101 protein-coding genes and 1 pseudogene (1 of these 102 cut by a window edge) are annotated in these 115,343 nt (G+C 38.3%); 42 read left to right on the forward strand and 60 right to left on the reverse strand.

From position 1 onward, the window contains the following. The first annotated feature begins 178 nt into the window (after nucleotides 1-178). From CNR22_22430 to CNR22_22460, 7 genes are all read left to right on the forward strand, one after another. Nucleotides 179-550: a 50S ribosomal protein L19 gene (locus CNR22_22430; GenBank protein PBQ34416.1), complete on the forward strand. Its 372-nt coding sequence runs from the start codon at nucleotides 179-181 to the stop codon at nucleotides 548-550. Nucleotides 551-636: 86 nt separating this feature from the next. After that, entirely contained in the window at nucleotides 637-993 is a 357-nt protein-coding gene (locus tag CNR22_22435) for a hypothetical protein (GenBank protein PBQ34417.1), read from the forward strand. Nucleotides 994-1,026: 33 nt separating this feature from the next. Further along, entirely contained in the window at nucleotides 1,027-2,322 is a 1,296-nt protein-coding gene (locus tag CNR22_22440; protein ID PBQ34418.1) for a hemolysin, read from the forward strand. Then, the gene (locus CNR22_22445) at nucleotides 2,306-3,088 is read left to right on the forward strand and encodes an SAM-dependent methyltransferase (GenBank protein PBQ34419.1); all 783 of its coding nucleotides are present in this window, start codon (nucleotides 2,306-2,308) and stop codon (nucleotides 3,086-3,088) included. Before CNR22_22440 ends, CNR22_22445 begins: the two co-directional genes overlap by 17 nt. 68 nt (nucleotides 3,089-3,156) lie before the next feature. Further along, on the forward strand, nucleotides 3,157-4,347 hold the full coding sequence (locus CNR22_22450; protein PBQ34420.1) for an aspartate aminotransferase family protein: 1,191 nt from the start codon (nucleotides 3,157-3,159) through the stop codon (nucleotides 4,345-4,347). An 85-nt stretch (nucleotides 4,348-4,432) separates the two neighbouring features. Next, nucleotides 4,433-5,092, forward strand: coding sequence for a hypothetical protein (locus CNR22_22455; GenBank protein PBQ34421.1), 660 nt, complete (start codon nucleotides 4,433-4,435; stop codon nucleotides 5,090-5,092). Nucleotides 5,093-5,286: 194 nt separating this feature from the next. After that, complete coding sequence (locus CNR22_22460; protein PBQ34422.1) at nucleotides 5,287-5,877, forward strand: hypothetical protein; 591 nt, start codon at nucleotides 5,287-5,289, stop codon at nucleotides 5,875-5,877. A 3-nt stretch (nucleotides 5,878-5,880) separates the two neighbouring features. On the opposite strand, the gene CNR22_22465 is transcribed toward CNR22_22460, so the two are convergent. Then, nucleotides 5,881-6,378 (reverse strand): hypothetical protein, encoded by a 498-nt coding sequence (locus CNR22_22465; GenBank protein PBQ34423.1) that lies wholly within the window; start codon nucleotides 6,376-6,378, stop codon nucleotides 5,881-5,883. Then, nucleotides 6,375-7,517, reverse strand: a complete 1,143-nt coding sequence (locus CNR22_22470; GenBank protein ID PBQ34424.1) for a hypothetical protein — start codon at nucleotides 7,515-7,517, stop codon at nucleotides 6,375-6,377. The genes CNR22_22465 and CNR22_22470 overlap by 4 nt, the downstream gene beginning before the upstream one ends. 80 nt (nucleotides 7,518-7,597) lie before the next feature. Between CNR22_22470 and CNR22_22475 the strand changes: the two genes are divergently transcribed. Continuing rightward, nucleotides 7,598-7,942 (forward strand): hypothetical protein, encoded by a 345-nt coding sequence (locus CNR22_22475; GenBank protein ID PBQ34425.1) that lies wholly within the window; start codon nucleotides 7,598-7,600, stop codon nucleotides 7,940-7,942. A 395-nt stretch (nucleotides 7,943-8,337) separates the two neighbouring features. Here the strand turns inward: CNR22_22475 and CNR22_22480 are convergent, their stop codons facing one another. The 5 genes from CNR22_22480 to ribD all read right to left on the reverse strand — a co-directional run bounded on the left by CNR22_22480 (nucleotide 8,338) and on the right by ribD (nucleotide 11,331). Continuing rightward, nucleotides 8,338-9,291: a signal recognition particle-docking protein FtsY gene (locus CNR22_22480; protein ID PBQ34426.1), complete on the reverse strand. Its 954-nt coding sequence runs from the start codon at nucleotides 9,289-9,291 to the stop codon at nucleotides 8,338-8,340. 113 nt (nucleotides 9,292-9,404) lie between these two features. Continuing rightward, complete coding sequence (locus CNR22_22485; GenBank protein PBQ34427.1) at nucleotides 9,405-9,560, reverse strand: DUF4295 domain-containing protein; 156 nt, start codon at nucleotides 9,558-9,560, stop codon at nucleotides 9,405-9,407. Between the two features lie 22 nt (nucleotides 9,561-9,582). After that, nucleotides 9,583-9,765 (reverse strand): 50S ribosomal protein L33, encoded by a 183-nt coding sequence (gene rpmG / locus CNR22_22490; protein ID PBQ34428.1) that lies wholly within the window; start codon nucleotides 9,763-9,765, stop codon nucleotides 9,583-9,585. Nucleotides 9,766-9,787: 22 nt separating this feature from the next. Then, nucleotides 9,788-10,024 (reverse strand): 50S ribosomal protein L28, encoded by a 237-nt coding sequence (locus CNR22_22495; protein ID PBQ34429.1) that lies wholly within the window; start codon nucleotides 10,022-10,024, stop codon nucleotides 9,788-9,790. Between the two features lie 227 nt (nucleotides 10,025-10,251). Then, nucleotides 10,252-11,331, reverse strand: a complete 1,080-nt coding sequence (gene ribD, locus CNR22_22500) for a riboflavin biosynthesis protein RibD (protein PBQ34430.1) — start codon at nucleotides 11,329-11,331, stop codon at nucleotides 10,252-10,254. Nucleotides 11,332-11,491: 160 nt separating this feature from the next. On the opposite strand from ribD, the gene CNR22_22505 reads away from it, so the two are divergent. The 6 genes from CNR22_22505 (at nucleotide 11,492) to CNR22_22530 (ending at nucleotide 16,613) form a co-directional block, all read left to right on the forward strand. Next, nucleotides 11,492-12,277, forward strand: a complete 786-nt coding sequence (locus CNR22_22505; GenBank protein ID PBQ34431.1) for a hypothetical protein — start codon at nucleotides 11,492-11,494, stop codon at nucleotides 12,275-12,277. Nucleotides 12,278-12,323: 46 nt separating this feature from the next. Then, complete coding sequence (locus tag CNR22_22510) at nucleotides 12,324-13,664, forward strand: signal recognition particle protein (GenBank protein ID PBQ34432.1); 1,341 nt, start codon at nucleotides 12,324-12,326, stop codon at nucleotides 13,662-13,664. Nucleotides 13,665-13,703: 39 nt separating this feature from the next. After that, nucleotides 13,704-14,585 carry a bifunctional 5,10-methylene-tetrahydrofolate dehydrogenase/5,10-methylene-tetrahydrofolate cyclohydrolase gene (locus CNR22_22515; GenBank protein ID PBQ34433.1) on the forward strand — a complete coding sequence of 294 codons (882 nt, stop codon included), beginning with the start codon at nucleotides 13,704-13,706 and terminating at the stop codon, nucleotides 14,583-14,585. Nucleotides 14,586-14,674: 89 nt separating this feature from the next. Then, nucleotides 14,675-15,853 carry a hypothetical protein gene (locus CNR22_22520; GenBank protein PBQ34434.1) on the forward strand — a complete coding sequence of 393 codons (1,179 nt, stop codon included), beginning with the start codon at nucleotides 14,675-14,677 and terminating at the stop codon, nucleotides 15,851-15,853. Between the two features lie 107 nt (nucleotides 15,854-15,960). Continuing rightward, entirely contained in the window at nucleotides 15,961-16,200 is a 240-nt protein-coding gene (locus CNR22_22525) for a hypothetical protein (GenBank protein PBQ34435.1), read from the forward strand. Beyond that, nucleotides 16,197-16,613 (forward strand): PIN domain nuclease, encoded by a 417-nt coding sequence (locus CNR22_22530; GenBank protein ID PBQ34436.1) that lies wholly within the window; start codon nucleotides 16,197-16,199, stop codon nucleotides 16,611-16,613. Before CNR22_22525 ends, CNR22_22530 begins: the two co-directional genes overlap by 4 nt. Nucleotides 16,614-16,659: 46 nt before the next feature. On the opposite strand, the gene CNR22_22535 is transcribed toward CNR22_22530, so the two are convergent. Next, entirely contained in the window at nucleotides 16,660-17,112 is a 453-nt protein-coding gene (locus CNR22_22535) for a hypothetical protein (GenBank protein ID PBQ34437.1), read from the reverse strand. A gap of 94 nt (nucleotides 17,113-17,206) precedes the next feature. Between CNR22_22535 and CNR22_22540 the strand changes: the two genes are divergently transcribed. Further along, nucleotides 17,207-17,533, forward strand: coding sequence for a hypothetical protein (locus CNR22_22540; protein PBQ34438.1), 327 nt, complete (start codon nucleotides 17,207-17,209; stop codon nucleotides 17,531-17,533). Between the two features lie 194 nt (nucleotides 17,534-17,727). Beyond that, the gene (locus CNR22_22545) at nucleotides 17,728-18,891 is read left to right on the forward strand and encodes an ABC transporter (protein PBQ34979.1); all 1,164 of its coding nucleotides are present in this window, start codon (nucleotides 17,728-17,730) and stop codon (nucleotides 18,889-18,891) included. A 77-nt stretch (nucleotides 18,892-18,968) separates the two neighbouring features. On the opposite strand, the gene CNR22_22550 is transcribed toward CNR22_22545, so the two are convergent. Next, complete coding sequence (locus CNR22_22550) at nucleotides 18,969-20,939, reverse strand: hypothetical protein (GenBank protein PBQ34439.1); 1,971 nt, start codon at nucleotides 20,937-20,939, stop codon at nucleotides 18,969-18,971. 1 nt (nucleotide 20,940) lies between these two features. After that, nucleotides 20,941-21,957 carry a hypothetical protein gene (locus CNR22_22555; protein ID PBQ34440.1) on the reverse strand — a complete coding sequence of 339 codons (1,017 nt, stop codon included), beginning with the start codon at nucleotides 21,955-21,957 and terminating at the stop codon, nucleotides 20,941-20,943. A gap of 121 nt (nucleotides 21,958-22,078) precedes the next feature. Between CNR22_22555 and CNR22_22560 the strand changes: the two genes are divergently transcribed. Continuing rightward, nucleotides 22,079-23,263 carry an acyl-CoA dehydrogenase gene (locus CNR22_22560; GenBank protein ID PBQ34441.1) on the forward strand — a complete coding sequence of 395 codons (1,185 nt, stop codon included), beginning with the start codon at nucleotides 22,079-22,081 and terminating at the stop codon, nucleotides 23,261-23,263. A gap of 647 nt (nucleotides 23,264-23,910) precedes the next feature. Here the strand turns inward: CNR22_22560 and CNR22_22565 are convergent. The 4 genes from CNR22_22565 to CNR22_22580 all read right to left on the reverse strand — a co-directional run bounded on the left by CNR22_22565 (nucleotide 23,911) and on the right by CNR22_22580 (nucleotide 27,849). Then, nucleotides 23,911-24,249, reverse strand: a complete 339-nt coding sequence (locus CNR22_22565) for a hypothetical protein (protein ID PBQ34442.1) — start codon at nucleotides 24,247-24,249, stop codon at nucleotides 23,911-23,913. Nucleotides 24,250-24,337: 88 nt separating this feature from the next. Continuing rightward, on the reverse strand, nucleotides 24,338-25,279 hold the full coding sequence (locus CNR22_22570) for a hypothetical protein (GenBank protein ID PBQ34443.1): 942 nt from the start codon (nucleotides 25,277-25,279) through the stop codon (nucleotides 24,338-24,340). 138 nt (nucleotides 25,280-25,417) lie between these two features. Continuing rightward, nucleotides 25,418-26,353 (reverse strand): hypothetical protein, encoded by a 936-nt coding sequence (locus tag CNR22_22575; protein PBQ34444.1) that lies wholly within the window; start codon nucleotides 26,351-26,353, stop codon nucleotides 25,418-25,420. A 113-nt stretch (nucleotides 26,354-26,466) separates the two neighbouring features. After that, nucleotides 26,467-27,849, reverse strand: a complete 1,383-nt coding sequence (locus CNR22_22580) for a hypothetical protein (GenBank protein ID PBQ34445.1) — start codon at nucleotides 27,847-27,849, stop codon at nucleotides 26,467-26,469. A gap of 136 nt (nucleotides 27,850-27,985) precedes the next feature. Here CNR22_22580 and CNR22_22585 point away from each other — a divergent pair, with 136 nt between their 5' ends. Together CNR22_22585 and CNR22_22590 are read left to right on the forward strand one after the other, a co-directional pair. Beyond that, nucleotides 27,986-28,381 (forward strand): hypothetical protein, encoded by a 396-nt coding sequence (locus CNR22_22585; protein ID PBQ34446.1) that lies wholly within the window; start codon nucleotides 27,986-27,988, stop codon nucleotides 28,379-28,381. 326 nt (nucleotides 28,382-28,707) lie between these two features. Then, nucleotides 28,708-30,720 carry a hypothetical protein gene (locus CNR22_22590; GenBank protein PBQ34447.1) on the forward strand — a complete coding sequence of 671 codons (2,013 nt, stop codon included), beginning with the start codon at nucleotides 28,708-28,710 and terminating at the stop codon, nucleotides 30,718-30,720. Between the two features lie 72 nt (nucleotides 30,721-30,792). On the opposite strand, the gene CNR22_22595 is transcribed toward CNR22_22590, so the two are convergent. From CNR22_22595 to CNR22_22605, 3 genes are read right to left on the reverse strand one after another with little or no spacing between them, the layout of a single operon-like run. Then, nucleotides 30,793-31,239, reverse strand: a complete 447-nt coding sequence (locus CNR22_22595) for a 50S ribosomal protein L9 (GenBank protein PBQ34448.1) — start codon at nucleotides 31,237-31,239, stop codon at nucleotides 30,793-30,795. A gap of 23 nt (nucleotides 31,240-31,262) precedes the next feature. Beyond that, entirely contained in the window at nucleotides 31,263-31,529 is a 267-nt protein-coding gene (rpsR, locus tag CNR22_22600; protein PBQ34449.1) for a 30S ribosomal protein S18, read from the reverse strand. A gap of 28 nt (nucleotides 31,530-31,557) precedes the next feature. Next, nucleotides 31,558-31,929 carry a 30S ribosomal protein S6 gene (locus CNR22_22605; GenBank protein ID PBQ34450.1) on the reverse strand — a complete coding sequence of 124 codons (372 nt, stop codon included), beginning with the start codon at nucleotides 31,927-31,929 and terminating at the stop codon, nucleotides 31,558-31,560. 231 nt (nucleotides 31,930-32,160) lie between these two features. Here CNR22_22605 and CNR22_22610 point away from each other — a divergent pair, with 231 nt between their 5' ends. Then, nucleotides 32,161-35,415, forward strand: a complete 3,255-nt coding sequence (locus CNR22_22610) for an aminopeptidase (GenBank protein ID PBQ34451.1) — start codon at nucleotides 32,161-32,163, stop codon at nucleotides 35,413-35,415. A 132-nt stretch (nucleotides 35,416-35,547) separates the two neighbouring features. Beyond that, nucleotides 35,548-36,405, forward strand: coding sequence for a hypothetical protein (locus CNR22_22615; GenBank protein ID PBQ34452.1), 858 nt, complete (start codon nucleotides 35,548-35,550; stop codon nucleotides 36,403-36,405). A gap of 83 nt (nucleotides 36,406-36,488) precedes the next feature. Here the strand turns inward: CNR22_22615 and CNR22_22620 are convergent, their stop codons facing one another. The 10 genes from CNR22_22620 to CNR22_22665 form a co-directional block, all read right to left on the reverse strand. Continuing rightward, nucleotides 36,489-37,538 (reverse strand): peptidylprolyl isomerase, encoded by a 1,050-nt coding sequence (locus tag CNR22_22620; protein ID PBQ34453.1) that lies wholly within the window; start codon nucleotides 37,536-37,538, stop codon nucleotides 36,489-36,491. A 109-nt stretch (nucleotides 37,539-37,647) separates the two neighbouring features. Further along, nucleotides 37,648-38,763, reverse strand: coding sequence for a peptidylprolyl isomerase (locus CNR22_22625; protein ID PBQ34980.1), 1,116 nt, complete (start codon nucleotides 38,761-38,763; stop codon nucleotides 37,648-37,650). A gap of 106 nt (nucleotides 38,764-38,869) precedes the next feature. Beyond that, nucleotides 38,870-39,838 (reverse strand): peptidylprolyl isomerase, encoded by a 969-nt coding sequence (locus tag CNR22_22630; protein PBQ34454.1) that lies wholly within the window; start codon nucleotides 39,836-39,838, stop codon nucleotides 38,870-38,872. Nucleotides 39,839-39,975: 137 nt separating this feature from the next. Beyond that, entirely contained in the window at nucleotides 39,976-40,941 is a 966-nt protein-coding gene (locus tag CNR22_22635) for a hypothetical protein (GenBank protein PBQ34455.1), read from the reverse strand. Next, nucleotides 40,942-41,886 carry a hypothetical protein gene (locus tag CNR22_22640; GenBank protein ID PBQ34456.1) on the reverse strand — a complete coding sequence of 315 codons (945 nt, stop codon included), beginning with the start codon at nucleotides 41,884-41,886 and terminating at the stop codon, nucleotides 40,942-40,944. A 182-nt stretch (nucleotides 41,887-42,068) separates the two neighbouring features. After that, entirely contained in the window at nucleotides 42,069-43,706 is a 1,638-nt protein-coding gene (gene groL / locus CNR22_22645) for a chaperonin GroEL (protein PBQ34457.1), read from the reverse strand. Between the two features lie 144 nt (nucleotides 43,707-43,850). Then, on the reverse strand, nucleotides 43,851-44,135 hold the full coding sequence (locus CNR22_22650) for a co-chaperone GroES (GenBank protein ID PBQ34458.1): 285 nt from the start codon (nucleotides 44,133-44,135) through the stop codon (nucleotides 43,851-43,853). A 196-nt stretch (nucleotides 44,136-44,331) separates the two neighbouring features. Continuing rightward, nucleotides 44,332-45,561 (reverse strand): hypothetical protein, encoded by a 1,230-nt coding sequence (locus CNR22_22655; protein ID PBQ34459.1) that lies wholly within the window; start codon nucleotides 45,559-45,561, stop codon nucleotides 44,332-44,334. A 149-nt stretch (nucleotides 45,562-45,710) separates the two neighbouring features. Beyond that, entirely contained in the window at nucleotides 45,711-46,841 is a 1,131-nt protein-coding gene (locus CNR22_22660; GenBank protein ID PBQ34460.1) for a hypothetical protein, read from the reverse strand. A gap of 56 nt (nucleotides 46,842-46,897) precedes the next feature. After that, nucleotides 46,898-47,893: a hypothetical protein gene (locus CNR22_22665; protein PBQ34461.1), complete on the reverse strand. Its 996-nt coding sequence runs from the start codon at nucleotides 47,891-47,893 to the stop codon at nucleotides 46,898-46,900. Nucleotides 47,894-48,020: 127 nt separating this feature from the next. Here CNR22_22665 and CNR22_22670 point away from each other — a divergent pair, with 127 nt between their 5' ends. The 3 genes from CNR22_22670 to lysA all read left to right on the forward strand — a co-directional run bounded on the left by CNR22_22670 (nucleotide 48,021) and on the right by lysA (nucleotide 51,505). Next, on the forward strand, nucleotides 48,021-48,851 hold the full coding sequence (locus CNR22_22670) for a 4-(cytidine 5'-diphospho)-2-C-methyl-D-erythritol kinase (GenBank protein PBQ34462.1): 831 nt from the start codon (nucleotides 48,021-48,023) through the stop codon (nucleotides 48,849-48,851). 166 nt (nucleotides 48,852-49,017) lie between these two features. Next, nucleotides 49,018-50,337 (forward strand): aspartate kinase, encoded by a 1,320-nt coding sequence (locus CNR22_22675; protein PBQ34463.1) that lies wholly within the window; start codon nucleotides 49,018-49,020, stop codon nucleotides 50,335-50,337. Nucleotides 50,338-50,347: 10 nt separating this feature from the next. After that, entirely contained in the window at nucleotides 50,348-51,505 is a 1,158-nt protein-coding gene (gene lysA, locus CNR22_22680; protein PBQ34464.1) for a diaminopimelate decarboxylase, read from the forward strand. Here the strand turns inward: lysA and CNR22_22685 are convergent. After that, nucleotides 51,498-52,442 carry a hypothetical protein gene (locus CNR22_22685; GenBank protein PBQ34465.1) on the reverse strand — a complete coding sequence of 315 codons (945 nt, stop codon included), beginning with the start codon at nucleotides 52,440-52,442 and terminating at the stop codon, nucleotides 51,498-51,500. The two genes, lysA and CNR22_22685, sit on opposite strands and share 8 nt — an antisense overlap. Nucleotides 52,443-52,562: 120 nt before the next feature. Between CNR22_22685 and CNR22_22690 the strand changes: the two genes are divergently transcribed. Beyond that, entirely contained in the window at nucleotides 52,563-53,024 is a 462-nt protein-coding gene (locus CNR22_22690) for a hypothetical protein (GenBank protein PBQ34466.1), read from the forward strand. A gap of 263 nt (nucleotides 53,025-53,287) precedes the next feature. Then, nucleotides 53,288-53,881 (forward strand): hypothetical protein, encoded by a 594-nt coding sequence (locus CNR22_22695; protein PBQ34467.1) that lies wholly within the window; start codon nucleotides 53,288-53,290, stop codon nucleotides 53,879-53,881. A gap of 246 nt (nucleotides 53,882-54,127) precedes the next feature. On the opposite strand, the gene CNR22_22700 is transcribed toward CNR22_22695, so the two are convergent. From CNR22_22700 to CNR22_22745, 10 genes are all read right to left on the reverse strand, one after another. Beyond that, nucleotides 54,128-55,267, reverse strand: coding sequence for a hypothetical protein (locus CNR22_22700; GenBank protein ID PBQ34468.1), 1,140 nt, complete (start codon nucleotides 55,265-55,267; stop codon nucleotides 54,128-54,130). A gap of 4 nt (nucleotides 55,268-55,271) precedes the next feature. Beyond that, nucleotides 55,272-56,816 (reverse strand): hypothetical protein, encoded by a 1,545-nt coding sequence (locus CNR22_22705; protein ID PBQ34469.1) that lies wholly within the window; start codon nucleotides 56,814-56,816, stop codon nucleotides 55,272-55,274. Nucleotides 56,817-56,821: 5 nt separating this feature from the next. Continuing rightward, nucleotides 56,822-57,373: an RNA polymerase subunit sigma-70 gene (locus CNR22_22710; protein PBQ34470.1), complete on the reverse strand. Its 552-nt coding sequence runs from the start codon at nucleotides 57,371-57,373 to the stop codon at nucleotides 56,822-56,824. 170 nt (nucleotides 57,374-57,543) lie between these two features. Then, complete coding sequence (locus tag CNR22_22715) at nucleotides 57,544-58,596, reverse strand: hypothetical protein (GenBank protein ID PBQ34471.1); 1,053 nt, start codon at nucleotides 58,594-58,596, stop codon at nucleotides 57,544-57,546. A 173-nt stretch (nucleotides 58,597-58,769) separates the two neighbouring features. Beyond that, complete coding sequence (locus CNR22_22720; GenBank protein PBQ34472.1) at nucleotides 58,770-59,615, reverse strand: acetyl-CoA carboxylase carboxyl transferase subunit beta; 846 nt, start codon at nucleotides 59,613-59,615, stop codon at nucleotides 58,770-58,772. Nucleotides 59,616-59,707: 92 nt separating this feature from the next. Further along, nucleotides 59,708-60,763 carry a fructose-bisphosphate aldolase gene (locus CNR22_22725; protein PBQ34473.1) on the reverse strand — a complete coding sequence of 352 codons (1,056 nt, stop codon included), beginning with the start codon at nucleotides 60,761-60,763 and terminating at the stop codon, nucleotides 59,708-59,710. An 89-nt stretch (nucleotides 60,764-60,852) separates the two neighbouring features. Then, nucleotides 60,853-61,233: a nuclear pore complex subunit gene (locus CNR22_22730; protein PBQ34474.1), complete on the reverse strand. Its 381-nt coding sequence runs from the start codon at nucleotides 61,231-61,233 to the stop codon at nucleotides 60,853-60,855. An 11-nt stretch (nucleotides 61,234-61,244) separates the two neighbouring features. Next, a complete protein-coding gene (locus CNR22_22735) occupies nucleotides 61,245-61,793 on the reverse strand; it encodes a hypothetical protein (GenBank protein PBQ34475.1) in 549 nt (182 codons plus the stop codon). A gap of 35 nt (nucleotides 61,794-61,828) precedes the next feature. After that, on the reverse strand, nucleotides 61,829-62,671 hold the full coding sequence (locus CNR22_22740) for a hypothetical protein (GenBank protein ID PBQ34476.1): 843 nt from the start codon (nucleotides 62,669-62,671) through the stop codon (nucleotides 61,829-61,831). Nucleotides 62,672-62,730: 59 nt separating this feature from the next. Next, complete coding sequence (locus CNR22_22745; protein ID PBQ34477.1) at nucleotides 62,731-65,940, reverse strand: hypothetical protein; 3,210 nt, start codon at nucleotides 65,938-65,940, stop codon at nucleotides 62,731-62,733. 157 nt (nucleotides 65,941-66,097) lie between these two features. Here CNR22_22745 and CNR22_22750 point away from each other — a divergent pair, with 157 nt between their 5' ends. Further along, nucleotides 66,098-67,276 (forward strand): hypothetical protein, encoded by a 1,179-nt coding sequence (locus tag CNR22_22750; GenBank protein PBQ34478.1) that lies wholly within the window; start codon nucleotides 66,098-66,100, stop codon nucleotides 67,274-67,276. Here the strand turns inward: CNR22_22750 and sppA are convergent. Further along, nucleotides 67,269-69,035, reverse strand: coding sequence for a signal peptide peptidase SppA (sppA, locus tag CNR22_22755; protein PBQ34479.1), 1,767 nt, complete (start codon nucleotides 69,033-69,035; stop codon nucleotides 67,269-67,271). The genes CNR22_22750 and sppA overlap by 8 nt on opposite strands. 166 nt (nucleotides 69,036-69,201) lie before the next feature. Here sppA and folK point away from each other — a divergent pair, with 166 nt between their 5' ends. From folK to gldC, 3 genes are all read left to right on the forward strand, one after another. After that, entirely contained in the window at nucleotides 69,202-69,693 is a 492-nt protein-coding gene (gene folK, locus CNR22_22760) for a 2-amino-4-hydroxy-6-hydroxymethyldihydropteridine diphosphokinase (protein PBQ34480.1), read from the forward strand. A 74-nt stretch (nucleotides 69,694-69,767) separates the two neighbouring features. Then, nucleotides 69,768-71,765 (forward strand): hypothetical protein, encoded by a 1,998-nt coding sequence (locus CNR22_22765; GenBank protein PBQ34481.1) that lies wholly within the window; start codon nucleotides 69,768-69,770, stop codon nucleotides 71,763-71,765. A gap of 1 nt (nucleotide 71,766) precedes the next feature. Further along, the gene (gldC, locus tag CNR22_22770) at nucleotides 71,767-72,090 is read left to right on the forward strand and encodes a gliding motility protein GldC (GenBank protein PBQ34482.1); all 324 of its coding nucleotides are present in this window, start codon (nucleotides 71,767-71,769) and stop codon (nucleotides 72,088-72,090) included. Nucleotides 72,091-72,103: 13 nt separating this feature from the next. Here the strand turns inward: gldC and CNR22_22775 are convergent, their stop codons facing one another. Together CNR22_22775 and CNR22_22780 are read right to left on the reverse strand one after the other, a co-directional pair. Next, complete coding sequence (locus tag CNR22_22775) at nucleotides 72,104-72,646, reverse strand: 16S rRNA (guanine(966)-N(2))-methyltransferase RsmD (GenBank protein PBQ34483.1); 543 nt, start codon at nucleotides 72,644-72,646, stop codon at nucleotides 72,104-72,106. Beyond that, the gene (locus CNR22_22780) at nucleotides 72,634-73,491 is read right to left on the reverse strand and encodes a hypothetical protein (protein ID PBQ34484.1); all 858 of its coding nucleotides are present in this window, start codon (nucleotides 73,489-73,491) and stop codon (nucleotides 72,634-72,636) included. Before CNR22_22780 ends, CNR22_22775 begins: the two co-directional genes overlap by 13 nt. 136 nt (nucleotides 73,492-73,627) lie before the next feature. On the opposite strand from CNR22_22780, the gene CNR22_22785 reads away from it, so the two are divergent. After that, nucleotides 73,628-75,052, forward strand: coding sequence for an ATP-dependent endonuclease (locus CNR22_22785; GenBank protein ID PBQ34485.1), 1,425 nt, complete (start codon nucleotides 73,628-73,630; stop codon nucleotides 75,050-75,052). Nucleotides 75,053-75,154: 102 nt separating this feature from the next. Next, nucleotides 75,155-76,120, forward strand: coding sequence for a hypothetical protein (locus tag CNR22_22790; protein PBQ34486.1), 966 nt, complete (start codon nucleotides 75,155-75,157; stop codon nucleotides 76,118-76,120). Nucleotides 76,121-76,383: 263 nt separating this feature from the next. Here CNR22_22790 and CNR22_22795 read toward each other — a convergent pair whose 3' ends face one another. Both CNR22_22795 and CNR22_22800 read right to left on the reverse strand, forming a co-directional pair. Further along, nucleotides 76,384-77,013, reverse strand: coding sequence for a 50S ribosomal protein L25 (locus tag CNR22_22795; protein PBQ34487.1), 630 nt, complete (start codon nucleotides 77,011-77,013; stop codon nucleotides 76,384-76,386). Nucleotides 77,014-77,089: 76 nt separating this feature from the next. Continuing rightward, the gene (locus CNR22_22800) at nucleotides 77,090-78,022 is read right to left on the reverse strand and encodes a ribose-phosphate pyrophosphokinase (protein ID PBQ34488.1); all 933 of its coding nucleotides are present in this window, start codon (nucleotides 78,020-78,022) and stop codon (nucleotides 77,090-77,092) included. 241 nt (nucleotides 78,023-78,263) lie between these two features. On the opposite strand from CNR22_22800, the gene CNR22_22805 reads away from it, so the two are divergent. Next, nucleotides 78,264-78,824: a fasciclin gene (locus CNR22_22805; protein PBQ34981.1), complete on the forward strand. Its 561-nt coding sequence runs from the start codon at nucleotides 78,264-78,266 to the stop codon at nucleotides 78,822-78,824. A 72-nt stretch (nucleotides 78,825-78,896) separates the two neighbouring features. On the opposite strand, the gene CNR22_22810 is transcribed toward CNR22_22805, so the two are convergent. Next, on the reverse strand, nucleotides 78,897-79,754 hold the full coding sequence (locus CNR22_22810) for a hypothetical protein (protein PBQ34489.1): 858 nt from the start codon (nucleotides 79,752-79,754) through the stop codon (nucleotides 78,897-78,899). Between the two features lie 360 nt (nucleotides 79,755-80,114). Between CNR22_22810 and CNR22_22815 the strand changes: the two are divergent. The 4 genes and pseudogenes from CNR22_22815 (at nucleotide 80,115) to CNR22_22830 (ending at nucleotide 86,300) form a co-directional block, all read left to right on the forward strand. Further along, nucleotides 80,115-80,792: pseudogene (locus tag CNR22_22815) on the forward strand (Error-prone repair protein ImuA). A 74-nt stretch (nucleotides 80,793-80,866) separates the two neighbouring features. Continuing rightward, complete coding sequence (locus tag CNR22_22820) at nucleotides 80,867-82,363, forward strand: nucleotidyltransferase (protein ID PBQ34490.1); 1,497 nt, start codon at nucleotides 80,867-80,869, stop codon at nucleotides 82,361-82,363. Next, nucleotides 82,363-82,743 carry a hypothetical protein gene (locus CNR22_22825; GenBank protein ID PBQ34491.1) on the forward strand — a complete coding sequence of 127 codons (381 nt, stop codon included), beginning with the start codon at nucleotides 82,363-82,365 and terminating at the stop codon, nucleotides 82,741-82,743. The genes CNR22_22820 and CNR22_22825 overlap by 1 nt, the downstream gene beginning before the upstream one ends. Before the next feature lie 287 nt (nucleotides 82,744-83,030). Beyond that, nucleotides 83,031-86,300, forward strand: a complete 3,270-nt coding sequence (locus CNR22_22830; protein PBQ34492.1) for an error-prone DNA polymerase — start codon at nucleotides 83,031-83,033, stop codon at nucleotides 86,298-86,300. A gap of 183 nt (nucleotides 86,301-86,483) precedes the next feature. Here CNR22_22830 and CNR22_22835 read toward each other — a convergent pair whose 3' ends face one another. Next, nucleotides 86,484-87,077: a hypothetical protein gene (locus CNR22_22835; GenBank protein PBQ34493.1), complete on the reverse strand. Its 594-nt coding sequence runs from the start codon at nucleotides 87,075-87,077 to the stop codon at nucleotides 86,484-86,486. Between the two features lie 286 nt (nucleotides 87,078-87,363). Between CNR22_22835 and CNR22_22840 the strand changes: the two genes are divergently transcribed. The 3 genes from CNR22_22840 to CNR22_22850 all read left to right on the forward strand — a co-directional run bounded on the left by CNR22_22840 (nucleotide 87,364) and on the right by CNR22_22850 (nucleotide 92,075). Next, nucleotides 87,364-89,184 (forward strand): hypothetical protein, encoded by a 1,821-nt coding sequence (locus tag CNR22_22840; GenBank protein PBQ34494.1) that lies wholly within the window; start codon nucleotides 87,364-87,366, stop codon nucleotides 89,182-89,184. Between the two features lie 58 nt (nucleotides 89,185-89,242). Then, a complete protein-coding gene (locus CNR22_22845) occupies nucleotides 89,243-90,025 on the forward strand; it encodes a hypothetical protein (GenBank protein ID PBQ34495.1) in 783 nt (260 codons plus the stop codon). 772 nt (nucleotides 90,026-90,797) lie between these two features. Next, entirely contained in the window at nucleotides 90,798-92,075 is a 1,278-nt protein-coding gene (locus tag CNR22_22850; GenBank protein ID PBQ34496.1) for a sodium:proton antiporter, read from the forward strand. A 138-nt stretch (nucleotides 92,076-92,213) separates the two neighbouring features. Here CNR22_22850 and CNR22_22855 read toward each other — a convergent pair whose 3' ends face one another. The 14 genes from CNR22_22855 to CNR22_22920 form a co-directional block, all read right to left on the reverse strand. Then, the gene (locus tag CNR22_22855; GenBank protein ID PBQ34497.1) at nucleotides 92,214-96,308 is read right to left on the reverse strand and encodes a hypothetical protein; all 4,095 of its coding nucleotides are present in this window, start codon (nucleotides 96,306-96,308) and stop codon (nucleotides 92,214-92,216) included. A 216-nt stretch (nucleotides 96,309-96,524) separates the two neighbouring features. Continuing rightward, the gene (locus CNR22_22860; protein ID PBQ34498.1) at nucleotides 96,525-97,628 is read right to left on the reverse strand and encodes a hypothetical protein; all 1,104 of its coding nucleotides are present in this window, start codon (nucleotides 97,626-97,628) and stop codon (nucleotides 96,525-96,527) included. Then, nucleotides 97,615-98,832, reverse strand: a complete 1,218-nt coding sequence (locus CNR22_22865) for a glycosyl transferase (protein PBQ34499.1) — start codon at nucleotides 98,830-98,832, stop codon at nucleotides 97,615-97,617. Before CNR22_22865 ends, CNR22_22860 begins: the two co-directional genes overlap by 14 nt. Before the next feature lie 90 nt (nucleotides 98,833-98,922). Beyond that, nucleotides 98,923-100,050 carry a group 1 glycosyl transferase gene (locus CNR22_22870; GenBank protein PBQ34500.1) on the reverse strand — a complete coding sequence of 376 codons (1,128 nt, stop codon included), beginning with the start codon at nucleotides 100,048-100,050 and terminating at the stop codon, nucleotides 98,923-98,925. Then, the gene (locus CNR22_22875) at nucleotides 100,047-101,282 is read right to left on the reverse strand and encodes a hypothetical protein (GenBank protein ID PBQ34501.1); all 1,236 of its coding nucleotides are present in this window, start codon (nucleotides 101,280-101,282) and stop codon (nucleotides 100,047-100,049) included. The genes CNR22_22870 and CNR22_22875 overlap by 4 nt, the downstream gene beginning before the upstream one ends. Nucleotide 101,283: 1 nt before the next feature. Continuing rightward, nucleotides 101,284-101,973, reverse strand: a complete 690-nt coding sequence (locus CNR22_22880) for an acetyltransferase (protein ID PBQ34502.1) — start codon at nucleotides 101,971-101,973, stop codon at nucleotides 101,284-101,286. 2 nt (nucleotides 101,974-101,975) lie between these two features. Then, a complete protein-coding gene (locus CNR22_22885) occupies nucleotides 101,976-104,393 on the reverse strand; it encodes a hypothetical protein (protein ID PBQ34503.1) in 2,418 nt (805 codons plus the stop codon). 139 nt (nucleotides 104,394-104,532) lie between these two features. Then, on the reverse strand, nucleotides 104,533-105,825 hold the full coding sequence (locus CNR22_22890; protein PBQ34504.1) for an exopolysaccharide transporter: 1,293 nt from the start codon (nucleotides 105,823-105,825) through the stop codon (nucleotides 104,533-104,535). 5 nt (nucleotides 105,826-105,830) lie between these two features. Continuing rightward, complete coding sequence (locus CNR22_22895; protein ID PBQ34505.1) at nucleotides 105,831-106,943, reverse strand: hypothetical protein; 1,113 nt, start codon at nucleotides 106,941-106,943, stop codon at nucleotides 105,831-105,833. Then, entirely contained in the window at nucleotides 106,934-108,169 is a 1,236-nt protein-coding gene (locus CNR22_22900) for a hypothetical protein (protein PBQ34506.1), read from the reverse strand. Before CNR22_22900 ends, CNR22_22895 begins: the two co-directional genes overlap by 10 nt. Continuing rightward, nucleotides 108,166-110,349, reverse strand: a complete 2,184-nt coding sequence (locus CNR22_22905) for a hypothetical protein (protein PBQ34507.1) — start codon at nucleotides 110,347-110,349, stop codon at nucleotides 108,166-108,168. The genes CNR22_22900 and CNR22_22905 overlap by 4 nt, the downstream gene beginning before the upstream one ends. 5 nt (nucleotides 110,350-110,354) lie before the next feature. Beyond that, entirely contained in the window at nucleotides 110,355-111,098 is a 744-nt protein-coding gene (locus tag CNR22_22910) for a hypothetical protein (protein ID PBQ34508.1), read from the reverse strand. 1 nt (nucleotide 111,099) lies between these two features. Further along, nucleotides 111,100-111,534, reverse strand: coding sequence for a response regulator (locus tag CNR22_22915; protein ID PBQ34509.1), 435 nt, complete (start codon nucleotides 111,532-111,534; stop codon nucleotides 111,100-111,102). Between the two features lie 603 nt (nucleotides 111,535-112,137). Next, a complete protein-coding gene (locus tag CNR22_22920; GenBank protein PBQ34510.1) occupies nucleotides 112,138-112,722 on the reverse strand; it encodes a hypothetical protein in 585 nt (194 codons plus the stop codon). A 63-nt stretch (nucleotides 112,723-112,785) separates the two neighbouring features. Between CNR22_22920 and CNR22_22925 the strand changes: the two genes are divergently transcribed. Next, nucleotides 112,786-113,220 (forward strand): hypothetical protein, encoded by a 435-nt coding sequence (locus tag CNR22_22925; protein ID PBQ34511.1) that lies wholly within the window; start codon nucleotides 112,786-112,788, stop codon nucleotides 113,218-113,220. An 84-nt stretch (nucleotides 113,221-113,304) separates the two neighbouring features. Then, entirely contained in the window at nucleotides 113,305-113,484 is a 180-nt protein-coding gene (locus CNR22_22930) for a hypothetical protein (protein PBQ34512.1), read from the forward strand. Here the strand turns inward: CNR22_22930 and CNR22_22935 are convergent. Next, a protein-coding gene (locus tag CNR22_22935; GenBank protein ID PBQ34513.1) for a hypothetical protein crosses the window boundary here: on the reverse strand, nucleotides 113,454-115,343 show its final stretch. 2,739 nt of this gene lie beyond the right edge of the window; 1,890 of the gene's 4,629 nt are visible here — the last part of the coding sequence; the start codon falls outside the window, past its right edge — the gene reads right to left on this strand; it ends in the stop codon at nucleotides 113,454-113,456. The genes CNR22_22930 and CNR22_22935 overlap by 31 nt on opposite strands.

The raw sequence follows: 115,343 nt of genomic DNA on the forward strand, positions 1-115,343 counted from the left end.
CACTCCCTAAATCAGCCATTTTCTCAAAATCCAAGCTTAAAACGAGACTAAAACTGGAAAATTCAGATTAAATTTGCTTCTTTTTACAAAATTAATTGTATATTTGCCTCCCTGTTTCAAGCCGCTGTTTACACAAGGTAAAGTATGCTGGAACAATTCATAAATAAAAAAAGATAAAATGAGCATTTTATTAGACTACGTAAAAACGCAGCTTACTGCAAATCACAAACATCCTTCTTTTAAAGCAGGAGACACAATCACTGTTTCATACAAAATTAAAGAGGGTGATAAAGAACGTGTCCAACAATTTACAGGTGTTGTTATTCAACGCAAAAACGAAAGAGCTACTGCATCTTTCACAGTTCGTAAGATGAGTAACAGTGTAGGCGTTGAGCGTATCTTCCCTATCGCATCTCCTTTTATTGATAAAATCGAAGTGAATAAAGTTGGTATCGTTCGTCGTGCTAAATTATTCTATCTTCGTGATCGTACTGGTAAAGCGGCACGTATCCGCGAAAAAATCCAAAACAATAAAGATAAAAAAGATTAGTCTTTTATATAGATACACTGAAAAGCCGGTTAATAACACCGGCTTTTTTTATTAGTGCAATCTCAGGATTATTATAATTTTGTAATATGGATATTAAATCTAAAGTCATTGAAATACTCTCGAAAGAGAATTACACCTTCACTCAGCTGGCTGAATACCTGCACATGACAGAGGATGGTCTTACAATGGAACTTACGAATAAAACCCTTGAATTACGAAACCTCGAAGCTATTTCAAAAGCATTGAGGGTGCCCTTATACAGTTTTTTTAGGACTGAAGGCTTTAAGTTTAACCCCTCCGAAAAACCCTTTTATATTAACAAGCTTTGGACCGGCGACGACGATACAAAAACCGCTAACGAACTCAATACAGAGATAAAACTTCTCAAACAAATTATCACATTAAAAGAAGAGCAATTGAAAAAACTGGATATAAAATCCTGATTTGTACAATTTCTTATCTTTACTACTTAATATATGACCGGCGATCTTTTTATTACCTTTTTACTGATTCTTACAAATGGCTTTTTTGTAGCAGCAGAGTTTGCTTTGGTAAAAGTACGCGCTTCACAATTGGATGTAAAAGTTCAAAGAGGCAGCAGCAGAGCTAAATTAGCTAAAAGCTTACTCGAAAAACTAGATGCTTATTTATCCGCTACTCAATTAGGAATTACGCTGGCATCTCTTGCTTTAGGTGCAATAGGAGAAGAAACTATTTCGCATTTGATACAAAATGTTTTTCCAAGTTTACAAAACGTAACCAACCACGGTATTTCTTTAACTATAGCCCTAACACTTCTTACCTTTTTTCATGTTACCATTGGTGAACAGATCCCAAAAATGATTGGAATAAAATATTGTACTGAAGCCATTCTTATTATAGCATGGCCTTTGAGGATCTTTTATTTCATATGTGCTCCTTTTATCTGGTTCCTCAACCAAACCTCTAATCTTGTGCTACGCATAATCGGTGTAAAAAAAGTAGGCGAAGAAGACTTTCACTCTGAGGAAGAATTACGCTTGATCTTAACTGAAAGTGAAGAAGGTGGCGCCATTAAACCGAGTGAGAATGAACTCATTCAAAACGTATTTGATTTTGATGATCGTATTGTAAAACAGGTGATGGTTCCCCAAAACCGTGTCGTAGCAATTGATGTAGAGTTAGGTAGACACGAAGTAACCAAACGTGTTATTGAAGAAGGATTTTCCAGGCTTCCGATTTACCTGGGTGATATTGACAATATTGTAGGCATCGTTCACAGTAAAGATTTATTAAAAGCATTAATAGATAACAAATTCAAAAGTTTAAAAGAGATTATGCGCCCGGTGCATTTTATTCCGGAAAGCATGAAGATCAATGAACTTTTACGCGATTTTCAAAAACACCATTACCAGATGGCCATTGTTACAAATGAATTCGGTTCTACAGCCGGACTTGTTACCATGGAAGACATTATTGAAGAACTTGTGGGCGAGATTCAGGATGAACATGATGAGGAAATGCCAAACGTAGAAAAGAAAAGTGATACTGAATTTATTGTGAATGCACAAGCTCCAATAACTGACGTAAATCAGGCCTTACCAATTGCACTTCCCGAAAACCCACAATACGAAACAGTTTCAGGCTACATTAACGTCATTTTCGGCAGAATTCCTGCCATCAACGAAAAGCGCCAGAAAGACGGGTACGACATTACTATTATAAAACGTAATCGTCAAAGTGTGGAATCTGTTCGCTTAAAAGTTTCCGAAAACAATGACTCAATTTCTTAGTCCTGAATATTGGAATGAGCGATATCTTACTAACGATTTCGCCTGGGATGCAGGAACAATAACGATACCACTTCAAACCTATTTCGACCAACTATTCAATAAAGAGGTAAAAATTCTTATTCCGGGTGCCGGTAACGCACACGAAGCTGAATACCTTGTAAAGAATGGTTTCACCAATGTGTATGTTTGTGACATAGCTTTAGAACCTCTAAAGAATTTGAAGAAAAGATGTCCCACGTTTAAATCAGAAAATTTATTACTAGTGGATTTCTTTCAGCTTAATAATATCAAGTCAAACATAGCAGATGTCAGCTCGAGCATAGGAGATGTCAAGTCAAGCATAGGAAATGTCAAGTCGAGCGTAGGAGATGTCAAGTCAAGCGTAGTCGATGTCAAGTCAAGCATAGGAGATGTCAAGTCAAGCATAGGAGATGTCAGGTCGAGCGTAGTCGATGTCAGGTCGAGCGTAGTCGAGACCTATGATCTGATAATCGAACAGACTTTTTTCTGCGCCCTTGATCCGAAACTGAGGAGTACTTATTTCAAAAAAATAGAACAACTTTTAAATCCCGGAGGTAAACTCGTGGGCGTTTTATTCGATGATAAATTAAATACAGACAAACCTCCTTTTGGTGGTAACAAAGAAGAATACCTTACTTACATCACCGGAACCTTAAAAGTAAAAACTTTCGAACGCTGCTACAATTCAATTAAACCAAGAAAAGACCGGGAGTTATTCATTAATTTAGTAAAACAAAATCAATAAGATTCGAAGAATTAAGTCGCTGAATAAACCCCGTGACCTCTGTTGCTCCGTGTCTCTGTGTTAAAAACATGAACCAACGCGAACTATTTTTAAGACATGTAGCCCAAACTTCCGACCTTCCTTTATCGGGAGTAGACGTTAACATTGTTTCCGCGAAAGGATCAATCCTCACCGATGCCGATGGGAAAGAATACATCGACTTGATTAGCGGAATTTCTGTCAGCAATATCGGACATTGTCATCCAAAAGTTATTTCGGCAATAAACGAACAGGCAAATAAATACATGCACCTCATGGTCTACGGTGAATTTAACCAGGGGCCGCAAGTGCTTTACGCAACTACTCTAAGTAAACTATTACCAGCACAACTCAATACTGTTTATTTTACAACCGGAGGAAGCGAGGCTGTGGAAGGTGCGCTAAAACTAGCCAAACGCGCTACCGGACGAACAGAATTAATTTCTTTCAAAAACGCTTACCATGGAAGTACGCATGGCGCCCTGAGTATGATGGGTGATGAATATTTCAAAAACAGTTTTCGTCCCCTCCTGCCCGACGTTAAGCATTTAGAATTTAATACCCTTTCAGAACTCGATCTTATATCAAATAGAACTGCCGCTGTTATTATAGAACCTATACAGGGCGAAGCAGGCATTCGAAAAGCAGATCCTGATTTTTTAAAAGCTCTAAGAAAAAAATGTTCTGAACTCAACGTACTTCTCATCTTTGATGAAATTCAAACTGGCTTTGGCCGAACGGGCACTTTATTTGCTTTTGAATACTACAACATTATTCCTGACATCTTATTGATTGCAAAAGGCATGGGCGGTGGACTCCCCATCGGAGCGTTTATTTCTTCACAGGAAATTATGTCCGGCCTTATATCTAATCCAGTTCTGGGTCACATAAATACTTTTGGTGGGAATGCAGTCTGCGTGGCTGCAGCGCAAGCAAGTTTAGAAGTTATCATTGAAGAAAAATTAGTTTCACGAGCCAACGAAATTGAAAAATTGATTCTCGGCAATTTAAAACATTCACTTATAAAAGAACTACGTGTTCACGGAGCTTTAGGTGCTATTGACTTTAAAGACGAAGCCATCAATATGAAAGTAATTAAATCCTGCATTGAAAGTGGACTGATTACCGATTGGTTTTTATTTTGTAATACCGCTATGCGCATAGCGCCACCATTGACTATTACGAATGCAGAGCTTTTGAAGAGCCTGACTGTTTTAAAACAAGTTCTGGATTCTATTTAGGTCTGACTAATTCTGATCGCTAATAATTTTAGGTGTGTTTAAGAATAGTTTCTTACATTGCGTCCCAAACTCAAAAAATATACCCATGAAAAAAATAATCAGTGCAGTAGTAGTAATCCTCTTTTTATCATTTATTAATGCTTGCTCACCTTCGGGCACCTGCTCTGATAACCAACAGAACCAGAGTGAAACGGGCGTAGATTGTGGTGGCCCGTGTACAAATTGTCCTACCTGTATCGATGGTATACAAAATCAAAATGAACCCGGTGTCGATTGTGGCGGTCCTTGTCCTGCTTGTGTTTCCTGTACTGATGGAATTCAAAATCAGGGAGAGACGGCAATAGATTGCGGTGGTCCTTGTGCAAATTGCGCTATAATTTATCCAATGAATGGACTTTATGGTCCTGATGTTTTCAGAAACGACACCATCACTTTAAAAGGTATGACTACTCCGGTTGCTCAACCTTCTTATAAATATAGTTTATGTGCAAATTTACCTGCCAATGGTTTGCTTAAGGTAAAAATCACTTCACTTTCTGGAGGTGTATGGAGCATTTATGGTGGCACTCAAACTGGCTGGGCTATTGGTAATTTCCAAAACAATGCACAAGAGTTTAACGCAAGTGGACAGGTAAATTGCGACGTACAAATATTTTTAAAAAACAGCGGTTCAGCACTCATCGAATTTTTCGAATACGGCGCAACTACGCCTACGAGAACTAAACAAATTAGCTGGAGTCTTTAGATTACCGCAGCTGTTTTTATATAAGCGGATTGGTAAAAAAGTAAATCGGTTTTTTTGAGATGGAGCGATTAATCGAAATGAAGTTTATATATTTATTGTGATCCCAAAATGCCAAACTATGAATGTTATTCTATTTAGCGGCTGTGTAATCTAAATGTGCGCTTAGTTACAATCCTAATTAAAACTTACATGATATGAAAATTAAAGCATTCCTACTTCTTAGCTACACATTATTTCTACTTGGCGCTTGTAAAAAGAATTCAAGTAACTCTGGAACTTGTTCAGATGGTATCCTCAATCAAAACGAAACTTCTGTAGACTGTGGTGGCAAATGTTCCAAATGTGCTACTTGTTCAGATGGAATTCAAAATCAGGGAGAATCCGCTGTGGATTGCGGTGGTCCTTGCGGAAATTGTCCTACCAGCTATCCTGCCTTTGGAAATTATGGCGGAAATATTTTGAGAAATGATACCATCACTATTAAACCGGATAGTCTGAAGGACATCCTTAGAAATGCTTATAGTATGTGCGCCATTATCGGTGATAAATCGAGTCTCAGGGTTGTAGTGCGAACACTCGACAATAACGGAAGTGTAACTGCCTTCTCAGGATCGCAAACAGGATGGTATATCACCAACCAAAGCCCTTCGCAAAAGGAATTTTATGTGAATTTTCCTGTTAAAAGTGACATACATACTGTTTTCATAGGGCACAGCACCGCAATCATTGACATGTACGAAAACGGAGCTATTACACCAACCCGAACGAAAACTATTTCCTGGTGAACCTTAGCGCGTCATTTCTTCTACGATGGTTTTGTGCTGAGGATATAGCGAAATTAATGAATGGCGTCCCGCCATCTCAAAATCTGCAAAATTAAATCCAGGGGCTACGGTGCAGCCGACTAGCGCACACTCACCACCTTGCTGAACGCGCGATCCAAACCAGGTATTGGCTTTAACGGTATATTGAAAAACCTGTCCCTCGTCCATTTTATTTCCTACTAGAGTTATTTTTAACTCTCCTTGCTCATTGATTTCAATAACTTCTAAAGCATCTCCCGAATAAAAATGCCAGGTCTCGTCGCTTTTAATTTTATGAAGCGCAGAAAAATTATTTTTCTCAATCAGGAAATAAATCGCTGTCGCAAAATTTCTATCACCACCAAATTCTTCGGGCAATGACTCTTTTGAGATTGTTCCTGCTGATCTGTAAGCTTCTTTGTAAAAGCCACCCTCAGGGTGTGGACTTAAATTCAAATAGTTAACGAGTTCTTCTACTTTCATTTTTGTAAATAATTAAAAAGTGCTAGAGCCAAAAAATCAAGGCTTCGGTTTGTATTGGAGAGTAGTACCACGGCACAGTTTTTTTCCGGAATAAATCCACTAAATGCTCCAAAGCCATATGTAACGCCGCTTTGTGAAATGAGAGTGGTTTTCTTTTTAGTTTGGCTTAAATACCAGGTAGTGGCCACTTTAGGTCTTCCATTAAATGTTGGTTGAATTACTATTCTGGCGGCTTTGTCTTTTTGGTGCAGAAGATAATCCAAATATAAAAGCAAATCTTCTGTATTCGACTTTAGAGACCCGGCAGCCTCGAATCCGCCAAGCTTCCAGGCGGGGGTAAAATTACCATCCTGATTGTATCCTGTGGATAATTTTCTAATCTGCTCGGCATCAATCACAGTGCTTGTGTTTTTTAATCCCAAGGGCAAACAAATTTTCTCTGCTACTAATTCATTAAATGACTTTTTATAAATCTCTTCAAGAATAATTCCTAAAACTGCCATTCCTACATTAGAGTAATTGCATTCGCTTCCAGGAACTGTTTTTGGTTTGGTATTTTTCAGATATGAGAGAATCATCTCCTTACTATAACTTGCGTATGGATTTAAGGAATCGTAAGAAACCATTGATTTTAAATCTTCTGGCGTAGTCGCAAGTCCACTTGTATGGTTTGCCAGGTGCTTTACAAGTATTGGTACCCTATTAACTTCTAAAGAAGAGTATTTTCCTGGCAAATAGTCTCTAATGTCTGCATTTGTATCTATAGTCTTTTCTAAGATTGCCTGAGTTAATAGAAGTCCGGTGAAGCTGGTAGTTAAGGCACCAATCTCGTAGATGGTAGTTTTGTCTGCTAAAATTTTCGAGCCTTTTTTTATTTCACCATAGTTGTAAAAATAACTTTCTCCTTTCTTTAAAATTCCAATGCTAATACCTGCAACTTCAGGATCCTGCATAAATCTCATGAGCAGAGAATCAATAAATCGGTCAAGACTATCGAGTTTTTTATTGTCAGTTAAATAATCTTCGCGAATAAAATAATTAGTGTTTGGATAAATTTTAATTTGAGCACTAATCGAAAAGGATGAAAGTAAAAAGATGTAGAACAGAATTTTAATAATTTTGGCTGGAATTTCCTTCACAAAATAAAAATAGCTATATTTCTACTCATAAACGCTTGCGTTTTTTTCTTTTTATTAATTAATAATTAAAAACTACGAGTATGGAGAACGACACAAAAAACGTATTGATGCAATACCTTTTCAGGTTTGCAGAGCATTACAACATTCCAAACACTGATCTTATCAGTTTTAAAAAACGTGCTGAGCTTTTAGAAAGGGTAAAAGGCAAAGATGAAAATGCAGCTACTGTTATTACAGCGCTCTTTGATTCGTTTATTAAAGCCGATCGCATTCAAAACGATAAAGAAAAATACGACAAAGCCCGTGTGCTTTGGGATGCAGAACATGCTGCCGCTGAAAAAGAAAAAGTAGATGCAGAAATGCTACTTATTAAATTTTGCAAAGCCAATGATATTGCCGTTGGTGGACTGGCTATAAAAGCGTAGGTAAAAAGCATAAAGAACACGCACAACATTTTTTAAAGGAGGTTATGCGTGTTTTTTTTATTTTTTATATCATAGTATGAAAAACATACAACAATAAATTTTTACACTCAAGATTTAGATTCAACACTAATTTACGATTCATTAAGTGTTCTCATATCAAGAAAACTTTACATCCATAGTCAAACCATCAATTTAGCAGGTAAAAGTTTTAACGCAGGTTTAACAATCCCAGAAAATCTACACGAGCTTCTAAAGTCTGAAGCAGTGTATTATAACAATGTAAATTAGTATTCTTACTCCAGAACTTATAACGAACAAAGATTTCCTATAAAAGAGATATGCCTCTATAACGGGCAAAATTTAACGACAACCTACTTCTCTTATTACTAAAAATACTATTTACTAAACAAGCTGTCTACGAACTCAGGAGCGCTGAATACTTGAAGATCAGTCATCTTTTCTCCTACGCCAATATACTTTACAGGAATTTTAAATTCATCTGAAATCCCAATAACCACACCACCCTTAGCCGTGCCATCTAATTTTGTTACAGCCAAAGCATTTACATCTGTAGCTGCCGTGAACTGTTTGCATTGTTCTATGGCGTTCTGACCAGTGCTTCCATCCAATACTAACAATATTTCGTGTGGCGCGTCAGGAACAACCTTTTTCATCACATTCTTAATCTTAGTCAACTCGTTCATTAAATTGACTTTATTATGCAGTCGTCCGGCTGTATCAATAATTACTACATCAGCATCTTTCGCTTTCGCACTACTCAAAGTATCAAAGGCCACACTTGCAGGATCAGCACCCATGCCCTGGTTAACCACCGGCACTCCTACCCTTTCGCCCCAAATAATTAACTGTTCTACCGCTGCAGCTCTAAAAGTGTCTGCAGCGCCCAAAATAACAGACTTGCCTGCCTGTTTGTAATGGTGTGCAATCTTTCCAATGCTGGTTGTCTTACCAACCCCATTTACTCCAACCACCATAATAACATGGGGTTTTTGTTTCAGTGGTTCGGAAAAGTGAGCGGGCGTTTTATTATTTTCAGAAAGGAGATTAACAATCTCTTCCTTTAAAATCGTATTAAGTTCGCTGGTACCAACATACTTATCACGTTTTACGCGTTCTTCGATGCGTTGAATAATTTTTATGGTAGTTCCTACACCCACGTCACCCATAATCAGAATTTCTTCCAGGTTATCCAGAACATCAGCATCTACAGTACTTTTTCCGGCAATGGCTTTGGTTATTTTTCCAAAAAAACTCTCTTTGCTCTTAGCCAGTCCCTGATCAAGGCTTTCTTTATTTTCTTTGGTAAATAGTTTTGAGAAAAAACTCATAGTGATAAGGATTAGATTTTAAATGTCTGCAAATCCTTTACGAACTTACACAAAACAAAAAATTCTTTCCCATTTAAAGGAAAGAATTCTTTTAAAAATTCATAAATTGATTCTTATTTTGATTTTAAGAAATCAGCAATGTGATCGTTATGAACGATCTCTTCTTTGAAATTGTAAGCACCAGTTTTTTCTGATCTTACCATTTTAATAACTTTAGTAAAGTCTTTTCCTTTACCACTTTTTAGCGTTGCAACTACCTTCTTTGCCATTGTATAAAAATTTTAAAAGGGATTATTTAATTTCTTTGTGAACTGTCATGCGTTTTAAAACTGAATTATATTTTTTCAATTCAATACGCTCAGTTGTATTTTTTTTGTTTTTAGTAGTGATATAGCGGGAAGTTCCCGGTTTACCGCTTTCTTTATGCTCGGTACACTCTAAAATTACTTGGATTCTATTGCCTTTTTTTGCCATGACTCTCTCTTATTGTTTTAAATTATGCAAGAAGGCCGTTAGCTTTGGCTTCTTTTAAACAGGCACTAATGCCTTTCTTGTTAATATTTTTGATCGCCGAAGTAGATACGCGTAATACGATCCACTCGTTAGTTTCCGGAATAAAGAAACGCTTGCGTTTTAAATTTACTTTAAACTGACGACGGGTTTTAGTGTTTGAAAACGATACTTTGTTTCCACCCATCGCTTTTTTTCCTGTTAACTGACAAATACGTGACATGATATAAATCTTTATCTTAAAATTAAATTCCTTTTAAAAGGGACGCAAATATACTATAAGAATCTTAATATACAAAATGTGAAACGTATATTATTGCAATTATTTAAATTTTTGTCCTTTTTACTCTTTTGGAGGCGCAAATATACGCTTTTTTCAGCTAAAATGCACTTAAAATTGTTAGAAAGCTCAAAGTTATGAGTAGTCAATTCTTGAAAAGTATGGGCACTTTAAAATATTTCTTTCTCAAACGCCCCATTTGCAGTTAAACTCTCGTGGCGAAAATGATGGTAAAGTTTATCACTGCCCACTAAGTCGAATGTGTTTTTTAATGCGAAAACAGGTGCTTTTAGGCCTTCGCGAAAATAGAGATCCGGGTTCTGAAAAACCAACACTTCGTCCCAAAGATCATTTTTCAGAAACTCGTTAATCAAAAATGCTCCTCCTTCCACAAGCACACTCTGTATTTGCTGCTCATACAGCTTAGCGTTAACTTGTGAAAGAATATCGTCTTCAAAATTCAGCTTGATAAACTGAATATTACTTTCAACAGCGTTTTTTTTAGCATTAAAAACGATAGTTTTCGCATCCTGATTATAAATATTAAAGTCCCTGGAAACCTCAAGATTTCTATCAATAAAAATTCTTACAGGATTTTCTCCTTTTACCAATCTTGTTGTTAAATGGGGATTATCATTCAAGACGGTGTGTTTTCCAACGAAAATACCCATCACCTCCGAACGCATCTCATGCACGTAAACCTGCGCATCGCGGTGGGTAATATAATTCTCTTCTCTTATTTTTGGAACGGGAAATTTGCTGATATAGCCGTCAGCCGTAATAGCCCACTTCATAATGTAGTAGGGACGCTTTTCTTCAAAAAAACGAATGAACCGTTTATTTTGAGCACGTACCTCCTTTTCTAAAACACCTGAAATTACCTTTATTCCTGCGCTCTCAAGTTTAAGAATCCCTCTTCCGGCCACCAAAGGATTAGGATCTTTACACCCCACAACCACGTTTTTAAATCCTTTTGCAATAATAAGATCTGCACAGGGCGGCGTTTTACCATAATGACTGCAAGGCTCCAAAGTCACATACAGCGTGCATTCAGCCGGTAAAACGGTAGACGGCAGGTTTGCTATAGCATTTACTTCTGCGTGAGCTTCACCGAATTTTTGATGGTAGCCACTCGAAATTATTTCGTTATTTTTTACAATAACCGAACCCACCATAGGATTTGGCGCCACCTTCGGCCAGCCTAATCTGGCCTGCTCAAGGGCTTGCTGCATATAGTATTCGTGGTTCATAGCAAGTAAAATTATAGCAAAAATTTGGTCTTACCATACATTTTATCACAAATTATATACCATTACTTTAGTCAGTGTTTGTTGAACAAACTTTTTTACACTTCCAAAAACCCAGACTAAAAAAACTTTTATATTTGGTCACTCAAAATAATTAGCCATTATGAAGCTTCTCTTTGCGTCACTCGTGTGGCTGCCATTATTTGCCTTATCACAATCAACCCTTCCAGCTAAAAAGTATCATTTTCTTAGCGTTAGTTTTGGCGGTGGTCCAGCCTACCCCACCGGAACCATTTCAAAGAAATCTGATAAGGAAAATCTATTGGGAAAGTATAAATCAGGCGGTAGTTTCCGATTTAACATAGAGGGTTATTTTAAAGAAAAATTAGGATTAGGCCTCGGCATGGATTACGGTTTTTATAAATTGAACAACCAATTGCTCGCCGACTCAATAATGGGCCATTTTGCTGGCAAAAGGGTATATAAAAATTACATACCTGAAGAAGTGTTGTTAGTTAGAGGAGCGGTTTATGGCTGCATTTCTGGATATTTTAAACTCGGCACAAGGTGTATTATTCAGCCCAAAATTAATTTTGGTGGTGGGTTCTTATCTTACAGCTATAGTCCAGTTATTAGCTATTCTGACAATAACGGAAGAGAACAAGACTCCTGGATGGATGGAAGTACTATAAGTTATGCCTCAATAGTTCCCGAATTAGCTATAAAATTTATACTTGTTAAAGGCAAATGGGCTGATCTGGCGCTAGACGGAAGCGTCAACTACTTTTATTACACCCCGGCATTTACCATCACCGAGTTCAAAGGCGATACATACTCGTCTTTTAGCACCTACCAAACAACTGATTTTATGAAACTAAAAGGGCCCTTAAGTTATATTGGCACTCACTTAGGTGTTACCTGGCTTTTTAAAGTGAAGCGTAAAAACTAATGCACTATTTTTTTTCTTACCTTTATGCCTCTAAAAATTAATTGCAATGTTTGATAATTTACAGGATAAGCTCGACCGCGCATTTAAAGTATTAAAAGGTCAGGGACAGATTACAGAAATAAACGTGGCAGAAACGTTGAAAGAAGTGCGCAAAGCCTTGCTGGATGCCGACGTTAACTACAAAGTTGCCAAAACATTTACCGACACAGTAAAAGAGAAAGCTCTTGGACAAAATGTGCTTACCTCCTTGTCGCCGGGTCAGCTCTTAATTAAAATTACACACGACGAGCTTGCCCTTTTAATGGGTGGTACAAAAGAAGATATATACCTGGGCGGAAATCCTACCGTTATTTTAATGAGTGGCTTGCAGGGTTCTGGTAAAACAACTTTTACCGGAAAACTTGCGCTTTATTTAAAATCAAAAAAAGGTAAAAAACCTTTAATGGTAGCTTGCGACGTTTACCGTCCTGCTGCAATTGACCAACTGCATGTGCTCGGAGAGCAAATTGAGGTTGAAGTATTCAGTAACAAGGAAGAAAAAAACCCCATTAAAATTGCTGAAGCTGCAATAAAACAAGCAAAGGAAAATGGCAATAGTGTTGTATTGATAGATACAGCCGGCCGTTTGGCGGTTGACGAACAAATGATGACCGAAATTGCCGAACTTAAAAAAGCGGTAAAACCAAATGAGATCCTGTTTGTTGTGGACAGTATGACCGGTCAGGATGCGGTAAATACTGCTAAAGCCTTCAACGAACGGTTGGATTTTGACGGTGTTATCTTAACCAAATTAGATGGTGATACCCGTGGTGGAGCTGCTCTTTCAATTAAGAGCATTGTAAATAAACCTATTAAATTTATTGGTACTGGCGAAAAAATGGATGCTTTGGATGTTTTTTATCCGGAGCGTATGGCTGACCGTATTTTGGGAATGGGTGACGTGGTAACCCTCGTTGAACGTGCCCAGGAACAATTCAGCGAAGAGGAAGCCCGCAAACTCAATAAAAAAATCGCTACCAATAAATTCGACTTTAACGACTTCCTGAATCAATTACACCAGATCAAAAAAATGGGGAACATTAAAGACCTCGTTGGGATGATCCCTGGTATGGGAAAGGCTGTTAAAGATATGGATATTGATGAAAATGCATTTAAAGGAATTGAAGCTATCATTTTTAGTATGACTCCCGAAGAACGCAGTAAACCTGAATTGATCAATGGGTCTCGCAGACAACGTGTGGCTAAAGGCAGCGGACAAGGTATACAGGAGGTAAACAAACTTTTAAAACAGTTTGAAGACACACGCAAAATGATGCGCATGATGAATGATAAGAATGCCATGGCAAAAATGATGCGTGCTATGCCAAAAGGTATGCCAAAGGGTTAATATTATAGATACTGATTTCACTTACTACACAAAAAACTAATGCAGTTAATCGACGGAAAAAAAATCTCTTTACAGATACAAGAAGAAATAGCTATTAAAGTAAAGAACATAATTTCTTCCGGAATGAAACAGCCTCACCTCGCCGCTGTGTTAGTGGGTAACGACGGGGGTAGCGAAACTTACGTTGCGAGCAAAATAAAAGCCTGCGAGAATGTAGGATTTAAATCTTCGCTTATTCGTTTAGAAGCTGGTGTTACTCAGGAAAAATTACTGGAGACCGTTCACGCTTTGAATAGTAATCCTGATGTAGATGGTTTTATAGTTCAATTACCTCTTCCTAAACATATTAGTGAACAAAAAATAATCGAAGCCATTGATCCAAAAAAAGATGTAGATGGTTTTCATCCTATAAATGTGGGAAGAATGGTTCTTAACCTGCCCTGCTACGTGAGCGCAACGCCTAACGGCATTTTAGATCTGCTCAATAGGTATAAGATTGAAACAAGCGGGAAAAATTGTGTGGTAATTGGCCGCAGTAATATAGTAGGTTCACCCATGAGTATATTGCTTGCTAAAAATACAAATTTGGGAAATTGCACTGTTACGCTTTGTCACAGCAAAACCAAAGATTTAAAATCTCATACCTTAAACGCCGACATCATTATTTGCGCACTTGGTCAGCCTGAATTTTTAAAAGCAGATATGGTTAAAGAGGGCGTAGTTGTTATAGATGTTGGCACAACACGCGTTCCTAGTACTGAAACAAAGAGTGGCTTTAAATTAAAAGGCGATGTTAAGTTTGATGAAGTCTCGCCAAAATGCAGTTATATTACTCCGGTGCCGGGTGGTGTTGGTCCTATGACCATTGCATCATTAATTAAAAATACCTTGTTAGCAGCGAAAAAAGAAATTTATTCTTAATTTATATCTGGCTCCCTTTTTATTAAAGTCAGGTAAGCAGTAAGAGACAAATTTTCATAACTTAGTTTAAACTTCTAAACCCAAGTACGATGAAAAAAACTCTACTCCTTATTTTCGTTTTTATCCTTTCTTCTTTCTTAGGTCTGGCACAAAACCCTTCCAATTCCCTTACATGCACAGCGGACAGTTCGCACCTTCAATATCACTGGACAAGTCCGACTGTATGGACGACCGCACAGAGAACTTTTAATTCGTTTAACGCCAACGGCTATTTGACAAGTGTTCTCAATTTGAAATTAAACACTTCAAACAATTGGGAAAACAATACCTTGAGTTCTTTCACGACTTCGGCTAATGGAAAGCTCCTGATCTCTGCAGAAAAATTCTGGCAGCTGCCTGGCAACAATTGGAGTAGCGGCGGAATTACAAATTATAGCTACACTACAACTGGCTTGCTTGCACAAAAGCTTGGCACTTATTTTGATTCAATGAGTAACTCCTGGCTCCCCTGGAACAGAACTACAAACACATACAGTAACGGCGATCTTATTAGTTCGCTAACAGAAACCTATGTTACTTCTAATTCCAGCTGGGCACCTTCTATACAAACACTAAACTCTTACGATCAAAATCACAACCAGATTCAAAGCCTGGAACAATCCTGGAAAAACTCCACAAATAGCTGGCAAAATTCATTACAACATAACAGAACCTTTTCCAGTAGCTTACTAATTACAACTCTTACTAAAAGTTGGTATAGTAACGCCTGGCATACGGCGCAAAAAGATTCGATCATTTATAATAACAATGGTAGTATAAATGCCAGCATAAACCAGGCTTTTTTAAACAATAACTGGACTAATCAGTTCCGCAGTTTATGCTCGTATGACCCAAATGGCAATAAAACAAATGAATTGGTTGAAACGTGGGGTAATAATGGTTGGGAAGAGAACTATACCTATGTGTACTTTCGTAATTGTGCAAAATTTGCTACTGTTGGTATTGAAGAATATGAAACGCCAAGGCTCTGCATCTTTCCAAATCCCAGTAATGGTAAATTGTTTATACGTTCTGAGTCTGCATTTAAAAAAGCGGTGTTAGAACTAAAAGACCTTACAGGAAAATGTATACAGTGCAACACACTGGATTCGGGGTCAACATTAAAAGAGATTGATCTCAGTACACATGAAAAAGGAATATATTTTTACACTGTCCTATCGCCCGACTTTGCGACTCCCTTGCAAGGAAAAATTATTATCTCAAAATAGACACTCAGAAGCATGCTAACTGCGATTAGCAGGCTTTATAAACGACTTCGGATACAGTATTTTGAAACCCGGCGATAAATACGTATATTTGTATAAAACATACGTATATGACAACTAAACTCACATTAACAGTCGAAAAAGACGTTATCGAAAGGGCCAAGGTGTACGCTAAAAATACTGGCCGCAGTCTCTCCGAACTGATCGAATCATATCTCGATACTTTAACGCTTGATACTGTAAACGAGCCTTCCCCAAAATTAAAAAAGATACTTGGCTCGGTTAAGCTTCCTAAGAACTTTGATGAAGAAAACGAACTTCGCGCTTATTTAGAAAAGAAACATTTATGAAAAAAATATTTGTCGATACAAATATTCTTGTCGACTTAATTGCTGATCGGCGACCATACAGCAAATTTGCACTGGAGATTTTTACAAAAGCAGAAGAGAAAAAAATCCGCTTATTCACGTCCTCACACTCGATTGCCACCACACATTACCTTTTAAAAGAATACAGAGAAGAGAAAGATCTTCGCGAAATACTTTCCGACCTCATGGAGTTTATCCAGGTTATTTCAGTTGACGCCGATGTGATAAAAAAAGGATTACGATCAAAACATAAGGACTTTGAAGATGCCCTGCAAATTTTCTGTGCTTCTTCAGTGGAAAAAATGGATTGTATTGTTACCCGCAATATTAAAGACTTCCGCGATTCAGAACTCCCGGTTTTTAGTCCCGACGAACTGGTGAAAAAACTTAAATAAAAAAGCCGCATCATTTTTAGGATGCGGCTTTTTTTAAACGTATAATCTAAAACATCATATGTGTGAGGATCATCGCTACCAAAATTAACGATAATAAATGATAGCTTGTATTTATAAAAAAGAACTTCCATGATTTTCCTTCCCAGGCAACCGTGTTTAAATCAACAGGTAAATAAAATCCAAGCCAGGTAAAACCAGACGCTGTTAACGCATATTGCCAGGCCAAGCCCCCATCAGCAGGTTGCGCCCAGGTAATAGGGTTCCATACTGCGATGTTATGATAAAACACAAAGGCAAGGAAAAAATTCCCTATTAAATTCATAATCATTCCCTTGATGAGAGGTCCTGCTGGTGGCTTTTGTCCAGGTTCTAAAGTTATGCCAAGTTCTTTTGCCCATGCTTTTCCAAATAAAGGTGTATACCAGATAAACCCAAAAACAAAATTTGCCACAACAGCGATAATAATCGCGAGAAAATTTACGTGAATGATTGGCTCCATGTATGTAAGATTAAATTGTTAGTAGGGAACTAAAGTAACAAGAAAAAGAAGAAAACAAAATTATAGATTTTCTAATTTTTTATATCTTAGATACATGAGAAGTTACAGGATCTTAATACCTCTTATCATACTTACTTTTTCTTTTTGTAAAAGAGCAAATGTTAACGGTACGGTTTATACCTCTCATCATATTCCAATCCCACATCAGGAAGTTTTAATCATACTTGGAGCAAGAGGACATGAAAATGATGCCACTGCTAGTGTGGTAACCGATGAAAATGGGAACTTTATCTATAATTCGAGAATTCTTCCAAGGCAATGGATCGGGACCATACAAGTTGATTCTGACAGCGGCTGGTATCTGGAAAAATTTAATGGAGCGAAAAAAACAATAACCAATCTTGAAATAATTGTGAAATGATCTTTTTAAGTGAGTCGTTTATGCGTGAAAAACCTAATTCAACTACCGTTCACACCTTTTAATTGCAGCTTGTAAAGTAATCTTCAGTGACGCCGCTATAATTCTTAATTTTGTTTTTCGTGAGCTTCGTCAAAGAAAATATTTCTATCGCTATTGATTCTATCAAAGCCAATCGGTTAAGAGCTGTCATTACCATGCTGATTATTAGCATTGGGATTATGGCTTTAGTAGGAATTCTTTCTGCCATCGACGCTATCAAGAATGGCATCAATGATAATTTCACCAGCATGGGGGCCAATACTTTTACAATTCGTAATGCCGACGTTAATATTCGTGTTGGAAAAAGAGGACGCAAAGCCAAGACTTACGAAGCCATTTCTTTTAAAGAAGCTGTACGTTTCAAAAATGAGTTTAACTACCCTGCACTCACTTCTGTCTCAACTTTAGCAAGCTTTTCGGCCCGTTTAAAATATGGGAGCGTAAAAACTAATCCCAACATACAGGTTTTTGGTGGCGATGAAAATTATCTTGCGACTGCGGGTTACGAACTGGAAAAAGGAAGGAATTTTACTGCTTCCGAAATTTCCGGTAGTACGCATATAACCCTCATAGGTAAAGATGTTGAACAGGCTTTATTCGGGGTAAAAGGAAACGCGCTTGATAAGTTTATTAAAATCGGTGCCAGCAAATACAAGGTTGTTGGTGTTTTGAAACCCAAAGGAAATAGTTCAGGATTTGGCGGAGATAAGATCACATTAATACCTCTCAGCACTGCGCGCCAGTATTTTGGAAGACCCGATATGAGCTTTACCATTAATGTTCTTACGAAAAACAGTGCGCTTGTAAACATTTTATTGCACGAGGCAGAAGGCTTGTTCAGAAAAATAAGAAAGATTCCGATCACTGGTAAATCTGATTTCGATATTATAAAATCGGATAACCTGGCAACTATGCTAATTGGCAATCTTCAAAAAGTCACCATGGGTGCAACCATAATTGGTTTAATAACATTACTGGGAGCGGCCATTGGCTTAATGAATATCATGCTGGTAAGTGTAACCGAACGCACCCGCGAAATTGGTATCCGTAAAGCGATGGGTGCTACACAAGCCATTATTAAAAATCAATTTCTCATCGAAAGTGTGGTGATATGCGTATTGGGCGGATTGATAGGAATTATATTCGGAATTATTATTGGAAACCTCATAAGCCTTGCTTTAGACACTGGCTTCTTTATTCCCTGGTTCTGGATTATTACTGGTGTTATTATTTGTGTGATTGTGGGTTTATTAAGTGGCTATCTTCCCGCTCAACGAGCTTCCCGCTTAGATCCTATTGATAGTTTGAGATTTGAGTAGAACAAAAATGCAGGCCGCAAAACTAACCTGAGATTATCCACACCCCCGTAGTCTCTTGTGTCCTCACACTGAAGCGCCTACTTTCCGTAACTCACAGCAATAATCTGAATCTTCCGCTCTGAAGCGGCATAAGGGCTATATACGGAATTTCGTTTATCTTTTAAATTATCACTGGCCTTACTCGCAGGTAACTCGCCTACTCCCACAAACTCAAATATAATTTTACCCTCGCCCTGGCTATGATTGTTAATATACCTATAGAAGACTCCGCCTTTATATTGCTTAAAAAACATAGTTAAACTGCTAATCCTGCGCTTCGCCAGGTTTATGTTGTATTGAGTTCCCGCAAGTGGACTGCAATAGCCTTTCAAAGTAATTTTAACAGTCTCTCCGCTGGCCAAAACCTTTTCCAGCATTCCCGAAAATCTTTTTAAATCATCAAGACCTGCATCAACGCTATCAGTGAAAAAATTTTCTATTTTATTTGTCGCCAGATTTTTTTCTGCACCTTTTAAATCTTTAGAATATTCAGCAATGTATTGTGGAGCTAACAACTTATAATCATTAAAAGTGGTTTCATAATTCTTTATGGTTGTTGTGTCTAAGCGTTTAGGATCAGGTTCGTCATTGTGAAAATAAAGCGTTAATGGAACTAATAATTTAAGCTGTTCTTTTACCAACATCATAGTATCAATTAATGGTGGCGGTACCAGAGAATCTTTCTGTATCGTCCACCTGTAAATATCATTGCAGCAATTTTGTTTGCTTTCAAAAAACGACCCTTTGCGGTTACTGGAAAGGTAAACGCGGTTTCCATCTTTACTCTCAGAATAATACACATCGTTATAACTACTGTTTAATGCAGAACCTACATTTTCAGGTTCAGTAAATTCGTTGTTTACAAATTTGCTCTTAAAAATATCGTAGCCTCCCAACCCTTTGTGCCAGGTGCTACTGAAATACAACGTGTTTTTATCACTCACATACCACGGAGTAATATCGTCATCAGGAGTGTTTATTGTTTTTCCAGCATTAACAGGTTCTTCATAACTACCATCAGCTTTGCGCACTGCGTACCAAATATCCAGCCCACCTTCGCCACCCGGACGATTACTAACAAAAAACAAAACGGTTTTTCCGTTAATTACTCCAAAGTTAGGTTGAGTAGTGCTTACCGAGGCCTGATTGATTGGTTCGTCCATACGCAATGACTGTCGCCATTTTTTGCCTGCAAGTTCGCTCGAATATAACTCACATTTGTAATCGCTGGCATTCAAAGCAACGCAACGCGAAACGATCATTTGGGTTTGATCTTCATTAAAAGCAGTATTAGCACTATGATAGACCTTCGAATTAATCAAAGTATCCATCGCTTTAATCTTTTTGAATTTTTGATTTTTAATATCTGATCTGTAGATTTTAGAATAAACCAATTCATTTGCCAGCGACCTCGCCTCTTCAGCATCTCTTGCTTTTGTTTCGGGCGAACGAATCGACGAAAAGTATAAGGAGCTATCTTTTTCAAATGCACCATACTCGCTTTGTTTGCTGTTAATAGTAACGTCGAGATGTTCAGGCGCCGGCATGTAAGGTCTATTTACCAGTATTTGAGCAATATCACAAGCTTCCACCTCAAGGCGCGATTTTGTTTTGTAATACTGATACTTATCTTTTTTTAAGTTAAGCTTATTAAATTTTGTAAACCACCTTTTAGCTTCTTTATACTGACCTTTATTTTTCAGAAGCTGACCGATCCAGAAAAAGGTCAGCGGATATTTTCTTCCATTATCTACTGTTGCCGTCTTATTATAAAGATAGAGCGCTAAGGGCAGATCATAACTGAGGCGACTTGCCTCAGCAAAAGCGTACTGGATTTTTAAATTCAAACTATCAATGGCGTACAAACGACTGTAATATTGCGTGGCGCCGTACCAGTCTTTATTTTTTTCTGATTCCAGTGCCTGAGACCGCAACATCGCGCTGTTCTGCGCATTGGAAGCAGAATATATGCTGACAAAAAATGCTATATAAAAAAGAAGGTTCTTCATATTACATAAACACCGGGCAGTAACGCTTTCTGGCAATAAATCCGGGTTTTATTCTAATGATATAATTTATAAAGAGTTCAATGCCACCCCTATAATTAGATGCGCGATTAAATTTACTGACGTTAATATCATAAGAAATACCACTTTGCATGGTTTTATTGGTATAGCCTAATCTAAAGATGACAGCGTCTCTGGCTCTTAAACAAAGTCCGCCAAGAATTGCTTTATTATCCTCTCTGTCGAAATAATATTTAAAAGAAGCATGTGGAATTAACTCATAATTGTTGCCCTGCTTGGTGAATAGCGCTTCTGCAATAATGTCTGTTTTATCAGCTATAGGTGCCGAATAACTTAAGCAGTTGGTAAACTTAAAATCAAGACGGCTTAAATTATTACTTTGGTAAGTGATTATAGGAGAGGTTAAATGCTGTAAGCCTAGCCCATAAGAAAAGCGGTGCCTGGCATGATGAATATACTGAACAACAGAACCAAGGCTCATGTCAACAAAATTCACATTCGTCCAGCTGAATTGTTCCCCGCTGCTAATAGATTTGTTGTAAGAAATTCCGTCGTATTGATTATCAAACGTCATTTTATCATAGTCAAATCCTACACGGCACCAACCTGCATTTGCTCCTAGTGTAATGATGAGCGAGCTATCTGGTTTTGCTAAAAAAATATATGAACCGCTGGCATAGATCTGTGTTGTACCATAACGCGCATCTCCAGCCCGGTCATTATTAAACATCAATCCTACGCCTATCATGTCTTTCTCAAACTGACGGGGTTTGATCCGTTTTTCTCCGCTGATTCCGAAAGTATTATACGATACAGGAACAGCACTCCACTGACTCCTGTACACAGCTCCAACGCGGTAGTCACCATTAAACATGCCCGTGTAACCCGGACTAAGATTTAAGAGAGAAGCGTTGAATTGTGAAAAGTGAATATCCTGACCATGGGCACTGCCAGCAAGAAGTACTAAAAAACCGAAAAATATATAGTGAACAAATCTCAATTAAGTGCTATAAACAAATATAACGAAATGTTCCGATTTAGAGCACTAACTGAAGAATACAAAATTTTAACCGCAATCGTTAGCATTAAAATCCTTAGATTTGTGCCTTATTTTAAAAGATATGGCAACTGACAATTTTCAAGCACACGACTACTATTTAATGGACGAGCTTTTAAGCGACGAACATAAATTAATTCGCGAAACAGCCCGTGCCTGGGTTAAAAAAGAAGTATCTCCAATTGTGGAAGGGGCTTGTCAAAAAGCTGAATTTCCAAAACAATGGATTAAGGGTTTGGCAGAAATCGGCGCCTTTGGCCCCTATATTCCAACAGAATATGGAGGAGCGGGTCTTGACCAGATTTCTTACGGTTTAATTATGCAGGAACTGGAACGTGGCGACAGTGGCCTACGCTCTACTGCTTCAGTACAAAGTTCGCTTGTAATGTTTCCGATTTTCACTTATGGCAGCGAAGAACAAAAAAGAAAATACTTGCCGAAATTAGCATCTGGCGATATGATGGGTTGTTTTGGTTTAACAGAACCAGATCATGGAAGTAACCCCAATGGTATGATTACTAATTTTAAAGATGCTGGAGATGGTAAACATGTAGTTCTTAACGGAGCGAAAATGTGGATCTCCAATTCGCCTTTTGCAGATATTGCAGTGGTTTGGGCTAAAGATGAAGCCGGCGATATTCGCGGAATAGTTGTTGAAAGAGGAATGAAAGGATTTACAACTCCCGAAACACATGGCAAATGGAGTCTTCGTGCCAGTGCAACAGGTGAATTGGTTTTTGATAATGTGATGGTTCCAAAGGAAAATATTTTTCCAAATATTAAAGGATTAAAAGGTCCTTTAGGATGCTTGAACAGTGCGCGTTATGGAATTTCATGGGGAGTTATTGGAGCCGCAATGGATTGTTATGACAGTGCTTTACGTTACAGTAAAGAACGTATCCAATTTGGAAAACCAATTGGTGCTTTTCAGTTGACTCAAAAAAAATTAGCTGAAATGATAACTGAAATTACCAAAGCGCAATTATTAACATGGAGATTAGGTGTTTTAAAAAATGAACACCGCGCTAGTCCTGCTCAAATAAGTATGGCTAAACGTAATAACGTGCACATGGCAATTACAATTGCACGTGAAGCACGTCAGATACATGGTGGCATGGGTATAACGGGTGAATATCCAATTATGCGTCACATGATGAATTTAGAAAGTGTTATTACTTATGAAGGAACTCACGACATCCATTTATTAATTACAGGAATGGACATTACTGGCTTTAATGCCTTCAGTTAAATCTATTTTATACAAATTAAAAAAATCCCGGATTGAATTTCAGTCCGGGATTTTTTTTAACCTGAAACTTCAAATAAGGACCTTAAAGCCTGCTAAGAATTACTGATCAAGGCTGCGATTGTAAAATTTGGCAGGATTGGCGCCCATCGGATGTAAAGGCCAGCAATAGCACAAGCAATGTCAGTTCGAGCGTAGTCGAGAACAGTTCGAGCAGGATTAACATCCAGTGGATGTTAAAGCCAGCCTGTGCTCAGCCAATGTCAGTTCGAGCGTAGTCGAGAACAGTTCGAGCAGGATTAACATCCAGTGGATGTTAAGGCCAGCCTGTGCACAGCCAATGTCAGTTCGAGCGTAGTCGAGAACAGTTCGAGCAGGATTAACATCCAGTGGATGTTAAAGCCAGCCTGTGCACAGCCAATGTCAGTTCGAGCGTAGTCGAGAACAGTTCGAGCAGGATTAACATCCAGTGGATGTTAAAGCCAGCCTGTGCGTAGTCGATGTCAGTTCGAGCTTAGCAGGATGTCAGTTCGAGCGTAGTCGAGAACAGTTCGAGCTTAGCAGGATGTCAGTTCGAGCAGGATTAACATCCAGTGGATGTTAAGGCCAGCCTGTGCACAGCCAATGTCAGTTCGAGCGTAGTCGAGAACCTACTCGTAGAACCCTTCACCTTTAGCTCTCTTAATGTCGCCTCTATTTACTTTGCATTTAATTCGTCTACCAGATTTACAGGTGCATTCTGTACACGAATCAGGGGTTCTATCTGTAATAATTTCAATTTCGTAAATCTTAACACCTTTACCATCCATGTAGGCGATAACATTGTCTTTCAATCTCTCGTTATTCATATTTTTCTCCCATCTGTCAGCACAATAGGTTTCATCATAGTTGACCCATTTAAACCTGTAAGATTTAGTGCATCCAAAAAACACGGTAGAAACTACCAAAAGAAAGAAAATAGAGCGAAGTGAAAGTAAACGTTGAGTCATAGATCTAAACATAAAACTAAATATAAAATTATAAAAAACCAAAATTCGAAAGGTCTTAATAATCTGTTATGCCTATTGCTATGGGAATTTAATAGGCGAATACGCGAGTATTGGTTTTCCTTCTATAAGTCCAGCTGGCTTTCCAACCGTATGAACACGTATTTTCATCTGATACAAGACTTCCAGATTCGTTTACAGCAAAAATGCATTTCATATCATATTCTTTGCCTTCCACTTGAAGTGTCTGCTCTCCTGCAGTGAGTGAGTTAATGCCACAATTACTTTTCCATACAAGTGCTGAATTAATCTCTGTTGTAAAATTATTACCGATACGATCCTGGCCCCAGTTGTCTAAATTGCTTTTGCCTTCCGACGATCCAAGTCCTTCTATTCTGCAGCTTGTTACCGATCCTGTATAGTTGTAGGTAAGACTGCGGTTCATATTAAATACAGCTGTATTATTGCCATCGTAAGTTACAACCAGGCCTTCAGTCATTTGTGTTTGAATCAAACTTGAAGCGGTTAACCCGTTCATCATTTCATACCAGGTATTACCGCTCAGATTCTTCATATATGCAGTGCCATCAAACTGAACAAGTTTACCATTAGATTGGATAACCTTATAAGACAGGAATTCTATTTTAAGCGAACACCCTTGATTTTTCCACTTAGTAGTTGGATAATCCGTAAGCGTTGCCACAATAGTCCCTGTTTTTTTTACGCCATTGCAGGTAGCTCCGAGGTAATGAAGTCTTATCACTCCATTGGCAACACTTAAAGTATCTATTTCCGCTCCGCAAATTTGCGTCCTTACTGCCTGGTTTGTTGGCACTCCTCCCCTAAGTAGAGGTTGTTCTTTAATCGCAGTATTGAGATCTCTCGCTACTTCATCACTTTGAGCCTGCACGCTTCTTACGTCTTCAGATCCTTGCCCGTTTTCATTTTTAAATGCCTTTTTCTTCTTACAGGAAACACTGCAAATAACCAGCGTAACAAGTACTACCCTAACAAAAACTCTTTCTAAATTCATTTATTGATTAAAACACTAATGTGATATAAAGATATGAAAAATATGCTTCCATTGCCGCTCTCATTGGTTTGCAAGGAGCTATTAATAAAAAACCCGCCTGCTTTTCTTCAGGCGGGTCTATATTAAAATTACTAAAGCTTAGTTGTAACCAAAAACCTTAGACTGTGTAGCGGCGTTAGCAGTCCACTCCAATTTCCAGCCGTAAGGACAAGAATTGGCGCCTACAGTCTGAATGTTACCATTAGCATCAACCCCATAAATAAATTTAAGGTTGTAGTTTTTTGTAACATCTGTTAAACTTACAGCACCTTGTAATACTGCTCCACCACAAGTTACATTCCAAACAATAGGGGTAGTTACCTGGCTGGTGAAAACATCTCCATTACGGGCTGTTCCATAATTTTCAAGATTAGTCAAAGATCCATTGCTACCAATTCCTTCCGCCTTAATTGTCAATATACCATTTGGAAAAGTTCCCGGATAGGTATAAGTTATTTTTCTATTGATGTTGTAAACAGCGGTTTTTCCATCTTCAAACTTTACGTTCAAATTAGTTCCGGTTATTGAATTTACAAGAGAATAGTTCGTAACTAAAACAAGGTTAAGCCAGGTTCCACCCGATACGTTGGTAAGATTTTGTGTACCATTAAACATGATGGAGCGCTGATCCGAAGCTCTTGTGATCTTGTAATTAACATAGTCAATTTTTATGATTGCTCCGGCCGTGCTCCATTTTGTGCCAGGTGCCCAGCTTAAAATAATCATACCAGTCCGGGTTCTATTATTACAGGTTATCCCATTGTATTTCAAAATGATAGTATCATGCTTAATTTTTACCGAGTCGATATCGTAACCGCAAATTCCAGTAATGCTTTGAGCTGACTGTCCCTTGCCCGCAATTCTTGGCGCACTGCTTAAGGCATCATTAGCTTCGCTCATCGACTGATCATTTTCACTTGTAACTTCGCGGTTATCTGTTCCACTCTGGCCATCTGGGGTTTCAACAGCGGGTTCTTCTTTATCGGTTTCTTTCTTTTTACAAGCTGTAAAGGTCAGCGCTGCTGAAAAACTCAACAAGGCAAAACCATATAGGATTTTTTTTGACTTCATTTTTTATTTTGTTTAGATAGTTGTTATACGGTACTTTCAAAATAAAGGTACAAAAAAGGACGAATTTTACAAGAACCTTACCCGTTTATTAATCCTTTATGTGGGTCTGGCTTCAAGTACACCCATTCTAAAAACTTTAATTTGTTGTGATCAATTCTTTCTAATCTTCCCGGCTTTCCTTCGAGTTTAACGCAATACAATCCTTCTACCGGGTATCTGAAGCCAATTTCTTTAATACCCCCCATTCTGGGCTTTAAAACATAAATAACACCTTCAGCACTCTGTAATTGCTCACCTTGTATGGTATAAACTATTACATCATCAAATAAGAGGTATTTATTTGAAATTAAAACACTTATAGTATCCTTGATAAAGCTGTTTTTCTCATTTACAGGGTGTAAATCCACTCGTCGGTTTAAATATTTCGTCAATAAATGCTCCTGAAAATTTTCGCCACGTATTTTTATTCTCAGGTTCAGTAAAGGAACTTTAAAATCTTCATCATTGTTTTTTGTAATGTAGAATGGCAGAACAGGCTTAACCTTGAAGTACTTCATCTTGAATATCTTAAAGCGGCTAACCCGAAGTATTACTATCCAGAAAAGTAATCCGTCAGAAAGTAAGCCTTCCGCTAAATTCAAAATGGAAAACTTAAATCCGGCAATTGTAAAGTTGTTGCAGAAAGCTATAATAAGGGTTAAGAGATACCAGTAAAAAAGGCGGTATACGAGTCGCGGAGTAAAGTTGATTTTATGGTAATCAAAAAAGCTGGAGAAATTATTCGCATTGTTCAACATCTGCACCCAAAAGTTTATTCCTATAAGGTAAATGAGCAAAGAAAGAAAGGGAGTAAGAATTCCAAAAAAAGTATCTGTGAGAAAAAAATCAAAAAGTCCGTGTGAAAGAACAGCCAGTACAAAACCTGTGATGGTATTTAAAATAGGATTTCCTTTATTAAACAAATTTGTGCGTAAAATACCGTAGATAATGATGGTGCTATTAATGATGTGCTCTAAGCCAGAATAAAAAGTTCGCGAGCTTATGATTCGCAAACCGTGATTATAAAAATAATTGAAGTTTTCAACCAGCGAAAAGCCCAATGCGGTGATGCCTGCATAAATTAAAAAGTCGATAGGTTCGTTAATCTGCTTTCGTAACAACCTGAATACAATTGTGATACCAGCCAACTTTGAAAGCTCTTCGTTAAGTCCAATTCCCAGAATTGAAAAAAAAGCATCGTTAACGAATAATCCCTTTTCTGTAAAATCAAGCTTATCAAGAATACTGTATACTTCAAGGCTCAGGTAAGGTGTGCAACCTCCTATAAATAAAGCTACAAGCATAGGAAAGATGCCTTCCTTCTCAAACACGTCAATCTGCCTGAAATAGTCGAGCCACATGGCTACGCTTACAAGGGCCGCAAAAGCAAGAAAAATAAGATATAGCGTACCAAATGGCATATAAATACAGAATCAAAAATACAAATATCATTCCGGTGACAGATGAAAAGAATGTTATAGACATACTTCTTTGAAAAAAAAATCACATGCTTTTAAACCGGGATGTGAATTAGCATTAAATTCGCAGTGAAACTTTATGAACGAACAAGAATATTTTATGGTCATTGATGACGATGAGCTGAACAGTCAGCTTTTCGAAATCATTATACGACACGTTTCACGAGAAGCCAAAGCTATTGGTTTTAATAGTGCAGAAGATGCGTTGGAATTTTTAGCGAAAGAATACAAAGAAGGATATAAATCTACCGTACTATTTGTGGATGTAAATATGCCATTTTGTTCAGGTTGGGAGTTTCTCGAGCTCTATGACAAGCTGGATGAACATATTAAAAAACAAGTCCGCGTTTACATGCTCTCCTCTTCCATCGATCAGAACGATCGTCGCAGAGCACTGGCAGATAAAAATGTAGCTGATTATCTTGAAAAACCTTTGACTACAGATTTGATTAATTCGATTCGTTTGACCAAATAAATTTACAAATAGAAACTTTGAATGTAAAATTTAGCGGCTGTCAGCAAACCAGTACAGTGATTTTATACCTTAACCTACGAATAGTGGCACATGTCCCGCAGGAGCACTATATACAATACTTGTAGATCCAGGTAGAAGCCGGACTATACACTAGTGCCGATATCCGCACTTCCTGAATACTAAACTATTAAATTTGATTGATTTGATTTGATATTTGGACCGAAAATCAAATTGAGATAGAGATTTGACTATATTAATTAAATCTCTATTTTTATTTAAAGTTGATTAGCTAACAAATTATATTTTAACACCGCTAATACTTTATCATGAAAGTAACGTTTAAAAGAGGAAACCATTTTTTAAGAATAAAGAACAGATGTTTCATAACACTTCTTCTTTTAATCTCTATTTCTAGTTTCGCCCAATTGGAAACCAGCCAATGGCATTTTTCAAATCTTACGGCTCTTAATTTCAATAACAATCCTCCGACACCTGCCACCAGTAGTATGAATCCTTCCCAACGCTGTGCCGCGTCGGTCGCAGATAGTGCGGGAAACTTGCTATTCTATACCAATGGAGTAAAGATCTGGAATAAAAATCATGTAACAATGACAAACGGCGCAACTGTCGGGCCGAGTTCCAACATCGCAGCTAGTCAGGCAGCACTGATTTTTCCAAAGTCAGGTAAAAAGTACTATGTCGTCATGTCTCAATACCCATTTTTAAACCAGCCCGGAGGACCAAAACCTGTCACCTATTGCATAGTAGACATGGCTGCTGCAAACGGTTTAGGATCTGTGATCCAGAGTTCAGATACAATTAGCCAACCAAACGTGCGCATGATTACAAAACTTGCTGGTACTAAGCATTGCAATGGAACGGATTATTGGCTATTGGCTCATGAAACGTCTACACTTTTAGGAAGTCAAAATTTTCATGCGTACCAGGTAACACCTGATTCGATATATAGCACACCTATTATTTCGGCTATTGGTTCGATGCAGGTAGATGAATATAATCATGTCAATCAAACCTATCCCGGACTTGGGATTCTGAAATTTTCCCCGAATGGAAAGAAAGTCTGCTCCACGTTTCCCAACCGAACGGTTGAACTTTTTGATTTTGACAATGCGACCGGGCAACTTTCAAATGTTCTCCAGTTAGAAAGTATAAATTCTCCTACTTTAATTAACAATTTTACTGGACCCAGCGCCTACGGAATTGAGTTTTCTCCCGATGGGAGCAAGCTTTATGTGAGTTACCTGAACGAACATCCTTCTATTTGTCAGTATGATCTGTCGGCAGGCTCAGCTACCGCGATCATTGCGTCCAAAACTATTATTGCGGCAGATACATTTTCTTATCAAAATAGCGCACAACCAAAAGTCAAAGCGCTTCAACTTGCCCTGGATGGTAAAATATATCTTGCAGAGCCAACGCTAAACTCAATAGGGCTTATTGCTAATCCAAACGCTCTGGGTACAGCCTGTAATTATTCTCCTCATGCTATAGCTTTAGGTACTCTTAACGCGTCAAGCAACCCACCTGGTTTATGCATTTCTGGCATGGGCCTTCCTTGTTTCATTAGTAGTTATTTTGAACAAAAACCTGCTTTTACCCAGGCAAGTAGTTCCGTGCAATGTGGTGTTGCTACTTTTTCAGCGCCTGTATTAAGCGCAATTGCAGGCTATTCTGTGTATTCTTACCACTGGAATTTTGGAGATCCTTCTTCAGGAGCTTCAAATACTTCCGGTCTTAGCAATCCGGCTCACCTGTTTTCGGCTAACGGCACTTTTACAGTCAAATTAGTTTTAAACTATAAGTGTGGCGCTGATACACTTAAACAAATGGTAACGGTTAGTGGCTTACCGAGTTTATCCCTCACTACAAAATCAAAAATATGTTTAGGAGAGAATGCGCTTTTAAATTTTTCGGGTGCTTCAAGTTATAGTTTAAATGGAAGCGTTACACAGGCAAGCATGAGTGTGCAACCAACCCTAACCACTACCTATACTTTGAGCGGAACTTCGGCCAGTAGCGGATGCCAGAGTTCAAAAGTGTTTACTTTAACGGTTTCGCCTTGCACTGGTCTCGAAAGGAATATGGTGGAAGAAATGGGAGTGATGGTTTATCCGAATCCCAGCGATGGGATCTATAAAATACAGGTAACGCAAAATACAACTATCAAAATTGTAGACCTCTCCGGAAGATTAGTTTATAACACACAACTATCTCCCGGTTCGTATACACTTGATTTATGCAAATCCTTAAATGGCTTGTATGTTTTAGAGGCACAAAATGAGTATGGCCTGCGAAAAATTAAGTTAGTAAAACAATAGACCGTTTTAAACTAATAAAAAAAGCCCTTCCCGATAAAATCAGGAAGGGCTTTTTTAAATGGGAATCTAAAATTATTCAGCTACAACTTCAAAACTTACAGTAGCCGCAACTTCTTTGTACAAACGTACTTTTGCAGAATAGGTACCTAATTGTTTGATTGTGTCTTCAGTAATCTCGATGTTTTTACGTTCAATGTTGTAACCAGCTTTTGTTAAAGCATCAGCTATCTGGATGGTGGTAACAGAACCGAAAATTTTACCATTTTCGCCTGCTTTTGCACCAACTTTAATGCTTACACCAGATAATTTCTCGGCGTTTGCACTTGCTTCTTTACGTAATTTATCTTCTTTAAACGCACGTTGTTTTAAGATTTCAGCGTGCATTTTTTTAGCGCTTTCGGTAGCTAATGTAGCCATACCTTTAGGTAATAAAAAGTTACGACCGTAACCGTTTGCAACGGTAACTTTATCGTCTTTGTAACCTAAACCTTTAATATCTTGTTTTAAAATAACTTCCATTGTGTTTTCCTCCTTACTGATTATTATTTCATTAAATCGGCCACGTATGGCATTAATGATAAGTGACGGGCACGTTTTACAGCTTGTGCCACTTTACGCTGAAATTTTAAAGAAGTTCCTGTTAAACGACGTGGTAACAATTTACCTTGTTCGTTTACAAATTTCAATAAAAAATCAGGGTCTTTGTAATCAATATATTTAATTCCGCTTTTTTTGAAGCGGCAATACTTTTTCTTTTTAGCCTCTGCTGTTGGAGGGTTCAGATATCTGATATCTTTTGGTGCTGCCATTTTTGTTTCTAATTAATTTATTAAACCATTAAGAAGTTGCGGTTTCTTTTTTCTTAACCTTACCATCAGCAACTAAACCTTTGCGTTTATCAGCATAAGCTACAGCGTGCTTGTCTAAAGCTACAGTTAAGAAACGAAGAATACGTTCATCACGTTTGAAACTTAATTCAAGTGCGTTGATGATGTCTTGTCCTTCTCCTGCATACTCCAGTAAGTGGTAGAAACCAGTTGTTTTCTTTTGAATAGGGTAAGCCAGTTTTTTCAGGCCCCAGTTCTCTTCATTCACGATCTTGCCTCCCAGATCAGTGATGGTTTTTTTAAATTTTTTTGCGGCCTCCTTTGCCTGATCATCAGACAAAACGGGAGTTAAAATGAAGACCGTCTCATAGCGTTTTTCCATTGTTTATTTTTAAATAGGGGTGCAAATATAGTCAATTTATTTAATTGCACCAAAAAGAGAGGGTTTTTCGAAGATATTTTATTGACAATCAGTAACATTATCCAAATTCCTCTTAAGAATTCAAGACGCAAGATACAAGAAACACTATTGGTAAACGATAAATGCTCGTAGTTCTTGGTTCTTGAATCTTCCCTCTTTGCTTCTCGGTTCCAATCAATAATATCTATATTTATGCAAAATTCAGTTTCCTGTATGACTACTTTTTCAATCCTTTTAACTATTAGAAAATCGTTCCTTTGCATTCTAAGTTTACTCAGCTTCTCAGTAATTGCGCAAACCGAATATCTAGATTACCGCTCTGCTACCAATCCCCTCTATTGGAAAAACCGTAAACCTTTTGAAGGCTACTGGCAACAGGATGTTCACTATAACATTAAAGCTGAGATCAACGATAGCACTGATATTCTTACAGGTACAGAAGAATTAATTTACTGGAACAACTCCCCCTACTCTATTTCTTACGTGTATTTTCATTTGTATAGTAATGCACAAACCAAAGATTCTTACGCTGCCGATCTTTACAAAAACAACAACTACAATTTAAAATTTGGGAAATACCGTTCACAAAATCTGGGTACTCAAGTAGAAAGCGTGCAGGGCGCGAATCGCCAGGAGCTAAAATACGAATTAGACAATACAATATTAAAGGTCTACCTGCCAAAGGTGGTCAATCCCGGAGAGTCTATCACACTCAATTTAAATTTTAAAACCTATTTCGACAAAGAAGCCATTCGTAATCGTATGAAGCTTTTTAATTCGTTTGGAAAAAAACACTACGATGTAGTGCACTGGTATCCGCGCGTTACAGTGATTGACCGAAAATTTGGGTGGACAACTGATCAACATATGGACCATGAGTTTTATGGCGATTTTGGTTCTTATCATGTAGAACTGACGATGCCGAACATCTACATTGGGGACGGCACAGGCACTATGATCAATGAAAAAGAAGTTTTACCCGATACACTTCGCAAAAAACTGGATATCTCTAATTTCCTGCAAAAACCTTTTAACTCTCCTCCCTCCACTATTATAAAACGAGACGGAACAAAAAAGACCTGGAAATTTTCCGCCATCAATGTCCACGATTTCGCATTCACTGCCGATCCCAATTACCGTATTGGAGAAGTAAACTGGGAAGGTGTAAGGTGTATAGCAATGGTACAGGAACCTCATGCCGCGGGTTGGCACAATGCAGCGCAGTATACCGCTAAAGTAATTGAAGTAAATTCTTATAACATCGGACCTTATCATCATCCGAAAATGATCATTGCTGATGCGCAGGACGGGATGGAATATCCCATGCTAACGCTCTGTGGAGGCTTTGATCCCGATTACAGAACTTTATTGATTCATGAGATGACGCATAACTGGTTTCAAGGTATGGTTGGAACAAACGAAACCTACCGTGCATATATGGATGAAGGGTTTACGCAATTTTACACCGCAGATACTTATCAATTTATAGATGGTCCTTTATCCATAGAACCAAAATCAAAAAGCGGTTATATAGAGCGTTTCACCGAGCCGGTGAGGATTGTGGATGATCAAATTTACACTCCTTATTTTAATGCGGTAGTTACAAAAAATGAAGAAGTTATTTTAAATACACACGGTGACGATTTTAATGGTGGCATTCGGCACGGCGGCGGATATAGTCAATCCTACACAAAAACTGCAGCCATGTTAAAAAATCTGGAGTACGTTTTAGGGCGCGCGCTATTCGATAAAGCCATGCAGGCCTATTTTAAACAATGGAAATTCGCCCATCCTTATCCGGAGGATTTTAGAAATTCAATTATTCAATATACAGGAGTGGATCTTAACTGGTTCTTTGACCAATGGCTTGAGACGAGCAAAACAATCGATTATAAAATTGGAAGAATTAAACATAAAAAAAATGATGTTTATGAAATCACCTTCAAACGTAAAGGCACAATGCAAATGCCCATTGATTTTGTAGTAATTGATATGAATGATTCGGCTCGTCATTATTACATTCCTAACACCTGGTTTCAAAAACCAACCGGCGCCACTACCCTGCCCCGCTGGATTGGCTGGGGACCAAAACTTAAACCAACCTACACAGCAACACTAAACATAGGTGCAAAAATTAAAAATGTAGTGATAGATCCTTCCTACCGTTTAGCAGACGTCGACATGACAAATAATTCGAAACATGGACGTGTGAGTTTAAGGTTCGATTCTAAAGTATACAATCCACCTAACTGGAAACGTTACGATATGCGTGTCAGGCCGGGGGTTTGGTACAATGGTTTTGACGGGGTAAAACTTGGTGCAGTGTTGAGTGGGGATTATTTAAACACAAGACACATTTTTGAATTCGGTTTATTTTTTAGCACAGGTCTTGGCCAGGCATACATTGATGAAACGGTGGTGGATGGAAAACCAGTTAAAAACAAATACAATACCATTTCGTTTTGGTTGGATTACAAAACATCGATAAACCGCTATATTAAAAAAACCAATTTTTATTTGCAGGCAAAATCACTGGATGGTCTAGACGGCGGAACCATTGGTTTTGAGCGAAAAAGCAACAATGAAAGAACACGCTTTTATACCCATTTGAAGGCCATGTGGCGTGACCAACCGCAGGACATGGTTTATCTGATTAATCGCAACGAATGGGGGTATCAAAAACTTAACAGTGCCATTCATTTAGGTATGGAACATGTTTACCGTTATAAAAAAGGTCTGGGAAATATTACATTAAATCTTCGTTCCTCTGCCTTTACAAACGATTACGATTTTTCGGCTGCAACACTTACCATGATTAATAAAACTGACCTGGGTCGTATTAATATAAATACACGCATTTTCGCTCAGGCTGGATTTGGGAGTAAGTTGCCTTCAGAATCTATGTTATTTGTAGCAGGTGCGAATAATGAAGATCTGATGAATAATAAATATACCCGTGCAATGGGAATCATTCCTCCAGACTGGGGTGGATATGGTGCCACAACAAATCACTTTAATGCAGGTGGTGGACTTAATTTAAGAGGCTACTCGGGCTATTTGCTGGCACAAAAAAATGCAGATGGTTCTTTAAGTTACAATTATAAGGGCACATCAGGTGTTTCAGCCAGTGCGGAGATAGAGTTTGGAGAGTTGTTTAAAGCTTTTAACCCAAGATTTCTTAAAAACACTCTTAAATTTCAACCTTATATTTTTGGCGACGCGGGTTCTATAAACACCAATGCACCCGGCACAGCAAACACCATGAGTACTATTATGGCCGATGCCGGTGTGGGTACAACGCTAAGCATTGTTCGTTGGGGTAATCTTTATGGCATTAAACCTTTAACTATCCGATTTGACGTTCCGTTTTTTGTAAGCCGTTTACCTTTTGCTGAAACAGATTACCTTCAGTTTAGGTGGATGCTTGGCATTAACAAAACGTTTTAAGATCCAGAATTAAAGCTGCAATTAAATTAAAAAAAAACAAATGGTAAAAAATGTTTAAACCACCTTTGTCAAGATAATTACTTCCATTAATTTTTAACTTTGGCCACTTTAAAAATCTAATTCAAAATTCATATGTTACAAAAATTAAAAAGCTTTTCGGCCGCAGTTGTTATTTCTGCAATTGCCAGTTCATCATTGAACGCACAACAGGTATTAAAGGTGCCTGCGCCAAGTCCTTTGCAAACAGTAAAACAAGCTTTTGCTCTATCTGATGTTTCGGTTGAGTATTCCCGTCCTGGTGCTAAAGGCCGTGTTATTTTCGGAGATGTGGTTCCATTCGGAAAAGTATGGCGTACCGGTGCTAACGGTTCTACAAAGATCACTTTCGGCGAAGACGTTAAAGTTCAAGGAAATGCAGTACCTGCAGGAACCTATGCGCTTTATACAGTTCCTAATAAAGACAGCTGGGAAATTATTATTTATAAAGATCTTACTTTAGGTGGTGATGTTTCTAATTATAAAAAAGAAAATGATCTGGTTCACTTTACTGTTCCAACAAAATCATTAAATGATAAAGTAGAAAATTTCACTATCAATTTTACGGATATTGCTTCTAGCACAATGAACATTGAATTAAGCTGGGAAAAAACCCGCGTAGTTGTGAGCGTTGTTGCCGACATTGATGCCAAAATTATGAAAACAATTGACGCTTCTGTTGTTAACGACGGACGTCCTTATTTCCAGGCTGCAAGTTACTACTATGATAACGATAAAGATCTTGTAAAAGCTTCTGAGTGGGTTGATAAAGCTATAGCAGCTAATCCAAAAGCTTTCTGGATTGTTCTTCTTAAAGCAAAAATTCAGGCTAAACAAAAAGATTCAAAGGGTGCAATTGCAAGCGCTGAAACGGTTATCACTTTAGCTACTGAAGCTAAAAATGACGACTATGTTACAATGGCAAAAAAAATAATTGCTGAGAACAAAAAATAATTTTTTACAAAAATTAAAAGTCCCGTCCCGATAGTTATCCGGACGGGACTTTTTAGTTTTAAGCAGTGTACAAGTAAAGTGACTTAATTAACCTTTAGTAATTCTATTTCAAAAATCATATCTGTTTTAGGAGGCATTCTCCCCCCACCATTTTCACCAAAACCAATAGTGTAAGGAACATATAAAAGCGCTTTTCCACCTGGTTTCATAAGCTGCAAGGCCTCTGTCCAGCCCGGAATAACACCATTAAGTCTGAAAGTTGCTGGTTCTTTGCCAATGTTTCCGTCAAACTCTTTGCCATCAGTAAATGTACCTCTGTAATAAACAGTCACTTCATCTGTTGCTTTAGGAGAAAGGCCCGAACCTTCCTTTTCCATAACGTATTTTAAACCAGATGCAGTTGTTTTGCCTGTTTCAAATCTTTTTAAGGCCGAAGCATTTGCAATAACCCTCGCCTCTTCATCTGCTTTTGCTCTGGCGGCGGCCTTTTGTGGCGCCTTTGCTTTTTCAGCTTCAAATACTTTTGCAGCGTCAAAAGATTCTGCATCGTTACCTTTTCTTAAGATAAGGACGCTTTTCATAACATCATTGGCCTCAATTTTATTAACTACATCCTGGCCCAAAATTACATGCCCAAAAACAGTGTGCTTGTTATTCAGATAATTTGTTTCTACATGTGTAATAAAAAACTGTGAGCCATTTGTATTTGCGCCATGATTAGCCATGCTTAAAACGCCCGGCCCTGTATGTTGCAAACTAGGATCAAATTCATCGGGGAATTCATAGCCGGGATCGCCTGAACCGTTACCGTTTGGACAACCACCCTGAATCATAAAATTAGGCATAACACGATGAAATAACATTCCATCGTAATATGGCTGACCTTCGGGTTTCACTTTATTTTTTATGCTGCCTTCTGCCAAACCAACAAAATTAGCTACGGTCATAGGCGTTTTTTTTGACTCGAGAAAAAGGTAGATATTTCCTTTATTCGTTTCAATCTTCGCGTAGATGCCATCTTCCTGTTTTGCCAGAAGTTCAAGATCTTCTTTCGTTGGCTTTCCTTTTTTTTGTGCCTCTACTCCGCAGCTGAAAAAGGATAAAACAGATATCCATAAAATTAGTTTCTTCATTTAATGATTTATTTTTTCTAAGATACTTACTTAAAAATTAGAACGAAAAAAGTTCATAAAAAAAGCCTTCCCAACTAAAGGGAAGGCTTAAATTTTATTACATATCAGTTTAGTTAACTTTTAAAACTTCAACATCAAATACTAACCAGGAGTTTCCCGGAATAACAGGAGGTTGTCCTCTCTCACCATAGCCAATATTTGGCGGAATAATGAGTTTGGCTTTACCACCTTGTTTCAACAACATAATGCCTTCTTCCATACCAGGAATCAATCTTGGTGAAACTCCCAACGACACTTCCAACGGTTTCCCTTCTCCGTCATACGATGACCAGAATTTAGTACCATCAATTAAAGTTCCGGTGCAATGAAGTACAACTTTATCCGCTTGTTTAATAGCTGCACCTTCTCCTGTTTTTTCAATCATTGTTCTTAGTCCTGAAGCAGTTACCTGAGCTGAAGAGTATTTTTCATTTAAAATCTTTGTTGCTTCTGCAGCAGCGCCGGCTTGTTTTGCTTTTGCAGCTTCTTCTTCAGCTTTTATTCTGGCAGCTGCCTTAGCAGGAGCCGCAGCTCTTTCTGTCTCAAACACTTTAGCGGCATCGAAAGCTTCTGCTTCTTTACCTTTACGTAAAATAGTTACGTGTTTAATAGTTTGATCAACATTTGGCATATCGCCTCCGTTTTTAGGGGCTGTTGCAATAGAATCTACAACTTCTATTCCCTTTACAATATGTCCGAAAATAGTATAACTGTATGGCAAGCCATAATCTGCATGCATTAAGAAAAACTGACTACCATTAGTATTAGGTCCACGGTTTGCCATTGCCATAACTCCACGTTTGTAACCATTTTTTGCAAGTTCAGAATTTGGTAAAAACTCGTCTTCAAACGAATATCCCGGATCTCCACCGCCAGTGCCCATTGGATCTCCACCCTGTATCATAAACCCTGGTATAACACGGTGAAATTTTATGCCATCATAATACGGAACACCTGCACCTTTTGCTGAATTTTTTATCGTTCCTTCTGAAAGACCTACAAAGTTTGCAACAGTCATAGGCACTTGCTTAAATTCCAGTTGTGTATAGATATCGCCTCTGGTCGTTTCAAGTTTTGCATAAATACCGTCAGCCTGTTTCGCTAAAAACTCCTTATCTGCTTTACTTAGTTTTGCTTTCTTCTGTGCTTCTGCACTGAAAGTCAGAACAGATAAGGCAGAGATCATTAAAAATAATTTTTTCATGTATGAGATTTTATGTTTTTTATATTCTAAGATACTTAAAATTATATTTTACTTTCTTCTTGCTCTAAAAAATTATAGTTTTTTAAGCTTAGCTTACTTTTAAAAGTTCTACTTCAAAAATTAAATCACTTTTTGGAGGAATAACTCCCGGATAACCATTGGCTCCGTAACCAAGTGCATAAGGAATATAAAAAACGGCTTTTCCTCCTGGCTTCATTAATTGCAGACCTTCTGTCCATCCTGGAATAACCTGGGTAAGTCCAAATGAAATGGGTTGACCTCCAATATTTCCATCAAACTCGATTCCATTTGTAAACATGCCTCTGTAAAAAACACTCACATTATTACTGGCTTTAGGAGAATCGCCCGTTCCTTCTTTTTCAATGATATATTTTAATCCAGAAGATGTTGTTTTAGCACTTTCAAAACGTTTTAAAGCTGCGGCATTTGCTTCTGCCATTTCAGCAGCTTCTTTTTTTGCTTTTGCTTCTGCCTTTGCGCCAACATTTCCCTTTTCAAATTCAAATACTTTTTCAGCGTCAAAAGCTTCCGCGTCTGCGCCTTTTCTAAGAATAACAATTTTATTCAAAGCGTCGTTGCCTGCTATTTTATTTACAATGTCTTGCCCCTCTACAACATGACCAAAAACTGTGTGTTTTCCATCTAACCAGGAAGTCTCAACGTGTGTAATAAAAAATTGTGAACCATTTGTACCGGGACCCGCATTAGCCATGCTTAAAATACCTGGGCCAGTATGTTTTAAAGTAGAATCAAACTCATCCGGAAAATTGTATCCTGGACCACCTGTACCGGTACCTGAAGGACACCCACCCTGGATCATAAAGTTAGGAATCACACGGTGAAATTTTAATCCATCGTAGTAAGGTTGCCCCTCTGCTTTTGATTTATTTTTAATTTTCCCCTCTGCTAAACCAACGAAGTTTGCTACAGTCATGGGAGTTTTTTTGTATTCTAATACAGTGTAGATATCGCCTTTGCTTGTTTCAAATTTGGCGTAAATTCCATCAGCTTGTTTATCTAAAAATTCTTTATCCATTATTTTATTTTTTAAATCATGAAGGCCCCGATAGGTATCGGGATGTTCTGCTTCATCATAGTTCGTTCTTATTTCTGAACCTGGTTATGCTCCAGAAGTTAAATTGTTTTGATCTGATTAACTGATACTCTTTGTTTCTAGTGTCCTGGTTCAGCCATTTGAGGCATTTGTTGTGGAGCAGGTGCTGGTTTAAAATCGAACAGTTCAATTTCAAACACTACCGCAGCATAAGGAGGAATACCTTGATTGCTACGAGGATCCCATTGACTTCCGCGAGCACCCCAAGCTATAGAAGAAGGAATGATCATAGTAGCCTTACCACCTTTTTTCATTAATTGCATACCTTCTGTCCAACCCGGAATAACTTCCGTCAAGTTAAGATCAACGGGAGTACCTCGTTGTACAGAACTATCAAAAATTTGCCCGTTAAGAAATTTACCGGTGTAGTGCACATTTACCATATCGGTAGCTTTAGGACTAGCTCCTGTACCTTTTTTTGTTTCAATATAAATTAAACCAGAAGGTAATGCTTTGGTTGTAACTTTATTGTCAGCAAGGTATTTATCCAGCATTGGTTTTTCGTTAGCTTCCATTTCCTTAAGCATGGTTTCTACTTCAGCTTGTTGTTTTTTAGCATTTTCTTCCACCTCTTTTGCTGAACGGATTTCTTTAATTTTAAAAGAACCTTTTAAGAAATCACCTTTATTAAATCCTTTTGGTAATTCATTTTGACCATTTGTTTTCAGGAAAAATGAATCTGCCGAAATAATAAAAGAAGCACTATCTCCTTTTGCCATCATCATCATACCATCTTCAAAACTTCCCACGAATGAAGATTTTTTCATTGTAAAATTAACCGTACCGGTACCATCCTGACTTACTGACTTAGACTCGACGATCACCGAGTCATTTTTTTCTTTTGCGATTACATAAGTAATAACAATACCATCACCCATTTCAACTTTTTTACCAGCTTCATCGTGGTTGTAAAATTTGTAGTGTAAACCATTTTCGGCTTTTGTATAGCCATCGAATTTTGAATCGGAACAAGCGCCAAAAACTAATGCGATGGCTGCAGTTGCAAGTAATGTAACTTTTTTCATTTATCTTTTTTTACGTTTTAATTTTTTTGTCCCGATAGCCATCGGGACCGGTTTTGTTTTGAGTGTAGATTCGCTTGTTTTTAAACTAATTAATTTAATTTCATACACTAATGGGGTAAACGGTGGCACAGTTGCATTACTACTTCCATCTACTCCAAAAGCAAGGCGTGAAGGTAAGATTATTTTTGCATTCTCACCCAATTTTAGCCTGCTGATAACATAATTTAAGCCAGGCAATAATTGGTCCGGCGTTCCGTAAATAAATTCAAAATCAGCACCCGATTTTTCAAGAAAACGCCCATTTAAAAATTCACCTTTATAGCTTATGGTAACTATATCTCCCTCTTTTGGAATAAGGTCTCCCGAACCCGGGCCATGTTCTATCCAATAAAAACCCAGTGGATCTTGTGCGGCCAGCTTCTCTTCTTCTGTGCCATAATAGCGTTTAATTTTCTCTTCTTCTTTCTTTAATAAATCGTACTGGATTTTAACAAATTCCGATTTTTCGTAAACACGTTTCACTTTAAAGTTCACGCAGACCACTGAATCCTTCTGGCAAAAATAAGGGATAGCCGAACTTTTAAACTGCTGTTGAAAAAAATCTTTTGTTTTTACAAGAACACATCCACTATCCAGGTCTGTACATTTGGACATATAATTTTTAAAGAAATTATTCTCGGCAGAATCATTCTTAATGTAGTATTTATCGTTAAGATTATTGTAACTATCCCAGAACACAGAATCTGCCTGATTTTTAAAGGTAGCGGCCACCCATGCAACTTTACCCGGCTTGTAAATAGAACTATCCAGGTCAAAGGCCAGCAATTTGTAATAATAGCCAGCGGGATGGTATGAAAATCCAGGGGAAGAGTGTTTCTTTTCATGACAAGCAAAACAAGTCACTATAAACACAAAAGAAAAAAAAAGAATAATGTTATTTTTCACTTACCTGGATAAAGCGCAAATATACTCATCAAAAAAAAAGCTCCTTCTTCATGAAGGAGCTTTTCTAATTTAATTTTCAAGAGTTATTAAGTTTAATGATATAATCCGATGATCATCGTCGCACTAATATCTGGCATCTCTAACCCTTTTTACGTCCCGATAGCTACCGGGAAAGAGCTTGATTACATCATTCCACCCATACCACCCATGTCTGGTGCACCACCACCCATAGCTGGTTTTTCTTCTTTTTTCTCAGCTAACACACAATCTGTTGTTAAAAGCATTGCTGCTACCGACGCTGCATTTTCTAAAGCCACACGTGCCACTTTAGTAGGATCGATAACACCTGCTTTTAATAAGTTTTCGTATACTTCCGTTCTGGCGTTGAATCCGAAATCATCTTTTCCTTCTTTTACACGTTGAACAACGATAGAACCTTCGATTCCACAGTTAGTGCAAATTTGACGTAAAGGCTCTTCTAAAGCACGTTTTACGATTGAAATACCCGTATTTTCATCTTCGTTAGATCCTTTTAATTTGCTGATAGCTTCGATCGCACGAATGTAAGCTGTTCCACCACCCGGTACAATTCCTTCTTCCACAGCTGCGCGTGTAGCGGCTAAAGCATCGTCAACACGGTCTTTTTTCTCTTTCATTTCAACTTCGCTCGCTGCACCAATGTATAACACTGCAACACCACCTGCTAATTTGGCAAGACGCTCTTGTAATTTTTCTTTATCGTAATCTGAAGTTGTAGATTCGATTTGTGCTTTAATTTGATTTACGCGTGAAGTAATTTCTGCTTTTTTACCAGAACCATTTACGATAGTTGTATTGTCTTTATCGATAGTGATTTTTTCAGCTTTACCTAAATCAGTTAACTGCATGTCTTCTAATTTACGTCCTTGTTCTTCGCTGATATAAGTTCCACCAGTTAAAATAGCGATGTCTTCTAACATTGCTTTACGACGATCGCCAAAACCTGGAGCTTTTACCGCGCAGATTTTTAAGTTCGCGCGTAAACGGTTAACCACTAATGTTTGCAATGCTTCGCCATCTAAGTCTTCTGCAATGATCAACAATGGTTTTCCTGTTTGAACTGCTTTTTCAAGAATTGGTAATAATTCTTTCATTGCAGAAATTTTCTTTTCATAGATTAAAACGTAAGGGCTTTCCATAACCACTTCCATTTTATCAACGTTAGTTACAAAATACGGAGAAATGTAACCACGGTCAAATTGCATACCTTCCACAACTTCAACAGTTGTATCTGTTCCTTTAGCTTCTTCAACAGTAATAACTCCTTCTTTTTTCACTTTGCCCATTGCTTCTGCAATAAGTTTTCCAATTGTGTTGTCGTTGTTAGCCGAAATCGTTGCAACTTGTTCAATTTTTTTATTTTCGTTACCAATGTTCTGAGATTGTTTTTTCAAATTCTCAACAACAGCAATAACAGCTTTGTCAATACCGCGTTTCAAATCCATTGGATTTGCACCTGCTGCAACGTTTTTTAATCCTGCTGTCACAATTGCCTGTCCTAGCACGGTAGCAGTAGTTGTACCGTCACCAGCTACATCAGCCGTTTTAGAAGCAACCTCTTTAAGTAATTGCGCTCCCATGTTTTCTACAGGATGGCTCAATTCGATTTCTTTAGCTACAGTTACACCATCTTTAGTAATTTGAGGTGAACCAAATTTTCTGTCAATAATTACATTGCGCCCCTTTGGACCCAAAGTTACTTTTACTGCATTTGCCAACGCATCTACACCACGTTTCAGAGCGTCACGAGCTTCAATATTAAAGGTTATATCTTTTGCCATATTTTTGTTTTTTAATTATGAAGTGCCCCGATAGCTATCGGGATATTCTGCTTCACTGTGTTTGTTTCTTGTTTTAAGTTTATTGTTTCTATTCAGTAATGATTACTGGTGTTACCCGGCAATCTGGAAGTAAAAACCAGGAATTTAAACGATCGCGTAAATGTCGCTTTCTTTCATGATAAGGTAATCTTTACCATCAACGCTTAATTCTGTTCCAGCATACTTTCCATAAAGCACTGTATCGCCAACCTTTACAGTCATTGGTTCCTCAGGTTTACCGTTACCTACAGCAATAACTTTGCCGCGCATTGGTTTTTCTTTTGCAGTGTCAGGAATAATAATTCCTCCTGATGTTTTTGTTTCAGCCGCCGCAGGTTCAACCAGAACTCTATCTGCCAAAGGCTTTACATTTACATTTGATTTTGCCATATTTTTTTGATTTAATAAATTGTGAATTTCCACTGGTTTTTACATTAATTATGCCAACGTGAATATAACCTGATATTTGGTCAGATTTTCATGAAAAACTCTAAAATTGTTATAAAATGACAGTCGCGAGTGACAGGGTGACACCAGTGCGACAGGTAAGAGTTGTAAGTGATAAGCCTAAAACAAAATGAAAAAATTATTTTATCCTTACACCATCCTGGTAACCTACAACAAAGCCATCGAAACCTTTGCTTATGATTTGTTCTCTTTCTTTAAAAGCGTCTTGTTTAGAAGTAAAACTGCCATAAAGAACTTTATACATTCCATTTTCTTCTGTGATCTTTACTTTACCAAGCGCTCTAAAATCTCTTTTTGATGGTTCTTTGGAAAATGCACCCAATTGAATTTTGTATACCAACCCAGTCTCAGAAGCATTTGCAGCAGCGTCCTCAGCTTTTTCTTTTTCTTTCTTTCTTGATTTTTTTGTACCGCTTTCCGTTTCAGTTTTATCATCACCGCTAAGTGCAGTAGCGGTTTGTTGCGTATTATCAGTTACCCTTGGCGTATTTGCAGCCGCTACGGAAGATTGTCCTGAATAACTCAAAGGATTTATACTCCTGTTGATGGAGTCGATTTCATTTGCATTTTCATCAAGTGATTTAGCCAGAATCAAAACTCTCGACGCTACCTGCAGATCGTTCTCAGCTTTCTTTCTATCATTATTTGCTTTATCAATAGCTGCCGTTTTCTCATTTTCATCTTTCAGGCCTTCTGCTTTTGCTAAGGCTTCAGCAGATTCAGCTAATTTTAATTCTGCTTTTTTCTTTTCTCTCTCTCCTACCTCATACGCATCTTTTGAATCTTTCTTTAGTTGTAATACTTGTTGTTTTAGAAGTTCCGGATTTTTAGTGCTTATTTCGGCAGCATTAATTGTAGTAGTTAAAAGTGAAGGCGCTGTTTTGGGCGTCAATGTATAGAATTCTTCTGTTGAAACCGACGCCGCAGAAGACGCAGAGTCTTTAAAGGCAACCATTACAGGTTCCATTTCTATTTCTCTCTTGTCATCATTTTCAACGTAAAAATATTTTTGTACGAAGCTTTTTTTACCGGGCATCACTCCTGAAATCAACTTCATGCTGATAGTGAATTCAGATTCCACAGGAGCCATAACCCAAATAATTTTCACCACATTGTCTTCAAAAGTAAAAGAACCTGATTTAACATCTACCTCTTTCATAACGATGCCCCTGGGAATTTCCATCTGGTATTTCGCGAAATTAGTATGAGAACCTTTATTAATTTTTACCTCAAAAGTAATATCTGAATTAAGAGGAATGGCTTTGGGCAAATTTGTCTGCATAGTAATCTGACCTTTCAAAAAAGAAAACATTGCTGTCAAACAAAAAATTACCAAAATACGCTTCATAATGTTGATTTTATGCAAATATATCTATTTCGGCCACCAGGTCAAAGGAAGGAGTAGAATATTACTAACCAACACATCTTAAAAACATATCCATAAAAAAAAGGCTGCTCTTTAAAGAACAGCCTTTTTAAAAAAGTATTAAAGTTTATTTATTTCATAAAGTTAACACGGTAAGAAATTCCTTTGATAAGAACTTCTCCCACATTATCGCATGCCGCTTGCAATTGAGGTTGCCCTTCATTGCCATAATAAATTTGACGAGGATAAAAATTTTGAGCTGGTGTTCCAATAGAAAAGGATGCAACACCCGCTTTAAATGGATGATGTTCGTCGCCACGCTGCGTTACAGATCCTGTAGGAGTAAATGCTACACCAGATACTTGATCAGGTGAACACTGAAAATCTCTTACTAATGGAGTCTCAGGATGAATTGACATCGAGAAAGGAACATTTGCAACAATAGAAGGTGTTGCTTCAGCATTAATTTGAGGCACTTTACCTTTAACATCTCCATCATATTTTAATACAGCTAAAGACCATTGAACAGCTGCTTGTTTGCTAACTGCAAAAACTTTTGGATCGCTTGTATTAGCTAGAGTTTTATGTAACTCTCCTTCCCACTCCATATTTTTATTAGGATCTGAAGGGTGAGTAAATTTTAAGTGACCAGCAAATCTCCATGTTAAATTTGTAGTGCCCGTACTGTAGTTAGGACTTGAAAGTGTATTATACATGTAGGCAGGAACAGTATCTAAACCGTAGTTATTAACTTCCCAGCCATTAATGAAATAGCTTTTGAAGATAATTCTACCTTGCCATTCGTAGTTACGTGAATATCTAACATTCTTATTATTTTTTGGAGTTTTTTGAGGCACATACATGAAAATAGATCCGTCACGAACATTTCCATCTAAACACTTTGTAGTATTAAAACCTATAACTAACTGATCGTGTTCTGTAAGAACTCCGTTTACAGGAATCATAATGGCTTGTGTATCTCTAACCGCAGTAACGGTTTGACTGGTACCAGGATATTGACTGTAAAATGTTTTACCATCATAATTGTTTTCTGCGAGATAACTACACATCATGTCAATGTCAGTAACAACATAGTTCATCCAGGAAGCATAAACAGCGCTTTCTGTCTCAACATCTGCTTCAGGTTCTACATTTTTTTTCGGATTACAACCAAGTACAAAAGCGGTTGTTAAAGCTAAAGCTGAAAACCCTAGGGTAATTCTTTTCATCGTCATATATTTTTTAGAAATATTTGTTTGCAATTTAGTACTATTATTTTAATCTAACAAAAAATGTTAGGGAATTTATTATCAGTTCCTTATTGAAAATTCACACTGTAAGAATTCCCTTTAATTAACACTTCTCCAGAGTTGTCACACTGAGCCGGTAAACCAGGATTACCCTCATTTCCGTAATAAATCTGGCGTGGATATTTGTCACCTGTTTTAAAAGTAGCCACACCACTTTTTACCGGATGAAATTCTTTGTTCCATGTTCTAAAAGGCTGAACCGATTCTACCCCACCAATAACATCCGCGAAACAAGAAAAATCTCTCACAAGTGGTTTTTCAGAATTAATTTCAAGTGTATACGGAACGTCTGTAGAAGTTAATCCGGTAACAGATCCGCGGTACTCGACTACTCCTTTCGACCAGTTAATTGGCTGTTGAGTTGATGTATGAAATACAGAATTGTCCGTTGAGTTTTTTAATGTTTTGATCAACTTACCCTCCCACAGAATATTTTTTGAAGCATCGGTAGGATGTTCTAACAATAAACTTCCTTCAATACGCCAGCTGAGCGTGGTTTTTGAAGGATCGTAAGAAGGTTTTGTCAAGTTATTATAGATCTGAAATGTTTTACCTGCGGGTATGCTAACGGCCCAGCCGTTTACGTAATAATGATCTAAAATCACATTTCCACGAAATTCATAATCCCGGTAATATTTGGCGTTAGGATTCGTATGTGGATTGTACATAAAAATAGTGCCGTCTCTTAATACACCATCTCTGCACTTACCACTGTTGTATCCCACAGTCACCTGGTCTGTAACTAAATTTCGGTCCACATCAATACCAACCGGATTTTCTCCCGGCGCAAGATTGTAAAAATCCGGATCAAGATCTGCTTCGGCCACAAAGGCGCAGATCATATCTATATCTGTAGCGACAAAATTTGCAAAAGAGACATCAACCGAGCTTTGTACTTCGGAGTCTGCCACCGGTGCCGCCGGGTGCCTGGCTTTCGGACACGCCATTAAAAAGGGAGCAAGGGCAATGGTTAACAGGCCTAATTTAATTTGGGTAGATTTCATAGTTGGTAAGATTAAAGGTTGTAAGTTGACTTCATCAAGGATTGTACCAAAACTTGTTAAAAATAAATTGGAAAGAAAAACACTAAATAAAAATTAAATGGTGAACTTTAAACTCTTTACTAATGAAATGCTTGTTTTTCCAAATTGCAAAATAAATCTCGGTTTACATGTTGTGAACAAACGTACTGATGGTTTTCATAATATTGAAACTGTTTTTTATCCTGTGAGTTGGTGTGATGGGCTTGAAGTACTCGAAAACAAAGAGTCACAGGAAGGATTTATCTTTACTGAAAGTGGCATTCCAATTGCCGGTGATCCTTCACAAAATCTGATCTACAAAGCCTGGGAAATCATTAAAACAGAAAAAAAACTACCGGCGCTAAAAGTTCACTTACATAAAAATATTCCCATGGGTGCGGGTCTTGGCGGGGGAAGTTCGGACGCGGCCTACTTTATTAATTTACTGAACGATCAATGCGATTTGAATTATACGGAGGAAGAAAAAACAGGCATTGCTTCGCAACTCGGCAGCGACTGCGCCTTCTTTATCAAGAATACGCCTCTTTTTGCAAAAGGCAAGGGAAATGAATTTTCTGAAATAAAAGTAGACCTCTCGGAGTATTTTATTTTTTTGGTGTACCCAAATGTTCACAGTAATACTAAGGAAGCCTACGATGGACTGATACCAAAACATCCGGATAATGATCTGGGTACTATTTTAGCCTCTCCTTTAAAAGAATGGAAGGAAAAACTCGTAAATGATTTTGAAGGTTCGATCTTTAAAAAATATCCTGAGGTAAAAGTCTTAAAAGAAAGCATGTATGCCGCTGGAGCGCTCTATGCCAGTATGAGTGGCAGTGGGAGCGCTGTATTTGGCATTTTCGAAAAAGAACCCATCATCCATTTTCCAGAGCACTTTAGTACTTATTTACAAAAACCTTTAAAGAAAATTTTGTAAGTCCTGAAAATATTTTTTTCTTTGCGCACCTGAATGTTCGGTTCTTCTCAAATAAAGACTAAGTATAAATGCCTCTAAGGCATTATAATTCTATTTTAGAGCTACGGTCTCTAAACCCATTCAAATTTTTCTTATTAATCAGTATTAAAAATCAATTCAACAGAATATGTTTCTTGTATTAAAATTTGGTGGCACAAGTGTTGGTTCAGCGCAACGCATGAAAGACCTTGTTAGCCTTACCGTTAACGACACTCCTAAAATAGTGGTGTTAAGTGCTATGAGCGGCACTACAAATGCTCTTGTAGAAATTTGTGATGCTTTGTACGCTAAAGACTTGAGTAAAGCTACCTCACTGATTGCAACCCTCAAAGCCAAGTATCAAAAAGAAATTTCTGAGCTCTATAAAAAACCAGGAAGTAGTGAGAAAGCGCAGCAACTAATAACAAATCATTTTAATCATGTCGAGTCCTTCACCCTGGATATGTTTACGGCAAACGAAGAAAAGGCCATTCTTGCACAAGGTGAATTGTTAAGCACTGCCATGTATCACTATTATCTGGAGGAAATTGGTGTAGCTTCTGCCCTGCTCCCAGCCCTGAATTTCATGAAGATTGATGCCAATGATGAACCCGATATGGCGTACATCGAAAAATTCATTTTAGAAGAAATAAAAAAATTCCCTGGTCAGAAATTATTTATTACGCAGGGTTATATCTGTCGTAATGTTTTTGGAGAGATCGATAATTTAAAACGTGGAGGTAGTGATTACACTGCATCTATTATTGGTGCTGCGATTAGAAGTCCTGAGGTACAAATATGGACAGATATTGACGGTATGCATAACAACGATCCGCGTATTGTTGATAAAACACGTCCAATACAGGAACTTAGTTTTGACGAAGCCGCAGAGCTTGCGTACTTCGGAGCAAAAATTTTGCACCCTACCTGCATCTTACCCGCTAAAAAAAGAAATATCCCGGTGCGCTTAAAAAACACCATGCAGCCTGAAGCCGTTGGTACACTAATTGCCAATATTTCCACAAGCGAGGGAATAAAAGCAGTAGCAGCAAAAGATGGTATTACGGCCATTACCATTAAGAGTGACCGCATGCTTTTAGCCCACGGTTTTTTAAGAGCAGTCTTCGAAATTTTTGAGCGTTACAAAACGCCCATAGATATGATTTGTACCAGTGAAGTAGCCGTTTCTCTTACGATCGACAACAACAAATATCTGGCTGATATTACCAAAGAATTAAAAGAAATAGCACAGGTTGAAATCGATGAAAATCAAACCATCATTTGTATTGTAGGGCAATTGCCCAAGGATAAATCGGGTTACGCGTACAGAGTTCTTGAATCTATTAAAGACATTCCTTTGCGTATGGTTTCTTATGGTGGTAGCTCCAATAATATTTCTGTTTTGGTAAATGGAAACTTAAAAAAAGATGCCCTTCAGGCTTTAAACAACGGATTATTCAATTACTAAAGACTTAAACATGTTTTCTAAAAATCTTACAGACCATTTCAATTCCCTTGAAACGCCTTTTTACTATTACGATACAGACTTACTTCAAAAGACACTGGAAGCCATAAAAAAGGCTGCGCCTGAAGACTATCATATTCACTACGCGCTAAAGGCTAATGCTCACCCCACACTTCTAGAACCTATCAGAAATGCAGGTTTCGGTGCTGATTGTGTAAGTGGCAATGAAGTAAAACGGGCTATTGAATCAGGATTTGATCCTAAAAAAATTGTCTTTGCCGGTGTTGGAAAAAGTGACAAGGAAATAAATTATGCGCTCGATCATGCTATCTATTGTTTTAATGTGGAGAGTGTGCACGAACTACAGATTTTAAACGAGCTTTCGAAAAAGAAAAATGTAAAAGCCAATATCGCGCTACGCATTAACCCCAATGTAGATGCCCATACACATAAGTATATCACTACCGGATTAGAAGAAAATAAATTTGGCATTAATCCTTACGAATTTGAATCGGTTTTAGCTGAGCTTAAAAAACTGGAGAACATTCATTTTATTGGGCTGCATTTTCACATTGGTTCACAGATCCAGGATATGACACCGTTTAAAAATCTTTGCCTTCGCGTAAATGAAATAAATAAATGGTTTATCCAGAAAGGATTTTCGCCGGCGATTATTAATTTGGGTGGCGGGCTTGGAATAAATTACCAGGAACCTGAAACACATGCCATCGTTGACTTTAACACTTATTTCAGCGTATTCAAGCAATTTCTTGAATTACTCCCACATCAAGAAATACATTTTGAGTTAGGCCGTTGCATTATAGCTCAGTGTGGAAGTTTGATCAGCCGTGTGCTCTATATTAAAAATGGCATCAATACAAATTTTGCAATTTTAGATGCCGGCATGACGGAATTAATTCGTCCTGCCCTCTACCAGGCTTATCACAAAATTGAAAATATAAGTAAAGCGAATTCTGCTGCTGATAAAAAATACGACGTAGTGGGTCCTATTTGCGAAAGCAGTGATTGTTTTGGAAAAGCAGTTGTTTTACCGGAAACGCAACGTGGCGATTTAATAGCTATAAGAAGTGCCGGGGCGTACGGAGAAGTAATGAGTAATCATTACAACCTCAGAGATGCGGTACAATCCTTTTTTGATACAGCTAGTTAAGAATATCGAATAGATGAATGTCTGTTACTGAAACTTTTAATGCACCTCTTTTTGTAACTTCTGGAGTTAAGGGCTTAAATTTTGCGTTTTCCACAAGGTCTTGAACTTTGTAAGAATTTCTCGAATTTACAGTTTGAGAATAGGTATCGTTAATGGCTTTTATCAGAATAATAAACTCAGCATCTCTTGTTTCCAAATCCATTTTAGACAGTCCGTAAAGCGGACTGTCTTCAGTTATATGATGCACTATGGTCCAACTCATAGCCATAAAATTTACACGACTGATCTCAAGTTTTAGAGCCACGAATTCTCTTTTATTCAGTTCAGGGTGAATGTATGTAAAGGTTATAGCTGCTTCTGTTTCGATGAGTTCATATTGTTTTTTATTAGTGATTCGCAGCATTAATGCGGTGGAATCTTTATAGGGGGATATTAAAACATTCTTGCTGTACAAAACATGTGCTTTAGGCCTGGAAAATCTTCCATAAAGCACGCCGGTGGCAAGGGCGAAACTAAGTAACCCTAGCAAAGACTCTACCGCCGCTGCAATACTGGCTCCGTTACCAATTGGATAAATGTGGCCGTAGCCCAGTGTGGTAATAGTTTGCGCACTAAAGAAAAACAGTCCCATAAATTTTTGAAACTCCGAGGCTGCGTCAACGTCAAGTCCACCAAAGTGGGAGGCTCCTACCCAATAATAAATGCCTGCAAAAATTAAGTTGATTACAATGTAACTCGATATGATAATCATGATCAATTTAAACAACGATGCAGAGATCAACGAATGGTAAATATCTGTATTGTTGATCCAGCCAAGGCCAATCCTTTTTACATTCACGCCTCCATCTTTATTCAGGAAACGAACGGGTTTTTTATAATTTTTTGTCCCAAAGCCAAGTTCTAACTCGTCTTTAGGTTTATTTTTTAAAATTGCCATTAATGTAAATTTACTGAGTAATTTTGATAAACTAAGCCTGCATAAATATAGCTTTCTCTTACAATGTTCAAATATACATTTTGCACTTTTTTAAATTTGATTATTTCTTCTAAGGGTAGAATGATTTTTTTTACCGCTTTACTTTTCCTGCCTTCACTTTATCCGGCTCAAAATTTTAGCGGTACTTATAAAATAGACCAGCTGTTAAAACGCATAGATAATCCAGACACTTTTTATGTGGTAAATTTTTGGGCGACCTGGTGTAAACCTTGTGTAGAGGAACTTCCGGCATTTGATTCTTTACAGACATTAAAAAATAAGTCTCTTAAAATACTCCTTGTAAGCCTTGACTTTAGCGAAGAGCTCGATAAAAAAGTAAAACCTTTTCTTAAAAAACACAAGATACAGTCGGAGTGCGTTTTGCTGGACGAGGTAAATGGGAATGATTTTATTAATAAAATTTCAGCTTCCTGGAGCGGGGCTATACCTGCAACACTCTTTAAAAAAGGAAATGAGAAAGATTTTGTGGAAGCAAAACTAAAGCTTTCGCAATTGCAATCACATATTAAGGAACTTGAGTAACTCTGGATTTCTGGCATTTGCAAACTCTGTTCGGGGTATGCAGTGCTAAGACGGATCAGGCTCAGAAGGAGTGGTTTAAATTCACCAGCTTTATACCAGCTCCCTGGTTCCTTGCGCAATACTCCCTACTTACCCCGTACATATCCCGTCTTTTAGTACGAAACACATCCGTTCACTCAGCTTCCCATACACCTTCCCTCAGAGGTCAAGGCACTCTTACTCATTCGTCAAATTTTTCATTCAATTTCCAGCTATCTTTGTATATGGCATTTCAGGTCGGTGATATAAAACTCTCAGGTACTGTAAATGGTATTTCTTTCTACAAAAGCGTCTTTGGCTGGCTGGTCAGGGCCAAGGGAGGGCCAAGTCGCAAACAATTCAAAACCTCACCGGTATTTGTCCGATCAAGAGAGAACAGCGAGGAATTCACAGCTTGTGCACGGGCTGCTGCTGCTCTGCGCCGCCTGGTAATTGTACACACTGCTCATAAAGACAAAAGCCTTTACCACCGACTCATGAAGTTGATGCGCCTGCTCGCAGATAACGATCAGGTCTCTCTTCGTGGAAAGCGCGATCCAATGAAGGGCATGCAGACAATCGAAGCCCAGGCACTTTTAAAGGAATTCAAAATAAGCGAAAATCTTTGCCTGTATGATCTTCTGCTCATAAAAGGGCTGATTAAAAAATCTCATGATGAAGTGAAGGCATGCAAGACACCTGCTATCCCGTCAGCAGTTATTAAACGAAGACGAACCAAAAAGCTATCGCCTTTTTATCCTCTTCACAAAGCTCTGCCGCCACATTTATCTTTAAGTCAGAGCCAGAAACAAATACAGGTTAACACCGCTTTCGGTTAAAGGCGCAGATAGAAAGCTATTTATAGGTTTAGCACCTGCAATCAAACTTTATTTTCTTCCCCACAGCTTTTGAGCATGATCTCATGATCCGTCACGACTCACTATATAGGCGCTGTTAAAAAAAAATCCCTCCTGCAACTAATCAGAAGGGATACTTGGTTAAACCAGTTAACCGAGGACACAACTATGACCCTTTTGAGTCAACTAACTGGGTGCTTATACGCAACAGTTTTAAAAAGGTTCGCCTTATTTGTAGGAAACAGCAACTTTTGCGTTACCATCTTTAAGGTTAATTTCTGTTGTACCATTTTTTACAATACAATTAAACTTCACTTTTAAACTTTTGGTGTGCTCACCCTTCTCATTCAGGTTGTATTCTGCAACTTCTGTTATATCGAAGTTGCTTGACTGGGGTTGAATGAGGTTTTTAGAACTATAAACTTTACCGTTTGGATCAGTCACTAAAATTGTAACAGAAGATGGTATACGGGTATTTATTATAGGAGAAAATTCAGTTCGGAAATTTGCATCACAAACAGAACCATTTGTAGCATGAATCTGGTAACGGTATATGCAGGAATCACCTGTAGATAAATCTGTAAGATTTAGTGTTACAAGATTAGTAGTATTAAATACAAATAATTTTTCTGGAGAGGGTCTTGTATCTATTCCGCCATTTGAGAAACTCCATGTTGACTGAAGATTTTTAAACATCGCATCTACCGGTAGATAAAAAAACTGGTATTTAAATTCGTTTGAACTGATTTTTGTTGCTGTTATACCGGTTTGAAGTTTGTTACCTATTCTGAAAACATTCGTTAAACTCTGAGTGCAGGTACCACTAGCATCATCATAATTTAGAGTTACCGAATAGGTTTTACCAACATCTAATGTTGCCGAATAAGTAGCATGTAGGGTTCCACTGCCAATGCGCGTTGTAGTGTTAGTTCCATCTGTACAGGACCATTTATATGCAGCTGAACTATTTATTTTAGCTGCTTTAAATGTTAGAACCTGAGTGGTACCATCAATAATTAAATCATTATACAGAAGTTTTCCCTTTACCAAAGTGCTATCCACTTTCATTGGATTATACACTGTAGTTTCTTGTGTTTCGTTAAAAAGAATGGTGACCTGGTAACCAGAACTATTTTGTCTGGCGAGGTTTGCCTTGTAAACATACACATGATCTGAATCCTGAAAATAGCTGGAGGTATTCATATAATAGTCGTCATCGCCTGCTGCTATATTAAAAGGCTGACCGTCCATTGTACAGTTCACGTAAAAATGCGGATCGTTTATTTCAGGTTCCGGCAAATCCTTTTGTTTTTTGCAGGAAGCAACAAACAAAAGAAAAAGTACCGAAAGGCTAATAATTTTTTTCATCTTTTTATTTATCAAAAATCGCATAAGTTAAGCCAACACGAATGCCCATGGGGACTTCGCTTGTTTTAACCTGATCAGTATTCTTAAACATATCGCTTACCCCGTAGTTAAATTCCAGATTTAAACCAACCCGTTTTACTAACTGGGTTTTGTAATTGGCAGTTAACATGATGTTCATTGTGTTTGTACCTTTATAGATCCCTTTGGTTTGTGTATCTGAAGGCCCAACAGTTCTAACCTCATTATCTAAAGTATAATATTTAGAAACAGTATTGGTTGCTCCGATAAGGTAAGCGGCATTCACACCAAGGCCTATACTGTTTTTACGATTGATCATGTAATTAAATTTCAAAGGAACGGCTAAATAATATAATTCGTTACTGGTAACACGTGTATAAATAAGGTTAGAACCGAAACCATATTCTTTAGCGGCTACTAAATAAAACGGTTGTTTAATATTAGCAATATTGTAGGCTTGCAGACCAATACTCACATTAAATTTATTCGACAAATAACGTCCGTAATTAAGTCCTGCATACCAGTTCATTCCATCTCCATCCTTACCTTTTGCAGCGTTCCAGCCCAAAAGATAATTTGCTCCGAATTCAATATCCAGGTAATGGGTTTTAGCATTTTTCTTTTTGTAGTACTCATCATCATATCTGTTAAGATAGACAAAGGGGCCGGAATTTATCTCCTGGTCACTCACTTCAAAAGGCAGAGTTGAATATACCGCACTCAGCTGATCTGCATTCACCACTTGATTTAAGTCAGAAGCTGAAGGGGCTGCGGAAGCTGGTATAACATAGGAGTTATCTGCTTCGGATCTGCTATTCTCAGAAGTAATTTCTGGGAGCTCAGTGCTGGCAGATTTATTCGAAGCTTCAAAATTAGTAGCTTCCTTCGCATTGGCGGGTTCAACAGCCATTATATTTTCAGAACGTTCAGCTAATTTTTCTTGTCTTTCACCATTTTGATTCTCTGCTTTTGATTTTTCTTCTTTAGAAGTAGTTGTAGAGAGAGGTAAATTACTTTCTTTTATTTTTAAAGCAGTCTCTTGATTTGTAGAAGTGTTCTTTTCTTTCGAAATAGCAGCCATGTGGGTCTTTTCAGCAGCACTTTTCACTACAACCGCTTTAGTTATCTCGCTGGTATTTTGTGAGGCGTTATTGGCTATTGTATTAGTAGATTCATCATTTTGTTTTTTATCGTCAAGTGAAGTCGTCTTTAGTTTTGAAGAACTTACGGTGATTTTATTTTCGTTGTTACTTGTAGCGATATCTGCTTTTGCAACAACCGCAAGTTCTTTTGCGGTTTGAGTAGTTCCTTTAACGGAGTCGAAATAATTATAGGTCATAAGACCGGCTGTACCTATAGCAAGCACCAACACTACAGGAAGGTATAACTGTTTTATTTTTAAAGCACGGGTGGTATTACGTTCTGCATCTAACAAAGCACTGGTTTTTTCCCAATTGCTCTCATCAAACGGGTAACTCTCCCCTTCCGCCTTTCGTCTAATTATACTATCAAATTCTTCTTCGAAACTCATCTTTCTTATATTCTGGTTAATACACTATTTTCTATATATTCTTTTAATTTTTGTCGGGCGGCATTCAAATGCCATTTAGATGTACCCACACTAATACTCAATAACTCACCAATCTCCTTGTGCGAATATCCGTCGATGGCAAAAAGGTTAAACACTTTTTTTGTTGCTTCCGGTAATAAATTGATTTGCGTGAGAAGTTGATTATAGTTGATACGGCTCAGAGCTTCATTAACATCTGAAAAGTCGGCACTGTCATAATATTCTTCCACGTAGGTAACTTTCTCTCTCTCCCTTTTATTTTTGCGGTACTCATCAATTAAAGTGTTTACCATAACCCTGCGAATCCAGGCCTTAAAAGGAATCTCGGGCTTGTAGGTGCCCAAATTTTTTAAAATTTTGAGGAAACCCATGTTTAATGATTCTGAAGCGGTATCCTTATCTTTAGAATAACGCATACAAATACTCATTAAATAACTATAGGTCACTTTATACAATTCATACTCAGCCTTGCGGTCCTGCTTAATGCACAATGCAATCAGTTGAGGCTGAATATTCATAATTAATAACGGTCTTAATAACTTATACGAATAAAGATAAGCAAAAGTTGGGTAAATAAATATATCTACCTTGCTGAAATTCAGTTTTTTAACTAAATCTGTTTAATCTTCAGAAATTTAAAGGCAAAGAAAGGTCAACAGAAAATGCGTAAACTTTATTATAGAATTAACTATTCTTTCAAAAACTTCTTCACTTCATTTATAATTTTAACAAAGTAGAACCCCTGCGGTAGCGCGGTGACATCAAGTTGATTGGCGTTTTTAAAATTCATAACCTCTTTTCCTGTAAGGTCGTAGATTTTTATCTCCGAAATGTTATTCTCCAACTCAATGTTCAGGATGTCAGCAACCGGATTGGGGAAGATTTTCAGCCGATTAAATTTATTGTATTCATTTAATCCTACCAGGTTTTCACAGGCATTCGCCCAAACATTTTCAGTAATTGTTTTTGTACTCACGCATCCGTTCGGACCAGTTCCCTGAATTTGAAAGCTGTACGTAATGCTACCTGTGGTTGTTATTACAGGACTCATATAGTTATTGCCGGTGTTTGTGTTATTCCAGGTATAAGTGTTGGCTCCCTGAGCAGTGAGCTGAATAGCCTGATTTACACAAAGAGAGGCCTGGTCGGCGCCTGCGGTTAAGTTTGGAGATGGGTTTACATTTAAAGCAACAGAAGCAGTATTTGGACAACCACCACTACTCGTTCCTTTTACGCTGTAGGTTGACGTAGCTCCCGGACTAACAGCAATGCTCGCTGTTGTAGCGTTGGTATTCCACACATAGGTGCTTGCGCCGCTTACAGTTATAGTAGCGGTTTGTCCTGAACAAATAACTGTATTACTTGTGGCTAATGACAGAGTTGGTTGTGGTAAACTGTTTATTTGGAGAGTCTGACTTGTAATGCAGCCACTGGTATTATCCATTACCTGTAAAGTCCAGACTCCGGCGGTATAGGCAATAGAAGATGCTGTGTATTCAGGGATTGTAACACCTGGCTGACCGGGAGCCAAAATTGTAAAGGAAACCGGGCCTCCCGCCATGGGAAATGTAGCTGCGTTTTGAATATTCATTTGAGTACCGCAAAAGCCATTTACTGCTAATGTAACACTACTCGTAGCAACTTGAAACGTTGGAGAATTACTCGCATCGCATTGGGCCTTTAATTTAGCTGCAATTAAAAATGCTACTAAGAAAACAACAAGTTTGATGGGTGTGATCATGGGAGATTTTTTTAGGGTTAGCAAAATGGGGTTCGGTTAATTAACCATTAAGTGGGTTAATTATATGGCACTTCCATTTCCAATTGAACAATTACAGTGCCAGAATATTATAGCATAAAAAAAACCACGATGTAGTATGCATCGTGGTTGATTATATCTTTAAAAAAAAATAGTTAGTTCTTGAACATTCTAAGCAATTGTCCCAACTTTTCTTTCAGCTCGGTACGAGGAATGATCTTATCTAAGAACCCGTGTTCTAAAACAAATTCAGCTGTTTGAAACCCTTTCGGAAGATCTTTACCAATCGTTTCTTTTACAACACGCGGACCAGCAAATCCGATTAAAGAAGCAGGTTCAGCAATGTTTAAATCGCCTAACATGGCGTAACTTGCGGTAACGCCGCCCGTTGTTGGATCGGTTAATAAAGAAATGTACGGAATTTTATGTTGAGCCAACTGGCTCAATTTAGCCGAGGTTTTAGCCATCTGCATCAAAGAGAAAGCAGCCTCCATCATACGGGCCCCTCCACTTTTCGAAATAATTAATAAGGGTGTTTTAGTCTGGATACAAAAATCAATGGCTCTTGAAATTTTTTCTCCAACCACACTTCCCATACTCCCACCGATAAAACTAAAGTCCATACAACAGATCACAAGATCATATCCATTTACTTTGCCATAAGCGCTGCGGAGAGCATCTTTCAGATTTGTTTTGCGAATGGTATCCGTTAAACGATCGGTGTATTTTTTAGTGTCAGTAAAATCGAGAGGATCACCACTCACAAGATTTTCGTGTAATTCGGTAAATTGGTTGTTATCGAAAATAACCTCGAAATATTCTTTACTTCCAATTTTTTCGTGGTATCCACATTCTGAACAAACGTATTTATTCGCGGTGTGATCCTGAACAGTATGAATTTTTTTGCAGGAAGGACATTTGTACCACAATCCTTCTGGTGTTTCTTTCTTCTCTTTTGTAGAAGTTGTGATACCTTCCTTTAATCTTTTAAACCAACCCATTTTAAATTTCCAGTTATTAGTTTTTGGTTCTTAGTTTTTTATTTTTCCGGTTCATTAAAAATCAACGAGAAAAAATTACTATTCAATTGTGCTTATGCGATGGTAATAGTTTTATCCAAATACACATCCTGAATAGCGTTTAATAATGCAACACCCTCTTGTACCGGTTTTTGAAATGCTTTTCTACCGCTGATCAATCCTTGTCCACCTGCACGTTTATTAATTACAGCAGTTGTAACTGCTTCTGCAAGATCGCTTGCGCCTTTGCTTTCTCCACCACTGTTGATCAAGCCCATACGCCCCATGTAACAATTTGCTACCTGGTAACGTGCCAGGTCAATAGGATGATCTGTAGTTAATTCAGAATATACCTTTGCATGCGTTTTACCAAAGTTAACAGCAGTGTATCCACCATTTTTATCGGATAGTTTTTGTTTAATAATGTCAGCCTGGATAGTAACCCCTAAATGATTCGCCTGTGAAGACAAGTCGGCCGCTGTGTGATAATCTACACCATCTTTTTTGAAAGCATTGTTACGGGTATAGCACCATAAAACCGTAGCCATACCTAATTCATGTGCACGTTCGAAGGCCTGCGCTACTTCAACGATCTGACGTCCTGATTCAGGAGATCCAAAATAGATAGTTGCACCCACTGCCACAGCTCCCATGTTCCAGGCCTCTTCAACAGAACCAAACATAATCTGATCGAATTTGTTAGGGTACGAAATAAATTCGTTATGATTAATTTTTACAATAAACGGAATTTTGTGAGCGTATTTTCTGGCTACTGATCCTAGAACGCCATAAGTAGATGCTACAGCATTGCAACCGCCTTCAATTGCTAATTTGATAATATTTTCACTGTCAAAATATCTTGGATTTGGAGCAAAACTTGCCCCTGCACTATGCTCAATACCTTGATCAACCGGTAAAATACTCATGTACCCTGTACCAGAAAGGCGCCCGGTATTGTATAACTGACTAAGACTTCTTAAAACTTGTGGATTGCGGTTTGATGGCGCAAACGTTCTGTCTATAAAGTCATTTCCCGGTAAATGGATCAGATCTTTTGATATGGTTTTGCAAGTATGATTTAATAGAGAGTCGGCATTTGCGCCTAATAATTCTGAAATTTTGGATGACATATTTTTGCTTTTAAAAGGGAGACAAATATAATAAAAAAACCCCGTCCACACTCAAAAGGGGACAGGGTTTTATAGTGATTTATTAAAAATTATTCGTTAACCATAATCATTTTAAAAGGCACATTAATAATTGCCTGATAATCTTCACCTGCCTCTAACATATCCTCATCATCTTCTTCGTAGTGCCAGTTAATAGTAACTGCACTTCCACCTTTATTAATTCCTTCAAGTTTCTTGAAAACATCAAGAATACATTTTGAAGAAGAAGTATTAAAATATTCTAACTGAACATTTACAGTGGTAGCAGGCTTTGCAGCGCTTGCATACTTATCCAGTGCATCTACTAAAGGTTTATAAAATTCAATAGAATTTTCTGGAATTGAACGCCCTTTTACTTCAAGTACCCCACCATTCAAGTCAAAGTTTATGCTTGGTGTTTTCGGTGTGCCTTCAATAGAATATTTTTCCATAATTGTAATTTTTAATTTTGTTGATTTGATACTTTTATATTAAGTGTAAAGAAAGAAACTTTATTGTCAATTTCCAAAAAATTGTAATCTAATTTTTCACCGGTTTTTCTGGCGATATCTATCATTCCTAAACCTCCGCCGCCTTTCATCGACATTTCTCCGTTATTTAAAATACGCTTGTAATATTCTTTTAGTTCTTCTTTATTGAGGCCATTTACTTCATCCAATCTGGCTCTTAAACCATTGATGTTTTCGTTTAAAATGTAGTTGCCGGTAATGATCGAATATTTATTGTCAATTTTACCAATGGTAAAAATTGCTGACCTGATTTTTTCTGAATCAACTTCTGTAATTTCATCGAGGTGATGATATAAATTTTGCAGGCATTCTACTAAAACATTGTAAACCTTTTTTTTCATTTTAGGTTCTTCCTGCATATTATCCATTTTATTCTCCATTATTTGAAGAATAGACGTCAATAAGTCGGATGTAATTTCTCCTTTAAATGAAAGCAAAATATTATTTCGCTCCATTTTATCGTATATATCGAAAACGTCCACTATGGAATAATTTGTTTTAATTTGCTGTAAATATATTATTTTAATTTAAATGCTACAGTATTTTCTTTAACGGTAAAAGTTGCTTCATCATCACAAGTGCCATTTCCAAAGTCTATTGTTCTTGTCTTAAAGCCTTCGGGAGTCAGCTCCATTAGGCCTTTATCAATATACCGGCATGTTTTATGTTTTAACAGGCTTTCTTGTTGTGAAACACTTGTTGAAAAGTTTGTGCCCTGACGGTTTGTGCCGAAAGCATCGCCAAACACGTGAATTACTGCACCGTCGGCGTTGGAATCGCCGTTTGGATAGATTACAAAAGTTCTGTTGAAGGAGTACTTAATAGTCGCCGTGCCGCTGGTACAACGTCCATTGATTAATGTAACATTGAAAGAGGGTGAAGATGTATTCATTTCCAAAGTCGTTAGAACCAGGCTATCGCAGGTGTAACTGATATTTTCAGATGTGTAGTTAACAAGTTTAACAATGATTTTTGAATCCTTTTTTACCTTTCCGTTTAAACGGATAGTGAGTTTTCCTGTTCTCGTTTTACCGTCGGGCATTATCATTCCGCATGTTGTGCCTGATGTGTTAAGTGAATAAACCACGTTTGGCGAGAAAGTACTGGTATCGCCACTTACATAAGAAAGTGTATCGCAGGTAAAAACGGTAGGGGTTGTAGCGGCTCCTGTGCCATTTGTGGCCTGGAGACTTTGATAAATTGCCGGCACGATGCTCAGAAATTCCTGGTCGATAATGGCGTAATCTACAACAGACTGCGTTTCGTTATCCACTTCCTGATTTTCCTTTTTACTGCAATTTGTAAATAGTACCGTACATAATCCTGCTAAAACCAGGGAGATTTGAAATGTTTTTGTCATCAAAGTCACTTTATAGCACTGTGGGTAAAGGCTGTTGTGGGCAAATATAAGGATTTAAATTAAATCTCAATGCCCACAATAAGAACGTCATCTACCTGTTCGTGGTTCAAACGCCAGTCTTCGAAATGTTTTTGAAGTTCAGATCTTTGTTCTTCAGCACTTTTTAAATGGATGCTGGCTAATAATTCGTGGAAACGTTTTACCATAAATTTTTTGCCTTTTTCTCCACCAAACTGATCGGCGTAGCCATCAGAAAACATATAAGCCATGGAAGCTTTTGCGGCGCTGACCGGATGCGTGGTAAAAGTTCTATTAACGTCGTACTGTGCTCCTCCAATAGGATATTTATTTCCATCCAGTTTTGAAAGTTCACCGTCTTTATTAACCATCACTAAGGGACGGTTAGCTCCGGCCCACTTGATTTCGTTGGATTTCTCGCTGATGGTAATAATGGACACGTCCATTCCGTCATTGGTACTAATTTCGTTGTGCCCCTGGCGGAGTGCTTCCTGAACGCCTTTGTGAAGGTTGTTCAATATTTCTCCGGGTTCTGTAACCCCTCTCTCTAAAACAATCTGGCGAAGAAGGTTATGTCCGATCATACTCATAAATGCTCCGGGAACTCCATGACCTGTGCAATCCACTACAGCGAATATTTTAATGCCGTTTTCTTCAGCGAACCAATAAAAGTCGCCACTTACAATATCCTTGGGCTGATAAAGGATAAATACTTTTTTGAGCTTTTTATAAATTGTTTCTTTGGAAGGAAGAATAGCCTCCTGGATACGCTTAGCATAAGTTATACTACCCATAATATCGCGGTTCTTTTCTTCGAGTTCTTTAGTACGTTCGGCCACTTTATTTTCGAGTACCTTATTCTTAAGTTTGATTGCGCGGGTTCTATATTGTGTATAGAAGTATATTAGTGCAATGCCAAGGATACTAATAATGGCGTAGAAGGCTTTTGTTTTCCAGAAAGGAGGTACAACGGTGATACGAATTTCAAAAGCTTTATCATTCCAGGTACCGTCGTTGTTGGATGCTTTTACTTTAAAGGTGTACTCTCCACCCGGAAGTTCTGTGTAAGACACATAACGCACGGTAGTGGGTGCTGACCACTCTTTATCATACCCTTCGAGTTTATATTTGAATTTATTTTTACCGGGATCACTGTAATCCATGGCCACCAACTCAAACTGAAAATAATTATCGTGCCAATCGAGATTTAATTGTTTGGTGTAGGTAATCAGGGAATCCATAACAACATCATTGCCCCCTCTTTTGTAGCCTATTACATAGGCTTCCGGGGCATGCAAATTGTCTTTTATAGAAGAGGGCCTGAAAGCATTAAATCCCTTAGCTCCACCAAAATACATCATCCCCGACTCTGAAACAAAGGCTGCTCCGCTATTGTATTCTGTGTTAACCAGACCGTCTTTAATACTGTAATTTTTAAACGTAATTTCTTTTTCAGATTGCAGGGGATTAAACCTGATCAAGCCTGCGTTTGAACTCATCCAAAAATTATCCACACTATCTTTTAAGATGGAATACAAATAAGTATTTGCCAATCCATCTTTAGAATAAAAATTATAAAAGGTATTGTTGTTTAATAGTTTACTTAATCCTGTAGAAGTCGCGGCCCAAATGTTTCCAGCTTTGTCTTCATTGATTCCAAGTACCAGATTCGAAGCGATTTCTCCAGCTTTGCCTTTGTTTGAAAAGGTATTTAATACTTTTAATTTTCCATTTTTATCAAAGCCTTCTAATTTGATAAGGCCTTTTTCAGAAGACCCTAACCAAACATGTCCTTTAGAATCTTTAAAAATTGTATTTATGCTGATTGCCGGTAATCCATCTTTTTCTTTAAAGCTTGTAACTTCAAAACTAGTTAAATCTACTTTATATAAACCATCAGAAACCGTTCCGGCATAAATTGCACCATTATCAATTTTTAAACTTACAACAGTGCCGCCAACATCATCGCTTAAAAAATTCTGAGACTTATTAGAAGTAATGTCGTAGCGAATTAAGCCATTGCCCCATGTGCCCAACCAATAAACATTTGCAGATTCTTTTGCAATGCTTAAGATGGTATAATCCGGTATTCCCTTAGTATGGGGGATATTTGTACCCGTTTCAAGATTTAACTGATGAAAGGTTTTTACGCCACCCAACATTACGGATCCTGCTTTATCTTCTGCAAATGCGTAAATATTACTAAAGTCGGTTTCGTAATTGTAAGTGGAGTTTGGAAATTTCTGAGAACGGAAAAAAGAAATATTTACTCCGCCAAGATCGGTTCCAATCCAGAAATTATTTTCGCGGTCACTAAAAATGCAATTGATGGGATTAGAATTTAAAGACAGAGGGCCTTCTTGTTTTGTGTAGTAATCAACTTTCTCATTAAGAAGATTATAAACCAGAACTCCCCAGGCCGTAGCAGCAAAGATTTTATTATCGCGAATAACGAAATCTTTGATATAATTGGAAGCTTCGTTTGGTTTGGTAAAAGAAATTTTTGATTCAATTTCGAACTGACCATCGACTTTATAAATACCAAAACCGTAAGTGCCGACATAAAGTTTGCCGCCGTAACTATCAATGTGTGTGATAGATTCAAGGTTAGTAACGTTTACTTCCAAATAATCCGGCACGATAAAATTAATTCTGTCAATTTTAGTATTCGTATTGTTAAGTCTCCACAAACCTTTGCCCATAGTTCCGACATAGAGAAGGCCACCCACATTTTCAACGCATGTAACATTGGTATTTTCACTTGTCAGAAATTTTTGCTTAACTTTTTTAGTTATGAAATCAAGCAGGAATAACCCTTTTTCGGTACCGATAAGAGCAGCTGTTTCATCTACTTTATAGATGACGTTAATGCGAGCGTTTAAATGGCCATCGATTTTGTCAAGCAAAGTAAATTTTTCAGTAGTAGGATCAAAAAGATTTAAGCCTTCGCGGGTGCCAACCAAAATAATATTTGGTCTTACTGATTTTAAAGCGGTAACATCTGAACACGAGAGTGAGCCGGGATTTGAAGGATCGTTTTTAAAAACTTTAATCTGGTAGCCGTCGTATTTATTTAAACCATCCTGGGTTCCAAACCACATAAAACCGAGGTCGTCCTGGATAATGGTTTTAACGAGGTTCGTACTCAATCCATCCTCGCTGGTGATGTGCTTAAATCTTAATTGCTGGGCAATAGAAGAATTAAGAAGAGTTAACAGCGTTACTAAAAAAACAGGTTTAAGCATCTTCATAACAGGACGACTAAGTTAATTATAATTTAAACATCACAAAAAAGTATATTTGTCGAAATAAAAAAGTTGAACGCTTTGATGTGTTTGGTCGCAGTAAAGTCACGGTTCGTCTAATTACAAGGTAAAAATTACAAAACTTAAATTAAAAATTTACAGGATGCCAAAAGTGCTTCGTATTATAAACCGTTTTAACCTGGGTGGTATCAGTTACAATGTATCTTATCTCAGTAAATTTTTACCGGCAAATTACGAAACACTTCTGATTGGAGGTCCGGAGGAAGAAGGGGAAGAAAGCTCTTTGTATATTCCCGAATCATTGGGATTAGAACCAAAAATTATCGAGGAATTGCGCCGAAGCATAAATCCTTTGGGCGATTATTTTGCCTACCGGAGAATTAAAAAAATCATTAAAGAATTTAAACCTGACATTGTACATACACATGCGAGCAAAGCCGGAGCCATTGGTCGTTTAGCCGCTTCGCACTGTAAAGTTCCTATCTTAATACATACCTTTCATGGTCACGTTTTTCATGGCTACTTTGGAAGTTTTAAAACAAGAATTTTTAAAAGTATTGAACGTTACCTGGCAAAAAAAAGTACTGCTATTGTAGCCATCAGCAATGCGCAGAAAAAAGAGCTGACTGAAATTCACGCGATTTGTGCCCCTGAAAAAATGCAGGTTATTCCTTTGGGATTTGATTTAAATCGTTTTAGGGAAAAGCAATCTGAAAAGAGAACTATTTTTCGTGAAAAATATCACTTAAACGAAGACGATATTGCTATAGGCATTATTGGGCGCCTTGCTCCTATCAAGAATCATTACTTATTTATTGACGCCATAGAACATCTTTCTAAAAACTCTCAACGAAAAATTGTGGCCTTTATAATAGGTGATGGAGAAACAAAACAAGAATTAATCGCTTATATCAAACAAAAACAACTCCCTTATTCGCTTCAAGCGGACGACAAGCAACTCTTTCAATTCACAAGTTGGATCAAGCAGGTGGATGGCGCTTTAGCCGGGCTAGACTTAGTTTGCCTGACTTCTAAAAACGAAGGTACTCCTGTGAGTCTGATCGAGGCCCAGGCAGCATCGAAATATATTATCACTACAAATGTGGGCGGCATACAAGACATTCTGCATCCCGATTGTGGGCTTTTATCAGAGGCAGACGATGCCAATGCTTACAAAAAAAATCTACTTTATGCCGTAGATAATTTTGAGGAAGTAAATAAAAAAGCGGGAATAGCGAGCGCGGAAGTTATCCGCAAATTCAGCTATACCCGCTTGTGTAAAGACATGGATGATCTTTACAAAAAATTACTTCCTAGTTAATTTCCAATTCGAAGGGAAGTCTTGCCTGAACGCCTTCTAATTTAATAACGTTTTGTAACTGTTTAAAGTACTTATAAACCGGACCAAGATTTGTTTTTATCATTTTGGTTTCCATTTCACTTTCTTTTTTTCCAAAGAAATCATCGAAAGGATTTTTTTGTTTTGGCAACTCAAGCACTTTATATTCTTTTACTTTTGCTTTTGAAGCGGCATACGCGATCGCATCATTTAAACCACCAAGTTCGTCTACCAATTTAATTTTAATTGCATCTGCCCCTGTCCATACCCTTCCCTGCCCTATGCTATCCACTTCAGCCTGCGTAATGCCGCGACCTTCAGCAACACGTTTTGTAAACGTATCGTAAACTCTTTCTACCGAACTCTGAATATAATCGTATTCTTTGCCTGACACCGCGCGAAGTCCTGTGCCCATATCGCTGTGTTTATTTGTATTTACAGTATCGATTGTTATACCTAATTTATTCTCCAGCATTTTATTCAGGTTAGGAATAATTCCAAATACACCAATAGATCCTGTTATAGTATTAGGTTGTGCAAAAATTCTATCAGCTGCGCAACTAATATAGTAGCCTCCACTTGCGGCAAGATTGCCCATGCTCACCACCATTGGTTTTACTTTTTTAGACAATAAAACTTCTCTCCATATCACGTCGCTTGCCAGTGCGCTTCCGCCCGGTGAATTTACTCTTAACACGATGGCTTTGATCTTATCATCGAGACGTGCTTCGCGGATGGCTTTTGCCAAGCGGTCGCTTCCAATCTCATCATCATTGCCATCGCCACTGCCAATATTACCATTGGCGTAGATCACAGCAATTTTATCCCCTTTTACTTTTGTTTCTGTTTTCTCTTCATATTTTTCAAAATCTAAAAACTTAAGCTTTTCAGTGTCTTTCATGTTGATTGTTTTCTTCAATGCAGAAACAACTTCGTCTTCGTAAGCTAACTGATCTATGAATTTACCAACAGCATCTTCCGGAAATTTAATTTCCAAAGTATTAGCCATCCTGTTTAATTCGTCTATGCTTATTTTACGGTCTTTTGAAATCGAGCTCAACATTGTATTCCAAATGCTGTTTAAAAAAATTTCCGACTGGTAACGGTTAGCCTGGCTCATTTTATCCAGCAAAAAAGGTTCTACAGCACTTTTAAATCTGCCGTGTCTGAACACCTGCATTTCAATATCTAATTTTTCGAAGCTATGTTTGAAGAACATGAGGCTTGCGCCTAATCCTTTCCAATCCATACTTCCCTGAGGATTTAAAAACACTTTAGTAGAAACAGATGCCAGGAAATACTCTTGTTGCGAATAACTTTCAGAATAGGCATAAATAAATTTTCCCGATTTTTTAAATGCTTCGAGGGCATTTCTTACTTCAAGTACTGTTGCAGAACCTGCGCGCATATTTTTTACGTATAAATAAATACCCTTAATGTTTTTATCAGACGCTGCTGCTTCAATTGTTTTGATCATGGTATTTAAGGCAAGACCTCCGCCTCCGCCAAACTCACTCATACCGCCAAAATCTTTAAAAGGATTTTGTTTTTCACGTTCTGCTATCTCGCCATCGAGCACAAGTTTTAAAATAGAGTTGGTCTTGGTTTCAGTTACTTCGTCTTTATCTTTAGAATCAGTAAAACTTGACTTAACTGCCGCTATGGTTATAAAAATGGCGAGAACTGTGGCAATCACAATCCCTAAAATTGATCCGAAAAATGCTCCGAAAAACTGTTTCATAATGTTGTTGTTTCTTAATTTGTAAAAAGTGTACCCCTTATCGCTGCAAGAAAAGGTTAGTTCATAGTTTATTCTTTATTAGTAATTATCAGCCATACGGGCTAATGTTTATATTTGTAACGGTTGTAAAATTAAAAATATAAATGATTGTTTTTGGAAAGATAGTATGAATGTGGTTTTTTTAGGTTTAGGCGGAAACATTGGCAACCGTATGGAAAATCTCGTGAATGCAAGAGAAGCCTTAAGTAAAAAATGCGGCACAATTGTTAAAGTTTCTGGCGTATATGAAACCGAAGCCTGGGGCTCGAATTCTAAAAACAATTATCTTAACCAGGTGGTGAAAATGGAAACTTCACTTACGGTTCAGGAATTACTTGAGAGAATTCTTAGTGTAGAATCAGAATTAGGACGCGTTCGCACGGAGAAACAAAACTCCGACAGAACGATGGATATAGATATACTCTTCTATAATTCAGAAATTATCAATCTTGATCATCTTCATATACCGCATCCACGCCTGCATTTGCGCAAATTCGTTTTAATTCCCTTATGTGATATTGAAGCCGACTATATTCATCCATTACTTAAAAAAACGCTGATAGAACTTTTGAAAAATTGCGAGGATAAGCTCAAAGTAAGTGCTGTAGGTTCCGTTTAAGCTTTTTTTACCCGGGTTTAAAAACTTCTATGCAAGCATAGCTTTTTTTTTTGAAAACTTGATAAAAGATAATTTTGGCCAAACAAGCTAAAACTTATACATTTAGCACATTCGTAATGAAAAAAATCTACTTATTACTTCTCACCGTTTGTTCTAGTTTAATTTCCAATAGTCAGATAACCCTGGTTGGACATACGCTGCTAAATAATTCAGCAGTAAAACAAGTGCAAATCAGTGTAAAAACTGAGGGAGTAATCACCAAGACTCTGAATACACAATCAAAATCGGATTTTAAACTAGAGCTCGACTACGGAAAGATATACGATATCTATTTTCAAAATCCCAGGAGTCCGGTAATGTACATGCGGGTGGTTGCGAATACGATTCCGGTAGAAAAGTACGAGTACAGGATGGGTTACGAGCTCAACATTCCTTTTGTATACAAGACAGATGAAGATGTAGATACCACTGTATTTAAAAACCCGTTCTTCCGGGTTATTTTTAATGGCAGTAAAAAAATGGTGGATGACACTGCCTACAACACCGCTTTTGCGAAAACGGTAATTGTAAAACCGTCAAAAAGAAATGATCCTGCAGTGGTGTCATCCGGTAATAACGACAGTGTTAAAATAACCCCTGTTAAGTCTGTTGAGGTGCAGGCAATTGTTGCCGGAAAAGTTATTCTTAATTGCAATCCACAATTAACGGTCAAAAACAAGCCCATTTCCCTTTACAATAAAAGCGGTGAACTGGTTAAATCAACTTATACCAATCGTTTCGGAGCTTTTTCTTTTTCGGGAATAGCAGCCATGGATGTCTCTAAAATTGTTATGGATATTAAGGATATTTCTGCTGATAATTCTTTATACCTGGTAACCTCTAAGAATGCCTCGGTGGCCATTTCGAAACCAATGGATGGATATTGTGAATGGAAAATTAAAACTACGGAACTTATAAAATTAGTAGACAATCACTTTACAAGTAATATTGGAGGAAAACTTATATCCTCTAAACCAAAGGAAAAAAAGTTCTATGCAAAAAAAGAAGTTTACCTTTTGAATGAATACAATACTATTATAAGAAAGACGACAACCAATTTATTCGGGACATTTGTATTTGAAGATATTCGTCCTGATCATCGTTATTTTATTGGTATTGACGCCAGCAATATTGCCGGTGAAAAAGTAGATCTTTTAAGCAAGGAAGATAATTTTATTGGGACGCTCGATAGCCTGGCTGGTGGGAAGCGCGGGTTGAAAATTATGAGTAATTATAATACTGCCTTCAACGACCTTTCGGTGGGTGACGATGAAATGAAAATGGACGTAAAGGCGACTATTTACGGTGACAATGTAAACACGCCCATTGGGAAGCTAAAAATCATTTTATTGAATGATAAATATGAGGTGATCGACAGTACTGTAACGGACGATTTTGGAACTTTTAAATTTAAGTACCTTCCCTTCTTAAAACGTTTTTATTTAAGTGCCGAAAATACCGACAACATTCTGGACGTATTTAAGGACATAATTATTTACAGCAACGACGATAACCTTATTAAAATAATGACCCATCAGAAAGGTTCCAAATTCTCTTACAAGCCCGTTAATGCAGAGCTATCGAGCATGCGTGACCTGGAACTGGAAGATCCTTGGCTGGAATTTGTGGATGCAAAAAAACCAGGAACCGGTCAAAAAAGAAGTTTAACCGAAGCACCAAAATCAATTGTAGAAAACATTTTGTTTGAAACCGGAAAATATAGTATTACACCGCAGTCAAAGGAAATTCTTGATAAAATTATCCTGGTTTTAAATAGCAACAAACAACTTAAACTGGAAGTGGGCGCTCATACGGATAGCAAAGGGAATGAGGCATCTAATTTGCAACTTAGCCGATTGCGGGCAAAAACAGTTCAGGATTATATTACAAAATCGGGAATTGATATAAAACGTATTATTTCAAAAGGCTATGGAGAAACAAAACTCCTTAACAATTGCAAAGATAACCAACCTTGCAGTGAGCTGGAACATGCACAAAACAGAAGAATAGAATTTAAAATACTTGGAGAATAAAATGAAGACTACTGAAATTAACTTTACGGTTACTGTTGATGAAAATAATTTACCACACTCAATTAAATGGAGTGCTCCCGACACGGGAGAAGCAAGCGAGTGTAATAGCTTAATGATTGCTTTGTGGGATAAAAAAGAAAATAACACCCTGAGAATAGATCTTTGGACTAAGGACATGATGGTAGATGAAATGAAAAAATTCTTTCATCAAAATGTTATGACACTTACAGACACTTATGTGCGTGCTACGGGCGATGACGCTACGGCAAAAAAAGTAAAACAATTTTTTGGTGAGATTGGTAAAGACATCGGGGTATTAAAATAAGCCCTACTCTTTTTTAAACTTCCTTTGAATTTTCGAAGAAACTGAAGTTTACATTGCCATAATTTCTAAGCTTTGTAAAACCCTGCAGACCTTCCAGTTTGGTTCTTTGACCGTGCTCGATGATCAGCATACCATTTTCTTTTAACAAACCACGTTCAAAAACGAGTTTGTGAATGTTTGGAATTTCAGGAAGATCGTAAGGCGGATCGGCAAAAATCAAATCAAATTTCGAGGTAGAATTCTTTAGAAAATCAAACACGTCATTTTTAAGGGCGTTGATATTAAAATTCAGTTCTTTACTTGTTGCCCTTAAAAAACCGGCACATTTAAAATGTTTATCTACTGCTACAATCTCTTTAGCTCCGCGGGAAGCAAATTCTAAAGAAATATGTCCAGTACCGCTAAACAAATCAAGCACCGTTAGCTCTTCGAAATCAACCTTATTTGTCAGAATATTGAAGAGTCCCTCTTTTGCGAAATCGGTAGTAGGTCGCACCGGTAGATCTTTGGCTACTTTAATAACTTTGCCTTTGTGGGTGCCTCCTATAATTCGCATAAATGTTGATTTAGTAAAGTAAAATAATAATGTTGAGGCATTGAAGCTAGTTCTCCGTTTAATTTCACAGAAGCGTCACTTACACAAAACTCGACCTGCCTGATGTATTTTTTCAAGCTTTGTATAACAGAGTCGTTGGCATTTCTTTCTGCGGCAACCGACAGTCTTACGTGAAGCGGATTTAAATTAAACTGCTCCATCATAAATAAAACATAATAGAGTATATCTTCATTATTCTCGAAGGCAAACACGTTATAAAATAAGACTTCTGTTTTGTCTTTGGCGGCGAGCTCTATAAAGCCATCGCCAATATTCAGATATAAATTGGCATTTTTTAAAGAATGCTGGCTAAAAAACAAGGACATGCTTACAGCGCCCTGGTGTCTTAACGAAGCATTCGGAAAAGTCTTTTCAAAATAATTCAGCAGATCGGATTCAACAGTAAAACAAAAATTAATGTTTTTAACCGAGTGTTTTAATGAGCGCTTTACAAGTTCAACACCGGTCGCAAAATGCAAGATCGGTTTAATATCTTCCACTTGTGAAAAAGCCTCAGGAAGCATTGTAAAATCTGTATTGAGAAAACTAACATTTACTCTTTCGAATTTTTTCTGATGCAGCAAATAATTGTTGACGAGAAAAGAAATTTTATCGGTCAGATCAAACGTAGTATTTGCCAGGTGCGTAATTTCGACATGGCATAATTCTATTACATTTTTAAAATTCTGAGTAGAGATGGCATATACAAAAGAAGCGGGACCTATCAGGATGGATAGGCTTAACACTTCACCATTTGCCGGTTTTTCGCTGTAATAGTGCTTTGTTATATATGCCTCGCTGGTCATAAGAAACAAAGCTAACACATTCTTAAATTAAAAAACAATTTATTTAAGAAATCGCTGTATTAAGATGATTTGTTCTTTTATTTTTTTCGGTCACGACCTTTATACTGCTTAATTCTGACTATTTTTGAAAAGACAAATGCTTAGAAAAGACCCTGTTCAGGATTTTAAAAACCTTATTCCCACTTACCTGCCATTTTCGCCAAATGGAGATCAGTTGGAGGCTATTGATAAGATCTCTGATTTTATTTTTAACCGTGACGACCGGAGTGTTTTTATTTTAAAGGGATATGCCGGTACCGGAAAGACCAATCTCATTTCAGCATTTACAAAAGCTTTACCCGTTATAAAATGGCGCAGTGTGCTGCTTGCTCCCACCGGGCGGGCGGCAAAAGTATTGAGTGCCTATTCGCAAAGGCAGGCACAAACTATACATAAAAAAATATTCAGGAAACAGATGGATGCTAATGGCAGTGTTTTGTTTTCTTTGGCTGATAACCTTCACCGCAACACGCTTTTTATAGTGGATGAAGCTTCGATGATAAGTGCCGATTCGGGAGGAGAAAGTCTTTTTAATAGTTTACTTGAAAATCTTTTCGAATACATTTACAGTGGAGATAATTGTAAACTGATTCTTATTGGAGATACAGCGCAGTTGCCACCCGTAGGGAGTAATGAAAGTCCGGCTCTGAATCGCGAGTATCTTAAAAATGCTTTTTACCTGAACATTCATTTTTTTGAGTTGAAAGAAGTGGCCCGTCAAAGGTTGGAAAGCGGCATCTTATTGAATGCTACCAATTTGCGTACAACTATAGACGCAGAACAATTCGAAGTGCCGAAACTACAGTGTACCTCTGATGTGGTACGACTTTCGGGAGAAGACCTGGAGGATACACTTAATTCGTGCCTTTCGAATTACGGGGAAGAGAATGTGGTTATTATTACAAGGAGTAACAAAAGGGCCAATTTATTTAATCAGAGTTTCAGGAATCGTATAAAATTGTATGAGGAAGATCTGGTGGCTGGCGATAAAATCATGATCGTTAAAAACAATTATTTTTGGTTACCCGAAAATAATGGGGAGGCTGGTTTTATTGCTAACGGAGATATGGCGGAGATCACAAGAATTATAAATCGCGAAGAACTATACGGTTTTCACTTTTGTGAATGTGTTATAAAATTTGTGGACTATCCTAATTTGGCTGAGCAACAGGTTAAACTTCTGACCGACAGTTTATACACCGATAATCCAGCCTTACTACCTGAAGATCAACGCAGATTGTATGAAGCTGTTTTAGAAGATGTGAGTGATGAGCCAATAAAAGGAGTTAGAATGTCTTACTTAAAAAAGAGTCCTTATTATAATGCTCTTCAGGTAAAATTCAGTTATGCAATAACCTGCCATAAATCACAAGGCGGACAATGGCCTGTTGTATTTATAGATCAAGGATTTTTAAAAGATGAGAATGTTGACCATGGATTTACAAGATGGCTTTACACAGCCATAACAAGGGCTACAGAGAGAATCTACCTCATAAATTTCAATGAACATTTTTTTTCATAAAGCATTAATTATTAACTCTTTAATGTTTATTAATAAATCAATTTATTTTTTAGTCTGCCTCTAAAACCTTATTTTTGCTGGATGCGGACCGTATTTTAATAGATGGAAAGACTTTTTATTTTATTCTTATTTTCATTATTCTGTTATGCTTCTGAGGCTCAAAGCTTTATGCGTCCTAACGAGTGGAAGAAATATAAACGGGAACTTTTTATTTCTGCCGGCACTTCTAATTTCTTAGGAGACCTTGGCGGGCAGAAAGGAAATGGTAAAGATTATAGTCCGGCCGATTTAAATTTCAGTCAAAGCCGCACAGCCTTTTCTGTAGGCGCGAGGTATAAATTAAAACGTTCGGTGAATGTGGTTGGTAAATTCAGTTATCTGAATGTAAAAGGTGATGACGCTAAAACCGACAATCCAGTTAGAAATAACCGGAACTTAAATTTTAAATCGAATATTTTTGAATTATCCGGCCGACTTGAGTTTGGTTATCAAAGTACAAAAAGAGGGAGCAGTCGTTACGGGGTTCGCAGAAATTACGGGCGTATGAAAAACATTACCCATAATCTTTATGGTTTTGCCGGTCTGGGTGCATTTTATTTTAATCCAAAAGGAAGAACCGCTGATGGAGAATGGGTAGAATTAAGACCTCTGGGTACGGAAGGTCAGGGGCTTCCAGGGGGACCGAAACAATACTCTAATTTCAGCATGAATATTTTGGCTGGAGCATATTATAAACTAACGCTGAATAAAGTCTGGTCGTTCGGGATTGAATTTTGTTACCGTAAAACCTTTACTGATTATATTGACGATGTTGGCGGGCGTTATTACGACCGCGCAGCATTAGAAGCCAAGAACAGTTTAACGGCAGAGATGGCCGATCCGAGTAAGGGAAGACTTCTTCCTCCTGGTGAAGACAATCCTTTTTATACAGCTACGGAACCCAATGCTGACGGATCGGGTGCTCAGCGTGGCGATACTCAGAAAGACACATACATGAGTCTTGAGTTAACTGTGGGCTACACCTTTAAGAAAGCCCGTAAATCTGCTCGTTTAAGAAGTAAATTCTAATTTATTCGGAAGACTCTTTAGTAGGTTCTCCATTTTTTTGATGCGGTTTTGCGCTGGCTATTTCCGGTAACTTTAAATCCTAAAATGTCCGAAAAAAACACCAGTCTGCAATGCATGTGTTTGCAGGATGATGACGAATATGAAATCCAGGCAGGCTTTGTTTCTAAAGAATTCTACAGATGAATACAGTTTAACATGAGACTTGATGGCATAAAAAAACCTCAGACAGATGTGTCTGAGGTTTTTTATTAAGTTTATTTAAATTATTTCTTAGCCGGAGCAGCTTTTGCAGCTGCAGCAGGAGCTGCAGATTTAGCTGGAGCAGCTTTAGCAGGCTCTTCCACTACCACGTTACGAGTTGTATCAACACTAACGATAGAAATATTTTTTGGATGCAATAAAGTGATGCCATCAATATTGATGTCACCGGCAGAGATAGATTTTCCGATAGCCAGTTTTTCGATGCTTAAGTCGATATACTCTGGTAATTTAGAGATAAGACCTCTTACTTTTAACTTACGCAATTTCAAAGTTAATTTACCACCCGCTTTCACACCTTCAGATGTTCCGCTTGTTTTAACTGGTAAATGAACTGTTACAGGTTTGTCTTCGTTAACCTGTAAAAAGTCAGCATGAATTAATTTGTCGTTAATTCTGTGGTATTGTGCTTCCTGAAGAATTGTTTTGTAAGTTTTTCCACCTACTTCAACATTTACGAGATTTGTTTCAGGAGTAAAGATAATATCTTTAAAATGACGGATATCGGCGCTAAAGTGAATTTGCTCACCTGCTCCATAAATTACACATGGAACTAAACCTTTAAGTCTTAATGCTGCCGCATCTACTTTCCCTACGTTCGCTCTTGGCGAACCGCTCAATGATACTGTTTTCATTTTGTTTTTTTTTTGTTTGTTTTTAAATTGTAAAATGGAATTACGCCGAAGGCTTCATTGCATTTTTGTTTGTTTGTTATAAAATAAAATTGCTACTTATTGATTCGTAATTATGGACGCTGTTAATCACTTTTGCGAATAATGGCGCTACACTTAATACTTTAATTTTAGAACTTTCATGTGATAAAGGAATAGTGTCGGTTACGATCAACTCCTGCAGACTTGATTTCTCGATGTTCTCGTAAGCTTTACCAGATAAAACCGGGTGTGTGCAAATGGCTCTAACACTTAATGCACCGCGATCCAACATCATTTCAGCTGCTTTACAAAGTGTTCCACCTGTATCAACCAGGTCGTCTACTAAAATAATATTTCTGCCTTCAATTTCACCAATGGCGGTCATGCTTTCTACCACATTGGCTTTTGCGCGTTGCTTGTAACAAATTACCATTTCCGCTTTTAAATGTTTGGCGTATCCGTTGGCACGTTTACTTCCACCCATATCTGGAGCTGCGATGGTAAGGTTATCGAGTTTTAATGATTCTATGTAAGGTAAAAAGATAGTGGAGGCATAAAGGTGATCTACAGGCACGTTAAAGAAACCCTGGATCTGATCAGCATGAAGGTCCATAGTCATAACTCTGGTTGCTCCGGCTACAGCCAGCATATCGGCCACTAATTTAGCGCCAATAGCCACACGTGGTTTATCTTTACGATCCTGGCGTGCGTATCCAAAATAGGGAAGCACGGCTACAATATGCCTGGCACTTGCGCGCTTTGCTGCATCTATGAGCAAAAGCATTTCCATTAAATTGTCTGCCGGGGGCATTGTACTTTGAATTACAAAAACACTTTGGCCACGGATACTTTCTTCGTATGAAGCCTGTAATTCTCCGTCACTAAAGCGATAATGCTCAACTTTGCCTAAAGGCTGACCATAAGCATTAGCTATTTTTGCAGCTAAGGCTTCGGTGGCAATTCCTGAAAATAATTTTACCTGTGATTCCATTTTTTTAAGGATGGCAAATATAGGGATTTTTTGTGGTTTTACGGCTAAAGAGGCTAAAAAAAGACTTTCTTTTTAAAAAATCCATAAACTCAAACCTTTATTACAGAGATAACATTCTATTAACCTAAACCGGTGAGTGTTATATTTTGGCTTTTAATAACAAATGGGTCAATCTAAATTCTATTTATGACCGTAAATGCATACAAATAACCAAAACTTAAAACCAAATATTATGAAAATCATCAAAACACTTGCATTAGTAGCTTTCGCTTCTTTATTATCTGTAAACAGCTTAAGCGCACAAAGTATGTCAGGAGAAAAAACAGTAGAAGTTGGTGGTGCAGCCATGTACCCTTCTAAAAACATTATTGAAAACGCTGTTAACTCTAAAGATCACACCACTTTAGTAGCTGCCGTTAAAGCTGCAGGTTTAGTTGAAACTTTACAAGGTGCAGGTCCTTTTACTGTGTTTGCTCCAACTAACGCAGCTTTCGATAAATTACCAAAAGGTACAGTAGAAACTTTGGTTAAGCCTGAAAACAAAACTATGCTTACAAACATTTTAACTTACCATGTAGTTTCAGGTAAATTAGATTCGAAAGCTTTATCAGAAATGATTAAAAAAGGAAACGGGAAAGCAGAACTTAAAACCGTTAACGGTGATATGCTTACTGTATCTATGAAAGGAAACAAAGTTGTTTTAACGGATGCAAAGGGCGGAATGTCTACTGTAACTATTAAAGACGTTTACCAAAGTAATGGTGTTATTCATGTAATAGACACAGTTGTAATGCCGAAATAAGTAGTGGCATGACATACTAAATAAAAACCCCTGGTAATTTCCAGGGGTTTTTTATTTATAAGGTTTTGGTTTTTACCAGGAATTTCTGTCTCTCACATTTGGACGTTGGTGATTAGTATCTGTTTCGCCGTATTGATCTGTTTGACTTTTTCTGTTGCCTGTTTTTCCTGAATATTTTTCGTGATCGCCGTAAGACGATGATTGTCCATAAGAAGGATAACTTTCGTAATACCCATAATTTCCTTTGCTACGGTCGGCATCTTCCCTACCCCAGCTATAACGGTCATCTTCGCGCGAACGGTTATTTTCTCTGTCATAATCGTTATCGTGACGGTAAGTGTAACCACGTTCATCGCGACGGGAATAATTTTCTGAAGGATCGTAATTGCGTTCGCCGTAAGACGTTGTATAATCGCTGGCATTGCGGCCATTGTAGCCTTCGTTGTCCGAGTCACGGTTCTCGTTATAACTTCCATTATTCGTATTTCGGTTATTACGGGAAGAATATTCTGATTGTGAACGGTAAGAATTATCGTAATTGTTACGGGAAGTTTCGGGTTCACGATCCTGTGGCCATTGGCGTGAGTTATTCATAGTGTAACGGTCGTTGTAGGATTGTGAACCGGAATCGTAGCGCCCCGAGCGGTCGTAATTATTTTCTGAGCCGTAACCACCGCTACTTCTGAATGTGTAAGAATCATTATCGCGGCGGGTATCGCTGTTGTATGAATTCCTATTGGAATTATCGCCGCCAAAATTACTGGATCCATATCCATAACGGCGGTTATCTTCCGGGAAACCATCATTATAATTATTTTGGTTTGTGGAACGGTTGTAATCGTTATAATTTGATTCACGATTACTTGTGTTTTGCCTGTGATCGGAGTTATCGTTATTACGATTACCACGGTAAGTGTTTTGTGATTTCATGATTTAAGTTTTAAAACGTTAGATAAAAGACCATGAAAAGCCAATGCCAGCCTAGAAAGTTGTCACAGCGCGATAATTGGAGAAAAAATTACGCATCCGAAATCTTTCGTCAACAAGTTAATAAGATATTCCTAAGACTTCTGACTACCTGGTTGGCACATTTTTGAGGGAATTGCTGCTGAAAGTTTTCGGGTAAAATTTCAAGCTGCTTAAGACAATCTTCGATTACAGGCACACTCTTGAATTATACTATTTCCTCCTTTAACCGTCTGAAAACCAGTTTTAACAACATATTACTATAAAATATAGCAAATAATAACTATAAATTATAACTAACTTCACAAAACTAAATTCCAGGAAATGAAACGCGCGGTTGATCAGTCGGTAATAGAATCTTTGCAAAAACAGATTTTGAATTTGCAAGGCCATAGGCAACAAAGCGACGAGCCCTTACAAAAAAGTGGGTTGGGACTTCTTGAATCGGCTTTCCCAAATAAAGTATTTCCGAGAGCAGCTATACATGAACTTATTAGTTATAATTCGGAAGATGCTGCTTGTACCAGTGGTTTTCTGGCCATCATTTTAAGTCAGTTGATGCAAACAGGAGGTTCGTGTTTATGGATAAGCACAGTACCGCGTCGCAGCATCTTCCCTCCAGCTTTAAAATCTTTTGGTGTTGACCCTGAAAGGATTTTATTTGTTGACGCTAAAAGACCTAAAGACACCTTGTGGGCACTAGAAGAAGCGCTAAAATGCAATGCCTTACCTGTTGTGGTTGGCGAACTCAATGAACTGAGCTTTAATGACTCTCGTCGCTTACAATTGGCTGTAGAACGCAGTCAGGTGACAGGCTTTATTCATCGCTTCAGGCCTAAATCGGTAAATGCAGTTGCTTGTGTATCGCGTTGGAAAATTACCGCCCTTGCCAGCTGGTTACCCGACAGTCCAGGCATTGGCTTTCCCCGATGGAATATAGAATTATTAAAAGTAAAAAACGGTACACCTCACCAATGGCAGGTGCAATGGAGCGATAAAGGACTTGAATATTTACAACCTTCAGGCGACAAACAAACTTTCTTCGCTACCAATAATGACAACAGGAATACGGGTTAATGGCACAGCGCATTGTAATTATATGGTTTCCGCATTTGATGACAGATTGGTTGCTGCGACGCAAGCCTCAACTAAAGACAGAAACTTTTGCGCTTGCATTGCTTGAACGTAACCGGCGAGTGATTAAGGCTGTGAATAAAAACGCCCAGGAAAGAGGTATTTATACAGAAATGGTAGTAGCAGATTGTAAAGCCCTGGTACCTGAATTACAGGTATACGATTATGATCCTGATCAACCTTTAAAACTTCTATCGGCTCTTGCTGAATGGTGCATACGTTTTACTCCTGTTGTATCGCTAGAGTTACCAGATAGTTTGATACTTGATGCAGATGGGTGTACACATTTATGGGGTGGCGAAACCGAGTATATAAATGATATATACAAACGTTTTTCTGACTTTGGTTATACAACACGTATAAGCATTGCTGATACTATTGGCAGCGCATGGGCCGTTTGCCGTTTTGAACAAACTGCACTGGCAGTTAAACCCAATGATCAGGTAAAGGCTATAGAAGACTTGCCACCCGCAGCTCTGCGACTTGAAACCGCTACGCTAGATAAACTGGCAAAACTTGGTTTTCTTACAATTAAAAGTTTTATGAATATGCCTCGTGCCGCTTTGCGCAGAAGGTTCGGGCAAAATTTACTGAAGCGATTGGATCAGGCTCTTGGCGCAGAAATGGAGTTGATAAACCCTATTCAACCTATAAGTCCTTACCAGGAACGTTTACCAAGTTTAGAGCCTATTTGTACCGCAGCAGGAATTGAAATTGCTTTAAAAAATTTACTGGAAACTTTGTGCCTTCGTTTGAACCGTGAAAGCAAAGGACTTAGAATAGCTGAGCTAAAATGCTACCGTATAGATGGAACTATTCAATCAATAGGAATAGGCACCAATAGGCCTTCGCGCAATGTCATGCATCTCTTTAAATTGTTTGAGATCCGGATTTCTGAAATACAGCCTGATCTGGGTATTGAATTATTTGTACTTGAAGCGGGCATAGTAGAAGAGTTGTTAAGTTCACAGGATGCTCTCTGGTCGGTAAGCAATTCCAATGAATCGTCTATAGCTGAGCTTCTGGACAGGCTGGAAGGAAAAACCGGCGCGGGGTCTATACATCGCTATTTACCGGCAGAACATTACTGGCCCGAATATTCAATAAAACAAGCCTGTTCTTTAGTTGAAGAACCAACAACTGCCTGGAGAACAGATTTGCCGAGACCTCTGCACCTTCTTTCAGTACCTGAACAAATAGAAGTCAGTGTTCCTATACCCGATTATCCGCCTTTACTTTTTATTTATAAAGGATTGCGTCATACTGTAAAAAAAGCGGATGGTCCGGAAAGGATAGAACAGGAATGGTGGACACAAACAGGAGCGTACAGAGATTATTATTGTGTGGAAGATGAGAAGGGCGCCAGGTATTGGGTGTTTCGTTCGGGCGATTATAGAAGTGAGAGTGTTAAATGGTTTTTACACGGTTTTTTTTCGTGATGGCCCCCCTAGGGTATGCTGGAACTGTTCTCGACTACGCTCGAACTGACATGCGGATGTTTCGAACTGTTCTCGACTACGCTCGAACTGACATTCTCGGGTATGCTGGAACTGTTCTCGACTACGCTCGAACTGACATGTCGGGTATGCTGGAACTGTTCTCGACTACGCTCGAACTGACATGTGGATGTTTCGAACTGTTCTCGACTACGCTCGAACTGACATGCTCGGGTATGCTGGAACTGTTCTCGACTACGCTCGAACTGACATTCTCGGCTATGCTCGAACTGACATTCTCGGGTATGCTGGAACTGTTCTCGACTACGCTCGAACTGACATGTCGGGTATGCTGGAACTGTTCTCGACTACGCTCGAACTGACATTCTCGGATATGCTGGAACTGTTCTCGACTACGCTCGAACTGACATGTCGGGTATGCTCGAACTGACATGTGGATGTTTCGAACTGTTCTCGACTACGCTCGAACTGACATTCTCGGGTATGCTGGAACTGACATGCTCGGGTATGCTGGAACTGTTCTCGACTACGCTCGAACTGACATTTTCGACTACGCTCGAACTGACATTTTCGACTATGCTCGAACTTACATGCTCGGCTATGCTGGAACTGACATCGCATTACTCAGGGAGACGTCAGAAAAATAAATATGAAATACACGGAACTACAAATAACAAGCAATTTTAGTTTTTTACGAGGCGGTTCGCATCCTGAAGAACTTGTGAATCATGCTTTAGAACTGGGTTATACGGAAATTGCTATTACTGATCATAATACACTAGCGGGCGTGGTAAGAGCTTATAGCGCCAGCAAAGAAAAACCGATTCGCATTATTCCGGCATGCAGATTAAATTTATTGGATGGACCTTCTCTTTTGGCTTATCCTACAAACAAGGAAGCTTATGCCCGTCTTTCGGGTTTATTAACCGAAGGAAACAGACGTGCAGAAAAAGGTGAATGTTACTTACGTAAAGCCGATGTTTACCGTTATGCGGAGGGTATAAAATTTATCGTGATTCCTCCGTCTTCCTTGACAGCTTCTTTTGCTATTGAGCCGGAATTTATTTCTGCATTAAAGGACTATAAAAAAGAACTTGGCGCTGATCTTTATTTAGGAGCCATACGATCTTACCAGGCTAATGATGCAAAAAAGATCTTTTGTCTTGCCGAATTAGCCAAGCTCTACTCTACTCCTCTGGTAGCAATGAATGATGTGCATTACCATATGCATGAGCGGCGGGAGCTCCAGGACATTCTTACCTGCGTTCGCGAAAAATGTACTATTTACGATGCCGGTTATCGTCTACATCAAAATGCAGAGCGTTATTTAAAATCACAAGAAGAAATGCTGCGCTTATTTGCGCACTATCCTGAAGCTATTGAGAATACGCAGAAGATTGCAAAGGCCTGCACGTTTTGCCTGAGTGAATTAAAATATACTTATCCTAAAGGACTTACCAATGAAGGACGCACACACCAGGAAGAACTCGCCTATCATACATGGATAGGTGCTCATAAAATGTTTGGTGAAACTCTTCCTGAAAAGATCAAACAGAATATTGAATTTGAACTTGCTTTTATTCAAAGAAAAGATCTTGCTTATTATTTTCTGACCGTGTTTGATTATGTGTGTGAAGCCCGGCGTCGTGATATATTGTGCCAGGGCCGAGGTTCAGCGGCCAACTCAACTGTCTGTTATTGCCTTGGCATTACTTCTGTAAATCCTACCAAGCACAGATTATTGTTTAGCAGGTTTATGAGTGATGCGCGTAACGAGCCTCCCGATATAGATGTAGATTTTGAGCACAACCGACGGGAAGAAATCATACAATATATTTACGAAAAATATGGCCGGGATCACGCCGCCATTGTAGCCACTGTTACGCAAGTGCATTACAAAGGTGCTATACGTGATGTTGGCAAGGCTATGGGACTTTCGCTTGATGCAATCAACACACTCTCCTCATCCGGCTGGGAATTAACGGAAGAATGGCTGGAAGGGAAACAAACAACTTCATCGGGATTCAGTGCAAAAGATCCACACCTGCTTAAAGTATTAGATCTCACAAATCAATACAAAGGATTTCCACGCCAGTTAGGACAACATACAGGCGGTTTTGTGTTAACTGAAAACAAAATATCTGATCTGTGTCCAGTACTAAATGCCCGTATGGAAAACAGAACAAACATAGAATGGAACAAAGATGACATAGAAGATCTTGGCATTTTAAAAGTAGATGTTCTGGCCCTTGGTATGCTCTCCTGCATACGCATCTGCTTTGATCTGATTAAACTGCATTACAATCTTGATTACACACTGGCAAGTGTACCGCAGGATGATCCATTGGTGTATGATATGATTTGCAAAGCCGATACTATTGGTGTGTTTCAAATTGAAAGTCGTGCGCAGATGAGTATGTCGCCGCGTTTAAAAGCCAGGGAATTTTACGATCTTGTTATTCAGATTGCTATTGTGCGTCCCGGCCCTATTCAGGGCGGGGCCGTAAATCCTTACATACGCAGGCGTAATGGGGAGGAACTTGTTGAATATCCTAACGATGAATTGAAAGAAGTTTTAAAAAGAACACTTGGTGTAGTTTTATTCCAGGAGCAAGCTATGGAAGTAGCCATTGTTGCCGCGGGGTTTACACCCACGGAAGCAGATCAGCTACGCCGCAGCATGGCCTCTTTTAAAGCAGATGGTAAAGTTGGATTGTTTGAAACGAAACTTCTGAAAGGCATGATGGCAAAAGGATATACGGAAGAGTATTCGCGGGGAATTTTTAAACAACTCAAAGGCTTTAGCGGTTATGGATTTCCAGAGAGTCATTCTGCCAGCTTTGCGCTACTCGCTTATGTTTCTGCCTGGTTAAAATTCCATTACCCCGATGTGTTTGCTGCCGGATTACTGAATAGTCAGCCTATGGGATTTTATCAACCCGCACAGATTATCTCTGATGCCGGCAAGCATGGGGTTATAATTAAGCCGGTAGATATCAATTACTCTTATTGGGATAATATACTCGAAGCTAAAGAAGGAAAGTATTGTTCATTACGTTTAGGATTCAGGCAGGTAAAAGGTTTGCGAGAGGAAGATATGCAATTACTAATAGCATTCAGAGCAACGCGCGTAAAAACAAAAGCAAAAAAAGCCAAGACTCCTGCAGCAACCATTGCCTTATTATTGGAAGCGGGCGTTGCTTTATCGGCATTAGAAAAACTAGCTGATGCTGATGCCTTTAGATCCATTGGTTTAGACAGGCGAAAAGCGCTTTGGGAAGTAGCAGCGCTTAGCGATCATGTTACAGGTTTGTTCGCCGGTATAGCAGCAGACAACAGTTTTGAAAAAGACATCTCTTTACCAGAAATGACACTGGCGCAACACGTTATAGAAGACTACCGAACACTTGGCCTCTCTTTAAAAGAACATCCGATCAGCTTTGTGCGTGATAAATTAAATCTCCTGAACATAACGCCTAATAAAGATCTTATTAATTGTAGTGATGGAGCTTACGTGAATGTGGCGGGATTGATATTAGTTAGGCAGCGTCCAGGTACTGCAAGCGGCATTTGTTTTATTACCATTGAAGATGAAACAGGCAATGCAAACCTGGTTGTATTTGAAAAACTATTTAGCAGGTATAGAAAAGAGATTGTGCACAGCCGCCTGCTTATGGTAGAGGGTAAAGTGCAAAAAGAAGGTGATGTGATTCATGTAATAGCCAGCAAATGCTACGACATTACTGGTTTATTAGGCTCTTTAAACAATCCTGAAGCGAGAGCATCAGAAGATCTTACAGATGAATGGAGCGTAAGCCGTCATCCCGGCGCTGAAAAAGCAGATAAAGCACTTGTAAAACCGAATGATGGTGCCTCATTTAAATACACTGTTTTTCATGGTGGACGGAATTTCCATTAAACGACTTATCGCATGGCTTTTTTTTAAGAGGGTACTTATTGGCTTTTTTTTTTAACCCAATAAACTCTAAGATTTTACATACTTCCAGGATGTGTTGGATCAAGCTAAAAAGCTTTGGGGAAGAAAATAAAGTTTGTTTGTAGTGCAGGTGCTAAGCCTATAAATAGTTTTCTATAGACGCCTTTAACCGAAAGCGGTGTTACGCTGTATTTGTTTCCGGATCTGGCTTAAAGACAGGTGTGGCGGCAGAGCTTTGTGAAGAGGATAAAAAGGTGATGGCTTTTTGGTTCGTCTTCTTTTAATAGCAGCTGAAGGGATAGCAGGTGTCTTGCATGTCTTCACTTTCTCATGAGATTTTTTAATCAGCCCTTTTATGAGCAGAAGATCATACAGGCAAAGGTTTTCGCTTATTTTGAATTCCTTTAAAAGTGCCTGGGCTTCGCTTGTCTGCATCCCTTTCATTGGATCGCGCTTTCCACGAAGGGAGTCCTTATCGTTATCTGCGAGCAGGCGCATCAACTTCATAAGGCGGTGGTAAAGGCTTTTGTCTTTATGAGCAGTGTGTACTATTACCAGGCGGCGCAGAGCAGCAGCAGCGCGGGCACAAGCTGTGAATTCCTCGCTGTTCTCTCTTGATCGGACAAATGCCGGTGAGGTTTTGAATTGTTTCCGCTTTGGCCCGCCTTTGGACCTTACCAGCCAGCCAAAGACGCTTTTGTAGAAAGAAATACCATTTACAGTACCTGAGAGTTTTATATCACCGACCTGAAATGCCATATACAAAGATAGCTGGAAATTGGATGACAAATTTGACGAATGAGTAAGAGTGTATTGACCTCTGAGGGAAGGTGTATGAGAAGCTGAGTGAATGGATGTGTTTTATACTAAAAGACGGGATATGTACGGGGTAAGTAGGGAGTATTGCGTAAGGAACCAGGGAGTTGGTATCATTTACACACTCTTTTTGCCTGACCCAATATGTTGAGGTTTAATGATTTTACAATTATTTGTTCACCTTGTATTAATGCGCTGCTAATACATTAGTGTTGATAATCACACACCTATGTTCATCTCAATTCGAAAACAACTCATAAGCATTTTACTTTTATTTGGATTCATCACTATTTTCGTCTCTGTTGTTATTTTTTCTTATTACGAAAAAAATAAAGATTCGCTTTATGAGATCACCAAGCAGGCAGAGAAAACCCACTTTCTTCTCATTAAAGACCTCACTATAATGCATGAATTTATAGAGAATGAAACGATTAATCCAGCATTTTTTGAATACGGTAAAAGCAGACTCGTGAGCATGCATGACAGTATTTGCATTTTATTAAAAGCCAATCTTAAAGAACTTTACGCTCTGCAAAGAAAACATGAATTCAGGCTTGACAGCAGGCTGAACCGGCTACAATACAATGTTGAAAAATACACTTCGCTCAGTTCTGAGATCATTCGTAATGTGCTTATAAGAGGATTTAAAGATTATGGAATTGAAGGCGAAATGAGAAGCCACGCACATAAACTTGAACTCTATAAAAATGAAATGGGCCTGAATAATATCCTGCAACTTCGCCGCCATGAAAAAGATTTTATTATCCGGCAAGAGTTACCCTATGTTTCCATGCATGATAGCCTGGTAAAATTTATAAAAGAAGAAGTCTCACACAATAAAAAAATCTCATCCACTAAACAAAATGAGATCCTCAAAATTCTTGGGGACTACCAAGTTAAATTTCAGAGTTTAGTTTTTTACGATAAAAAACTTGGATTAAAAACCAGTTCAGGTTTAAAACACGACATAGATTATATCTCACACGCCATCGAATCGTCGTTAGCCCAAACCGTTATGTTTTCTGAAGCCAATGAAAAAGAAGCTATTCATATTATCAGGCGTATTTATTTAGTTATAAGCCTGCTCTTTGCTTTGAGTGCTATACTTTCGGCATTATTTATCTCAAAAAGGGTTTCACGTTCAATAACCGATCTTACAGAAAAGATTGATGAATTTGTAAAAAGCGACTTTAGCATTCGCACGGTTTTGCCAATTACAAAATCGGTAAATGAGGTAGATGTTTTAATTACTAATTTCAGTATTATGGAGCAGCATATTGTTGATCAAATGAAATCTCTCCGTCAATCCAATAAAGATCTTGAAATGCTTTTTCATATCACGTCGACCGACATAAAGCCACCGTTACTTAAGGTTAAAGAACTTACCAGCCAGGCTTTTGTTCGCTCTACCGATCCTCAAGTAAGGGAATCATTTTACCAGATAGGTTTGTCGTGGGACAAACTGTTAAACATAACCGATGAACTGGGAATTGTAACTAATATACGCACTGCCGAAATTAAAACAGAAATCATAGATTTGAATGCGCTGATCAATTCAACTTTTTCTGAATTCAGATCTCGTTCAGAAAATATAATTTTCTCAGTTGATATCCGCATGGCAAATGATTTTTTTTCCTCGAAGGTACTTGTAAAAGCAATTTTCAGAAATCTTATTGATAATAGTATTAAATATTCCTCTCCGCGATCTGAGCTCAGTTTTATTAAAATTTTGATAAGTGATCAGAACGAAGAAATGTTAAGAATCGAAGTAGAGGATAATGGAATTGGTATTCAAAAAGATCATCTTGATGCTATTTTTAATATGTTTTTCAGAGGCACAACAAAGGGAGCAGGAACAGGCTTAGGTCTTTATGTAGTAAAATGTTCTATTGAAAAACTACATGGAGCTATTTCTGTAGAAAGCGATGAAAACAAAGGAACTATTTTTACATTGCTTCTGCCAAATAATTACAGGCGTAAAAACATTAAAGAGAAAATCATACACAACAGAAAGATCCTGGAGATCTCAGCAGTAAACCAAACTACATAATTACCAGACTTAACTCTCACTAAATGACCACTGGCATTAAATTTTAATACTTTTGAGTATGGATGTAAAAAAGTCAGTTAAAGAGTATTTTGACATAAGCGCAGCTAAAGTGCATAGCGTTCTGATACTGCCGTCAAAAAAATTATCACCAGACGACATTCACCGTCTAAGGGTTCATATCAAAAAAATCAGAGCATTGGTTTCATTGCGTACCAGCAAAACGGGAAACAAATCTTCTAAAAGCTTAAGGTTAATAAAAGGCCTGTTTGCCATGGCTGGGGCACTTCGGGAAGTGCAATTAAGAGCGCAGGCTATTCAGAAAAAAAACATAGATAATAAACTCTCTAACTATCTATATTACCTCAATTTGCGCATCCACTACGAGAAGAAAAACTTTAAAAAAGAATTGCAAGTGATAAAGGATGCCAAACCTCATTTAGCTTTACTTAAACAACAAATTAAGCAAGTTGGGAAGAAACAAATCAAAGCTTTTGAAAAAGAGGGTGATGACAGGAAACAAGAAATTCTAAAAAAGGCAAAGGTTTCTTCGGAAGAACTTCACGAATTACGAAAACAATTGAAAAAGGAACTATATATCCACGAGGCATCAGGAGATATACTATCTGTTAATGCCGGCGATAAAAAAATCTCGCAAATGCTGGGCGAATGGCATGACTGTCATGTTATGGCCGCTGATATTAAGAAAGATCTTAAAGCTGTTAAACTACCGGCAAGTGAAGTTAAACTGCTTAAAAAAATATCAAATGACTACATAACCCAAGCGAAAAGTCTTCAGTCGCTGCTAATAAACAAACTACTTACCCCTACTCCATCTGTATAAATAAGTTATTACCCAATGCTTCTATTCTTAAGCGTTCTTTGTGCGGTTCAGAGTCTTTTTGACCGAAGACTTTTTAGCCGGTCCTGCTTTTTTAGCTGTTTTTAATTTGGCTGGTTTATTACTTTCAATCTTCAAATGCGCCATAATTCTTTTTGTATTTGAAAGAATCTGTTTAAGTAATTCTTTTTCTTTTGACATACTAGTTGTTTTTAGATGCGTTGGTAAAATATCATTTATTTTTATTGCAGATCGCTATTAAGTTATTACTGTCCATACTATAAAAAGTACCACAATGGATGCAAGGGCAAATAGCAATTGTATCACTTCTTTCTTCGTATCAATGTCTTCGTCGTAGTTCATAATTACAAAATGCAGGTTCATTTATAAAGTTAGTTATAACAGAAATTTATAGTGCTGGATTAACATTAACTGGGAAAATTAATAACGTAAACTTTACGCACTGCGGGCACGAAAAATCTTCTAAAAACAAAATCATTTTGAGCGCTTTAAAACCCCAACTCGTTTATGAAAAGCGCGATCATCAGCTAAACAGCATTTTCAAAACGGGCATTTTTCAGTCTGGCTCTAACATACCAGTTTATGACCTTTAGGCTTATTGTTTAAAGTGGTGGCTAATATAAGTACGCAGCAAAATAAGCTCCAAAAACCGCAACTACGTCTAAATAAGCGCTGACATACACAATTTATTATCAGGTATATTAATTGTTTTGTAATTTAACCTTTTGCCGTTTTTGCATTTACTTTATAAATAATGACACCACTTTTGCTCCTAGTTTTTATCATTGGTTACCTGTTTATAGCCCTTGAACAAAAACTTAATATCAATAAGGCGGCAAGTGCCCTTGTAACAGGGGTACTTTGCTGGACTGTTTACATTCTTTACACACCAGATAAACACGCGGTAAATGAAGTTCTAACACTTCATCTTGGCGACCTTTCAGGAATTCTGTTTTTCTTATTGGGAGCTATGGCAATTGTTGAATTGATTGATGCTCACGATGGCTTCGATATTATCACCAACCGTATTACTCAAAAACATAAAGTAAAACTCTTGTGGATCATTTGCCTGCTTGCCTTTTTTCTATCTTCTATACTCGACAATCTTACCACCACGATTGTTGTAGTTTCTCTTCTCCGCAAATTAATTAAAAACGACGAAGACCGCATGTTATTTGCAGGTATGGTTGTTATTGCAGCGAATGCAGGAGGAGCCTGGTCACCGATTGGCGATGTAACTACCACTATGCTTTGGATCGGAGGCCAGATCACGACCCAAAATATTATTGCAAAATTATTTTTACCCAGTTTAATCTGCCTTGTAACCCCCTTACTATTCCTTTCTTTTAAATTAAAGGGAAATGTAGAACGTCCAGCTTTAGCGGAGAAAAATGACACAGAGAAATTAACCGCAAAGCAGCAATCCATTGTATTTTTTACCGGGGTTATCATTCTTATTTTAGTTCCGGTGTTTAAAACACTTACGCATTTGCCGCCCTATATGGGCATTCTTCTGGGCCTTGGCGTACTTTGGATCATTACAGAAATTCTTCATGGAGGCAAGGATGATGAAGACAAACATATTCTTTCTGTAGTTTATGCGTTACGAAAAATAGATACACCCAGCGTGCTTTTCTTTTTTGGCATACTGGTGAGCATAGCGGCACTTCAAGCAGCAGGCATTCTCACCGGTTTTGCCAACTGGATGACCACAACCCTTGGAAATGAGAATTTAATCGGTTTAAGCCTGGGTATGATTTCCGCCATTATAGATAATGTTCCTTTAGTTGCTGCAGTGCAAGGCATGTATTCGCTGGGCGATTATCCCACAGATCATTATTTCTGGGAGCTTCTGGCCTATTGCACCGGAACCGGCGGTAGTGCGTTAATTATAGGCTCAGCAGCAGGTGTAGCAGCAATGGGTATTGAGAAGATAAGTTTTTTCTGGTACCTCAAAAAAATAAGTTTGCTTGCCTTGCTGGGTTATCTTGCCGGGGCTGGGGCGTATATGCTGCTAGCGCAATTAGCCTGATGCTGAAAGTTGACCGGATATTTTCTTTGCCCTGCTATAAACTCAACTTTTAAGAAACCCTGTTACAAATGGAAACAGTGCTATAACTAAATTGTTTGCCATCACCCATAAACAAGAAGCGTATTATATTTCCAACTATTACTCCGTTCTACTAAATTTTATTGTAAAAACGGTTCCTTTATCAGGAGCACTAACGACGTGAATGGTTCCACCCAGGGCTTCAATCTGAGATTTGATAATAAAAAGTCCCAGTCCTTTACCTTCCTTATGCATGTGGAAACGCTGGTAGAGCTGGAAAATTTTATCCCGCTGAGCTTCCGAATCGAAACCGATGCCATTGTCGGCAAAGCTCAGAATGATCTGTTCGTTTTCGACCCGGGTGCTTACCTCTATTTTTAAAAATCTTTGAAAATCTCTGTATTTTATTGCATTGCTTAACAGATTTGTAAACACACTTTCGAGGTAAGACTTATTAAACTCTACCTGCGAAGCAGCGGTGAAATCGCAGACTACTTGCGAGCCGCTTTCTTTAAGTGAGTTGTCATAGAGCAGTTTTACTTTTTCAAAAACATCTGCAAATTTTATGTTTTCTACTTTAGTGGAGGGGTTATCTTTAATAGTTAAGATTGTTGCCAGATCTCTTATAGTTTCGTCAAAAAGCAAGCTGGACGTTTTAATGCCTTTCAAAATTTTATTTAAATCAGGATCATGCAAATCATAGTTTTCGAGCAAATTTGTAAGCCCTAAAAGATTGGCTACCGGACCGCGTAAATTATGAGAAGTGATATATGCAAACTGACGCAGATCTTTGTTATTCTGGGTTAGCTGATTAATAAATGCTTGTTTTTCTGCCGCACTTCGTATGCTTTCGGAGATGTCTCTTGAAAAACAAGCTGTTCCTATAATTTCATTCTCTTTTTTTATCGGGTAAAACGAAACTTCTGACCAGAAATCTTTTGAGCTTTCACTCCTGGTGATCTCTGTAAATGCTTCTCCCTGGAAAGCCCGCTCATAGTACTTTTTAAAGAAATTCACCGTCTCGTTTCCAAACTCCTCGGTTATCAGCTTCTCGCCTTTTGCAAGCGGGCGTTTTATAGTGGCCTGAATTAACTCATCAAAGGGTTTGTTGGAAGTGATCAATTGAAAAAACCGATCGACACTCCACATTAGATCTTTGGTATTGTTGATTAAAGCATGCAGATTATTTTTATCAAACTCTCTTTGCAACTCAAGTTGCCTTCTTTGTGTTATGTCTCTGAAATTTGTAACAAGTCCTTCAATGGCAGGATCGTATAAATAATTGATCACAGTGCCTTCGCACCAGATCCAACTGCCATTTTTATGTTTTAAACGGAGTGTAAAATCATAATGGGCGCCTGGTTTTTGAAGAATTGAATTTCTTTTCTCTATCAATTGAGGAGCATCTTCGGGATGGAAAAAGGACATAGCACTCTGGCCAATAATTTCTTCGGAGCTAACCCCGAATGTTTGGCTGAGAGAAGGACTAGCGTATGAAATTTTCCCTTCCTTATTTGTCAGGGTAATCATGTCGGAACTTTTTTCAATTAGGCCACGGAATCTTTTTTCGTTTTGCTCAACAAGCAACTCCGTTTGTTCATGCCTCTTTGTTTTCTCGTAATTCTCCAATGCAAACGAAATGTCACTGGCGGCTTCCACCAGAAGGGCAATTTCATCGTCGTCAAAAAAGTCTTTTGAAGATGAATGGAAGGCCAGGAGACCGATCACTTGTCCGAACATTGTGAGCGGCAAGCTGATGCTCGATTGAACACCGTACTGCACAAATATTTCTTTTAAATGCGCTAATGCAGGATCATTTTGCATGTCGTTATTAAAAGTATATTTTCCCGACTTAAGGGCACTGACCCAGGCAATGTTCTTCATAAGAGGATCGTTGAGATCCATTCCTGAAATTTTTCGAATAATTTCAGCTACCGGAGCCTCTGCGTGTATACTCCTTATTTCTAATTTTCCATCGGGGTTAAGTATGCCAGCATAAGCAGATTTAAATTCACCTATTTCCCTGGCGATTTCTACTACGCTCTCTAAAAGTTCATTCTCGCTTTTAATATGCACAATACTTTGATTAATAGAACTCAGGAAAGAATACAACCTGGTTTTCTTCGCCACTTTTTCTAATGCTTTTTTACGGTCGGTAATATCTACCGAAAGCACAAAAATACCTTCCGGGACCGGCTGTATGCTAAGTTCAAAATCCCGTTTTGTTCCATTGGGATACACAAACTCATTCTCCATCTGGATTGTTATACGTTTTTCCATACACCTTTTTAGCGCTGTAAATAAAGGTGACTTGTCGATACCCGGGTAGAGTTCCATCATCTGGTGACCAATCATTTTATCACCCGGATAATTCGAATAATTTGTCAAAGCACTGTTTACATACAGGTAACGCCAATCGTAACCAATGATTTGTGCACCTTCCAGCATATTATCGAGCGTTTCCCGATAGCGTTTCTCGCTATTAATAACTAATTCTTCCGCCAGTTTGTGTTTTTTTTCCTTTTCAAAATTCTCCAGGAAAAAAGAAATTTCGCTTGCAGCTTCCTCAAGAAGTGAAATTTCTTCATCATCAAAAAAATCTTTAACATCGGCATGAAAACCAATTATCCCGATAACGTTGCCAAATAAGCAAAGTGGCAATGAGATACTTGATCGAATGCTTTGGAGCGCAAACTGTTCCTTAAAAGCCTCTAAAGCAGGGTCATTTAACAAGTCGTTATTAACGACGCATTTTCCTGTAGATAGGGCCTGAGCGCTGGGTGAATTCTTTAGCAGAACACTGTTCATACCCAATGTAAAAATCTTCGAAATCTTTTTGGCAACTTCCTGTTCAGCTTTTAAACTCTTAAACTCCAGCCTCTCACCATCTACCAATACAGCGATGAATGCCGATTTAAATTTTCCAATTTCCTGCGCAATGTTGCACACGCGATCGAAAAGTTTTTGTTCCTCTTTCTCGTGTACTATACTTTGATTGATAGCACTCAAAAAACTAAGTAACCTTGTCTTTCTTTTTAATTTTTCCTTCGCTTGCACACGATCGGTGATATCTCTTTCAAGCGATAAGGTTCCAATAACTTTTTCGTTTTCTATTAAGGCTGATACACGGGCTTCGATCCAGATCTCCGTACCATCTTTACGCCTGCCCTTGTACGTGAATTCATTTTCTACAGTTTGACCACTGAGGCGTTTGTTATGCCTTTCCCATATTTCGGCATAAGATTCTTCAGCGGTATAATCTTTCAGATTTAGTTTATCAAACTCCTGGGCGCTGAAGCCAAACATTTTAGTGAATTCTTCATTGGCAAATATCAATTTACCCTCCTGATCTTCAATGAGCAGAGATTCGTGCATGGTTTCTAAAACCGTCTTATACTTTAACTCCGTTTCTTTTATTTTTTCTTCGGCAGCTTTACGCTTGGTAATGTCTACAGATAAAATAAAAATGCCTTCGGGTACTGGCTGAATACTTAATTCAAAATAAGATCTGGTTCCATCTGGCACTACAAATTCTGTTTTGAGTCGTTCAGGTGTGCGCTCTACCATACAGCGCTCAAGTACCTTAAACAGGTCTAGTTTTTCGATACCAGGATATTCTTCGAACAGTGTTTTTCCAATCAGTTCTTCGCGTGAAGAGTTCCTTCGTTTTACTACCGTATCGTTCACATAGGTGTAAATCCAGTTAAAATCAATAATGTGCACGCCTTCCAGCATGTTGTCGAGCGTTTTTCTATATTTAATTTCACTGGCTTCTAAGACTTCTGTTTTTTGTCTTATTTCTTTTTCAAGAAGTTCGTTTTGTTTTTGAATATAGTGCTCTTTTATTTTCTTGTCGGTAAGATCTCTGGTAATTTTTAGAAAGCCAGTCACATTTCTCTTGTCATCGTGTGACGCTGTAATAAGGATACTTCCCCAAAACATTGAGCCGTCTTTTTTGACGCGCCATCCTTCGTCACTTGCTTTGCCCTCACTTTTTGCACGTTCCAGGAGTTTTTCCGGGAGCCTATTGGCGCGATCTTCATCGCAATAAAACAGTTTAAAACTTTTACCAATAATTTCTTCTGCCGAATATCCCTTTAGCTTTTGCGCCCCGAGATTCCATTCTTTAACCGTTCCATTTTTATCAAGTAAAAGAATCGCATAGTCCTCCAGTTCGAGTAGTAATTTACGATAGTCTTCTGATTGGGTTGCCATACTTTTGCGTTAATAGGTTAATGCTTTGGGAAAGGAGAGAAAAGGAAGCTTTTTAAGACATCCCTATTAACTAAAGTTACACTATTTTATTTCTTATTAAAGGAAAAGAAGGAAAAAAAATACACTTTTTACGCTAAGTAGATGGTACTTTGGCTCTTAAAACATAACTAAAAATTTCCATTTTTTGGAAAAGATTAAAAACAATCACACGATTTTCTAATCTTTCTCAAGCCTTGTGAGCTTTGACTTCCAGTCGGTAAGACTTTTGTTCATAGTTAGGAGCTTGGTTATAAAATAAAACGTGAAGAGGATGAAAATAAAAATAAGTGTTTCAGAAAAAAACACAGCTAAAATTGCAGCTCCTGTAACAAGAAAAACAATAAATAAGTTAATGAGCAAGGTGATTTTTTTATGTGTGAGGCCCAAGAGCAATACCAGGTGATGGAGGTGACTTTTATCCGCGGCAAAGGGCGAATTTCCTTTTCGCATCCTGCCCAGATAAACACGTAAGGAATCGAGGACTGGTACGCAAAAAAAACCTGCAACTAAAAACAGCACGAGGGTGGGGTTTACAACAGAGGAAGACTGGCTAAACTCCAGTATCTGAATTCCTGAAACAGTCATGATAAATCCTAACATAAGCGAGCCGGCATCTCCCATAAATATTTTATCTGCATTTAAGTTAGCTTTTAAAAACGCTACCAAGGCTCCGATAAAAGCAACAAAAACAGTGGCTTTCCCTATATCTCCGTATAAAAAAGACAGCACCGCCAGAATAGAAAAGCCCAGGATGGATAAACCTGCTGCCAAACCATCCACCCCATCCATCAAATTAAAGGCATTTACTGTTCCCACAATAACAACGATGGTTAGAAGATATTGCCATTGCAGAGAAATTTCGTGAATGCCTAAAATTCCATAAAGGGAGGTGATACGTGTACCTGAGCTAACAATGGCAAAAGCGCAGGCCATTTGTATTGCCAGTTTATATTTTGCCTTCATATCAAACTTGTCGTCTAACACACCAATTACGAGCAATAAAAAAGCAGCACCAATCATAACTCTTTGTAAAATTAGTTGTTGCATAAAAAGAGGACTCAGCAGAAGGCTCAGGAAAACGGAAAAAGCGATAGAGATGCCTCCTATAAGAGGTACAGCACTTGCGTGCACTTTTCGTTTGCCCGGATTATCAAGGAGATTGACGCGCAGCGCTATCTTTTTGAGTGCAGGTATGGCAAAGTGTGTCAAGATAAAACTTACCAGGCCAACGATTCCTATTTCTATAAAATGTATCATACTAAGTGTATTAAGGTTTTTCAAAAAAAAGATGTTGGTGTTTTAAATGACCAAGGTTATGCTTTAACAGATCTTTGTCCTGCATGTTGCTTAGGGTTGCATGCACAGAGATCTTTTTGCCAGACGTTAAAGCTTCGGTAATCAGGAGATCGTATTTTTGGGCTATTAATTTCCAGTTATAACGGCGTGTAGCTATTTCTTTCATAACGTTGGCGTAATGTTTATAACGGTCTAAGGAAGTAGCAAGAATAATTTCGCGAAGATCAGAGGAGTTAGAAAAATACATAGCCTTATTTTCGGTAGTTGTTTTATTGTAGGATACATGAAAGGCAATTACCGGTAAACCCAGGTACATGGCTTCCACAAGAGAAGGATTGGTACCGCCTGCCGAATGTCCGTGAATATAAACGGTGGCATTCGCACGGAGCATATCGATGACCCGCTGATTGTATATGGGATCAAGTAAAATAATATTGGCGTAATTTTTATAGCGCTCTCTTAACTCTCTTCCGTAGTTGCTGGTGTTCCAGTTGCCAATAATAACCAAGGTTCTGTTTTTTATTTCTGTAAAAGCTTCCAGTACCATGTGTACATTGTTTTCCGGCTCAATGCGGCAAACTTTTACTGCATACAAAAGTTTTATAAAGGGATAGTCTTCGTAGTCTTGTTCTGTATTTTCGACAACTGCCGTGTGGTCAGCGCCATACTCAATGATGCGGCTTAAACTGCCATAGCGCAGTGCCGTGTAGTCTTGAATGGACTCATTATCGGAAATGTCGATATGAGAAAACTTAACAGCAATTTTTTCAGCCCACCACAGATAAAGTTTTGCCGGTAAGCTCCATTTTTCTCTTTTCCATTCTATCCCGTCGATAGATATGATAATTTTTTTACGGGTGAAAAGTCTTACAAACGGGAGGATCCATGCACCTGCCACTCCTAAAACCAGGAGTACATCGGCATAAAATAAAGCATGTACAATAGAAATGGTATCGTAAAAAATACTTTGAATGCCGTTGGCATCAAAAGGTAAAAATTTAAGCTTTGCAGAAAGATATTTTTTTTGTCGCTCTCCTACTGCATATTTTTTCTTGGTACAATATACAGTAAAGTCATACTTTTCACCGAGATTGCGTACAAGATGATCTGCCAGCGTTTCAAAACCGCCGTATTTTGCAGGGAGTCCAACGGTGCCTATAATTGCTACTTTTTTATTTGAACGCGTCATGATAGAGTTTTTTACGAATGATAGATAAGGGTAGCCCAATACCGTGCCAGGGCTTAAATGCCTGGTAATAAAGGCTTATAGAACTAGTAGCTAAATTTTTATTCCAAAAACAGGAATTTTTTCCGATTTTAAGACCTTTACTTTCTCTTCTGCCAGAAGACTCATACTCGCCTCAGAAAAATTCTGTTCATTAAACTTAGTTATCTGTATTAAGGCTTGTGTGCGCATTTTTGAGTAGAGTGACTGATCTTCCAGAAGTCGTTTGAGTTTAGCACACAAGTCATTGAGATCATTTGAATTCACTTTAAAACCATTCTCACCTTCAGAGACAAGTTCTGTAATACCTCCCACCGTTGGAACAATGGCTGGCAAACCGTAAGCCATCCCTTCTATGATGGTAAGTCCGAACGTTTCTATCCAGCCCTGTGGCTTTGATAAATTAAGGATCACGTTTGCCCAGCGGTAAAAGGGATGAGTATCAGCATGCGTTGGATAGATCTCGAGATTGCGTGGAAGTACTGTATTTAAAAAGAAATTATCGATTTCCTGCTGAGCAGCATTTACTACTAACCTGAAATTGCAATCAGAGAGGTGTTGAGCCAGGCGTACAAATTCAAAGACTCCTTTGTATTCTTTTAGCGAGCAGATCATAAGCACATTTTTATTCAGCTCTTTCGGTTGGTTTCTTCGGTTGGCAATTTCCAGAAAGTCGTCCTCAATGGCGTTGTAGATAACCCTTGATTTTACAGTATCAAGCTGAAGATCTTTTTTAAGATAATGCGAAACAAACACAAGTTCGCTGGCGGTCCATTTTACGATCGCAAATAAAAACCGTTTAAAAATAGCCGGCTTCATAGATGTTTCATGGATGTGATAAATAACCCTGCACCCTTTTATTTTTCCTAATACTGCTGCGCCAAAAGGAAGCACTGTATTAACGTAAATGATGTCTTCTTTTTTTACGACAAAAAGTAATTTTAAAAGCAGCAGCAGCTGGCTTAGCATTAAATTAAATAGACGGATTAAAGGATTAGGTGCGAGCTTGTACCAAAAAAAGGAGTAGTTAGCGCCTTTAATATCGCTAAGAAATCCTTTGCGGCCTCCGGAGGTAACAATGGTTACTTGCTTATTATTTTTGATCCAGATGTTTACGAGTTGCTTCAGAACTTTTGGACTGCCGCTATAATCGTTTAAGAGGTGAAAGGCGTATATTTTCATGCTACCAAGTTTTTATAAACGTTATATAATTGTTGACCACGGACGTTCCAATCAAAATGCGTTTCAAAATGCTGACGTGCGCAAATACTCATTCTCAAAAGATTTTGTTTGTTGTTAAAAAGACCCGCTATAGCTTTTGCAAGGTGCGTTACCGTTTGCGCATAGCCATCTTCTTTAATGGCGAAGCCACACTCGTGATCAATGAATTCACCGGGACCACAATTATCCAGGCATATTACCGGTAGTCCCACTGAAAGTGCTTCTGCAACTACCATTCCCGCCCCTTCGTGCGAAGGAAACAAAAAGGCCGACGACGATTTAAATAACTCAAGAAGGTTGTCACGCTCTATCCACTCGATAAACTGCACTTGCTTTTCGATTTTATTTTCGATGACTAAATTTTCATAGAAAGGTAATTCAGGACCGCTGCCTACAATAATGAGCTTACATTTCTCTTTGTTTTCTTCATCAACCGATGCAATGAACTTTGAAAATGCAAGAATCGAGAGGTCAAATCCTTTCAGGGGCACCAATCTTCCGGCAGTAATAAGTGTAAATTTATCCGGTGCAAAATCTATAGAGAAGCCTACGTCCTGTGTTGCTACAGAAGGAATAACGCTGTACTTTTTACCTTTCAGATTTAAGTGTTCAGGCACCGATTTATTCATACACAAAATGTGATCTGCTTTATGAATGGTGGTATTAAGCGCGGGAGAAAATTTCCAGAATAGTTTTTTTACCAGCCAGGTTAGACGGTCTTTTACCCAGTAACTTTTTTTATATGAAGCAAGGTATTGTTTAGGAATTAAGGGATGGTGGCCCACAGGTCCCCACACGAATGGCTTGTCAAGCTTCCAGAGGTAGCTTGGAGTCCAGTCGTTATGAAAATTAAGATTATGAACAATGTCGAACTGTAAATTCTGCGCTTTTACAAACCCCGGTAAACCCTTTTGCCACAGGGTATAATAGAGCATAGCACCCCGGCTGCCTTTCTTCCAAAAGCGCATCCAGTAAGGCAGATCGAAATAAATAAAACGCATATTGCTGTATAACTCATCCGGATGCTCAGCCATATATTTCTCAATCGCGGGCCGATTATTCTCGCGTGTTACCGCAATTACTTTGCTAAACCTGGCTATCTGGTAGACGAAATTCCAGCCCATGCCATCTTCCGAACCTTTGTAAGGATTTACTGCATAAGCGCTGGCCAGTATGGTTCTCATTTTTATCATCTTAATTTCTTGTTTTAATTAATTTTGCAGGTAATCCACCAATAACACTGTTAGCGGGAAATGATTTTGTAACTACCGCGCCGGCGGCTATGATGCAGCCATCGCCGATCTCAACACCGTCGAGTACGGTTACTTTACTTCCGATCCAGCAATTCTTTCCTATTTTTATTCCTTTGCGCGTTACATCCTGGAAGCGGATAGAAACGTTAAGGTCACTAGCAACGTGGTTTTCAGGATGACAGCTTAAATACTGGCCGATGATGCATTCGTCACCGATCTCCAGGCCACCTCCCCCACCCAGGTAGGCGAATTCACCAATGGAAACGTAATTGCCAATGTGGATCGAACTTCCCAGTTTATAGAGAGAGGTAGAAACAATTATTCTGCTGAATGCGCCAATTCCAGAACCATTGCCAATAGTTAATTCTCCTTTTCCAAGAGCGCTTATATAAACATGCGAGCCAAACTTTACAAATTTTCCCCAGGTTATTTTTGGAAGATTAAAGAATCGCACACCGGGCTCGCGCAACATCCCTTTTGGATTTTTTAAAGCTAATAGTACACGCAAGCCACGCAGGAGATTAAATACCTGTAACCAGATAAACTGCAGGAGGGCAAAATTATTTAAGCCTGTATCGAAACTAAAGTTAGGATTGCGCAGTCTTATTATTTTCTGAAGCAGGGTTTTCATGATCAAGCTGCTTTTGTTGTGAGATCGTTAAAAATTGTGTCGAGGGTGGTGTTTAGCTCAATATTCTCAATGCTTGCATAATGCCCCTTTACGTTTTCATCTTTAAGAGATTGAAAAAGTTTAATGTACCTGGAATTAAGCTCCTCTATTGTTTTTGTATCCAGTTCTTTTTTACGGGCAAGAATCACTTCTGGTTTTGCGTAAAGAAAAAAGTTGAACTTAGGTCGCATCAGGAAACGAAATCCTCCGCGAATAAACGAAGTGGGAAGGATGATGTTACTGCGTTTACTGTCGTTTATAAAATCGTAATAGTAGCGATCGTACAATACAACGTAGCCGCGGCTCACGTATTTAAAATACACTACAAACTGACCGAATAGATAGTCTGTGTAATAGTAGCTGAAACGTAATAATGATGAAAGAGCGCTTTTGTTACTTCCCTGGCGTGGCAGTCTGTTACCTGCTTCTTTTTCAGCAATAACTTTTCCTTTTGTTAGCGCGCTCAAGATGGGCAATACAGAGGGGCGGTGACGAATGACTACCACTCTTTTGCGGAGCTGTTTTTCAATTCTGTGTTTTACTTTTTCGATAACGGTAGATTTGCCCGCACCGTCTACGCCACTAAATGTAATGATCATGCCATTGAAGCGGAAGAAGCTGCGCATTGTATCTAACATATAGTTAAGGCGATTTTTTAAAGCACTGAAACCTTTGTTCACTTTATTTGATTTTAAAACAAGTCTTATGTAAGCAGCTTTATTTCCATGGTCGTCAATAAAAAAAGGAAGCAGTGCCTGGTCAATTTTCTGACCGGATTTTTCAAGCAAGTCAGCATATACTTTATATTTTTCAGGAATATTGCATTCGTTAAGTGCGTAAAATAAACCAATGTAGCGCACGTTATCGAGTGTTTCAAGACAACGAATGCCAAAGGCGTTTACACTGGCATTTGCCAATAGCGTTTTTGCATCGAGCATTACCAGGTCTTTTCTTTTTATATTCCAGATCAAGTCAAGGCTTAGCATACTCCCGTCTTTGCAGATCAGCTGGTGATTAGCCATAAACGAGCTCTTTGTTGTTTTTAGTTTGCTCACCAGTGGATGGTTTAAAAGATATTTTTTTAACGTTTTGTTTAAAGATTCATCTACACATAGATCCACATCAGAATATTTGTTGATGTTTTCAGGGAGAACATTCGGAAATTTTATCGCTGCGTAATTTTTCGCATTCAGGAAATCGAAAAGATCCAACAGAAGTACTTCTCTTTGTGTCTCCCAATTCAAAGCAAACTCGCTTAAGGCATCGTTCCAGGTGCTTAGTAACCAATTTACCTGTGTGTGCCAATTTTTTTGCTGTGAATAGATCTGCAGATAATTTACGCAATTAAAAACGAGATAAAGTTGCAGGTACTCTTCTTTTGTGCCCTTGTCAAACTTAGAGAGCTTTGAAAAAGTGTTAGCATCAATTTTCAGATCTATTTCATTTTTTATCTCCGACCAGCTTTTACGGTCTACGAGAATACCTTGTTGTATAATAAAATGAAACGCATCAAAGCCAAGTGGTCTCATAGGACTACTCAATTCCCAATCATAGATATGAAGTTTGTTATCGCACTCAAACATATTCCAGGGAGTAAAATCGCCATGACTTAAAGAGATTTCAGTTTCCGAAGTTTCATTGGTATGCCACATCATTTTTTCCAGTTTTCTAATCATCCCTTTTGGAATGCGCGGATCATTAAGCTCTTTCAAATAATTAAGATCCTTTTTTAGTTTCGTCCAGCTACTTAGTTCATGAAGTGGTGTAAGAAAAGAGGATATTTCATTTAACTCCATCAATGCTGAAATATGCAGGGGAGTAAAATGTTTTATTCTTACCCCGTCTTCAGAAATATCCGACAGCTCAAGAGTAGCTTCCGTTACCTTGATGGTGTCGGGGAAACAAAAATTGCGGATGTTAGAAGCGAACAGTCTGTCGAGCGCCTGTACTTCGTTTTGTATTAAGCGGGCAGCAGTTTCGGTAGTCGCAATTTTTTTGAAAGTGCCAAGGCCGTTAATCTCATTGTATAGAACCGCTTTGTTATTAATGCCGGTAGTGCCTGTAAAAAGTGCCCAGTTTTTAAAACGCATAGCCAGCTGTGACTCCGCGCTGTGCTCTTCCACGAATAAAGATCTGCTTTTAAAAACTAACTTATGCAGGCGGCATAAAAAGATCATTTTCACCAACAAATAAAATAAACCCGACTTGAGGCTCCCCAGGTTATAAAACTTCAGGAACAAAGGAGTTTTTAGTTCAGCTGGCCATACCCAGCGGATAGAGCCGTCGGGGTTAAGTATGCTTAACAATTTTATTTCCTTTGAATGTATGGCAGATTTTGTTTCCGAAACACTGTACCCTAATTTTTCGAAGATAGCTTTCATGAGTTGTTGATTTGATACTTATACCTTCCAAGTAGCTTGCCATAAGTTCAAAGTGCTAATATTAAACCAATTACATGCTGAAAGAAGTGTTTATCATTCCAATATTTGGAAAACTAAAACGTTTGTTGGAATTAAACGATTAAAAAGAAAGCTCTGGTCTTTTTCTTTTCAGGTAAAACTTCTGGCTTAATGTGAGGTGTGCAGAGTCTTTGAAGGAGACAGAAAAAATAAGGAGCTGGTAAAACAGAATGCCGTAGTTAGACTCGCCGAAAATACCAAATTCGGTAAATGAATTGATAACAATGGGAATAAGAATTCCGAAGACCATTAATTTTTTTTCTTTCTCAGCCGAAAGAAATCCGCGTATAGTAAAAATGATCTGGAAAATAACAATCGTAAGGCCAATAAAACCCAAACTCATCAACACCTGCATAAAAGTATTGTGTGTCATTTTACCTGGATATGTGTGAGTGCTTTGAAAATATTCTTTATAATCAATGCGCATAAAACCAAAGCCAAGCAGCGGCTCTCTTGGTAAGCCTTCATTGATGAGCGCAGTCCAAAAAGGTAAGCGACCGGTCATGCTCATCACCTCTTCCATTTTTTTGCTATCACCCCCTTTTAAAAAAACCTGGTTTACAGCTGCAGGAATGATCAGTAATACGCCCCCAATAATAGCGGCTTTGAGCTTTTTATTTTTCGATTGATTGATGTGAAAAAAAATAATCAACAAGCCACCGATTAATGAACTCCTTGAGCCCGTCATGTACAGCGCATAAAAGATAACCAGCAGTTTGAACAAGGTCCACACTTTATTGTGATTTCTGTAGAGGTCAAAAATGAGACAAGCAACACCGGTACCTGCCAGCATTCCCAGTTCGTTGGGATTCATGATGTAGCCGCCCAGGCGCGATTCTTTTCCTCCGTCTGTTAACCGAAAAAAAGTATCAGGATCAACCCACATGCCGATTACAAAAACGCTAATGAGAATAAAAACAGTATTTCCCAGCTGGTGATACATTCTGATTTTATGACCCGGAAAATATACATCCAGCAACATTAAACTCTTTACAAAGAAAAAGGCAAAGACCAGACTTTGAGTAGTCATTAACCACTGCAGGGCGCTGAAGCCTGGATTGGTACTCCAGGTAAAGGACGCAAGACCAAGCAGTAAATACCCCAGGTATAGAACCGGGGCAAATACATTTATGTACTTTAACGAATCGGCGGCTCCATAGCGGATAATTTTTTTATACGCCACAATCGAAGAGATCATTACCCCCATTCGTCCTACTACTTTTATTCCCCTTGTAATAATCACATTTTCGCTCCAGGTAAAAAAGCAAGCCACCATTAATAATAAGATCACAAAAAGAAAACGATCCATCTTCTTCAGGAACTCAGCATGCTCTTTATTTGAATCTGTCGTCATCACTTTTATGCGGCGTAAAGCGTTCCGAAATCCCTGAGGATTTTTTTCCAGTTAAATTCGCTGCTTACCATTTTTTGTGCATTATCCGAATATGCTTCAAGTTTATTTTCCTGCCAGAGAGCGTAAAAGGTTTGGAGTGCGCTGCATATTGAAGGAGCATCATTGTTCGGCAATACTATTCCCGATCTATAACGCGTTACTTGTTCTGCCACATTTGTTGCTTTGCTTATCATACAAGGAATGCCAAGGCTCGAGGCTTCCAGTACTGATGAAGGTAATCCTTCGTTCCTTGATGGATGCGCAAACAAATGCATTTTGCTAATCAACAGATCTTTCTCTTTTCCAAAAACGCCTCCAAATAAAATCACTTTATCACGTAAATTTTTACGCCTTACTTCCAGCTCAAACTTTTTCCTGTCTGTACCGTCACCAATGATCCACAGTTTGCTATGACTATGGGTTTTATTAAATGTCTCAAATGCATTGAGTAAAAGATCGAGCCCTTTAGTATACACATCTAACCTGCCAACAAAGCCAACAATAAATTCTGAGCCTTTTTTATATTCATGTTCTTCTCTAACGGTGTGTACTTCGTATCCGTAAGGAAGCAGGCAGGTTTTGCCGGACTGGTAAATTTTACCAAGTCCCTCCACTTCGCTTTGTCCAATGCAATGAATTTTTGAAGCCCTTTTAAGCATAGGCTTTTCGAATAAACTAAAATAAAGGCGTTTTGTGAAAAAGCTTCGGTTCATGGCTATGGTGTTATAAGCCCCATGTGGCGTGAATACAAAGGTTAACTTGTTTTTTGCAAACAGTTTCGAAAGTGAGGAGAAGGCAGGAATCCATCCTCCATGTACATGAAAGATCGTATCCTTACCCTTTGCTTCAATAGCTTTAACCAGGCGTGCATCCACTTTAAAAGGATTGCGGTGCGATTTGTAGAGACGCGTGATAAAATTACGTTCGTCGTAATTTACTGTTGTTTCTTTGGTAATACCCCAAACACTCACGTTGATACCCGCATTGAACTGGTAAGTTGCCAACTGATAAACCACTTTGTTTACCCCGTTCATGCGGTTGGGATTAGCTTTTCCTAAAACGACGTGTATTATTTCCATAAGTAAAATTTGTTTTTGTTGAGTTGATACTGCCAGTATAACAGCATTAACAGCTGGTTAAGAATAAGCCCGGCAAGTACACCACCTAAGTGCCAGCGCTGAATTAAGAAATTATAGGTAGCAAAACTGAAGAGGAAGGATAAAAGATAGCCTATAAAGAAACTACGATTAAGTATAAGCATGCGCACACTCATGCGAATGGGGTAACCAATAAAGATGATAAAATATAAAAACGACATGCCCTGCACGAGATACCCATACTCAGCATATTTAGAGCCTCCTGCCAAACTTATAAAAGAGGTCGAAAAAATACAAAGCAGCAAAAGAACCGCACCAAAAGCGAAAGCACCTTTAACCGTTACGGAACGAAGATAGACTTTAGAGTCTGACACAGAATGTGTATACAACCGCGTAGCCTGTGGCAATACATAATTTTCGAAAGTTTGAAGCATAACGTTAAGCACACCGAACAGTGACTGCACAAGACGCAATGCTCCCAGCGCCTCGATGCCAATAAGTACACCAGACATAAGAACAAACAAGTTACCAGAGCCCCATTGCAGCACTGCTACAAGAAATAACCAACTTCCCTGCGTTACATGCATCTTTATATGTTGTCGCCAGTTTTTAAAGTTGAAGAAGCTGAACTCCGCATAAAGAAGTGAAAAAAAGATCGCGGGTAAATAAGCAAGACCAGTATAAAGCAAAACGCCTGAAAGTTCTGTCAGTTCAGAGTAATAAAGAACTCCAATGGCGCAAAACTGCGATAAAGCCAAGAGTGAGTCAACCAGAAAAGCTTTTTTCGTTTTGGCTTGAGCAAGAAATGATTTCCGGAAAAAATCATGAAGTATAAATCCTGCCGAGAGTAAACTCACATAAAGAATAAAAGGCCGAAGTTCTGAAAAGAAACTTATGTTACTGAATAAGCAAAGGCAAGCAACAGATAAAAAGGTAAGCAGGAGCTGAAATGCCAGGCAAAATGACGTATAGGACCTGTTGTTTTCTGCGGAAGAAACATTCACCTGGAAGGGCTGGATGATCAAAGCATTTGTAATACTGATGATCAGAAAGTTTACCAATATAACTGTTGAGTAAATGCCAAAATCACGCGCGCTAAGTAAACGGGCAAAAAACAAAGTCGACAGGAAGCTTGTAGCGCTGTAAATACCCTGATCGCCAAGAACCAGGAATCTATTAGAGTTTATTATGCGCTTTAAACTTTTCATTTTTTAAGAAGAGAGAGTTTACTTACAAGTGATTTTACACAGGCAACACTTTGTTTAATAACACCCGGGTTGTATCCTGCACGGTTTAACACAAACCAAACATCAGGAAGTTGATATTCTTCTTTAAGAAGATCCATCTTTGTGATCTGTTTGGAAGAAGTTCTCCGCGAGTCCAGTACAACAAGGTTGCTCGAAGACACGCTCATCAATAACAGTCCTATTTTTTCATCCGCAAGAGATTGATTATTTACAACAACAACATCGCATTCTGCAAGAAATGAATCTAAGCAGGCTTTCATTTTTATTTTTGAATACCTTGTGAACTCCGGCGGTGTAAGGTCTACGTAAAGCAGATTCTCCATAGCAGGTTTAACATGCAGGTTATTTAAATTGCCGGCCGCGTCTGCCAGTACTACTTTTCTACCTTGTAAGACCAATGCTTCGGCCAGATGCAAAGCATGAAAATGCGCACCTTCTTTTAAGGAGGCGGAGGAAAAGGTCACAGTAGTTTGATTCTGAATAATTTTCTTTAATTCTAACTGAATGCTCTCTTTCAAAAAATGATTTTCCGTCGCCTGGTTTCCAGTAAGAAACGGCGTGCAGATAGCGACAGGTGTTGCAGAACTGGTTTGAATGGTGTAAACATCGTTAACTTTTGCTTTTGCAAAATGAACACTGTAAATAATGACTACTGATCCTAACAGAGCTAGCAGCGCTGATACAATGACAATGATGGAACGGTTAGGCGAAACCGGCGCGTTAGAAATTTCACCGAATGAAATAATTTTGTGAAAGGCGATCTTGGCCGATTGAGCTATTTCCGCTTCAATTTTCTTTTCATTTAAAAAATTATAGGAGCCCTGAAGTAAGTCAAAATCACGGTTCAGAATCATGAGCATTTTCTCTTTTTCAGGAACATCTACAAATACTTCTTCGGCTGCCTTAATATCGGCGTTAAGTTGTTCGTATTTTACTTCCAGGTTCTTGCGGGTGTTGTTAATACTTTCAATCAAATAACTTGTAAGGTCTTTTATCTTTTCGTCTATTACCTTCACGCGCTCGTCGTTGCCAGTATATACAAGCAGAAGGTCTTTTTTATCTGCCTGTAATTTTTTAATATTCTTCACCATTTCAGTGGAGAGCAGATCGTTGAAGGCTTCAAAGTTGGGAGCTAGTTCCAAAAAATTCCCTTGTCCTGAACGGATGTAGTTGTTCAGATCTTCAATGGCAAGAAGGCTCATCTTCATATTTGTTTGTTGCACTTTTAACTGCGAAAGTTTTCTCAAATCTGTTTCTGTTTCCTGGCGGATGTTGGTGATGCTTTTTTCATTCCTGTAATCTTCTATTTTATTTTCTGACTCTGCGAGTTTATCACCGGCGTCTTTAATTTGTTTGTCAAGAAATAACACCGTAGTATTGGCTGCCTTGTATTTGTTTTCAATGTAATCGTAGATATAGGTTTCGGCGAGCTTGTTCACAAAGAGAGCAGCTTTTTCAGGGACATTGCTCTTAATGTTGATGCGGATTACAGGTACATCCTTGTCTACGGGAACAATGTCAAGCGTCTTGTTTATTTTGGCAAGCAATTTTTGCTGACTTAAAAATTCAAATTCATAAGTATCTGCCAGTTTTGCATCTGCTTTATTCTTTAAGAATTCTTTGTTTAGTGAAACAAAAAAAGTACCATAGGGAAAAGCCAGTGGCTTGTCAAACATGCCGGTTAAGGGCAGCAAAGAACCCGGTAAAAGCAGTTCATACATTTTGGGAGAAATAACTTTTAGCTTATAGCGTTTGTCTTTTGCTTTTTCAGAAGTGAAAGTACCTTCAACCAGGATGGGCGAATTGCCAAATAGCTCAACCGATTGCACATCGCCAACGCGGTAGATCTCGAAATTAAAATTCAACCCCTCTAAGGTTTTCTCCAGGAGTGCAGTTGATTTTAAAACTTCAATTTCGCCGGCAATTTTATTTGCTGAGGCAAATACGTCGAAATTTTTAAAGAGGTTGCTGTGGGGAACGCCTTCATTGGCATCTGCAAGCTTCAGCTTAGCAGTGCTTTCATACATAGGAGTTACATAGTTAAGGTACTTTTTCGCAAATAGAACCGCTGCAATAACTACCAGAAGTACCAGCGGAAATCCTCTCAGGAACGGTTTTAATATGCGTAAATTCTCTTCCATGTTTTTTAAAATAAGCCAAAAATAATTGCTGCTGCGCTAATCGCTGTTGTAAAAGGAATAATGGTTGCTATGCGTTTATCAAATGTTTTGTATTTTTTGGAAGGCACAATGATGACATCACCGGGTTGTAAAGCAAGATTTTGATTCAGATAGTCTTTGTCGTGAGTCAGGTCAATGTTGGTTACCCAAACATCGGCGCCATGCTGACGTAGTACTTTCACTTTTTTAAGGTTGGCATAAAATTCAAAACCTCCTACACGGGCTACCATGTCTAATAAATTGTTGTGTTCTTTATCAACAGTTATAACACCCGGACTTTTAACTTCACCTAATAAAGTAATTTGTTTGTTCAATACCTTCACATCTACTACAGGATTCAAGATCCACTGAGCCAACATTTTTTTTAAGGTGTCTTTTAGTTCTATTACTGTTTTTCCGAGGACCTGAAATTTGCCAAGTTTTGGGAGTTCAATATTTCCGTTTGCATCCACCAGCAGCCACTTGCCGTACACTTCGTTTGAATTATAAATTCCGTAGGTAGAACCTACACTCACTTCATCTTGTCCCCATACGCTGATGGAGATCTTATCGTCCTCGCGGATGGTGTATTGGTAAACTGCATTGTAGGCAAATACCGAATCTGCAGCATGCTGCCCGGCCTTTACGGTAGCGCGGTTCTGAACAAGCAGGTTTTGGTTTTTACAGGAAACCACTACCAGGATGGTAAGTATGTAAAGAATAGTTTTCATTCTAAAAAATGGAAAGTATTTTTTGAAGAAAAGAAGGATTACTATTTCTAATCTCCTCTTTGATAAGAAAAATGCGGTCTATGACTTTCTGCATTTTAGTAGCTTCGTCATCGCCTTTAATGATGTAATCGAAAGCGCCATATTTTAAAGCTTCTACAGCCGTTTTCATATTTTCCTGCGCCGATACCATCACCACATAAATATTTGGGTCTACGCGTTTTATTTTTTTCAGTACTTCAAAACCGGTGAGCACATCCATGTTGTGATCGATAAAAATAATTTCCGGTTTCTGATGCAGATTATTCAAACAATCTACTCCGTTTGAAAAAATAGAAATATTGCTGAAGCCTAAATTGAGGATGTTTTGCTGGTACATATTAAGGCTAAAAGCATCGTCGTCTACTAAAAATATTTTTATGTCTTGCTGATTTTCCATGGTTATAGTGTTTTGTGTTTGATACAAAGCCAATAGAATGCCGTAATTACAATTAACTGATTGCGTGATGTTTGCGATTTCTATAGGACCCGGACTTTTCCAGAAAATGGAAATTTTTCCAGTATAATAATTGCTGTGCAGAGTGCTTTTGTATTGCTTTTAAACAATCAGGCGAGTTTTGGATGTTAGGGAATATCCATCACACTCTTTATTTTCTATGGAACTACCACCGGCGGGAGTTCATAAAATCAGAAAATAAAAATAAAGCAGTGTCGCAAAAGAAACTCTTTTCCGCCAAAGGAAACATTTTTTTTAAAGACAACTATCTTTGAACGCCTACTTCAACTACCGGCAGAGTCCAATAAACTGCAATGGCAGTTCGACTTCAACATTTTTATTTCGTTGTACTTATTTTACTATGCAGGTCCTGCTGTGAACATCCGATGCCTATATAATGATTCTTATTTTTTTAAAGTACATAGCCTCATAAAATTTATGTCTGTAAGGCTTATCCCAGAGAATTTTTATACGCCTACTTGTTTTAGGCTACGTGATTTTTTTTGAGCTCACTTTCAGGTCTGACGGCAAGAGCCTTCAGTACAATCATCTTGAAACGTAATACACTTTTTCGCGGGAGGCGCATTCTTTTTTAGATTCTTTCAGTTCCTGGCCGCAGCAACTTATGTAATTATAGTCTCTGATAGTTTTGTCGTAATATATTTTGCCCGCGTAAAGCTCGGGTTCCTGAATGTTTTTGACGGCTAACGGTTCTAAGGTAACAATGAAATTAATTTCACACCTGTAATCTTCTTTACTAAAAGTTGAAATAGTAATGGTTTTAGATCTGCACCCGGGTTTTGAGAAAGTGATTGTATAACAGTCGTTATATCCCAGCTTGAATTTCAGGTCAGAACATTTTCCTACCTGGATCATCTCGTAAGAGTTAGAGAGTGTATAATAAGCCGTTGTTGTTTCATTGTCGTTATTCTTTATGTGCCCTTTCACAAGTAATGCCTGGGCGGGTACAGCTAACGATACACCCAGGAGGACAATGAGAATGCTAATTTTTAAGTAGATTGTTTTCATGATATTGTATTTTATATCATTTGATTTACAGTTTGCGTGCCTTTTTATAACTCCTTCATTATCAAATGCAATTACGAATGCGATTTTATTTTCATTCCGCATTCGGGAAATTAGTCCATTTTTGACAGGTAAACTGCTAACACGCTACAAGGCTTTATAAACGGCATGATCAGTCCGCACGACATTAAAGAAGTCGCTTTGCTTTACGAGCCTGGTAAACCTATTAAAGTTCTAAATGAATTTTTGGCCCTGGAAAAAAAAGACGAAGAAATGGCTATGCAGACAAGCTGCAATTTAAAACTCCTGATGCGCGTCAGTCAATGCATTTTAAGTTGTAAAGACAAGGACACACGTTTTATGGTGCACTACTTCCTTGGCCTTCTGCTTGATAAAAATTTTGATAAAAGTTATAGTTATCAGTGGCAGGAACTAAAGAGCGTGTTGTGGTATTGCAGCTTTATGAAAAACACACAAAGCTTTAAAGCATTTAAAACAAAATTAGAGAGTACACACTTTAGAACCTGTATTAGTACCTGCATAAAAACCGATGCCCTGAGCGAAAGCCGGAGGCGGCAGTTGTTTGGAGAAAACGCTGCCTGAAGCAAGCAGGTTTATTGGCTAATACCAGCCGTCGCAGACCATAGCATTCAGATAAACTACAGTGACTTGTGACATTAATCTTCTTTGTTTTTAATTTCTCTCATCAGTGCCTGGAATGCAAAAATAAGAAGATTAAAATCTTCTTATTTAAGCCTATTTGTAACTACTAAGCATTTTTATGGAAAATCTGATCTTATACCGACCGGAAAAATCACCGAAGGTTTGCGTTTCCCCTACCTCACAATTACAAGCTTTTTAAAGTGATACTGTCCATTACCATCCTGCACACGCAATTGATAAACACCGCTGGAAACAGTTTGCGCCTGGAATGTGATTTTGGAAGTGCGATTTACATTTAAACGTTTTATTAATTGCCCGTTAAGATCAAAGACTTCTGCTTTTTCGATGATGCTGCCCGACTGATATTGTTCTTTGTCGGAGAGCAGTTGCAGGGTTACATCGCTGTTGCCAGGATTCGGGAATACTAACAGAGCTTCACTTGTATATTCATAAGTTACTGTATTAAGAACAGCGTTCGTGCTAAGTGCATCTTCATAATCAAAAAAGATTGCGGCACTGTTTGGAATAAAAGCACCTTCTTCCACATCCTCTTTCACCGTTACTGAAAATATCAGGTAGCCTTGCGAACCATTGAAATTGGACGAAGAGTCTTCTAAATTAATGTTTTCAAAACGGACATTCACTTCACCATTTTCTGAGTAGTTGAACTCACAAGGATGTGAGCTTGAAACAAAGGCAATACTACTAAAACTTAAACCTTCCGGTAGCCGGTCGCTGATAGAAATGTTAGAAGCCATGTAATTACCCACGTTCTGAAAACGCACTTTGTAAAAAAGAGTAGTTCCTTTTTTCACAAAGCCCTGATCCGCTTCCCCTCGCGGAGAAACCACAAGGTCATTGGGGTCAATGGCCCCTACTACTTCGGCAGAGTATGTTCTGGAATTATCGAGTGGCGCAAGATCGTTGCTATAAGTAGCTGTTGCGGTGAAGTTGAGGCTGCTGCCAATAGCTCTCGAAAGATAAACAGAGTCCATCAGGCTGAATGTTTTTACCTGCCCGGGTTTCAACGTATCCACCAGCCAGGTGTAAATGCCATTATTGAAAGTAGTATAAGATGGCTGACTTGATTTTACGGTCATATAACCTCCAAAGCTTAGATTCAAAGGCACATTATAAGCCTCGCTGCTTCCATTGTTTTGAACCTGCAGGTAGACACTATTTTTAAATCCTCTTCTCATAGCGGTAGTTGCCAAGTCTACTTTTAAATCAACGCCGCTTACAGCAGATGTAAGAGGCAGCGCCACGGAATAGGAACTATTTACAGATTGAACAGATACCTGTGCAACCGGGCATCCTGCCTGCCATACTCCCTGTGGTTGGAGCGCTAAACTATATACACCTACCGGAAGAGACGCTCTGAATTCTCCTTTGGCATTGGATATGGTGTGAAAATTGTTGCCGAGATCCACTCTCAAGCCGGCGATAGTGTTTTCATTTCCATCTTTTACGCAATTGTTATTGCTGTCGTAAAAAGTTACTCCTGTTATTACTCCACCGCTTGGCTCAGTAATGGTATTATAGGTGTTGGCGGTTACCTGCGTCAAATACTGCTTTTGTCCCGAAGGCCACAGAACCACAATTGAATCCATTACCGTATTTATGCCTAAGCCAAAATGGCAACGGATACTGCTCTGCCCGCCTAAACCACTTTGTGAATTTACTTCACGCGATTGCCAAACGCCTCCTGCTTTAATTTGCACCCGGGCGCCTATCGCATCTTTATTGGACAAAGAACCTGCTAAACGAATACTAGTCCAATTGTTAGCATTGCCATTATTGGTGAAATAATAATTAATCTGACCTGAATGCGTTGGTACAAAAAGATCGAGATCACCATCTTTATCCGCATCAAAAAAATAATTGCCCATACTGTTTCCAAAATTGGCAGCTATTATCTCATCTTGTTTTTTAGTAAAATTACCAGCCCCGTCATTCAGGTAAAGAAATTTCACACCCTTGTCGTTAGTTACATAAAGATCTAAATCCATATCGTTATCTAAATCTGCAAACGAGCATCCATGGGAGTGTCCACCACTGTTGAC

It is taken from the genome of Sphingobacteriaceae bacterium (assembly GCA_002319075.1).
In the GTDB taxonomy this organism is placed as follows: domain Bacteria; phylum Bacteroidota; class Bacteroidia; order B-17B0; family Aurantibacillaceae; genus Aurantibacillus.

Bases quoted from the DNA above. Each gene is read 5' to 3' on its own strand.
- CNR22_22505 (PBQ34431.1), top strand. From the start codon at position 11,492: ATGAAGCTTCTCTTTGCGTCACTCGTGTGGCTGCCATTATTTGCCTTA.
- CNR22_22905 (PBQ34507.1), bottom strand. From the start codon at position 110,349: ATGGAAGAGAATTTACGCATATTAAAACCGTTCCTGAGAGGATTTCCG.
- CNR22_22455 (PBQ34421.1), top strand. From the start codon at position 4,433: ATGAAAAAAATAATCAGTGCAGTAGTAGTAATCCTCTTTTTATCATTT.
- CNR22_22565 (PBQ34442.1), bottom strand. From the start codon at position 24,249: ATGACTCAACGTTTACTTTCACTTCGCTCTATTTTCTTTCTTTTGGTA.
- CNR22_22550 (PBQ34439.1), bottom strand. From the start codon at position 20,939: ATGAAGAACCTTCTTTTTTATATAGCATTTTTTGTCAGCATATATTCT.
- CNR22_22705 (PBQ34469.1), bottom strand. From the start codon at position 56,816: ATGAGTTTCGAAGAAGAATTTGATAGTATAATTAGACGAAAGGCGGAA.
- CNR22_22590 (PBQ34447.1), top strand. From the start codon at position 28,708: ATGAAAGTAACGTTTAAAAGAGGAAACCATTTTTTAAGAATAAAGAAC.
- CNR22_22785 (PBQ34485.1), top strand. From the start codon at position 73,628: ATGCTTAGAAAAGACCCTGTTCAGGATTTTAAAAACCTTATTCCCACT.
- CNR22_22605 (PBQ34450.1), bottom strand. From the start codon at position 31,929: ATGGAAAAACGCTATGAGACGGTCTTCATTTTAACTCCCGTTTTGTCT.
- CNR22_22720 (PBQ34472.1), bottom strand. From the start codon at position 59,615: ATGGGTTGGTTTAAAAGATTAAAGGAAGGTATCACAACTTCTACAAAA.
- CNR22_22695 (PBQ34467.1), top strand. From the start codon at position 53,288: ATGGCATTTCAGGTCGGTGATATAAAACTCTCAGGTACTGTAAATGGT.
- CNR22_22820 (PBQ34490.1), top strand. From the start codon at position 80,867: ATGGCACAGCGCATTGTAATTATATGGTTTCCGCATTTGATGACAGAT.
- CNR22_22925 (PBQ34511.1), top strand. From the start codon at position 112,786: ATGATCAGTCCGCACGACATTAAAGAAGTCGCTTTGCTTTACGAGCCT.
- CNR22_22620 (PBQ34453.1), bottom strand. From the start codon at position 37,538: ATGAAGAAACTAATTTTATGGATATCTGTTTTATCCTTTTTCAGCTGC.
- CNR22_22795 (PBQ34487.1), bottom strand. From the start codon at position 77,013: ATGAAAACAGTATCATTGAGCGGTTCGCCAAGAGCGAACGTAGGGAAA.
- CNR22_22830 (PBQ34492.1), top strand. From the start codon at position 83,031: ATGAAATACACGGAACTACAAATAACAAGCAATTTTAGTTTTTTACGA.
- CNR22_22535 (PBQ34437.1), bottom strand. From the start codon at position 17,112: ATGGAGCCAATCATTCACGTAAATTTTCTCGCGATTATTATCGCTGTT.
- CNR22_22570 (PBQ34443.1), bottom strand. From the start codon at position 25,279: ATGAATTTAGAAAGAGTTTTTGTTAGGGTAGTACTTGTTACGCTGGTT.
- CNR22_22460 (PBQ34422.1), top strand. From the start codon at position 5,287: ATGAAAATTAAAGCATTCCTACTTCTTAGCTACACATTATTTCTACTT.
- CNR22_22545 (PBQ34979.1), top strand. From the start codon at position 17,728: ATGCTGATTATTAGCATTGGGATTATGGCTTTAGTAGGAATTCTTTCT.
- CNR22_22515 (PBQ34433.1), top strand. From the start codon at position 13,704: ATGCAGTTAATCGACGGAAAAAAAATCTCTTTACAGATACAAGAAGAA.
- CNR22_22810 (PBQ34489.1), bottom strand. From the start codon at position 79,754: ATGAAATCACAAAACACTTACCGTGGTAATCGTAATAACGATAACTCC.
- CNR22_22580 (PBQ34445.1), bottom strand. From the start codon at position 27,849: ATGCCATTTGGTACGCTATATCTTATTTTTCTTGCTTTTGCGGCCCTT.
- CNR22_22895 (PBQ34505.1), bottom strand. From the start codon at position 106,943: ATGGAAATAATACACGTCGTTTTAGGAAAAGCTAATCCCAACCGCATG.
- gldC (PBQ34482.1), top strand. From the start codon at position 71,767: ATGAAGACTACTGAAATTAACTTTACGGTTACTGTTGATGAAAATAAT.
- CNR22_22885 (PBQ34503.1), bottom strand. From the start codon at position 104,393: ATGAAAGCTATCTTCGAAAAATTAGGGTACAGTGTTTCGGAAACAAAA.
- CNR22_22480 (PBQ34426.1), bottom strand. From the start codon at position 9,291: ATGAGTTTTTTCTCAAAACTATTTACCAAAGAAAATAAAGAAAGCCTT.
- CNR22_22530 (PBQ34436.1), top strand. From the start codon at position 16,197: ATGAAAAAAATATTTGTCGATACAAATATTCTTGTCGACTTAATTGCT.
- CNR22_22665 (PBQ34461.1), bottom strand. From the start codon at position 47,893: ATGAAATCTACCCAAATTAAATTAGGCCTGTTAACCATTGCCCTTGCT.
- CNR22_22440 (PBQ34418.1), top strand. From the start codon at position 1,027: ATGACCGGCGATCTTTTTATTACCTTTTTACTGATTCTTACAAATGGC.
- CNR22_22610 (PBQ34451.1), top strand. From the start codon at position 32,161: ATGCAAAATTCAGTTTCCTGTATGACTACTTTTTCAATCCTTTTAACT.
- CNR22_22870 (PBQ34500.1), bottom strand. From the start codon at position 100,050: ATGAAAATATACGCCTTTCACCTCTTAAACGATTATAGCGGCAGTCCA.
- CNR22_22615 (PBQ34452.1), top strand. From the start codon at position 35,548: ATGTTACAAAAATTAAAAAGCTTTTCGGCCGCAGTTGTTATTTCTGCA.
- CNR22_22485 (PBQ34427.1), bottom strand. From the start codon at position 9,560: ATGGCAAAGAAGGTAGTTGCAACGCTAAAAAGTGGTAAAGGAAAAGAC.
- CNR22_22890 (PBQ34504.1), bottom strand. From the start codon at position 105,825: ATGACGACAGATTCAAATAAAGAGCATGCTGAGTTCCTGAAGAAGATG.
- CNR22_22540 (PBQ34438.1), top strand. From the start codon at position 17,207: ATGAGAAGTTACAGGATCTTAATACCTCTTATCATACTTACTTTTTCT.
- sppA (PBQ34479.1), bottom strand. From the start codon at position 69,035: ATGAAACAGTTTTTCGGAGCATTTTTCGGATCAATTTTAGGGATTGTG.
- CNR22_22510 (PBQ34432.1), top strand. From the start codon at position 12,324: ATGTTTGATAATTTACAGGATAAGCTCGACCGCGCATTTAAAGTATTA.
- CNR22_22450 (PBQ34420.1), top strand. From the start codon at position 3,157: ATGAACCAACGCGAACTATTTTTAAGACATGTAGCCCAAACTTCCGAC.
- CNR22_22790 (PBQ34486.1), top strand. From the start codon at position 75,155: ATGGAAAGACTTTTTATTTTATTCTTATTTTCATTATTCTGTTATGCT.
- CNR22_22650 (PBQ34458.1), bottom strand. From the start codon at position 44,135: ATGGCAAAATCAAATGTAAATGTAAAGCCTTTGGCAGATAGAGTTCTG.
- CNR22_22625 (PBQ34980.1), bottom strand. From the start codon at position 38,763: ATGATCTCTGCCTTATCTGTTCTGACTTTCAGTGCAGAAGCACAGAAG.
- CNR22_22745 (PBQ34477.1), bottom strand. From the start codon at position 65,940: ATGAAGATGCTTAAACCTGTTTTTTTAGTAACGCTGTTAACTCTTCTT.
- CNR22_22725 (PBQ34473.1), bottom strand. From the start codon at position 60,763: ATGTCATCCAAAATTTCAGAATTATTAGGCGCAAATGCCGACTCTCTA.
- CNR22_22445 (PBQ34419.1), top strand. From the start codon at position 2,306: ATGACTCAATTTCTTAGTCCTGAATATTGGAATGAGCGATATCTTACT.
- CNR22_22520 (PBQ34434.1), top strand. From the start codon at position 14,675: ATGAAAAAAACTCTACTCCTTATTTTCGTTTTTATCCTTTCTTCTTTC.
- CNR22_22685 (PBQ34465.1), bottom strand. From the start codon at position 52,442: ATGGCAATTTTAAAAAATAAACCTAAAGACGAGTTAGAACTTGGCTTT.
- lysA (PBQ34464.1), top strand. From the start codon at position 50,348: ATGTTTTCTAAAAATCTTACAGACCATTTCAATTCCCTTGAAACGCCT.
- CNR22_22670 (PBQ34462.1), top strand. From the start codon at position 48,021: ATGCTTGTTTTTCCAAATTGCAAAATAAATCTCGGTTTACATGTTGTG.
- CNR22_22465 (PBQ34423.1), bottom strand. From the start codon at position 6,378: ATGAAAGTAGAAGAACTCGTTAACTATTTGAATTTAAGTCCACACCCT.
- CNR22_22845 (PBQ34495.1), top strand. From the start codon at position 89,243: ATGGATGTAAAAAAGTCAGTTAAAGAGTATTTTGACATAAGCGCAGCT.
- groL (PBQ34457.1), bottom strand. From the start codon at position 43,706: ATGGCAAAAGATATAACCTTTAATATTGAAGCTCGTGACGCTCTGAAA.
- CNR22_22865 (PBQ34499.1), bottom strand. From the start codon at position 98,832: ATGACGCGTTCAAATAAAAAAGTAGCAATTATAGGCACCGTTGGACTC.
- CNR22_22835 (PBQ34493.1), bottom strand. From the start codon at position 87,077: ATGGCATTTCAGGTCGGTGATATAAAACTCTCAGGTACTGTAAATGGT.
- CNR22_22585 (PBQ34446.1), top strand. From the start codon at position 27,986: ATGAACGAACAAGAATATTTTATGGTCATTGATGACGATGAGCTGAAC.
- CNR22_22655 (PBQ34459.1), bottom strand. From the start codon at position 45,561: ATGAAGCGTATTTTGGTAATTTTTTGTTTGACAGCAATGTTTTCTTTT.
- CNR22_22850 (PBQ34496.1), top strand. From the start codon at position 90,798: ATGACACCACTTTTGCTCCTAGTTTTTATCATTGGTTACCTGTTTATA.
- CNR22_22740 (PBQ34476.1), bottom strand. From the start codon at position 62,671: ATGACAAAAACATTTCAAATCTCCCTGGTTTTAGCAGGATTATGTACG.
- CNR22_22915 (PBQ34509.1), bottom strand. From the start codon at position 111,534: ATGGAAAATCAGCAAGACATAAAAATATTTTTAGTAGACGACGATGCT.
- CNR22_22900 (PBQ34506.1), bottom strand. From the start codon at position 108,169: ATGAAAAGTTTAAAGCGCATAATAAACTCTAATAGATTCCTGGTTCTT.
- CNR22_22780 (PBQ34484.1), bottom strand. From the start codon at position 73,491: ATGACCAGCGAGGCATATATAACAAAGCACTATTACAGCGAAAAACCG.
- CNR22_22690 (PBQ34466.1), top strand. From the start codon at position 52,563: ATGATTTTTTTTACCGCTTTACTTTTCCTGCCTTCACTTTATCCGGCT.
- rpsR (PBQ34449.1), bottom strand. From the start codon at position 31,529: ATGGCAGCACCAAAAGATATCAGATATCTGAACCCTCCAACAGCAGAG.
- CNR22_22595 (PBQ34448.1), bottom strand. From the start codon at position 31,239: ATGGAAGTTATTTTAAAACAAGATATTAAAGGTTTAGGTTACAAAGAC.
- folK (PBQ34480.1), top strand. From the start codon at position 69,202: ATGAATGTGGTTTTTTTAGGTTTAGGCGGAAACATTGGCAACCGTATG.
- CNR22_22710 (PBQ34470.1), bottom strand. From the start codon at position 57,373: ATGAATATTCAGCCTCAACTGATTGCATTGTGCATTAAGCAGGACCGC.
- CNR22_22715 (PBQ34471.1), bottom strand. From the start codon at position 58,596: ATGATCACACCCATCAAACTTGTTGTTTTCTTAGTAGCATTTTTAATT.
- CNR22_22630 (PBQ34454.1), bottom strand. From the start codon at position 39,838: ATGGATAAAGAATTTTTAGATAAACAAGCTGATGGAATTTACGCCAAA.
- CNR22_22775 (PBQ34483.1), bottom strand. From the start codon at position 72,646: ATGCGAATTATAGGAGGCACCCACAAAGGCAAAGTTATTAAAGTAGCC.
- CNR22_22825 (PBQ34491.1), top strand. From the start codon at position 82,363: ATGGCCCCCCTAGGGTATGCTGGAACTGTTCTCGACTACGCTCGAACT.
- CNR22_22875 (PBQ34501.1), bottom strand. From the start codon at position 101,282: ATGATAAAAATGAGAACCATACTGGCCAGCGCTTATGCAGTAAATCCT.
- CNR22_22910 (PBQ34508.1), bottom strand. From the start codon at position 111,098: ATGAAAACTATTCTTTACATACTTACCATCCTGGTAGTGGTTTCCTGT.
- CNR22_22750 (PBQ34478.1), top strand. From the start codon at position 66,098: ATGCCAAAAGTGCTTCGTATTATAAACCGTTTTAACCTGGGTGGTATC.
- CNR22_22430 (PBQ34416.1), top strand. From the start codon at position 179: ATGAGCATTTTATTAGACTACGTAAAAACGCAGCTTACTGCAAATCAC.
- CNR22_22675 (PBQ34463.1), top strand. From the start codon at position 49,018: ATGTTTCTTGTATTAAAATTTGGTGGCACAAGTGTTGGTTCAGCGCAA.
- CNR22_22920 (PBQ34510.1), bottom strand. From the start codon at position 112,722: ATGCGGAATGAAAATAAAATCGCATTCGTAATTGCATTTGATAATGAA.
- CNR22_22880 (PBQ34502.1), bottom strand. From the start codon at position 101,973: ATGAAAACCCTGCTTCAGAAAATAATAAGACTGCGCAATCCTAACTTT.
- CNR22_22560 (PBQ34441.1), top strand. From the start codon at position 22,079: ATGGCAACTGACAATTTTCAAGCACACGACTACTATTTAATGGACGAG.
- CNR22_22495 (PBQ34429.1), bottom strand. From the start codon at position 10,024: ATGTCACGTATTTGTCAGTTAACAGGAAAAAAAGCGATGGGTGGAAAC.
- CNR22_22435 (PBQ34417.1), top strand. From the start codon at position 637: ATGGATATTAAATCTAAAGTCATTGAAATACTCTCGAAAGAGAATTAC.
- CNR22_22635 (PBQ34455.1), bottom strand. From the start codon at position 40,941: ATGAAAAAAGTTACATTACTTGCAACTGCAGCCATCGCATTAGTTTTT.
- CNR22_22800 (PBQ34488.1), bottom strand. From the start codon at position 78,022: ATGGAATCACAGGTAAAATTATTTTCAGGAATTGCCACCGAAGCCTTA.
- CNR22_22525 (PBQ34435.1), top strand. From the start codon at position 15,961: ATGACAACTAAACTCACATTAACAGTCGAAAAAGACGTTATCGAAAGG.
- rpmG (PBQ34428.1), bottom strand. From the start codon at position 9,765: ATGGCAAAAAAAGGCAATAGAATCCAAGTAATTTTAGAGTGTACCGAG.
- ribD (PBQ34430.1), bottom strand. From the start codon at position 11,331: ATGAACCACGAATACTATATGCAGCAAGCCCTTGAGCAGGCCAGATTA.
- CNR22_22700 (PBQ34468.1), bottom strand. From the start codon at position 55,267: ATGAAAAAAATTATTAGCCTTTCGGTACTTTTTCTTTTGTTTGTTGCT.
- CNR22_22840 (PBQ34494.1), top strand. From the start codon at position 87,364: ATGTTCATCTCAATTCGAAAACAACTCATAAGCATTTTACTTTTATTT.
- CNR22_22475 (PBQ34425.1), top strand. From the start codon at position 7,598: ATGGAGAACGACACAAAAAACGTATTGATGCAATACCTTTTCAGGTTT.
- CNR22_22855 (PBQ34497.1), bottom strand. From the start codon at position 96,308: ATGGCAACCCAATCAGAAGACTATCGTAAATTACTACTCGAACTGGAG.
- CNR22_22730 (PBQ34474.1), bottom strand. From the start codon at position 61,233: ATGGAAAAATATTCTATTGAAGGCACACCGAAAACACCAAGCATAAAC.